Raw genomic sequence first — 108,958 nt, forward strand, 5'->3', positions numbered from 1 at the left:
GAAACCTTCACCGAACCGCTCTGGAAGCAGGGCGTCGGCTCGACCATCCACTGCGTCGCCGGCGACGCCACCGGCATCATCCTTGCCGCGGTCGTCACCGCCACGCTCGGGCTGCCGATGTGGCTCGACCTCATCGTCGAATACCTAGCCGGCTTTGCCTTCGGCCTGTTCATCTTCCAGTCGCTGTTCATGAAATCGATGATGGGCGGCAGCTATTGGGAGAATGTGAAGAAGAGCTTCCTGCCCGAATTCATCTCCATGAACTTCATGATGGCCGGCATGGCGCCGGTCATGAGCTTCCTGATGATGGGCCGCGACATGCGCGCCATGGAACCGGGCGAGCTTCTGTTCTGGGGCGTGATGTCGCTCGGCGTGATCGCCGGCTTCACACTTGCCTACCCCGCCAATGTCTGGCTGGTCGCGCGCGGCCTGAAGCATGGGCTGATGACCGAGCGTGCGCGCAAGGTCGGGGCAGCGCGCCATCCTGCCGGAGGTCAGCATGCGCACATGCAAATGCAGCAAGCCGACGCCAGCGGCCATGGCGATCACAAACACGCCACGACCTCTCAAAAAGGCAAGGGAAGCGGCGGCCATCACATGCTCTCGGACGCGACCACGCCGCAGATCGCGGCGCTGGGCGCGGTGTCCGCGCTGGCCCTGGCGATCGGCATGGCGGCGCCGGCGAACTGGCTGAACCTCAGGCTGTCGGCCCGCGACGTCGGCGGGGTGATCATGCCACAGGGCATGATCATGGACCGCGACACACCCGCCGAGACCATGCGCGACATGGCGGCGGCCGATCCGCGTCTCGTCACCGCCTCCTATGGCCTCACCGCGAAGGGCGACCAGGAGCTGCCGTTCCGCATGGAAAACGGCGTGAAGGTGTTCGAGCTCACACCGTCGGTGATCCGCTGGCAGATCCTGCCAAATGTCACGGTCGACGCCTATGCCTATAACGGCCAGATCCCGGGACCGCGCATCCATATCCGCCAGGGCGACCGGGTGCGCATCAAGGTCACCAACGGACTGCCGGAAGAGACCACGGTGCACTGGCATGGTTTGATCCTGCCCAACCAGATGGACGGGCCGGCCGAAATCACCCAGCCGCCGATCGAGCCCGGACAGAGCTATTCCTACGAATTCACCGCCACCCAGCACGGCACCTATTTCTACCACCCGCACGCCAAGCCCGACCGCACCCAGGCGCTCGGCCTCTATGGCGCGCTGATCATCGATCCCGCCAACCCCGCCGACGAGGTCGCCGCCGACCACGACTATGTCATCGAGCTGCAGGAATGGCTGGTGCGCGAAGGCCTGACCTATCCGTCGATGCCGATGGACGGCGGCATGCCGAACTTCTTCACCATCAACGGCAAGGCCTATCCGTCGACCGATACGATCCGCATGAAGGTCGGCGAGACGCTGAAGGTCCGCTTCATCGGCACCAACAACGGCTTCATCCATCCGATGCACATCCATGGCGGGCCGTTCGAAGTGGTCGCCCGCGACGGCGAGGCGATTCCCGCCACCGCGCGTTTCCTTGCCGACACAATCAATGTCGGACCGGGCCAGCGCTATGATGTCGTGTGGAAGGCACAGCGACCCGGCAAGTGGCTCATCCACTGCCACATCGCGCATCACACCACGAACAACAATGCCGAGGAGAACGGCGGCGGCGGGCTGATGGTTGTTATCGATGTCACGTGATCGCGCTAGGGCGCGCCGCATTCCCAGCCCGACCAACCCGTCTGGAGCTTGGAACCCTTGCCGCTCTCGCAGGGTTTATATGCGAGGCGTATTGCCATGGAAGACAAACCACCTGCCGAAAACCCGGGAAGGATCTTCGTCACCGTGCTCGCGGTCTGTCTTATCGTCATCGCCTTGTTTTTTATTGGCTTCAGATATTCGGAGCCCGATCAGGGAGCTTTGATCGTGCCCGGAGCGGCGCAGGGCAGCAAGTGATCGGCCCGAAATCCTTGCCCACTAAGACATGGAAAAGGCTGTAACGCTTTGATTTTGCCTATCATTCCCTCATAGATTTTTAGATTCAGGATCACGCGCCAGGGAAGAAACAGGTTTTCCGAAACGTTTATCGAACAGGCAACGCTCAGCGTCTGGCGCCCGACAAGGCGCTCATGAGCAAGAAATCCTCCGGCAACAGCGCGCACTGCGCCCGAGGCCAGGGAGACAGTAGATGTCCGCCAACGCCTACATCAACCGGATCGCCACAGCGGTTCCGGAACACGAAGTCCACCAGTTCTACCTGTGCTACGCGGCCTCCATGCTAACCGCCGATCGCAGGAGAATATTCCAGCGCATGGCCGGCCTTGCCGGCATCGAGCACCGCTTTTCCTGCTTTGCGCCCGCCCTCGACCCCGAAGGGATGTCGGCCGACCTTGCCGGGACATTCAGGCGCGGCGCGTTTCCTGGAACGGCCGCCAGGATGGCTATGTTCAGCCAAGCAGCACCCATTCTGGCGCAAAAGGCCGTCGACGGACTGCGGCTTGGCGGCGAGGCATCGCGCATCACCCATCTTATCATCACCACCTGCACCGGTTTCTCCGCGCCGGGAATCGACCTCGACCTTGCCGCACGCTGCGGCCTGCCGGACGGCATCGAACGCACGATGATCGGGTTCATGGGCTGCTATGCCGCGGTCAACGCCCTCAAGCTTGCCCGCCACATCGTCCGCTCCGACCCGCTGGCGAGGATTCTTGTGGTCAATATCGAAGTCTGCACGCTGCATCTGCGAGAAACCACCGAACTGGAAAAGCTGCTATCCTTCTGCCTTTGGGGCGATGGCTGCGCGGCAACGCTCGTCACCGCCGAGCCGCTCGGCATCGAGCTCGACAGCTTCCGCTGCACCGTCGCGGATGAGCGACGGGAGCTGATGACCTGGGATATCCGCGACCACGGCTTCGATATGTTTCTTTCCGGCAAGGTGCCTGCGGCGGTCCAGGAAACGTTGCGAAGCAACCAGGACGCTATCCTCGGTGGGCGGCCGCCGGAGGACATCGACCTCTGGGCCGTGCATCCCGGTGGGCGCAGTATTCTTGATGCCGTCGAGAGGGCGCTCGATCTCGCGCCGGCCGCGCTCGGGCCGTCGCGCGAGGTGCTGCGCCGATACGGTAACATGTCGTCGGCGACGGTCATGTTCGTGATGGAAGAGATGCTGAAGGCGCCAAGCGATCAGCTCGGCTGCGGCATGTCGTTCGGACCAGGACTGACGGCCGAGACCATGTTGTTCCGAACCGTGTCATGAACGCGCTCGAGCAACGGACACTCGTCCCGGAAATCCTCGATGGCCTTGCCGCGGACGATCCGCGGGCGCTCCGCTCGCGGCGCGATCTCGCCCGCATCAACGCGCTGATGTTCCAGGTGCCGATCATGGTCTCGCTCATGAGGACATTCATGGCCAAGCCGCCAGGCCGCATCCTTGAGATCGGCGCCGGCGACGGCACCTTCATGCTGAAAGTGGCGCGGCGCATGGCAAGAGACTGGCCGCAGGTGGAGCTGACGATGCTCGACCGCATCGGCCTCGTCACCCCTGGGCTTACGACGGATTTCGCCGGTCTGGGATGGAAGCTCGAAACCGCCACCGACGATGTCTTCGACTGGGCGCAGAAGGCGGATAGCGTGGCCTTCGATGTGATCACGGTCAACCTGTTTCTACATCATTTCGACGACGCCGGCCTGCTGCGCCTGTTTTCGCTGCTGGGTCGCAGGGCGCCATTGCTGCTGGCGACGGAACCGCGGAGGAAGGGATTGGCGCTCGCGGCGACCCGCCTTCTGCCGGCGATCGGCGCCAATGACGTGACCAGGCATGACGCCGCCCAGAGCGTGCGCGCCGGCTTCCGCGGCAGCGAACTTTCCGATCTCTGGAGCGCCGCGGGCGGACGGCCGCTCGAGGAGCGGTGCGCCGGTCCCTTCTCCCATGTCTTTGCCGGCGCCGCGTCGATGCCTGCCGCAAATGCGCCATGAGACCGGCATCGACCCACGATGCGATCGTCATCGGCGCCGGCCCGGCTGGCACCTCGGCGGCGCTGGCGCTAATCCGGCGCGGTTGGGCCGTAGCGATCGTGGAAAGGAACGTTTTTCCGCGTCGCAAGGTGTGCGGCGAATATATCTCGGCAAGCAATCTCGCGCTCCTCGAGCGGCTGGAGATTGGCGATGCGTGGCGGGCCGAGGCAGGCCCCGAAATTCGCCGGGTCGGCCTCTTTTCCGGCGACACCAGCGTCGAGGCGCCTATGCCGAGGTCCGGACCAGCGGCAGGAAACGGTTTTGGTCGTGCGCTCGGCCGCGATGTGCTGGACTCCTTGCTGTTGAATGCGGCCCGATCGGCCGGCGCGGAAGTCTTCCAGCCGTGCCGCGCCACCGCAATCGAACGCGATGGCGCCTGCCAGGCGGTGCGAATCCAGGCAGGAGCCGCGAATTCCCGCGACGAGGCCGCGATCCTGCGGGCGCCGGTGATTGTCGCCGCGCACGGCTCGTGGGAGCCGGGGCCGCTGCCCAGCCATTTCGCGAAGAAAAGCCACCCCTCGGACCTGCTCGGCTTCAAGGCGCATTTTTCAGGATCGACGCTGCCGCCCGACCTGATGCCACTGCTGACGTTTCCCGGCGGCTATGGTGGCATGGTGCTCGCAGACCATGGGCGCATGTCCCTCTCCTGCTGCATAAGGCGCGATGTGCTCGCCCGGTTGCGCGGCAGCCATGCCCGCGAGCGCGGTAGCCAGATCTCCGCGGCCGAAACCATCGAGCATCATATTGTGGCGAGATGCCGAGGCGCGCGGGAAGCCTTGGCACAAGCGCATCTCGACAGTCCATGGCTTGCTGCCGGCCCGATTCGTCCAGGCATCCGCCCTGGCTACGCGGCGGACATCTTCCGCGTTGGCAATGCCGCCGGCGAGTCGCATCCGATCATCGCCGAAGGCATATCGATGGCGCTTCAGTCCGGCTGGCTCCTGGCTATGGAACTGAGCGAGGCGGCAAGCGGGCAGAGAGGACGCGAGGCGGCCGGCAGACGGTATGAGGCGGCCTGGAGAGAATTGTTCTCGACCCGCATCCATGCTGCCGATGCCATCGCCCGGTTGGCGGTTGGCACCGGCGGCGCTGCCTTGATGGAGGCGGTCGTCCGCAATTTCCCGCGGGCGCTCACCTTGGGAGCTCGGCTTAGCGGCAAGACGAAACCCGTTCCCGGCTTGACCGAGGCACGCCCGGCGGGGGGCGGCTGAGCTGCCACCCCTGTCAGCTTGCGACCAGGCAGTGTCGTGGACCGGGGGTTTTGGAACATTCCGGACCATCCTGAGTTTCATGTTTGTTCCGGCTTTTTGCCGCCAAGCCCGCAATGCGGAGTGATGTGGCCCGAAGGCGGCGCTCGCCACGCTTACGGGAGGCAGTGCCATGGCTCAGCATACGATCCCCCACAATCCGCACAGCACGGCAAGCATTGCGGGCCATCCCATCCACGCAATGCTGATCCCTTTCCCGATCGCCTTCTTCGTCGCGACTTTCGTCTGCGACCTGATCTTCTGGCGAACCGGCAACCCAGGCTGGGTTTCCGCGTCGCTCTGGCTTCTCGGCGCGGGCCTGATCATGGCCGCGCTGGCCGCTCTTGCCGGCCTCACCGATGTGCTCGGCGATACCCAGATCCGCAATCTTCAGGACGCATGGCTTCATGCCGGCGGCAACGTGATCGTCGTCCTGATCGAACTCTACAACTGGTACTCGCGATATAGCCATGCGGAGGCGGCCGTGGTCCCCGTTGGCCTGATGCTGTCGCTGATCGTCGTTCTCATTCTTCTGTTCACCGGCTGGAAGGGCTGGGGAATGGTTTATCGGCATCATGTCGGTGTCGCCGATGGGACGGACGAAACGCCCTGAACGCGCCAGGGTGGGATCGCGGTCAGGAGCTTGAATTCCGACGCCGGTGACAAGGCTCCACAACGCATGGATTCCACCCCTTCAGTCGCCCCCGCTTTCCAGCGCAGGTGACCTTTTTTTGGGGTGATCTCCGCGCCGCAATGCCTGCTGCCGGTTCTGCCGGTTGGCCCACCGCATCCTTTGTCTGGCTGTTCCACTGCCAGGCGTCGGGCCGCATTTTGACCCCAATCGATCGATACGCGGCCAAGATCGCTGCGGTTCCGGTCTTCACGGTTTCTTGACAGAGGCCGGAAAAACGGGCAGCAAGGCGGGTGAGGGAGAGCATTTTTACCGTGGCGAAGACCATGGAAGGCTCTTTTTTCGTATGGACCGTCGCCAAAATCGGCGATTGGTGGAGGGATTGGTTAACCATCTTTGTCCATCTTTTGAATCAATCGGCAACAGACGCGTGAAGGTGCAGGGGGCACCGGCGAACTGTGATCGTGACGGGTGCCAGGTCCGCAAACCGGCATGCCGATTGAGAGTGGTCGTATGGCGTTTTTGCGTTTGAAAAACCGGGGTGACGCTCCTCAAGGGGGGGTAACTTCGAAAAAGTCTGGTCATCGTTGGGTCCTGGTGCCTGCTGTCGGCGCCGCCCTCGCCCTGTGGTCCGCCGCCACCTTGGCGGGGCTCTATTCGGTGAGCACCTCGCTGACCGCCGCTTCCAACGGATTGCCGCAGGGCGTGCTTTCGCCACGCACCATCGCGCTTGGCGACCAGCGCCGGCAGATCGCCAATACCTGGGCGCCGCATCTTGGTGTCTATGGCGGCTACAAGGCAGGCTCGCTCACCGGCGGCTGCGATGCCGGCTGCTTCAGGCTCGCGACAAGCTTCAGGCAGGGCGGCCAAATTGCTGAAAAACTTAAGAATAAAGTTCTCGACGGCAAGATGGCGCGCCTCAGGCTGCCCTCGCCCGACAGCGTCGCGCATGAAAAGGTCGTCGTGGTTGCTTCGGCTGCCGGAGCCGCCGACCGCTTCGATGGCGTGGTGAAGCGCGCCGCGCTTTCGCCGCAGAAGCTTGCCGATGCCTTTGCCCGCGCCGAGAAGGCGCCGTTCCTGCTGGCCAGCCTGCCTTCGGCAAGCCGCTTCGGCGGCGCACAGCCGGACGCCTACGCCCCGATCGAGGCGCGCTTCGGTTTGCAGCCGCCCGAGACCCCCGGCGCTTCCGAACTGGCGCTGGCGCTTGCCAACGTCGCGCCCGAGGATACGGCGGATGTTCCGACCGCCGTCGCGCTGCAAAACAGCGACGCGCCGGATGTCGCCGGCCCCGATGCTGCGGACAACGGCCTGGACGGCCAATACCAGGTCGCCTCGCTGCCGCCGCAGGACGATTTGCCCGATGCCATTGCCGTGCCCGGCCTTCGCCCGCGCACCACGCTGGAGCGCGCCACCCAGGCGCCTGAACAGAACGCGGCCAAGCCGCAGAAGCCGGAGGCCGTGAAGCCGCAGGCCGCCAAGGCCATGCCGCAGCCAGCCGCGGCCGACACCGCGCAAAGCGCGCCGACGGCGGTTTCACCGAGAAGCGGCGACCAGGCCCTGCCTGGCGTGGCGAATTCGAAGCCGATAGTGGCCGACACCAAGCCCGGCAAGCGCAAGGCGCAGGCGTCGGAGATGCTCGCCTATGCCAAGCCGGACACGCCGGAGCGCGGCAACCTTGGCGGCGCTTTCCGTAACCTGTTCAATGGGCCTTCGACGGGCAATGGCGTGGCGGTCTATGACATTTCGGCGAGAACCGTCTACATGCCTGACGGTTCGAAGCTGGAGGCGCATTCGGGATACGGCTCGATGGTCGACCAGCCGCGCTTCGTCAACCGCAAGAATGTCGGCCCGACGCCGCCTGACACCTACAATCTGTCGATGCGTGAATCGCGCTTCCATGGCGTCGAGGCCATCAGGCTCACGCCGACCAGCGGCAGCAACAAATATGGCCGCAACGGCTTGCTCGCCCACACTTACATGCTGCGCGGCGGCCGTGCGGAATCCAATGGCTGCGTCGTCTTCAAGGACTATCACCGCTTCCTTGCCGCCTACAAAAGCGGCAAGATCAAGCGCCTTGTCGTCGTCCCACGCCTGACAAGCTCCCCCACCCGGGTCGCCCAGGAGGGCCGCCAGGGTTAAGCATGCCCCTGCCGGCGAACGTGTCGCCGGCATTTGTCAGTCCCCACTTGCTGGTCCGAAGGGCCTCGCGCCAAAAAATGCGCTCGGGCCACCGCCATGCCGTCGCGGCTTGCGGCCATGACGGCAACCTGGGAAGCGATAACGACCCTTCCCAGGATGTAGATATGGCGCGGCCCGGGCTTGCGGCAAGCCCCCGGGCATGGCGTATCAACGCTGCTCCGAAAAAAGAAAACGGAGCACGGAATGCGGATCTTGTTATCGACCTACGGCTCGCGCGGCGACGTCGAGCCTTTGGCGGCGCTGGGCGCGGCCCTGCAGGCGCATGGCGTCGAGGCCCGGGTGAGCGCGCCGGGCGACGCGGAGTTCGCCGCGCTTCTGGAGCGCGCCGGCGTGCCGCTGGCGCCGGCTTTCGCGCCGGTGCGCGAATGGGCGAAGGAGATGGTCAATCGGTCACGATCGGCCTCGCCCGAGGACAGGGCCAGGCTCATCTCCGGCCAGGCGGCCGAGATCGCCGCCAGACAATATGAGGCGCTGAGCGCGGCCGCCGAAGGCTGCGACGCGGTGGTGGCGTTCGGGCTCTTCCCATCCTGCGCCGCCGCGCGGCTGGTCGCGGAACAACGCGGCATGCGCTACATGCTCGGCACGTTCTGCCCTATCTGGCTGCCGTCGCAGCACAACCGGCCGCATGAATATCCAGGACATCCGCTGCCGGCCGGCGTGACCGACAACCGGCTGCTGTGGGAAACAGATATCCGGACCAAGAACGCGCTCTTCGGCGAGGCGGTCAACGGCCAGCGCGCATCGCTCGGATTGCCGCCCGTGCAGAATGTCCGGGATTATGTCTACGGCAATCCCGTCCTGCTCGCCTGCGATCCGGTGCTGGGGCCGTGGCTGCCCTCGGACCTGATCGATGCCGTGCAGACCGGCGCCTTGATCCTGCCGGACGAACGGCCCCTCCCCGATCGGCTCAACGCGTTCCTCGATGCCGGTCCGCCGCCGGTCTATGTCGGCTTCGGCTCGATATCGGTCGCGAGCGAAACCGGCCGCGCCGCCATCGAAGCGATCCGCGCCAAGGGCCTTCGCGCGGTGCTCGCGCGTGGCTGGGCTGGGCTCGGCCTCGTCGACGATGGCGACGACTGCCTTGAGATCGGCGAGGTCAACCAGCAGGCGCTGTTCAGCCGCGTCGCAGCGGTCATCCATCACGGCGGCGCCGGCACCACCGTTGCCGCCGCGCGGGCGGGAGCGGCGCAGCTGGTCGTGCCGCAGATCGGCGACCAGCCTTATTGGGCCAAGCGTGTGGCCGAGCTCGGCATCGGCGCCGCGCATGACGGCCCGGTGCCAACGACGGGGTCTCTGTCGGCGCCATTGGACGTGGCGCTGGCGCCGGAAACCCGCTCTCGCGCGGCGGCAGTGGCTGGCAAGATCCGCGCCGACGGCGCCGAGGTGGCGGCAAGGCTGCTGATTGAGCTGCTCGGCCAATCCAGGCGGTGAACTCATTGCGTGGTCAGTTCCGCCAGCGCCCTTTGCAGGGGCGCAGGCGAGATCTGGATCGGACCTGAAAAGGGCGAGTCCATGTCGATGATCAGATAGATCGCCGCGGCCACCAGCGCCGCGGAAATGAGGCATGTGAAGACGACGGTCCCATTGCGCGGCGCCCTGAAACCGAAGCTGGCGAAGATCAGCGTCAGCCAGGCGATGAGCAGGACGATCAATGGTGCGGGAATGGCGCCCTCGGACTGCTCGGCAAGTATCCAGCGTTGCTCGACCAGCTTTTGCAGCTGCTGTGTCGCGGCCTGCTGCGCAGCGGTCTGCCTGGCATCTGTGGGCGTCAATCCCGCCATGAGGTCGCCGACTTGATTGAGCAGCAGCTCCGACAGCCTGTTCGGGACGACGGTCGTGTCGCTGTCGGCCGTGGAGGTCTCGACGACGCGCTGGACATAGGCGGTGAGCGACTGTCGGGCGCTGTCCGCCTCCGGCCCATAGAGTCGGAGCGTTCGGTCGAGCAGAATGAGATCGGTGGCGAAGGTGTGCACGTTGCCGTTGATGGACTCGAATGTGTTCCGGGCCGAGTTGATCATCAGGCCAAGCATGAGCGAGGCCATCACCACGAAAAGGTTCGCGGCAAGCCGCAGCACCGCGCTGGTGTCGTCCCCAAGGTGGTGAGCGGGGAAGCGCTCGTGCACCATCAGGCTGACCAGCGACGCCCCGGCCAGGCAAGCAAAGATCGCTGTCCCTACAAGCACTTCGCCCATGGCTGACATTGTAGCCGAGGCGCGGCGCTTGCCAATCGGCTGCGCGGCGGCTTAATCAGCGTCGAAGCATACGGACCTATATCGTTGGCCGACAAGGGAGACTTTCCCGCCGGTCTCCATGCACTGCGAAGCGAAGGTCGAAAACCGCTTTCAATACCGGGCGAAGGCGCTATCTATGGCGCGGGGCGGCTCCCAATCACTCACGAGGCAATCCATGACAATTCGCGCTGTCGTCTGGGGCGAGAACATCCATGAGCGGACCAATGAGGTGGTGGCCTCCATCTATCCGGAAGGCATGCATGCGACCATCGCCAAGGCGCTGAATGCCGACGAGGCGATTTCGGCCTCGACGGCGACGCTGGAGCAGCCGGAGCACGGCCTGCCGGTATCCCGTCTTGCCGACACCGACGTGCTGGTCTGGTGGGGGCACAAGGATCATGGCGCGGTGGCCGACGAGGTTGTCGAGCGTGTTGCAAAACGCGTTTGGGAAGGAATGGGGCTGATCGTGCTGCATTCCGGCCATTTCTCCAAGATCTTCAAGCGGCTGATGGGCACGCCCTGCACGCTGAAATGGCGCGAGGCCGGCGAGCGCGAGCGGCTCTGGGTAACAAGCTCCAGCCATCCGATCGCCGAAGGCGTCGGCGAGTTCTTCGAGCTCGAGAACGAGGAGATGTATGGCGAGCAGTTCGCCGTGCCTGAGCCGCTGGAAACCGTTTTTATTTCCTGGTTCCAGGGCGGCGAGGTGTTCCGCTCAGGCCTTACCTACCGGCGCGGCGCCGGCAATGTCTTCTACTTCCGGCCCGGACACGAGACCTATCCGACCTATCACGACGCCACCGTGCACAAGGTGCTGCGCAATGCGGTGAAATGGGCGCACAACCCGCAAGGGTCGAAGCCCGCCATCCTGAATGCGCCGAACGTGCCGGTCGAGAAGGCGCTGGAGCCGATCGTCGAGCGCGGCGGTAAGCTGCACGCGCATGGCGAGGCCGGCTTCCGCTAAAAATGCGCTTCCCTCTTTACTTTGGATTGCGCGGAGACAGCGCCTGGGTCACATTCGCCTGGCGTTATTGAATCGAACCAAATCGCTCGGAGAAGCAGAAAATGCGGCTTTTGATACTGGGTACCGGCTGGATGGCGCAGGAGCATGCCCGCCGCTTCGGCGCCATCGAGGGCGTCGACATCGTCGGCGCGGTTGATGTCGATGCGGCTCGCGTCGCCGAGTACGCTGACGCCTACAAGATTCCGAAGCGCTTTACCTCGCTGGAGGAGGCGATCGACTGGGGCGGCTTCGACGCGGTCGCAAATGTCACCCCCGACCGCATCCACCATCCGACCACCATGGCGCTGGTCGCCGCCGGCAAGCCGGTATTGTGCGAGAAGCCGCTGGCGGAAAATTTCAGCAAGGCCAGCGAAATGGCCGACGCGGCGGAAGCCGCCGGCATCGTCAACATGGTCAACCTCACCTATCGCAATGTGGCCGCGCTGCAGAAGGCGCGCCACATGGTCCAGGCCGGCGAGATCGGCACCGTGCGCCATGTCGAGGCGTCTTATCTGCAGAGCTGGCTGGTGTCGAAATTCTGGGGCGACTGGCGCACCGATCCGAAATGGCTGTGGCGGCTGTCACGCGGCCACGGCTCCAACGGCGTGCTCGGCGACGTCGGCATCCATATCCTCGATTTCGCCAGCTATGGCGCCGCGCTCGACATCGACCATGTCTTCTGCCGGCTGCGCGCCTTCGACAAGGCGCCGGGCAACCGCATTGGCGACTACCAGCTCGACGCCAATGACAGCTTCGCCATGACGCTCGACTTTTCCAACGGCGCCTTCGGCGTGGTGCATGCCAGCCGCTGGGCCACCGGCCATATCAACGAACTGCGCCTGCGCATCCATGGCGACAAGGGCGGCGTCGAGGTGGTGCACAATCTCGAAGGTTCGCAACTGAAGGCCTGTATCGGCGACAATATCGAGAGCGCCAAATGGGAGGAACTTGACGCAGGATCCGTGCCGACCAATTACCAGCGCTTCGTCGAGGCGGTGAAGAGCGGCGTGCAGACCGAGCCGACTTTCCGCCACGCGGCGGGCTTGCAGAAGGTTCTGGACCTCGCCGTGGTGTCGGATGAGAAGCGCGCCGAGTTGAGGGCCCACGCGGATACGCAATAGCGCCTTTCCTCGCCCCGCCAGAGGCGGGGAGAGGTGGCCGCGAAGCGGACGGAGAGGGGGGCTTCGTAAGGCGCTCCCCTCTCCGTCTCGGGTTCGCCGAGCCACCTCTCCCCACTTCGTGGGGCGAGGAACCAGGATCACACTCCGCGATAAATCCCCACCGCCGCGGCAACCAGCGCGGCGTTGCCATCCGCCACGCTGCCGTCCGGCAACTCCTTGCCATCCTCCAACCCAACTCGGGTCGAAAATTTCCGCAGCGCCGCCCGCTGAACAAAAGGCCACACCGTCGCGTTCTCGCCATGCAGCAGGATCGAACGCTGGATACCCTCGCGCTGCAGCACCTTTTCGATGCCGTTGGCGACAGCGAAGGCCTCGTCCAGCGTCTGCTCGGAAATCTCGATCAGCACGCGCAGCACCCGCCCGCCATGGTCGAGACTGGCAAGCCTGAGCGCGTCGCCGATCGAGGCCAGCCCGGCCTCGATACCGATGCCGCGCTGGCGCAGGCTTTCCATGACGACGGGCGCCGCTGTCTCGCTGAGATTGACCGAGGCATAGTCGGGCAGCACGCGCCATCCGGAGATGGCAACCAGCGTGCGCAGGTCGTCCCTCTCGATCCAGGCGCCGGTGGAAACGCCAATCAGCGTGCCCGGACAGGCGCGGCGGAGTGCCGCGACCGTCCTGTCCATCGCTTCCGGCGCCAGGCTTTCCTGGCCATCGCCTCCGCGCGCATTGACATGCAGTTCGGCCGCGCCCGCAGCGATCGAGGCGGCTGCGTCGCGCGCTATCGCCTCGGGATCGAGCGGCAAGGCAGGATGGAAGCTGGCGGGACGGGCACCGTTGATGCAGGCCTGGACGATCATCTTTGCGGCAATCCTGTTTTCGGCTGGCCGGAGCCTAGCCCAGGGCCAGGATGATCGGAACGGATGTGGCGAAGTCTCCTGACAGGCCGGGCCTGCAATAGAAAATACCCCTGGCCCGAAGGCCAGGGGAATAAGCGTTCCCCTTCGGTGGCTTCGGACTCGACAGCCCGTTACGCCGGCACGCGCTTCAGGGCCTGCGCCATGCAGTGGATGCCGCCGCCGGTCTTGGAGATCTCACTCATGTCGACAGCCGCGACCTCGAAGCCTTGAGCCTTAAGCTTCTCGATCAGCGTCTTGCTGGAGGTCGGGGCGATCACCCTGTCCTTGCCAAGCGACATGAAGTTGCAGCCGAGCGCCATCGTGTCCTGGAAGGGCACGTCGATGATCTCATGGCCCTTGCCCTTCAGCCAGTCGACGATGCCGGGCTCGGTGCAGGCAAGGCAGACGGCGGTGAGCTTTTCGGCGATCGGCACCACCATCAGGTCGATATGGACATAGTACTCGTCGATGAAGGCGAGCCGCGTCTCCCAGCCTTCCTTGTCGAACCATTCCTTCACCTGGCGCGCGCCTTCTTCCTGGGTTCGGGCGCCGCCGCAGCCGATCAGCACGACGCCGTCCTCGATGACGTTGAAGTCGCCGCCCTCGAAAGTGCCGGCGGTCACCATGTCGTAGATCGGGATGCCGAGCTTCTCATAGGTGCGGATGGCGGCATAGTTCTCGCCGCGCCGCCACCAGTTGGCCATGGCGGTGATGAAGGCGCCGTAAGGCGTCATGACGCTGGAGTCGCGCGAATAGACCTGCATCGGCAGTTCCGGCGTCGGCTCGTGCCAGTGGATGTTGACGCCGAAATGCTCATAGGCCGCGACGAGGTCCTTGTGCTGCGCCTGAGCGATCTGGACGTTGCAGGGCGCCTCGCGCAGATGTTTTCTGGACAGCGAGCTGGTCGACAGATGGCGCAGGAAATTGGGCGAGCCGAGCAGCACGTCGGTCAAGACATCCGTCTCGTTGGCGAAGCCCCAGGCGGTCAGCGGCTTGGTTCCGCCATTGGGGTTGCGGCGCTGCAGCGAGAACGGCTCGGCGACGATGCGGTCATGGACAGTCATGGTGTTCTCCTCGATCGGTTTTGTTGTCATGCGGTGGAAGCAGCCGGGATCCACCAGTCCCGCCCGCGCGGCGTGGTGACATATTCCGGCCAGCGGAAGTTGATCGGCGCCTCGTAGTCGCAAAGCGGCGCTATCCAGTTCGAGCCGCCGACGCCGCCGCCGGTTCGCTCGACGAACTCGTCCATGGCGGCGTCGCGCGCGGCCTTGTCCTCCAGCAGGCGCAGCGCCGTCAGCGCGACGGTCTTGGCGGCGCAGGTGACCATCGGATCGATGGTGGCGGAAATACCGCCTAGCGCGTTCATCGCCCAGGATGGATAGACATGGCCCTTGGCCGCGCGCAATGCCGGGCGGGCGACATAGAAACGCGACGTCGGCGCGTGCCAGCTCATGTCGGTGTAATCGTCGGAGGTGGAGTTCACCTGCGACGGCGGCAAGTCGCGGCGCAGGATCGCTTCTGCCTCCTGCGGCGTGATCAGCCGTTCCAGTTCATCGATGAACGGGTTTTCCGTCGCCTCGCCGCCGGCGTTGACCTGGACCTCGCGGGCAATGGCCCTCGGCTCTTCGTTCCATTGCGGCGCGCCGACGGTCGACAGCGCCTGATAAGTGATGTCGGCCATGGCGTGGTTGGCGAGCCCCGGCCGCGACTTCGACACCCAGTGGCGCTCGTAGCGGCAGCCGCTCATCTTTGCCGCCGCTTCGGCGTTGCGGTCGAGCACGGCAGTGACCTGCCCCGCCATGGCAATGGTCGGCACGCGGATCATGTACTGGATCTCGGCGAGGCCAGCCGGCAAATTGTCGGCCGTCGCCTGCCCTGCCGTCAGGATCGCCTCGCTGATCGACCAGCCGCCCTGATGGGTGAGCATGGAATCGCGCAGCGCCTTGGAGGCCATGTACATCATCATCAGCGCGTCGTTGGCGCCGGGCGCCCTGACCGCGGAGTGCGCTTGCGGGATCGGCGCGCCATGCCCTGCCGCGCGGCCCCAGTTCTCGGGTTCGTCGCAGACGAAGCGATAGATCATCGAATAGGCGGCGCCGCAATGCGTGTCCCAGCGCGCGGTGTTGCAAAGCGGCAGCATGTAGAAGGGATGGAACGAGATCATGCCGGCAAGGCCATCATAATAGCCTTTTGCCGCATGGATCGGCTTCGAGCCCCTCACCTTCTCGGCCGGCTCGCCGGTGAAGCGAAGCGTGCCCTTGATGCCGTGCTCCAGCATAGCCGCCTTGGTGGCCAGAAGCCCGCCAAGGCTGCCGATGCCGAGACCCGAATGCGGATCGGTGTGGCCGCCTGCCTCAAAGCCCAGACCGGACCGCGGCTGCTTCACCGTCGCTGCATCCTGGCAGTTTCCGGGCACGGCGTCGTACTCGCCATACATGCCGATCACCGGGCCCTCGCCATTCGTCCAGTGCGCACAGAAGGCCGTCGGCATGCCGCCCGACCTTTCCTCGACCGAGAAGCCCTCGCGCTTCAGCCGGTCGACATACCAGGCTGCCGACTGGTACTCGCGCCAGGCGGTCTCGCCGAAGTCGAAGATGGTGCGCGTCCAGGCCGACAGCAGCGGCTGGATGCTGTCGATCGTGGCAAGGGCGGTTTCCTGCGCGGAACTCGTCACCGGTTTGTCCATGCCGCAAAGAAAGCAGTGAAGCGGCTTGTCAAAAAGTGATATGTTTTCCCGGCTCGTGCAAATTCGGTTCACCTGAGGCCTCTTGCGAATACCGTCCACGCAGGCGCTGCGCGCCCTAGACAGTTTTGCCCGTCATGGCAGCGTATGGCGCGCCGCCGACGAACTCCACCTCACCCGCAGCGCCGTATCGCATCAGCTTCGGCTGCTCGAGCGCGATCTCGGCTTCGATCTGTTGCAGCGCATCGGCAAGGGCGTGGCGCTCACGCCGCGCGGCCAGCGCTACGCTTCGGATGTGCGCAAGGCGCTGACCGTGCTAGGCGACGCCGGCACGCAGACCAACGGCGCTGGCGTCGGCGGCTCCTTCGCCATTTCCTGCCCGCCGGGCTTCGCTTCGATGTTCCTGTGCACCCATATCGGCGAGTTCCAGCAAATGTATCCGGATGTGGCGCTGTCCGTACTCACGCCACGGCGGCTCGACGATGTCAGCAATCCGGACGCCGACGCCTTCATCGCCTTCGGCGTCGGCAACTGGCCGAACCGGGCGGTGGAGTTGCTTTGCGAGGTCTCTTTCATGCCGCTCTGCAGCCCGACGCTGCTCAACAAGGTCGGAGGCTTTGCGAAGCCCGCCGACGTGCTGCGCGCCAATCTGCTGCATCTCAGCGACACCGAGGACTGGGCGCGCTGGCTGGCGCTGTCCAAGGTGGAAAATCCCGATACCGAAGGCGGCATCTTCTTTTCCGACATGAACCTCGTCTTCTCGGCGGCGATTGCCGGCCAAGGGATCGCCCTGGGCGACGAATTGCTCGGCCGCCGTGCACTGAGCGAGGGCCGGCTGGTCAAGCCGTTCGAGGCGTCAGTGCCCTCGCCGCGCGCCTATTTCTTGGTCTTCGAGCACGCCAAGGCGGGGCACCCAGTGCTTAATGCCTTCAGTGACTGGCTGAGGGCGAAGCTTTCGGAAAGCAGGGTTTAGGCAGATTGCGATTAGCTAATCTCCCCCCTCGTGGGGGAGATGTCCGGCAGGACAGAGGGGGGCGCTGTCCCGCCAGCCTATCCGCTATTTTGAACCCGCACATCGCCGGTTGCGCCCGGGACAGATTGCCGCGAAAGTAGCGTCCCTTCGCGCCCCCCTCTGCCCTGCCGGGCATCTCCCCCACAAGGGGGGAGATTGGCAGCTCCTGCGCGGCTCCTCTCTCCCACCCGTGAATCAAATTTGCCGATCAGGCGAAAACTATTCGGTTGCGGTGAGCCGCAGCCATGCCTACGATTTCATCGGGAACTGAGGAAAGAGCCAGGATGCAGCAACCCGGCCGGGCCGCAGAAATCAAAGCGAACGGGATCGGCAAGAGCTTCGGCTCGTTCCGGGCGCTCGACAATCTGTCGCTCGATATCGGCCGCGGCGAGTTCCTGACGCTGCTTGGCCCTTCCGGCTCCGGCAAGACCACTTTCCTGATGATCCTCGCCGGCTTCGTGCAGCCGAGCGAGGGCAAGCTTTTCAGCGACGGCGTCGACATCACCAACCGCCCGGCCGAGCAGCGCGCCGCCGGCATGGTGTTCCAGGGCTATGCGCTGTTTCCGCATATGAGCGTGGAGCAGAACATCGCCTTCCCACTCAAGGTGCGAAAGAAATCCGCCGCCGAGATCAAAACCCGCGTCGGCGAGATGGTCGAGCGCGTCGGCCTCAAGGGCCACGAGAAGAAATTGCCGGCGCAGCTTTCCGGCGGCCAGCAGCAGCGCGTAGCGCTCGCTCGCGCGCTGGTGTTCGGGCCGGGCGTGCTGTTGCTCGACGAGCCGTTCTCGGCGCTCGACAAGAGCCTGCGCGGCCAGATGCAGGCCGAGATGAAGCGGCTGCACCAGGAGACCGGCACCACCTTCGTCTTCGTCACCCACGACCAGAGCGAGGCGCTGGCGCTGTCCTCGCGCGTCGCCATCTTCAACCACGGCAAGCTGTTGCAGGTGGGCAGGCCGGACGAGGTCTATGACCGGCCGGCGAACCGCTTCGTCGCCGAGTTCCTGGGCGAGATCAACATGCTGCCGGTGAAGGGCGTGCGCCCCGCCGACAATGGCGCCACAGGGCTCTGCGAAGACCGCGCGGTCAACATGCGCTGCAAGGCGGAAGCGATCAAAGGCGACGCCATCCTCGCGATCCGCCCTGAGGACATGTCGATCGCGCCGGAAGCGTCAGTCAACCAGAACGGCATTGCCGCGACAGCCGTGGCCTCGACCTATCTGGGCGCCGCGACCAAGCTCGACCTGACAACGCGCCAGGGCGCCAAGGTTACCGTCTCGGTGCCGAACGAGGTCGCGGCCGCGGCCTTGAGCAAAGGCAATTCCGTCTGGCTGACCTGGCCGGCCGAAAAGGGTTTCCTCCTTCCGGACGGAGGACAATGAGCGCCGCTGCGGCCTGATATCGCCGCACCGGCTTCCGGATCCATATCAACGACAACAAGGGGAACTAACATGAGCGATACAAAGAAACAGACGATCGAATCCCTCGCCGAGCGGACCAAGCGCGGCGAGATCTCGCGGCGCCAGTTCGCGCAGCTTGCCGGCCTCGTGCTTGCCGGCACGCCGATGCTGCTGCGCTCGACCGGCGCCTATGCCGAGACCAAAGGGCTGGTGCTGGTCAACTGGGGCGGCGACGCCATCACCGCCTACGACGCCGCCTATGGCCAGGCGTTCACCAAGGACACCGGCATCCCGGTCAAGATGGACGGCTCGGGCCCGACCGAAGGCGCCATCGCCGCGCAGTTCAAGAGCGGCGCGCCGACCTGGGACCTGGTCGACGTCGATCCGTTCTCGGCCATCACGCTCGGCGGCCAGGGCATGCTCGAGCCGATCGACTACAAGGTCGTCGACAAGAGCAAGATGCGGCCGGGCTTCGGCTGGGAGTACGCGGCGTCCACCTATTTCTTCTCCTACGTCATCGCCTACGACTCGCAGAAATTCGGCTCCAACGCGCCGACCGGCATGGCCGACTTCTTCGACGTCAAGAAATTCCCCGGCAAGCGTTCGCTCTACAAATGGGGCGTGTCGAGCTGGGAGGCGGCTCTTCTCGCCGACGGCGTGGCGCCCGCCTCACTCTACCCGCTCGACCTGAAGCGCGCCCATGACAAGATCGCCGCCTTCAAGGAGAACGTCGTCTCCTATTGGGGCGGCGGCGCCGAAAGCCAGAGCGTGCTGCTCAACGGCGAGGCCTCGATGGCGATCGTGTGGTCGACGCGCGCCTCGCTGATCGAGCAGGACTCAGGCGGCCAGATCAAGTTCATCTGGGACCAGGGCCTGATCTCGCCCGGCGCGCTGGCGGTGCTCAAGAACAATCCCGGCGGCAAGGATGCGGCGATGAAGTTCATCGCCAGCACCCAGGATCCGCAAAAGGAACTGGTGATGTTCGACAAGCTCGGCCAGGGCCCGGCCAATCCGGCCACCGACGCGCTGATCCCGGCCGACAAGAAGCGCATCAATCCGGTTGATCCGGAGAACATGAAGAAGCAGATCGCGCTCGACATGGAGTGGTACGCCAAGAACTACGGCGCGGCGCTCGACGAATACACCAAGATCATCTCTGCCTGATCAGGCCGAGATTTTCAGACCTATGAGAGGCACCCTCTCCGACAGGATGGGCGCGGCGGTGCTGATGGCGCCGCTGCTCCTGTTCCTGATCCTTGCCTATGCCTGGCCGTTCCTTGGCGTGGTGAAGTGGAGCTTTACGCTTCCCACGCCCGGGCTCGGCCAGTACCACGCTTTGCTCACCGACGAGTTGGTGCAGTCTGTGTTCATCCGCACGCTGCGCATCGCGGCGATCGTCACTCTCGTCTCGGTCACCGCAGCCTACGCCATCACGGTGGTGTGGGTGCGCGGCAGCCCGGTGCAGCGCGTGCTGGCCGAATTCTGCATCCTGGTGCCATTTTGGATTTCCGTACTCACCCGCGCCTTCGGCTGGGTGGCGCTTTTATCCAACCGCGGCCTCATCAACACCTGGCTGCAGTCGATCGGCTTCATTTCGGAGCCGCTGACCCTGGTGCGCAACGAATTCGGCGTCATCGTCGGCATGTCGCATTTTTTGATCCCCTTCGCCGTGTTTCCGCTGGCATCCGCCATGCGCAGCCTGGATGAGCGCGTGCTGCTTGCGGCGCGCGGCCTGGGCTCCAGCCGCATGCGCACCTTCTGGACGGTGTTCGTGCCGATGACGCGCTCCGGCATCATCGGCTCTGCGATGATCACCTTCGTCTTCTCGCTCGGCTTCTTCGTCACGCCGGCAATCCTCGGCGGCGGCCGCTCCGTGATGATCGCGGAGCTGATCTATCTGCGCATCTTCCAGAGCCCGGACTGGGGGCTGGGCGCGGCGATCAGCGTCGTGCTGGTGGTGTTCGTCGGCGCGCTGATGGCGCTGCTTTTCCGCTACGTCAAACCGAAGCAGCTGGTGTAGTGATGCCGACCTACCGTCCCGGTCCCGTCTCGCTCGCCCTCGCCGTGCTCGTGGCATTGTTCCTGCTGATGCCGCTGCTTGCCGTCATCCCGGTGTCGCTGACACCGAGCCGCATGCTGACCATGCCGACGGGTGAACTGTCGCTCCGCCACTACCGCTCGCTGATCGAGGATCCGCGCTGGCTGGAGTCGATCCTGCTTTCGCTCAGGATCGGTGTCGTCAGCAGCATCCTGTCCACCGCGCTTGCCCTCACCTTCAGCCTCGGCGTCTGGATGTTCCAGCCGCGTTTCACCGCCGCTCTCGTCGGCTTCGTACTGCTGCCGATGGTGGTGCCGCCGGTAGTCTCAGCCGTCACGCTCTATTTCCTGCTCACCTCGGTCTCCGGCCTCACCTCGTTCTTCGGCTATGATACGTGGCTGGGTGTCGCGATGGCGCATTCGGTGATGACGGTGCCATTCGCCACGGTGCTCATCCTGGTCTCGCTCAGCCAGCTCGACCGACGTATCGACCTGGCCGCGCGCGGGCTTGGCGCCAGCGTGTGGGAACGCGCGACGCGCGTCATCATGCCCAACATCAAGTTCGGCATCGTCACCGCCGCCCTGCTCTCGTTCGTGCTCTCCTGGGAAGAGATCGGCGTGACTTTGTTCATCACCTCGGTGAACGCCATCACGCTGCCGCGCCTGATGTGGATGGGCCTGCGCGATAATATCGATCCGGCGATCGCGGCGCTTTCGGTGATCCTGATCGTCATCACCGTGCTGGTGCTCGCGGTGAGGAGCGTGATCACCAGACAGAAGGCGTCGCCGTAGAGCTCCCACATCTTCCCGGAATTGCCCGATCCACAAACGAAAGAGGCCCGCCGGAGCGGCGAGCCTCTTTACGGAGCCGAAGTGGAAGCTCGGCACCGTCATGATCCGGGGGTGTGGATCGACTCGAAATCTAGCCAACAAGGCTCAGCCGGGCGACTTACAAATCCGTAATCTTCGGTCGGTCCACGCGCCCAACCGCGCAAGAAAAACGTGTTCTATCAGCGGCTTGCCGGGAGCATCCGACATCGAGACTGCGCTTGTCAAAGAAACGTGATGAAGCGTCTGTCCGGCCGGCGGAGCGGCTTGGAGGTGATGGAGAACCGGGCAGCGTCGCGACGCGGCCCGCGTCATTGCAGTCTGCGCCATCAAGGCGCCGCACCGGGCGAAGGCCCCCCGGCCTCGCCCGTGCGTAGCAGGCCGTTCAGGCGGCCTGCGGCCGCCGCATCCTCTCGACGAAGGCCTGCCTTGCCGGTCCGGCAAGCGGCTTGTCCGTGGCCAGCAGGCCGTCGAGCAGCGCCAGAAGTTCGCGCGCCGCCGAAGACTTGCAGGAATAGTAGACCATCTGACGATCGCGGCGGGTTTCGACCAGACCAAACCTGCGAAGTTTGGCCAGGTGTTGCGACAGCGCCGATTGGCTGAGTTCGACCTTGTCGGCGAGCACGCCGACAGAGAGTTCACCCTGGGCCAGGTAGTTCATGATGAGCAGGCGCTTTTCGTTGCCCATCACCGCAAGAAAGGCTGCCGCGCTTTCTGCGTTGGCGGTAAGTTTCTTCGTAACCATCGATTTCCCCATGGTTCATGCTCTTCCGAAGGCCATGGGGGCAAATGGCTTCAGAGTTCCAGAGCGTTGGTGGGCATGCCCCGATTCGACACGGGACCTGCCCTGCTTCTTTTTCGACCAGAACCCCGTCGTAACCCGGTTGCCACCACGCCGGAGTCGCTGGTCTCGGACAGAACGCGCGGCGTTTTTCGGGCTCAAGTCAATGCAGACTCGGAAAAATTCCGCGCTGCTAATGCGTATCAGCGCAGCGCTTGTTCGGCAAGAATATAACGAGGCTCGGCAAAATGGCGGCCAGCCGCTTGCAACGGCGGCGCCAGCCGAAGTGCATGGCAAGCTTACCTTGCCGCGACTCACGCTCAACCGTGAAGCATGCTAATATTAACCGGGCAAGAAAGGAGCCCGGCTCAAGGAGGAAGCCATGTCCATTGCGTCCAATGCCCGCAACACATTCACTCCCGATGAGACGGCGATGCTTGGCCGTGTCTATGAGAATGGCAGCATCAAGGGCGAGACCGCCGAGCAGAAGGAGGCACGCGCCTCGCGCATCATCGCCAATTACATGGCCGGCATTACCGACGAGGCGGAACTGATCGAGCTTTCGCGCAGGCCGCTTGGAAGATGAACAGCGTGCTCCGCCCGCGCGAGGCAGCTTCACCTTAAGTTGACGCGGAACGCAACGGTAGAACATCGCGTTCCGATATGTTCGGGAGGTTGCGATGATGCAGGGATGGTTCTCCAGGCCGGTTGAAGTCGCCGTCGGCGTTTCCGGCTCGATCCGCCACATATCCAACGCCGAACAAGCCGCCGAACTGCTGACCGGCCAATGGCGCGATGCTGGCAGCGCGCTGCATGGCGAGGCGCTGCGGGCCTGCCGCCGGGCGATCCGCGGCGACGTCCCGGCCGACGCCGCCAGGGAGGCCTTCATCGCAGCCGCGCGCGAAGCGCATGTGCTGGTCGAATAGGACATGGCGGCGGCGTATTGCGAGCCTGCCTATCGATAGAAAAGCCTGCCGGATTCATTAGCGCAGCCCGCGAGGGTGCTGCAGTGACTTTGGTCACACGATTTCGGCCATCCGGCATCGCTGAGGAGCTCGTCCCGACGCTGCCCATCATCGCCTCGAAATTCTTCGGAACCTAATGCGTGGTGGTTGGTTAACGCGCGGGTCGGCAATCGCCCTCGGCCTGCATCGGCGCCATCCGGCGCTGATTGCTTGCCCAAAAGACGATCATAACAATGGAGAAAGTGATGAACGATGTCTGGTTTTCCGAACCAGTCGTGATCGATTTCCAGCCAAACGGCCAGCGCAAGGTATCGAGCTGCTTCGAGGCGATGGAATGCCTCGACCAACGCTGGCCGGGACAGGCGCGCGACGGCGCCTGGCGCTCGGCGAGCCGCGTCTGTCGTGACGCGCTTGACGGCCTGCGCAGCCCGGTGGAAGCTCGCAAGACGCTGCGCAAGGCGGCCAAGGTCGCCGGGCTTCTGGCGTAGCTTCAATTTCCCATGGCGTCCCGTTGGGGCGTCGCCAAGCCCGTCGCGGTTTCCCATTGCCGCGGCGGGCTTCCATTTTCATAGGGGCGAAGTTACGGCCGGCGCATACTGCGGAACGCGTTACAGCACGCATCCCGTGGGGTACATGAAAACGCCGGCCGCTGGGCTTCGGGGCTGCCTGACGGGTTCAGGCCTTCCCATTTCGGCGAGTCGGGCGCCGGGCCGCAACGCCAGCGCCGGAGCATGGTAAACGCACGGTTACTATCCACAGCACATGGTCAATCGGGCAAGCGGGCAGCCCTGGTCAGGCGAAACCGCCAAGCACTTCCGGAAACTGGACCGCCATCGCGCCTTCATCCGCCTGCCTGGCATAGATCGCGTGCATCCTGCTGCCGTCATATCTGGCCCTGCGGCGCTGCACGTCCTTGCCGAACAGGCCGGCAACCGCGTCGAAGCGCCGGAAGAATCGCTTCACCACGCCGCGCTCGAAGGGTATGCGCTGCTGGAAAGGCCTGCCCCAGGGCGTCTCCCTTGCCAGATCCCGCCAGATGCGCAGCGCGTCGAGTTCGACCCCGACCTGATTGCCCCATGGCTTGCCGCCCGCGAAATGCCTGGCCCAAGCTTGCGAGAAGCGGAATTCTCTCGTTCCGAGCGACTGCAGGTTCCAGTTTGGATGCATCGTCTGCCATTTGCCCTCGAAAGCGACGTTCAGCGCATTTTGATCATTCATCCCGCCATCGATGGCGGTCTTTCGCGTGCGCTCCAGCAGCGCACTCTCCCGGACGGCGTTCATATCGAAGGCGACGACGCCGGAATTGAAATATGGCGCGCCGGGCGCCAGCTTGAGCTTCTGCCGGTAAGAGGGCCGGAAATACATGTAGTCGTCGTGAGCGGCGAGCAGCGGAGCGCGCAGCCGCTGTCCGGCCAGGTCATTGATGTCCCGGTTGAAGAGAACGTCGCAGTCCGTGTATGCGATGCGGTCATACGGCTCGAATACCGGAAACCGATCGGCGAAGAGCCGAACGTAAGCGGCAATGCTGTAGGTCCCGAAGCGAAAGCCGAAATTCGTCATGAAGTCGGTGACATCGACCAGCTCGACCCTGCCTTTCAGCAGATGCCGAGCGACTTCAAGATCCGCCTGGCTCGCACCGGTGTAGAGCAGAAAGCCGTCGATCGGGGTGGAGACATCCAGTATCCGGCGCGCTGTCAGGCAGGCATATGGAAAGTAGCCGGCATCCGTCGCCAGGAAGAAACACGACTTCATCGTTCCGCTAACCGCTGCCCATCATTTCGTTGCGGTGCCTGCCACAAAATGCCTCTCGATAAAAGTCTCGATCGGGCCGGTAAGCAGACCCGCCTCGCGTTTGACCTTGTTATCGTCCCAACGCCACCATTGGATGGCGAGCAGCTTCACGACGATGTCCTGCGAGAACCGGTATCTGATCAACCTTGCCGGGGAACCGCCGACGATCGCGTAGGGCGGCACGTTCTTCGTGACCACCGCCCCTGCCCCGATGACGGCGCCATCACCGATTTCGACGCCGGGCAAAATCATGGCGCCATGGCCGATCCAGACATCGTTGCCGACGGTGATGCCGCCCGCTCTGCCGCCATTCGAGATCGGTTCGGGCTGCTTCAGCAATCGGCTGTGGATGGGGAATGACGTGGCGCTGTCGGTTGGATGCTGGCCCGAGCACATGAAAAGCACCTGACCGGCGACCGAGCAGAAGGCGCCAACCCGCAGAGGCGCGTCCTTCGAAGGGAACAAGACCTTTCGCCATGTCACGCCGTAGGTGTGACGGCCGACCGTCACATGCTCCGGCAATCTGGAGCGCACATCCTTCAGCCATTTGGAAAGCGCTGACATCCGGTTACCTCTCCGACGCTCCGGCCGACATAGCCCCGGATCGGCCGGGCCATCAACCAGGAACTTCGGACGGGCGCAAGCGACTGATCGGCCAAGTGTTCCGCAACCGCCGCGCCGGCATGCGAGGAAGTTTTGGGTGGATCGCGGATGCATGTGTTGATAGGGGGAGGATCCCGGACACTTCTCCCCTTTCGATCGAATGAACGACGTTTTTGGCTATATCGCGTATGGCGATAACGAGATCTATCACCTTGGCGCGCTGCTCAGCGCGCTCAAGCTTCTGCACAATTGCCCCGGCGCCAAAATAATCGTCGCAACCGACAGGCCCGAGCTTTTTTACCGATATCCCGTCGAGACGATGGCCATCACCGCCGACCAGAAGGAGCTGATGTCTTTCGGCCGGCGCTATCATTTCGGCATCAAGGCCGCTTGCCTGATCGAAATCCTGAAGCGCGCCGACCGCCTCATCTTCATGGACGCCGACCATTACCCTTATGCCGATCCTTCCAAGGGGTTTCGGCAGATTTCTCCGACCCGCTCCTTCATGCGCAAGTGCGAGGGCCAGCATCGGCTCTACCCGGTTCTCTCGGGCAAGGGCGTCAAGGTCGGGCACTACGCCCTGACGGGTCATGAGCCGATGTGGCAAAGCGGAATCCTCGGCGTTCATCGGGCCAATGCTGGTGCGTTGACCGAGGCTTATTCCGCGATGCTGGCCGTGCGCGAGTTGACCAAGACCGACGCGCCAGAGCAGTTCTGCATCGGCGTTGCGCTCTCCCAGGGCGGCCTGGCTCTCAGCCGGCACCACCTCCCGGTCACCGACTACAACACGCGAGGAAAGAAGGCTTTCGCCAGTCCCCGCGTGCTGCAGTTCTTCAAGATGTACGGTAACGCTCCAATTCCCGAGCAGATAAGAAGAGCGGGCTGGTATCGCTTATGGCGCACTCCTGCGGACCTCTGGCGCCAGCGGGATAGGTGGTCGCTTTAAGTTGGCTGTGAGAACTCACGGCAGAAGAAGAATGTCTCGCTGATCGAGCACGTTGCGAATATCATTATCGTTTTTGCGCCCGCAGTGGCACCAGTTCGGCCACGGACGTTCAGCGCTGTCGGCTCGGCACCTTCCGATAGCCATTCATGCCAGGCTAAGGGCCAGGCTAAGGGATTGAAGGGCGGACTTCCCTTTCTCCCGAGGTCAAGTTATGCAGGCCAAATGGGTCTGAAGATTGTCGATATCATAACCAGATCGCCGGCAGTCATCACGGCGAAGGAAGTCAGAAATGGCTTAGTATACAAGGCCTTCGAATATCGTGGCCGAGCTGCTGGACGTGCTTTTGCAGATCGTCTCAAGGCAATTGATACATCGCGTGTCTGCTTCACGGTGGCGTTCAATACGCCCTGGGTCATAGATGCACTGGCCAAGGCCTGGGAAATGCACCCGCCGGGAATGACCTTGGCAGTGGTCGACAATTCGACCGATCAGGCATCGAGAGAAGCAATAGAAAGCATCTGCAAGGTGAGAGGCGTGCCTTATTTGGCGCTTCCGACGCGGGTGGAAAAACACCTGTCCAGATCGCACGGAACCGCGATAAGCTGGGCTTATCACAACATTATACGGCACCTGGAGCCCGAGCTATTCGGCTTCATCGATCATGACTGTTTCCCGGTGGTGCCATTTGACATCCCGGCCAAGATGGAAGGCAAGGCCGTCTACGGCAAGCTGTTCCTTCCAGGTCGGAATCACATCCACCAGCCAAAGCCGACCGATCGACACTGGAATTTATGGGCAGGCTTCTGCTTCTATCGCTTCTCCGCCACGGTGGGGCGCAAGCTGAACTTCGAACCCCGCTTGAACATGGGGCTTGATACCGGCGGCGCGAACTGGGAGGTCCTTTACTCGCATCTGGACAGGGCAAGCGACGTTGCCATAGCCGTCGCTCGGGAAACCCCGATGACGATGGCGGGGGCAGTCGGGCGCCACGAGATCATCGAGGAAGCATTTTTCCATGTCGCCGGTGTATCCTACCCCGACCGCCCGAGTTATCACCGCAGGACAACGGATCATCGAAAACTGATCCGCGACTATGTCTGGAATACATATCTTGGCGGCACCAGCGGCAGGGTGGCGCAAGACTTCTAGGCGCTGACCGGATTTCGGGCTTGTTCGCCCGAAGAACAGAGACTTACCGCCTGGCCGCGCCGACAATGTTCGCAATCGCCTCGTCTATCCCGATGCATCCCTTGCGCCTTTGGGCGTTCGGATCGCGAAAGTCGATCCAGCCTTCGTTGAAGCCGTCGAGCATACGCATGCGCATAGCCGGATGGCGCATGCCCTGGCCGCGGAAGATCGTCTCCCAGCGCTCGCGCGGGACGGTGCGCGCCTCGACCTCGCGGCCAAGCGCCTTTGCAAAGGCCGCGGCAATCCGGTTTGGCGACACCCTTTGCCCGGCCTCGAGCTCGATCACGCGGTGGCCGCGCCAATCCTCCAGCAGCAACTCGGCGGCCGTCCTGCCGACATCCGCGGCCGAGATCATCGCGACCGGTCGATCGAGCGGCTGCAGATAGCTGTCGATCACACCCCGCTCGCGCGCCGAGGCGATGTCCCACTGGGCATTTTCCATGAACCAGGCGGCGCGCAGGAACGTCACGGCCACGGGCAGATCGGCAAGCGCCTCTTCCAGCAGGCGCAGCACATTGAGCAGATTGGGCTCAGCGGCATCCGCGCCGATCGTCGACAACACTACCACCTTGGGCGGCAGCGCCTTGTGGAGCGCCTCGCGGACCACGGCAATCTTCGGCAGCACGTCCGGGAAGCCGGGTTCGGCATCATAAACCGGCGGCAACAGGATGAACGCGCCCTCGACGCCGGAAAGCGCCGCGGCAAGCGGCCCGCGATCGCTCAAGTCGGCGATGGCGACCTCGCAACCTTTGGCCAGCCACGGCGCGCCCTTGGCTTCGTCGCGAACAACGGCCCGAACCTTGTGGCCTGATGCCAGCAGCGTTTCGGAAAGGACCCCGCCGACGCGGCCGGTAATGGCGGTAACTGCGAACATGATCTTTCCTTCGTTTGTGGTGGTGACCGGGCCGGCGGCTGCGACGGGCCGGCGGTCTCTGGCCGTCTTTTTGCACCCATTTCTTGCTGATCCCAGCGCCGATATGTCATCATGATCCGGACTTCAGGTTGGGAATGGCGCATGCCCTATGACGGAAGATTGCTGTCCGGCGTGACGGTGCTGATGGCGGTGGTCGAAGCCGGCTCGATGGCGCGGGCAGCGGACTCGCTCGGCATGACCGCCTCGGGGGTCGGCCGCGCCATCCAGCGGCTGGAGGCCCGTATCGGGGTGCGGCTGCTCGACCGCACGACGCGTACCATGCACCTGACGGACGAAGGGCGGCGCTTCCACGAGCGGGTCGGCCCTCACCTCGACGGCATCGAGGAGGCGGCTGTCGAGGCCACCGGCGCAACCTCGGTGGTTCGCGGCAGGCTGCGCGTCAATGTCGATCCGTTCTTCTCGCAACTGGTGCTGGCCGGGCATGCCGGCCGGTTCCTGGCGCTCTATCCGGAGCTTCGCCTCGAGCTCATCATGCGCGACGCGGTGGGCGACCTGGTGGCGGACGGGTTCGATCTTGCCTTGCGCTTCGGCGATCCGCCGGCCGGCTCATTCACCGCGCGCAAACTGTTCGAGACGCGCATACTCACGGTCGCGGCGCCCGCCTATATCGAGCGCCGGGGGCGTCCGCGGCACCCTGCCGACCTGCCCGACCACGACGCCATCGATTTCTTGGACGCTGCGCATGGCCGCGCCTATGAGTGGGAATTTCGCCGCGGCAGCGAGGTGCTGCCAGTCAGCCTCCAGACCAGGCTGATGACCTCCGACGCGCCGACCATGCTCAACGCCTGCCTTGCCGGCGCCGGCATCGCGCAGGTGCTGGAGTTCGCCACGCGCGAGCAGGTTCGCGACGGCCGGCTGGTCGACCTGTTTCCGGATTGGTCCGACGAGTCCTTCCCGCTCCACGCGATCTACCCCTCGCGACAATACCGCACCGCCAAGGTGCGGGCGTTCGTGGAGTTCCTGACGGAGTTGCTGGCGGAGGTTTAGATTTGTCACCACTACAGCAGGCCCGCTCGCGCTGCGTTATTTCGCACATCTGTGATAAGGAACGCCTATGAGCCGGTCCCGAAGAAATACCCCGATCGTCGGCATGACCACAGCCGACAGCGACAAGGCATTCAAGCAAGCCGAGCATCGGCGCGAGCGGCGGGCTGTGAAGGTACGGCTCGAATTTGACGAAGAACCGCTGCCGACCAAGGCCTTCGGCAATCCATGGGCCAGCGAGAAAGACGGCAAGCAATGGCTGACCGAGCCCTCCCCTAAACTGATGCGGAAGTGAAGTCCGCAAGAATCGCGCCAAAGGAATGGCGATCCCGGCAGGATTCGAACCTGCGACCATCGGCTTAGAAGGCCGGTGCTCTATCCAGCTGAGCTACGGGACCGTCGGCCGGCCGGGCCGGCTGTTGGGTTACGCCAAGCGATGCAAGACTCGGGGAAGTCAGTGCGTCCAGGGCGTCTTGCGGTCATAGCGGAAATTGTCCGAATAGGAAATCTGCCGGCGCTTGGCTTCCTTCGGCTCTTCGACGCGATAGGCGATCTTTTCCTTCTCGGCATAAGCCACCGCTTCTTCCTTCGTCTCGAAGGTGAGCTTCACCTGGCTCAGCATGTCGCCCGAGGTGGTGTAACCCATCAGCGGGTCGATCTTCTTGCGCTGGGCGGGATCGAACTCCAGCACCCAATGTCCGGTCTTTGCCTTGCCGGATTGCATCGCGGTTTTGGCTGGACTGAAAATGCGCGCGGACATGACCACCTCTTTGCCGCCCGACAATCCGGGCACCCTGGTTTGGCGCGCCACCCTTGAGCACCCTGTCGGGAGCCTGAAATCTCGCGCCAATCCGTCATTACTGTGCAATGGCCGCGGCGGCAAGGCCGCAAGCGGCCCTGCGCTCCCCCGGCGCAGGGAACCTCGCCGCGCCGGCGACATTATCGAAAGGTCGGGTCGCCATGCCGGGCAGCCTTCCCCGTGAGCCTTCAATCAGAAGCGGACGTTTCGCCATGACCAATGCAATCGAGCACACCGTCCTGCAGCTCGCCGTGCTTGTCGGCAGCCTGCGCGCCCAGTCCTTCAGCCGCAAGATCGCCAAGGCGCTGGCCGCCCGCGCGCCGGATTCGGTGCGCTGCCGCTTCATCGAGATCGGCGAGCTGCCGCTTTACAACGAGGATCTGGACGGTGACGATCCGCCGGCAGCGTGGTCGGTCTTCCGCGCGGCGATGCGCGAATGCGACGCGGTGCTGTTCGTCACCCCGGAATACAACCGCTCGATCCCGGGCTGCCTGAAGAATGCGCTCGATGTCGGCTCGCGCCCGCCGGGCAAGAGCGTGTTCAAGGGCATGCCCGCAGGCGTGGTCAGCGTCACACCGCACAAGCTCGGCGCTTTCGGCGCCAATCATGCGCTGAGACAAACCTTCGCCTTCCTCGACATGCCGGTGATGCAGCAGCCGGAGGCCTATATCGGCAATGTCGCGGAACTCTTGGACGACAAAGGCGCGGTAACCAACACCGACACCGCGGCCTTCCTCGAGGATTTCATGGCCAGCCTGGAGACATGGATCAGGACGGTGCATCCTGGCGGCTCGTCCTTCGATGCCTTCATGAAGCAGCGCGAGAAGATCGCCGAGGACTATGTCAATGGCGATGCCTCCTCGCTGAAGGCGATCGTCACCCGTGCCGGGCCGGCGACATTCTTCTCACCGCGCGGCGACCATCTCGAAGGCGCCGAAGCGGTGGCCGGCCGTTACGAACGCGACGCCGCGAGCTTCCACAGAGGCGGCAACACCGACCTCGAGGTGCTGCAAGCGTCGTCCAGCGGCGATCTGGCCTTCTGGAGCGGCTTGCAGCATGCCAAGGCGCGCATCGGCAAGAACGGCGAGGCGACCGAGATGACCTTGCGGGTGACGGAAGTGTTTCGGCTGGAGGACGGCGCGTTCAAGCTGGTGCATCGCCATGCCGACCCGGTTCATTAGCCGGCGCTTGCAAAAATCCGCGACACAATGCCGGGGGGCTTTGCAACACGCACCTATTCCTTTTGGCCTGTGAGCGGCATACATCGGATACATGGTCGTGCCACTTGAAGGCATGATGGCGACGACAAAGATACGAATGAGCGCGGATACGAAAGTCTCGCCGTTGGGGGCCGGCGAGCCAGCGATACTGGACGGCGCGATTGTCGTCGGCGGAGGCGCCGCCGGGCTTGCCGCCGCGCATGCGCTGGCCGGGGCCGGCGTGACGGTGCAGGTTCTGGAACGCGAACGGCGGTTGGCGGAGCCCTGGCATCGCCGCCACGACAATCTGCATCTCAACACGCATCGCGAGCTCTCCTCACTGCCGGGCGTTTCCTATCCGGCAGGCACGCCCGCCTTCCCGCACCGCAGCGCCGTCATCCGCCACCTCAACGATTTCGCCGAAACGCACCGGCTGCCGATCGCCTTCGACATCAAGGTCGATGAGATCGAATTTCGTGGCGACCATTGGCTGCTGCGGACAAGCGAGGGCTTGAAGGCGGCGCGATATGTGGTGATCGCCACCGGACGCGACCGGCAGCCCTTCATCCCGGCATGGCCAGGCATGGAGGAGTTTTCGGGGTCGATCATCCATTCGGCCGATTTCGGAAGGGCAAGCGACTATGCCGGCAAAAAGGTCCTGGTGGTCGGCGCCGGCAATTCCGGCTTCGACGCGCTCAACCATCTTTCCCGCATCGAGACGGGCCAGATGTGGCTTTCGGCGCGCAATGGCCCTTCGCTGCTGCCCAAGCGCATCGGCAAGATCGCGGTGCATCGAATATCGCCGCTCATGGCCAACCTGCCCACATGGCTCGCGGACGCGGCCATGGCGGCAACGCAGCGCCTGGTGTTCGGAGATCTGACGAAATACGGCCTGCCCCCTGCCCCATCGGGCGGCGCCAGCCGGCTCGGCTCCGACTATACCGCGATCGCCGCCGACGACGGCGCAGTCAAGGCCATCAAGGCCGGGCGCATCACAGTCGTGCCGCAGTTGCGCGAATTCAGGCGCGACGGCGTCGTGCTCGACAATGGCCAACGAATTGCGCCCGACATCGTCATTGCCGCCACCGGCTACCGCACCGGACTGGAAACGATGCTGGGCAAGCTCGGCGTCCTCGACGCCAAGGGCGTGCCGCTGTTCAACGGCGCCGCGAGCGACCCGAAGCTGCCCGGGCTCTGGTTCACCGGCATGCGGCCCAGCATTCGCGGCTGCTTCTCCAACGCGACAATCCAGGCCGCGGCGATCGCCAGGAAGGTCGCCGGCCTGAGGCGCTGAATCGAACGGTGGCTTTGGCCTCCGTTTTTGTGTTGCCTTCCGGGCGTGCGCCCCCTATACGCCGCGGGACGTCGGAGTGTAGCGCAGCCTGGTAGCGCACCTGATTTGGGATCAGGGGGTCGCGTGTTCGAATCACGCCACTCCGACCACTTAAATCAAGCACGCCTTTCAGTGCTTTTCGGGCATTTCGGCCAAGCTGATAAGAAAGTTGCGCTGCTCAGAACAGTTTATGGGCAAGCGGGCATTCTGTCTTTGCCCCTGGAAATCTGTTGAACTCACATCGATGGACATCGCGACCGCGCCTCCGCAGGGAAGTATTTCGAATACGTGCATGCCCGACACCGGCTTTTGAACGGCGAGCGTAAATAGCTTTGTTTCGCTCGGGGCTACGATAGCCGCGCTGCCGCCCAGCTCGGCGATGCGAAGCTCTAGACCGTCCACTTCCTTGTTGCCGATGTTGCCAGACAGCGAGGCGCCGGAGACAGTGCCCGCCCTGGTGCCGCTGTTTGAAACCAGCAGTCCGATCGAAACCGGGTCTGCGCTCGCCTGGATGGAGTAGATAAGGTTTGAATTCTTTGGCGTGAACAGATTGATTGCTACGGGGACCACAACAACAAATACTGAGATTACTGAGTTCAGAAGCGCGACGATCGAGATCGTCCATGTGAGCGTATACGGCTGAGCATCCTTTTTAGCCAACTGAAGTCTCCCCCCCTGTCTCAACGCCACTTCTACCGATAGCACCCGATACTTGCCGATGTCACGGCCATGAGCGGCTTGCGTGCGCGCCACGGTTGCGCGATGCTTGCTCGGGGAAGTGGAGGGCAAATTCCATGAAAAGCGGGCACTCGCGTTGTCGGGCCGTTGTTTTAATCGGCGCCATACCGGCAACGTTCATGGCGGCAAACGCCCAGCAAATGCCGCGCTATGACGCGGCGGGTTATTGCAGGCAGCTATCCGACATGGGTGGAGGGTCGTCGACCGTTTACAACAGTTGCATCGACATGGAGCAAAACGCTTACAACAAGCGTAAGCCCGAATGGTCCTCGCTGCCAATTAAAACCCGAAACTACTGTGACAACCTAGCCAGCATGGGTGGCAAGGGATCGTATACTGTTCTCGATAGCTGCATTGACATGGAACTCGGTGCAGCCGGTTCTACTCCGGATTTCAAGTACTAAGGAATAGGCCGAATGAGAGCGAGCTTTGTGTCTCTCCTTTTTATCGCCATGTCGATCGGCGGAGCGAATGCTGACGCGACACGAGACGCCTATGAGGCGTGCCTCGACGCAGGCTTTCAGAAATTCAAGGATCTTTGCGAGCCGGCCGACCTTGTTGCCAGGACGGTTGCATTCGAATGCAACCCGCAACTCTACGATCTCATTCGTTCGATGCCGCGTTTTGAGACGACCGACAAGGTAACCTTGGCCCAGAAACTTGACAAAGAGGAAGAAATCATCGCGCACGTCCTTGAGTACCGTCTGCAGCATCCGTGTCGAATAAACTAGGGATGCCGGTCCCGCTCTACATCGCCGCAATCGGCGTTGCGGTGCTCGGGGCTACCTGCGACGCGAATAGTGGGATGGCGGCGGTGCCTTTAGGAGTGAGAGGCCATGTTTCCGGTTCACAGCATCTGCATACTCTCGGCATTCGGCATTCTCGCTGGCTGCAACAGCAGTTCGTCAAGCGAATGGAGGCCAATCGCAACAGGCAGCTATGATGCACGTTTCGAGCGAGCCAAAGCAATCTGCAATGGCCGGGCAGCCGAGACACAAGTTGCTGCAGGTCGACTATGGACCGCCGGCACGGTTGCGTCAGGCAGTACATTCCGCGCGTGCATGGCCGAACAGGGCTTTGAGCCGAAACGTTAGGCCAAAGGTGCAGGTGTTCAAGCCCACGGACACGCTGCGGTTATCCGCTGAAATCGTCAAGCCGCTCCCCATCGGGTCGAAGCTTGCGTTTCTACGCAGTCGGCGCGATCTTCCCTATGGGGAGTAGGCGGAGCCAGGGGATGATAGCCGAGGGGAAAGACTCGTCGATCGAGCTATTGGAAGATCGGGTGCTTGTCCGCAGAGCCGGCAAAGTGACGGCCAATATTCCAATCACCGACGTAGTGGAAACCATTTATCAGCAAGCCAGCCCTTTGCACGAAGGCCACCTGCAAATTAAGACGCGCGAGACACCGGTCACAGGGAAAGACGGCGTCGTTTTTTACGGCAATAGCGCCGAACCTGCATTCTCGAAGCTAAACCGGGCAATAAACAGGTTAATCCATTCAAACCTGGCGAAGGCGCGCGAGAACGCGCCGAAACTGCACACGATGAGCATCATGCTAGGGTCAGGGAAGTGGATACATGTGACAGGCGTGAAACTCTACCCTGAGGCGAAGGTCGCGGAAATCCAATCTTTGCGTGCACAAGCAAGCAATGCACTTGGACCGAAATCGAGTTCTTCATTCGGTATAATTGGTGCACCAGGGGCTGCCTTCATAGCCGAATCGGTCGCGCTGTCCTTTATCTCCGGACTCATGGCTAATGCTGCTGCCAGAGCTGCAGCAAAGCAGGCCCTCGAGTTCTTCCAAAAGGCCCAGAGGCTCTATGAACAGATGATGGCAGACTTCGGGGCTGTCGTAGGCGTTGGTCACATATCCCAGATCGAAATATCGCAGCCAGTCCTTTGGCGAACATGGAGCCCCGGCGGGGATGTTTACCTTCACAATGGCGACGATTTCGTAACCGTTGACTCACCGGAGGGTGAGTTTTTGATCAATTGGCGGGATGTATCCGCAATTCAGTTGTTGAGAGGTGGCTAGGCAAAGTTATCGGCGAAGGAGTCCTAGCCGCCCTTGCGGCGATCGCCCTTTGGCAGGCTTCCCTTGCCAGCGCCATGCACGTCAAGGTCATGCCGCGGTCAAGCCCGGTTGCTTCTTCACCATGCCAGGAATGCCGGTGCGGCAAGCCGTATCATTCAAGGACGGAAACGCTGGCATCGGCCTTGCACGGCAGACATTGCCGGGTTGATCTCCGGCAGCTCGTCGGGTTTGAGGCAGTTGTTGGGGGCCTCGCCCGGCGAGTTCAGCGAAACCGGTGGAATGTAACCAACCGTGATATTCATGCAGCCTTGCTAATGTAACCTCTGCATCGGCCGACTCCCCAACCCCGAGTCGGCTAGGCCCGGCGGTTCAACTCAACGCACCCCAACAGAGCGCGGAACTGTCGGGCCGCTTTATGGACAAAGCGTCCAGCCGTTCCGCTGCTCTGGCGTCACCGCATGATTGGTGAACTGCAAATTCCGATCGTCGCGGCCGGCGGCACGGCACTCGCGGCAGTAGGTGACTTGATCGAATCCCAATGCATGCAGCCACGGTCAGGCCTTAGCCGCTTGGCTGTGCCGGTTGCGGACAGGCTCAAGGGGTAAGCGGACCTAGCCCATTTGGCCGCTGGGACGGTAAACCCGCCGGGCGAGAACCCCAACACCTCGAGCCCGGCGAGCCTACAACCCGATCTGGAACGCGATCGGGGCCGGGATCAGCCGGCATTGTCCGCGTTGCAAGAGCGATGCCGGAAAGTCTGTTCCGGAATGGGACAGCTGCGCCGCATGCTTCACGCTTGATCACGTAAACGCCTGGCGCGGCTCAAATAATCCCTCGCTTCCCACTTTGTCGCCGGTCTAGACTTCGGACTGGGGATTTTCGATGCCTGTTGTCGAGGCGCTGCTGTCGCTGATTGGCCCGGCCTATTTGGCCTATTACGGCTTCGCGGTTCCGGCGATGGTCGTCTGGGCAATTCTGTGCGCTGCCCTGTGGGTCTGGAACAACCGGCCGGGCAAGAGGCAGAACGGCGTTGCCCGGTCGCGGTCCGCCGGCCTGATGGTCTTCGTGCTTATAGCCGCCTGTTACGTCGCGGCGCATACGGGCGTGTATCTTCTAGCTCGGCATCTGGCCGGGCTCTGGGCGTAATCTTTCCCTCCTCCCCTTGTGGGAGAAGGTGGATCGGCGCGCAGCGCCGAGACGGATGAGGGGTGTTCCAGCGGAGTGAGACGCTGGCTTTCCCTGGAGCACCCTCATCCGGCCGCTTCGCGGCCACCTTCTCCCACAAGGGGAGAAGGGAAAGGCCTAGATATCGAACTCGCCCTGCCCTTCGTCCATGGCGCTGACCGTCTCGGCCGCGAGCGCCCGGGTGATCGGCGTCTTGCGCTCAAGCGCGGCGCGGTCGAGGCGCTCGACGACGCGCATGGCGGTGCCGAGCGAACGCTCGATGCGGCGCACCAGATATTGCACCACATGCGGCTCGACCTCGACCTGGCGGTCGGCGAACAGCTTTGTGATGACGCCGGCAAGCAGCAGATCGTCCGGCTCGTGGATCTCGATCGTCGCCGCCGCCTTCAGCCGCGAGACGAGGTCGGGCAGCGCGACGCGCCAGGCCGAGGGGAAACGCCGTGCCGTAAGCAACAGCGTCGAGCCGGCGCCGCGCGCTTCGTTGATCAGGTGGAACAGGTCCTGCTCATCGATCGCCGCCTTGTCGATGTCGTCGATGAGCGCCGGCCTGACGCCCAACCCGCCAATGTGTTCGCCGATCCGGCCTGGATCGATGGCGACGGCATGCGCCCGCTCCTGCCATATGCGGGCGAGATGCGTCTTACCCGAGCCGGCCGGCCCGGCCAGCACGACCACCGGCGACGGCCAATCCGGCCAGCGGTCGATCAGCGATGCAGCTTGCGCGTTGGTGCCCGAGACGACGAGCTCGTCTCGCGAATAGCCGGTGCCGTGCCCGAGATCGAGCGGCAGCTGGCGCGGCATATCGGTTCGCTCACCGGCCACTTCAGCCACGCGGCTTCGCGCGATGGCCGCCGCCGCGATCGGCCGGCAATGGCGGCACGGACTCTGTGGCGTGACCCTTGTAAAGCGGCGATTCAAGGTAGCGAGCGATCGCGAAGCGCACCAGCACGGCAATCGCCGCCGAGGCCGGCACGGCAATCAGAAGGCCGACGAAGCCGAACAGCGCGCCGAAGGCGAACAGCGCGAACATCAGCCAAACCGGGTGCAGACCGACGCTCTTGCCGACCAGCCGGGGCTGCAGGATGTTGCCCTCGATGAACTGGCCGACGAAAAACACACAGGCGACCGCAACGATCATCGTCCCGTCCGGCCAGAACTGGACGAAGGCGACGCCGACGGCCAGCACCAGCCCGGTCAACGATCCGACATAGGGAATGAAGGAGATCAATCCGGCGAAGAAGCCGATGAGGATGGCGAAGTTCAAGCCGGTCAGCGTGAGCCCGGTGGCATACATGGCGCCGAGCACAAGGCATAGCGTGCCCTGTCCGCGCACGAAGCCGGCGGTGGCGGTGTTGATGTCGCGGGCAAGCGCGCGCACCGTCTCGACATGGTCGCGTGGCACCCAGCCGTCGACCTCGGCTACCATGCGGTCCCAGTCGAGCAGCATGTAGAAGGCGACGACCGGCGTGACGACGAACAGGCTGATCACCGAGACCAGCGCCACGCCGGAGCTCCAGATCGAGGTGAAGACGGTGGTGAGCAGGCTGAAACCGGAAGTCAACAGCGAGTTCAGCCCGTCGCGCAGGCCGGCGGCGTTGACGCCAAAACGCTGCTCCAGCCATTTCGGGTCGAAACTGGTGATCAGCGACTGCAGGCGGGTGAGGTATTCCGGCAGCTTGCGGGCGAAATCGGCCATCTGGGTGGCCAGCACCGGCACCAGGATGACGAAGGCCAACACCACGACGACGATAAAAGCGATCAGGATTACCACGGTCGCCATCAGGCGCGAGAGGCCAAGCCGCTGCAGCCAGTCGGCGACCGGATCGAGGAAATAGGCGAGCACCATGCCGGCGACGAAGGGCAGCAGAATGCCTGAGAAGACATAGAGGAACAGCGCCAGCAGGACGGCTGTTGCCAGCCAGAAGAAGACCTGGCGGCGAAGCCCGCCGGAGCTGTCGTCAGCGACGATCACCGCGCCATCGTAGTCAGGCGTCGGTGCTGGAGCCGCCCGACTTGCCGATGCCCGACTTGGTGTCGCCGTTCTGGGAGTTGCTCGTCCGGGAGCCTTCGCCATAGCCGCTCATATGCCTCAGCCAAGCCACGAGATAGGCCGCGGCCGAAGCCACGGTCAAGACCCCGGTCAGCAATATGAGCCCGGTCCGCAGCGGGCCCAGATGCGCGGCAAAGGCGAGTTCCCCCAGCACAAGCGCCGCCAGCACGATCTGCGCGGCAGTGTTGGCCTTCGACACGAAGAGCGGCTTCACCTCGACCGGATGGCTCATAACGCTCGACAACAGCACGGCGCAAACGATCAGCCCATCGCGCGAGACCATGGTCACCACCAGCCAGAGCGGCAGTTCGCCGGCAAAGCCCATGACGACGAAGACCGAGACAAGCAAAAGCTTATCGGCGATCGGATCGAGATAGGCGCCAAGCTGGGACGACTGGTTCCAGCGGCGCGCGATGAAGCCGTCGACACCGTCGGAAATGCCGGCGATGAGGAAGCCGGCGAAGGCCCAACCCCAAAGCGACTGCAGCATGGCCAGCATCACGGCGGGCACGAGCAGCAGCCGCATGATCGTGATCATGTTGGGAAGGGTCACGTGATGTCCCGTCGTGTCTTTTGTTGGGAAAGATGAGGGAGATGGAAGGTCGGCGCAAGTAGCGGGCGGTGAAGCGAGTAGTCTCCTCCCTTGAGGGGGAGATGGCCGGCAGGCCAGAGGGGTCGCCGCGCGTGGAGCGCCAGCGCCCTTCGCCAACAGAGGAGGTTGGCGCTTCACGCGGAGCGACCCCCTCAGTCGCCTTTGGCGACATCTCCCCCTCAAGGGGGGAGATTAGCTCTCGCGCCTTGCTCCCCGAAACCATTCATGCGAAGAGCCCGCAATGACAAACATGGACGAGCCGGATATGAGCAAGGGCGACCAAGCCAAGCGCAGGAACGGGCTCACCTACGCCGAGGCGGGCGTCGACATCGATGCCGGCAACCTGATGGTCGAGAAGATCAAGCCGCTGGTGCGCGCGACGCGCCGGCCGGGCGCCGATGGCGAGATCGGCGGGTTCGGCGGGCTGTTCGACCTGAAGGCGGCCGGCTTCACCGATCCGGTGCTGGTCGCGGCCAATGACGGCGTCGGCACCAAGCTCAAGATTGCCATCGACGCAGGAAAGCATGACACGATCGGCATCGACCTCGTCGCCATGTGCGTCAACGACATCGTCGTGCAGGGCGCCGAGCCGCTGTTCTTCCTCGACTATTTCGCCACCGGCAAGCTCGATCCGGACCAGGGCGCCGCGATCGTCGGCGGTATCGCGCAAGGCTGCGGGCAGGCCGGCTGCGCGCTGATCGGCGGCGAGACGGCCGAGATGCCCGGCATGTATCATGACAAGGACTACGACCTTGCCGGCTTCGCGGTCGGTGCGGCCGAACGCGGCCAGTTGCTGCCGACCGACGACATCGTCGAGGGCGACGTGCTGCTTGGCCTTTCCTCCTCCGGCCTGCACTCTAACGGTTTTTCGCTGGTGCGCCGCATCGTGGCGGCGAGCGGCCTTGCCTGGAGCGATCCGGCGCCGTTCAACGACGAGCTCAGCCTTGCCGAGGCGCTGCTCGAGCCGACGCGCATCTATGTGAAGTCGATCCTCAAAGCGATCCGCAACACGCATGGCATCAAGGCGCTGGCCCACATCACCGGCGGCGGTTTCCCGGAAAACATTCCGCGCGTGCTGCCGAAGGATTTTTCGGCCGAGCTCGACCTCGAGGCGATCGACGTGCCACCGGTATTCTCGTGGCTGGCCAAGACCGGCGGCGTCGCGCCGGAAGAAATGATGCGCACCTTCAATTGCGGCATCGGCATGATCCTCGCCGTGGCCTCCGGCCAGGCGGCGCAGGTCGCGGCGGTGCTGCAGGAAGCCGGCGAGACCGTGACGCCGATCGGCAGGATCGTGCCGCGCCGCGACGCCGGCGTCATCTATCGGGGCGCGATCGGCCTATGAGCAGGAAGCGCACGGTGGTCCTGATCTCGGGGCGCGGCTCCAACATGACGGCGCTGATCGCCGCGGCCGCCGACCCAACCTATCCGGCCGAGATCGTCGGCGTCATCTCCGACCGGGCGAACGCCGCGGGCCTCGGCATCGCCCAGTCGCGCGGCATCGCCACCAAGGTCATCCAGCGCGCCGACCATCCGAGCAAGGACGCCTATGACGCCGCGATCGACGCCGCGCTCACCGGCTTCGGCGCCGACATCGTGGCGCTAGCCGGCTATATGCGCATCCTCGGACGCGGCCTCGTCGAGAAATGGCAGGGACGCGTGGTCAACATCCACCCTGCCCTGCTGCCGGCCTTCAAGGGATTGGACACGCATGCGCGCGCCATCCGCGCCGGCGTGCGCATCCATGGCTGCTCGGTGCATTTCGTCACGCCGGAGATGGATGACGGCCCGATCATCGCGCAGGCCGCCGTGCCGGTGATGGTCGGCGACAATGAGGACACGCTTGCCGCGCGCGTGCTGAAGGCCGAGCATCGGCTCTATCCACTGGCGCTGGGCCTCGTCGCTGAAGGCAAGGCGCGCATGGAAAAGGGCCACACCGTGCTTGCGCATTTCGCCGACGATGCCGACAACGCCGCCTCGGTGGTGATGGCGCCGGATCCGCTGCGGGAGGAAACCGACCTCGAACAGCTGGCGCGGATCACGCCGTAGGGCCTTGGCGGGGAATTGCAGCATGGCGCTTACCCCTGAACTGCCGAGCCAACCCCTGGGTCAAACCGAAACGGACCGGCTGCGTAAGGCTTGGATAGACGGATTAGGCAGCGGCCCGTTTGCTCCCTTCGACATCGACGAGATCAAGCGGAAGGCCCGCGCCCGACTGGACAAGCAATCTTGGTCCTGAACAATGCCGACGAGACAATTGCTTATCTTACGCCACGCCAAGTCGAGCTGGGACGATCCCAAGCTTGACGATTTCGACCGGCCGCTCGCCCCGCGCGGGCTGAAGACGGCGCCGCTGATCGGGCGCGAGCTTTCGCGGCGCGGCTGGCTGCCGGAGCTCGCGCTGGTCTCGCCGGCGCTGCGCACCCGCGATACCTGGCGGCTGGTCACTCAGGAACTGCCGAAGCATGTGTCCGCGGAATTCGCGGAAGAGCTCTACGAGGCAGCGGCCGGCGCCATCCTGGCGCGCGTGCGGCAGGTCAAGGCGACCAACCTGCTCGTGATCGGCCACAACCCCGGCCTGCAGAATTTTGTGCTTAGGCTCGCGGGTGCCGGGTCGGATAGGGACGTGTTCAAGAAGATCGAAGCGAAGTTTCCGACGACGGCACTTGCGCGGTTTACAGTAAAGGGCGACTGGGCGAATCTCGATTTCGGCGGCGCGCGGCTGACGCATTTCGTCAGGCCGAAGGATTTGGGGTAGACACCGAAGCTGCCGATCTCCGGCCGCAAACAAAAGGCGGCGGAGCAAGCCCGCCGCCTTTGGCAAATCCTGAGACGTGAAACCTCAATTGCCCCAGATGCCCTGGCCCGGATCAGGCCGGGCCTGCGACGGCGCCGCTCCGGTGGTCATCGAGGTGTCGACATTGGCAGGCTTGGCGGACTCGTGCTTGCGCACCGAGGCGGTGAGCCCGCGGTCGACGCCGGCGGTCGGCTGGTTGACGTTGTCCGCGCCATAATGGTCGCTGCCGGCGAAGGCAGAACCCATGACGAGAAGCATGGCCGCGGTGGTAAGAGCGATTCTGGTCATTGTAAAAGTTCCTTTCGTTAAAAGGGTGGAGGTATTGGGGGATCGAAGCGGCGTCAGCGGCCCCACAGGCCGTCGTCGTTATGCCGGGCAATGATGTCGACGACGGTCCGGCTGGTTGCGGCCGTCACCGAAGCCTGGCGATGCGCCGTGCCGCGTTCGCCGATCGAGCTGGTCATCATGTGATCGGCGCCGGCGGCCGGCTGGTTGGCGCCGTCGGCGCCGTAATGGTCGCTGCCGGCAGAGGCGCTGCCCATGGCAGCGGCGAGCATGGCAGCCACGACGAATGCGGTCCTGGTCATCTCAATGTTCCTTGTCCTGTCGTTCTATCGGCGGCGCCTTGGGAGGATGGCCCCGCTGCCGACAAGACCCGGAACAGTCCGGATTTATTCCCGATCAAGATTTCGGCTTCCGCGACCGCTTACCCCGATTGGGTTCTCGCAAAATTGCCTGGTCGAACGCACGGAAAAGCCCGGGCCAACGCATAGCCGGCTCCACAAAAACAGAGCGGCGGGACAAGCCCGCCGCTTTGAGGTCTATCGAAGATCGGAACCGATCAATGGCTGCCGAAGAGGTCGCGGTCCGCGCCCTGGGTCAGGGGCTTCTGGACATTCGCATCAGACTTCTTGACCGAAGCGGTGAACGAGGTGTCGACCGAAGCGGCCGGCTGGTTGGCATTGGCCGAACCGTAATTGTCCGAGCCAGCGAAAGCGGCGCCGGTGGCAACGAGAAGCGCGGCGGCGGTAACAGCGATCTTGGTCATTTGAGTTGCTCCAGATTTAGGAATCGAGGTTGCGGTTGATTGGGATCCGAGCCGCTTAGCGGCCCCAGATGCCCTGGCCCGACTGCGGCTGGTTCTGATCAGGCGTGATGTGGAAGTCGCGCTGTTCGAGCTTGTCGAGCTTGCGGATCGAACCGGTGATGCTGTTGTCGACCTTGCCCGCGGGAGCAGTCACGGCCGGCTGATTGACGTTGTCGGAACCGTAATGGTCGCTGCTGGCAAAAGCGCCGCTCGTAGCGACGAGGAGGGCAGCGGCGGTAAGAGCAATCTTGGTCATTTTAAGTACTCCGGATTTTCAAAGTCATGTCCGTCTGGTGGCGTGCCTTGATGGAAATTCGCGTCGCTCGGACCACCCCGAAATGGGTCTGTCCTGCTGCCAGTTCCAATCACGAAAATTTGTGAACTGAACCGTTCGGTTCGATCTTGAAATTGCGTGAAAGGCTAAGCGGCCGGACTCTTATCGTTTGAAATCAACTGGTTACGGCGAGCGATTGTCGAGATGCCCCTGGCCAGTCCTGCCGGCGTTCACCGCGGCTACACGGATCGTCAACATTATTTGAACCGAACGGTTCGGTTTTATCACTTGCATGGCCGGGGAAGTGGCCCGGCGGGCGGCGTGATCGGGTTGGCGGCCGCCGGGAAACCGCGTTTGCCTTGCGGGCGGATCGATACTATCGGTTGCCTCAGGGACCAATTCGGATGCCGCCTGCCGCTCTCGGCGAAGGTCGGCGCCGTTGGGAGGAAACAGCGACGAACGATGCGGCTGCTGCTTGTCGAGGACAATCGCGAACTGGCCGATTGGCTGAGCAAGACGCTGCGCCAGGCGAGCTATGTCGTCGACGTCGTGCATGACGGCGAGGACGTCGAGCATGCTTTGGCCGCCGGCGATCACGCTCTGATCATTCTCGACCTCGCCCTGCCCCGCATGAGCGGCATGGAGGTGCTGAAAAGGCTGCGGGCGCGCGGCAACCCGGTGCCGGTGATCGTGCTCACCGCCAACGCCAGCCTCGACGGCCGGGTCAAGGGGCTGAACGAAGGCGCCGACGACTATCTGGCCAAACCCTTCCAGATCGAGGAGCTGGAGGCGCGCATCCGCGTGCAGCTGCGCCGCGCCAACGACCGCACCGCGCCGGTCATTTCCTGCGGCGACCTCGTCTTCGACACCAACACACGCCTGTTCTCGCTTGCCGGCACGACGCTGTCGCTGACGCCGCGCGAGCACGCGGTGTTGGAACAGCTCGTCGTCAAGGCCGGCCGCACGGTGAGCAAGGCGGCGCTCTCGGCGGCCATCTACGACTTCGACACCGACGCCGACCCCAGCGCCATCGAGATCTATGTGCATCGCCTGCGCAAGAAGCTCGAGGGATCGCGCGTCCAGATCGCCACCTTGCGCGGTCTCGGCTACCTTTTGCGCCAAGACGATCCGGCGCCATGAGAATCGGCAGTCTTCGGATCGGCAGTCTTCGGATCGGCAGCCTTCGGATCCAATTGCTGGCCTGGGTGGTGCTGCCGCTGGCCGGGCTCGCCGCCATCAATCTATGGACCAGCCATGGCAATGCGCGCGCGACTGCCGATCTGGTCACCGACCGGATGCTCATGGCATCGGCGCGCGCCATCGCCGAGCAGGTCGCGGTGAAAGACGGCGTGCTCGACGCCACCATTCCACCGGCGGCGATCGAGATGTTCGATACCGGCGATCGCGACAGTGTCTATTACCATGTCGAGACCGCGGGCGGCCGGCTGCTGACCGGCTATCCCGACCTGCCGAAGGCGACCCAGCGCGGCAGTATCGAGACCGGTTTTCGCGATCATCGTCTGCGGCTGGCAACGCTCAGCCATGCGGTGATCGGTGCCGGGTCGGATTCACCGATCACGGTCACGGTCGGCGTGACGCTCGGCGGTCACGACGCGATGGTGAGGCGTCTGTGGTTGAGCGCCTTTGGCCAGCAGCTGGCGCTAGTGGCGATCGCCGGCGTTTTCGTGCTGCTTGGCTTGCGCCGCGGGCTGGCGCCTCTGATCCGCCTGCGCGATGCGGTTCGCTCGCCGGGCCGCAGCGACCTCGACCCGATCGAGGTGGCGGGCGCGCAGAGCGAGATCAGGCCGCTGATAGAGGCGCTCAATGCTTATATGGCGCGCGTGCGGGCGCAGATGGCGGCGCAGCGCCGCTTCATCGCCAATGCCGCGCACCAGTTGCGCACGCCGCTGGCGCTGCTGTCGACACAGGCGAGCTACGCCTTGCGCGAAAGCGTCGCGGATCGACGGCGGGAAGCGCTTGTGGCGTTGCAGGCAAGTTCGGGCAAACTGGCGCGACTGGCCGAGCAGCTGCTCACGCTCTCGCGCGCCGAACCCGGCAGCCGGCGTCCGCGCGCCGACCGCATCGATCTCACCGAGGCCGCCCGCCAGGTGCTGGAGGCACATGCGCCGAAGGCGATCGAACGCAACATCGACCTCGGCCTCGAGGAAACCGGCCCCGTGCCGGTCACCGGCGACGGAACGATGTTGCGGGAGATGATCGTCAATCTTGTCGACAACGCGTTGCGTTACACCCCGGCCGGCGGCAGCGTCACTGTGAAGCTCGCCGCCACTGGCAGCGAGGCGTTGCTGACCGTGACGGATGCCGGACCAGGTATTCCCGTGGAAGAGCGGGAGCACGTCTTCGAACGCTTCTACCGCATAGCCGGTTCGGCGGAGGAAGGCAGCGGGCTCGGGCTCGCCATCGTCCACGAGGTGGTCGAGAACGCCAGCGGCAGCGTCACGCTCGGCGACGCCGCCGCGGGCGGGCTCAAGGTCGAGGTGCGGCTGCCGCTGGCAGGCAACTGAGGTAGTTCACTGCGTCTCATGCAGCGGCTGAGGACGCCACTTTGCCAGCCGGCTCTCGACCATCGTCATCAGGTACTCGGCGGCCAGCGCGACCACCATGACGATGACGATCGCGGCATACATGCCCGCCGCGTCGAACGAACCCTTGGCGATGTTGATCAGCAGTCCGATGCCGTAGCGCGAGCCGACGAACTCGCCGACGATGGCGCCGATGATGGCGAAGCCGAAGCTGACATGCAGGCTGGCGAAGATCCAGCTCATCGCCGACGGCACGATCACCGAGCGGGTCAGCTGCCAGTCGGAGGCGCCGAGGATACGGGCATTGGCGATCATGGCGCGGTCGGCCTCGCGCACGCCCTGGAAGGCGTTGTGGAAGACGACGAAGAACACCATGACGAAGGCTAGCGCCACCTTGGAAGCAAGGCCGAGGCCGAGGATCATGATGAAGATCGGCGCCAGCACCACGCGCGGGATCGAGTTGATCACCTTGATGTAGATCGAGAAGATATCGGCGGCCATGCGGTTGCGGCCGAGCGCGACGCCAATGATGATGCCGGCGACCGAACCGGTGACGAAGCCCAGCACCGATTCCTCCATGGTGACATAGAGGTGGTACCAGAGCGGGCCTTCCGAGGTGCCCTCCGTGATCCATTCATAGAGCCGGCCGGCGATCGTGCTCGGCATGGCGTAGAAGAAGGGATCGATCCAGGCCGTGCGGCCGGCGATTTCCCAGAGGGCAAGGAAGACGACCAGGATGCCCAACCGCCAGAACGTGACGGTGTGGCGGCGATGCGCGGCGGCCTTGGCGGCGGCGGCCTCGATCTCGGCGTCCGAGGTTCCGGGCCTGAAGGCGGCGGTCGGGATGTTGACGGTGGCGTCTGTCATGTCGGGTCTCCTCACGCCGCGGCGCGGGCGTAGCTGGTCTCGACCTCTTCCTTGAGATCGGCCCAGATGGTGCGCGAATAGTCGATAAAGCGCTGCTCGTAGCGGATCTCGGCGACGACGCGCGGGCGCGGCAGGTCGATCGTGTAGACGGATTTTACCGTCGCCGGCCCGGCGGTGAGCACATAGACCTTGTCGGCCAGCGCGATGGCTTCCTCGAGGTCGTGGGTGACGAAGACGACGGAGGCCTTCGCCTCGGACCAGAGGCGCAACAGCTCCTCATGCATGAGCACACGCGTCTGCACGTCGAGCGCCGAGAACGGCTCGTCCATCAACAGGATCTCTGGACCGTTGATGAAGGTCTGGGCGAGCGCCACGCGCTTGCGCATGCCGCCGGAAAGCTGGTGTGGATAGTGCTGCTCGAAGCGGGCCAGGCCGACGCGCGCCAGCCAGTCGCGCGCGGAAGCCTGGGCCTGCGCCTTGGGCTTGCCGCGAAACAGCGGCCCGGCCATGACATTCTCGATCACGGTGCGCCAGGGAAACAGCGCATCGGTCTGGAACACGAAGCCGATGCGCGGATCAATGCCCTTGACCGGCGCGCCCATGACGCGGACCTCGCCGGCGCTCGGGCTGGCGAGCCCGGTGACGAGATTGAGCGTCGTCGACTTGCCGCAGCCGGTCGGGCCGACGACAGCGACGAACTCACCGCGTTCGACCGTCATGGTGAAATCGCGGATCGCCGTCAGCGATTTGCCTGTGGGGGAAAGGAAGCGGCGGCTGACATTGATCAGCTCGATCGCCGGAGCGGTGTTTTCGGCAGCCATGGTTGAACAGACTCCAATAGCGGGCGATCCCCGTGCGGGAGATCGCCGGACGTGGAAACAAAGCGGGCATGATGGCGCGAGGTTTGGGACCCCGCGCCGTCCTGACGACTACTTCACGTTCTTGACGAATTCCGTTGTGTAGGTTTTCGACAGGTCGATCTGCTTGCCCTGCAGTTCTTTCTTGAAGGCCGACAGAACGGTGAGCACCGTCTCCGGTCCACCCTGCGGCATCACGCCATCGGGGGTGAACATCGCCTTGCCGGCGTCGAGCGCTTTCACATAGCCTTCCTTGTCGCCGACATAATAGTCCTTCGGCATCTTTTCGGCGATCTCGGCGCCGCTATGCGTGCTGATGAACTTCAGCGTCTTGACGAAGGCGTTGGCGAGCTTCTGAACGGTTTCCTTGTGGGCGTCGACCCATTCGGTCTGCATGTAGAGCGAGGCGGCCGGATAGGTGCCACCAAGTGCCGCCTTCGTGCCTTCCACGGTGCGCATGTCGACGAGCACCTTGGCCTCGCCAGTCTTGAGCAGCCGGCTGATCGTCGGCTCGGTTGTCATGCCGGCCTGGATCTTGTCCTGCTGCATGGCTGCTATGAAGGTATTGCCGGCGCCGACCGGCACAGAGGTGAATTCGCCGAGCTTCAGTCCGTTCTTGACCGCAAGATATTCCGTCAGGAAGTTGGTCGAGGAACCGAGGCCGGTGACGCCGAGGCTCATGCCCTTGAAATCGGCGGGCGACTTGATCTCGGGATGTTTCGCCGAGACGAGCTCGACCTCGCCCGGCGCCTGGCTGAACTGGACGACGGATTCGACGAACTTGCCCTTGGCCTGCAGGTCGATGCTGTGGTCGTAGAAGCCGACCACGCCCTGTACGGCGCCAGCCAGCATCTCGTTCTCTGCGTCGACGCCGGCCGGCTCGTTGAGCAACTCGACGTCGAGGCCCTCATCCTTGAAATAGCCGAGCGCCTCGGCGAGCTTGGCGGGCAGGTAGATCTGCTTTTCGTAGCCGCCGACCATGATCGAGATCTTGTCGGCGGCCGATGCCGTCGTGGCGCCCGCGGCAAGCATGGCAAGCGTCAGCGTCGCCGAACGAACAGCGTGTCTAGAGATAAAACCGGTCACGTAACTTCCTCCACCTGGGCGGCGCGCCATCCGGGCTGCGCCGCATCTCCTCCTTGCCGACCCCTCCCGGGCCAGTCACGGCGAACGCCGCGAATACCGTCATGGCATGGCCAAGCTTTCAGCTGGCTTTCAGCCTTTTTAGCGACCGTCAAAGGCCATCACGTCGCGCATGTCGTATTCACCCGGCGGCCGGCCGGCGACCCAGAGGGCCGCCGCGATGGCGCCGCGCGCGAACATCGAGCGGTCGCCGGCCGTATGCGAGAGGGTCAGCGTTTCGCCTTCGCCAAGGAAGCTGACGCTGTGCTCGCCGACGATGCTGCCGCCGCGCAGCACGGCGAAGCCGATCTCGCCCGCAGGGCGCGGACCGATCAGACCATCGCGGGCGCGCTTCGCAACGTCGTCCAGCTCAATGCCACGTCCGCGCGCGGCCGCCTCGCCCAGCATCAGCGCCGTGCCCGACGGCGCGTCGACCTTGAAGCGATGATGCGCTTCGAGGATCTCGATGTCGCAGTCATCGGACCCAAGCGCCCTCGCCGCCTGCTCGACAAGGCCGGTCAGCATGTTGAGCCCGAGCGAATAGCTGCCGGAGCGCACGATGGCGATTGTCTTTGCCGCTTCGGCGATTGCGGCCAGCTCCGACGCACTGAAACCGGTCGAGCCGACGACCAGCGCCGGGCCGCCGCGCGCGGCGCAGGCTTTGGCCAGTTCGGCGGACGCCGCGGGTGTGGTGAAATCGATGACCACGTCGGCAAGCGCCAGCGCTTCGTCGCGCTCGACCAGCCCCTCGCCCGTGCTGCCCGGCCGATGGAAGCGCGCGGCGAGCTGCAGCCGCTGGTCGGCCGCGACGGTTTCGGCCATTTGTCGGCCCATGCGGCCGAGCGCGCCGGCGATGGCTATCTTGAGCGGTTGCGGCATGGCGTTTTCTGTCGAAAGGCGAGTCGGAACAAACCTCTAGCACGCCGCCCTGCCAAATTGATTCAGCTGCCTACGGTGCCACGACATCGGCACGTGGACGCGAGCGAACCGCGAACGAATGTGAAGCGCCACACTCATCATCGTTGACGTGACGTGCTATTTTGCCGTCAGCGTCCGGCTGCACCCGGACCCACGTCCGAGGGGGGCGCCCATGCCGCGGCCAGTGCACGTCCTGGTTCCTTTCTGCCTCGCTGTCTTTTCCTGCATTCCTTTGGTGCCGCTTGCGGGCGGAGCCCTCGCTGCACAGGCTTCTTCCGACAAACCCGATGATGCGATCAAGAAGCCCGAGCTCGACGCGGCAAAGAAGGCCGCTCTCGCCGAGGCGATCAGCGTCTGCGACAAGGGCGCCTCGGTGCCGCTCGATCCCGAAGCCAAGGCGCCGCCGGTCCAGTATGGGGCGCTCTTTCCGCAAGACTTCGATCTCACCAAGCTCAAAACCGTTGCCGACAAGTGCCAGGCGGCGATGCTCGGCGCGCCGCAGGAAAAGCGGCTGACGCTTGAATGGCTGCGGGTCCAGGTCGCGCTCAACCAAGCGGGGCTCACCTTTCTTCTGCCGCAGATCAAGCTCATCGCCGACGGCGGCAGTCCCGAGGCGAATTATCTGCTCTATGAGATCTATTCGGTGCACCGGCATGACAGCGCCGACGCCGGTCCACTGCCGGTCACACGAGCGATGGCGCTCGATGCCTTGCAGAACGCAGGCGCTGCCGGCCATCTCACGGCGCTTGAGACGCTGCTGCGTCAGTATTTGGATGGGCCGCTGCTGCGCCGCGACGCGCACAAGGTGGTTGAGGCCGCGCAACGCGTCATCGACGCACCGGCCCAGGGCCAATCGCCCGGCGAATGGGACAGCCAGTTCCGCGCCGCCATGCCGCTGCTGATTGCGCGGACGACGCTGACGGCAGACGGCTTCACGAGCGACGAGCAGCAAAAGGCCTTTCATACCGTCGAGACCGATTCCCAGGCCGGGGCCAACGGCTCCGGACGATCGGCGCTGGCTTACATCAAGGCGCTGCGACTGGGCCGCGGGACCTCGCAGGACGCGGTGAAGGCCAGGCAGTTGCTGGAGGCGCGCGTCGGCAGCGATCAAGATGCCATACCGATGCTGGCCGACATGCTGGCCAAGGGCGAAGGCGGCCCGGCGGATGGCAAGCGCGCCATCGCGATGCTGCGCGCCGCAACCAAGAATGTCTCCGAGGCCAGGCCGATGCTCGCCGGCCTGCTCCTGGACGGCAAGTTCGTCGGCCGTCAGCCGCGCGAGGCGATCCAGCTGCTCAACGCCCCCTGGGATCTCGACGCCAGCATCAGGCTGGCGAAGCTGCTTCCCGACTATGACGGTTTTCAAATCGACAATCCGGACCAGTTGGTCGGGCGCCTCAGCGACGCCGCCGAGGCAGGCGAGCCAGGTGCTGCGCTGGCGCTGGCGCGGCTGCAACTGTCGGACGATCAGCAGTTCAAGAACGAGGATTTGGCGCGTGCCATGCTGAAGCCGCTGGCGGACGGCGGCGACCGCGACGCGCTCTGGCTCTACGCCTCGACGCAATATGCCAATCTCGATTCGACCAGCTATCGCCCGTCGCGCCGCGGCGACGGGCCGAGCGACGATCAATTGAAAGCGCTGATCGACGAGGGCGAGGCCAGGAAGGAACAGCAGGCTTATCTGCTGCACGCAAAGCTTCTGCGCAAGGGCGTGGTCTATCCGCAGGACGACGCCAAGGCGACGGCGATGCTGATCAACGCCGCCAATCTCGGCAGCGTCGAGGCCATGGTGCTGCTCGGCGATGCCTATGATGACGGTGTCGGCATCGACAAGAACCCGCGCGAGCGCCTGCATGCCTGGCGCGAGGCGGCGCGGCTCGGCTCGCTCAAGGCAAGGAGCAAGCTCGCCAACGCCTTCACCTTCGACAGCTTCGATCATCTGCTGACGCTGCGCGAAGGCATCACCGACCGCGTCGCGCTTTACAATGACGGCATCGGCAGGATGGGCGCCGGCGTGTTCGACGCCAACGACGCCGACATGGAGTTGAGCGGCCTCTTTTCCGGCCCGGCCTCCAGCGCCGGAACGGCGGCGATCGCAGCCGCGGTGATGGATGCTTTCCGAGAGGCGCCGGCCGGCCTCGACGACCAGAACCTCGTCGGTATCGGCAAGGCGCTGCCCGATGAGATCCGCGTCGCCATCGAGACGGCGTTGAAGAACGAAGGTTTCTACACCGGTGAGCCGAAAGGCTATTTCGGCCCGGACGCGCGCAAGGCGCTGGCCGCCTGGGTCGACGCGAAGGGGCCGCTTGGCGATGCTCCCAGCCCGCAAGCCGCAGCCGGGACACAACAGGCCGCGCCGGGCCCGGGCGGCGACGCGGACGTCGTCAACCGCATCCGCGACAAGGTGTTTGCCCAGGCGCAGGCCGCCAAGACCGACAAGCAGAAGCTTGCCGCCATCAAGCAGCTCGGCATTCTCGCCCGCTACGGCGACCTGCCCTCTCGCTGGGTGCTGGTGCGCAACTACCATCAGGCGCGCGCCATCCGCTCGGTCGTCACACCCGAGGAGATCACCCGCTACGCGCTGGATATACTGGTGTCGAAGCCCGAGGGCGTCGAGAAGCCGGAATTCGAGTTCATCTTCGACCTGACACAGATCGCGCAGGATCGGAAATCGAAGGCGGTCGGCGGCGCCACGCTGCAGGCGATCCGCGACGATCCGCGCCTGCAGGACCCGCTGACGCTCGGCGCCATCATGGGCCAATTCGCCTTCGCGCCGGACGCTTGCGACTCCATACTCGCCGCTGCCAAGAAAGCCGGCATCGACGGCGTGGGCTCGGACGGATGCGACGAGGACACACGCACTGCCCTCATTACCTTCGCCAAGGAGAAGGGCGCGTCCGGTATCGATGCGGCGGCGCGCAAGGCGGCCGCGGAGGAGATCAAGGCGCTGGACGCTCAGGCGGCGAAGTAACAAGGCAGCGGGTTGCGGGACAGGCCTATTCGGCCTTGTCAACGCGCTCCAGGATCGCGCGATAACGGCTGCATACAGTGGGGTCTTGGTAGAAATCCGCTTCGGTATCGATGATCTGGTCGAGGCTCAGGCCGCGATAATGCGTCTTTACCTTCGCCAGCACGTCTTGCGCTTGCCTGATTTCGCCGAGTTCAGCATGGCAGATGATAAGACGAATGAGCGACCACGGTGGCACTGTTACCATTTTCGCGTAGCAGGCCGTTGCTTCGCGATATTGCCCGGCCGTGGTCAGTATGATGCCGCGAAAGTCATCATACCATCCGACTGCGTATGGGTCGCGGCGCTGGGCTTCGGTTATTTCAACAAGCGCCTCGCCCGGCCTATCGGTGTAGTTCAGATGAAGCGCACGGATACTGAGAATGATAGGATCATTCGGGTTGAGCGCAACCGCCCGGTCAAGGCTGATGTCAGCTTGCTTGAATTGGCGCAGGTACAAGTGAGCAAAACCGGTGGCGAGATGCCCATAGGCTTCGTCGGGGTCAAGCTGCAGTGCGGTTCTTGCGATCGCCAGTCCGGAGTGCAAAAGGTCGGTACTGTCGTAAATCCAGAAGAACTTGAGGGTTTCTACAAAGCTGAGCAAGGCATGAGCAACAGCAAACCGCGGGTCGAGCTTTACCGCCTGGCGCAGAAAGGGCTCAGCTTCGCGCACCGTATCATAGTCGTAGGTGGCTGCCAGTTGCAGCGCCCGCAAGTAAAAGTCATAGGCCGACATGTTGTCGGTCGGCCTGGCCCTGGCACGCGAGGCAATCGCGGTTCTGGCCTGTCGAGCCAGACGCGCCGCTATCATCTGGGTGATTTCGTCCTGGATCGCGAAAATGTCGTCGAGTTCCCGGTCGTAATGTTCACCCCAAATATGAGCCATTGAGGACGCATCGATCAGTTGCACGGTGACCCGCACCCGGTTGCCGATCTTGCGCACGCTGCCTTCGACGACGTACTGGACGCCAAGTTTCTTCGCCACCTCGGCCACGTCATTCGCCTTGCCACGGAACTGGAAGGAGGAGTTCCGCGCAATGACCAGAAACTCCCTGAACTTGCCAAGCTGGGTGATGATGTCTTCGGTTATCCCGTCGCTGAAATAGTCCTGCTCCTGATCGCCGCTCATATTGTCGAAGGGAAGAACGGCGATGGACGCTCTGGACGGTGCCGTAGCCTCCGCTATAGCCACAAAGGGCTTGGGGCCGGCATATTTATAGCCGCGGCCATGCACGGTCGCGATCATCTCGGCGGACAGCAGTTTTCGTAGCGCCGAAATGTGGACCTGCAGCGTGTTCTCCTCCACCACCATGCTGGGCCAGACCGCATCGAAAAGTTCGGTCTTGCCGATCACCTCATCGGGCCTGTCGAGCAACATGGCGAGGATGTCGAAGGAACGTGCCGAAAGCTCCAACGGTCCCTTCGGCCCGAGCAACTGCCGTTCGGCTCGTTTCAAACGATAGTTCCCAAACTCCAGGTCCATTGGCCAAGAACCACCCTCGCGGGCAGGATAATCCAAGATGACCTTGAATGCGAACTTCAGGGTCACTGGGGACACTTCGGTTCACGCAATTTCAGGGCCGTTCAGGACTCTTCAGGTTTAAGCCAAGGACCTGAGTGGGGAGCGGTGGCATTCTCGCGGCGTCACAGGAGGACACCATGACCGGCATCTCCATCGACGCTTTTGTTAGCGCCCATCGTCTACACCTGCCACGGCTGAGGTTTCCGAGGCTGGCAATCGGCGCAGAACTCAGCGCCGTCCCCGGTCTGATATCCGATGCTTTCAAAATGGCCTACCTAGCCCCTTACAGCGGTCTCCATCGTCAGCCTCAGGTCGCGCCGGACGATGATCTCGAAGGCCGAGACCCCAGTTGGTGAGCCATCAGGCAATGGCAGACCGCGAAGCTATCAAAGCGCCCTGAGCCAGACCTTGTTGTCGTGGAAAGCGGCACCACCATAGGGTGCGGGCGCGTCGGCGCCGGTCAGCACGTTGATGCCCTCGCCGCGCTCATGCGCGCTGTTCGGCCAGATGCCTTCGGCGATCACCACGCCGCGCTTGACGCCGTCGAAGAGCCTTGCGTGCAGCACGAGGTCGCCGCGGCGGTTGCCGACCTCGACGCGGCCGCCATCCTCGATGCCGAGCGCCGCGGCGTCGTCGGGGTGGAGCAGCAGTTCCGGCCTGCCTTCCTTGGCCTTCGACACCGGCGTCTCGGCAAAGGTCGAGTTCAGGAAATTGCGCGCCGGCGAGGTCGTCAGCCGGAATGGATGCTCTTCGTCCGCCACCTCGATCAGATCGACATGGTCGGGGAATTCCGGCAGCCGCTCGACCGGGCCGAACAGGCCCATGCTTTTCGGCGGCCGGTTGGGGGCCGACTGCCCGGTCCAGTTGGGCCGGAAGTGGAACTTCTTGTCGGCATGGCCGAAGCCGTTGATGAAATGCGCGTCGTCGAAGTCGGGCTGCAGGTCGACCCACTTCTCAGCCTTCAAACTGTCGAAGCTGCCGAGGCCGCGCTTGCCGAGGATGATGTCGATGTGCTCGCGCTCGGTCAGGCCGAAACCCGGACGGTCGCCGACGCCCAGCCGCTTGCCGAGCTCCTCATTGACATAGTGGTTGGTGCGCGGCCCTTCCGGCGGCTCGATCAGCTTGGGGCCGAGCGTGATGTGCTGGTTGCCGCCGCCCTTGTAGATGTCGTCATGCTCCAGAAACATCGTCGCCGGCAGCACGACGTCGGCGAGCTTGGCCGTATCGGTCATGAACTGCTCGTGCACGCAGGTGAACAGGTCCTCGCGCAGAAAACCCTGTTTCACCAGCCGCTGCTCCGGCGCGACATTGGCCGGATTGGTGTTCTGGATCAGCATCGCCGTCACCGGCGGGCCGCCATAGAGCGCGTCCTCGGCACCCGTGAGCACCGGGCCGATGCGCGAATGGTCGAGATAGCGGATGTTCGGGTCGCGCATCGCAGCGCCTTCGAGCACGTCCTGGTTCAGTTTGAAGATGCCCGAATTGGAATGGAAGGCGCCGCCGCCCTCATACTGCCAGGCGCCGGTGACGGCGGCGATCGAGGACGCGGCATGCATGTTGATCGAGCCGTTGCGCTGGCGCGCGAAGCCATAGCCGAGGCGGAAGTAAGTTTTCTTCGTCGTGCCGACGAGTTGCGCGAAAGCCTCGATCTCGGCGACGGAGAGCCCGGTGATGGCGGCCGCCCATTCCGGCGTACGCGTGCGCAGATGTTCTTCGAGCCCGCGCGGATCGTCGGTGTGTTTTTCCAGATAGGCGCGGTCGGCCATGCCGTCGCGGAACAAGACATGCATGACCGCGCAGGCGAGCGCGCCGTCGGTGCCGGGCTTCAGCACAAGGCCGAGATCGGCCTGCTTCATCGTGGCGTTGTCATAGATGTCGATGACGACGATCTTCGCGCCGCGTTCTTTCCTCGCCCTCGTCGCATGGGTCATGACGTTGACCTGGGTGAACGCGGCATTGGTGCCCCAGATCACCACGCAATCGGCCTTCGCCATCTCGCGCGGGTCGGGACCGTGCAAGGCGCCCGCGCCCATCATCCAGCCGGTCCAGGCGAGATTGGTGCAGATCGAGCCGAAGAAGCCCGAATATTTCTTCGCATGCCGCAGCCGGTGGATGCCGTCGCGCTGCACTAGCCCCATCGTGCCGGCGTAGAAATAGGGCCAGACGGTTTCCGAGCCGTATTTCTCCTCCGCCGCGATGAATTTTTCCGCCACGAGGTCGAGCGCCGCTTCCCAGCTCGCTTCCTTCCACGCGCCCTCACCCTTGGCGCCGGCGCGCGCCAGCGGCTTCAGCAGCCGGTCGGGATGATGGACGCGGTCGGCATAGCGCGCGACCTTGGCGCAGACGACGCCGGCCGTATAGCTGTTCGCCTTGGCGCCATGCACGCGGCCGATGCGGTTGTTGTCGAGCAGCTCGACCTCGAGCGCGCAGGTGGAAGGGCAATCGTGCGGACAGGCCGAATGGCCGATCCGAAGCTTGGCGTGCTGGTTCATGGCGCGTGTGTAGCGGGTTTTGGGGGAGAGGTGTAGGGCCAGATGGGGCTACCCCTTCTCCCCTTGTGGGAGAAGGTGGATCGGCGCGCAGCGCCGAGACGGATGAGGGGTGTTCCAGCGGAGTGAGACGCTGGCATTCCCTGGAGCACCCCTCATCCGGCCGCTTCGCGGCCACCTTCTCCCACAAGGGGAGAAGGGGGAGCTACTCCGCGATCCCTTCCTCGTATTCCGCCGACATGATCAGCCACTTATCCTCGTTTTGCGCCAGCGTATGCGCCAGTTGCGAGCGCTCTTTGGCCAGACGCGTCGCGGTGGACGGATCCTTTTCGTAGATCGCCGGATTGGCGAGTTCGTCCTCGATCAGGTCGATGCGCTTGCGCATGCGGTCCATCAACGCCTCGGTGGCGCGGATTTCCTTCGCCAGCGGTTCGAGCGCCGCACGACGCTGGGCGGCCTCGCGGCGACGGTCGGCCTTGGAGGCCTTGTCGGTCTCCTTCTGCTCGCGGCGGTTGGACGAGACGCCGGTGACCAGTGTTTTGTAATCCTCGAGGTCGCCGTCATAGGGATTGACCGCGCCGTCCTTGACCAGCCATAGCCGGTCGGCTGTCGCCTCCAGAAGATGCCGATCGTGCGAGATCAGGATCACGGCGCCCGGGAAATCGTTCAGCGCATGGATCAGCGATTCACGGCTGTCGATGTCGAGATGGTTGGTCGGCTCGTCGAGGATGAAAAGGTTCGGGCCCTCGAACGCCGATAGCCCCATCAGCAGTCGCGCCTTCTCGCCGCCGGAAAGATCTTTCGCCGCTGTGTTCATCTTCTCGGTCGACAGGCCGAACTGGGCGACGCGGGCGCGCACCTTGGCTTCCGGCGCATCCGGCATCAGCCGGCGCACATGCTCATAGGCGCTTTCCTCGGGACGCAAATCGTCAAGCTGGTGCTGGGCGAAGATCGCCACCTTCAGCCCGGGCGCAACCGTCACCGAGCCGGTCTCGGCCTTCAGCCGGCCGGCCAGCAGCTTGGCGAAGGTCGACTTGCCGTTGCCGTTGGCGCCGAGCAGAGCGATGCGATCGTCGGCATCGATGCGCAGCGTCATCTTCTTCAGGATCGGGTTGCCTTCGGTATAGCCGACATTGACGCCGTTCAGCGCCACGATCGGCGAAGCGACCGTCTTGACCGGCTCGGGGAAGGAGAACGGCCGCACCGTGTCGTTCACCACAGCGGCGATCGGCTTCAGCTTCTCCAGCGCCTTCAGGCGAGACTGCGCCTGCCTTGCCTTGGAAGCCTTGGCGCGAAAACGCTCAACGAAGGATTCCATATGCTTGCGCTGCGCTTCCTGCTTGACGCGGCTCTTTTCCTGCAGCTCGCGCTGTTCGCTCAGCTGGCGCTCGAACTGGTCGTAACCGCCGCGCCAGAAGGTCAGCTTCTTCTGCTCGAGATGGACGATCGAATTGACGGCGCGGTTCAGCAGGTCGCGGTCGTGCGAGATCAGCAAAACCGTGTGCGGATACTTCGAGACGTAGTTCTCAAGCCACAACGTGCCTTCGAGATCGAGATAATTGGTCGGCTCGTCGAGCAGCAAAAGGTCGGGCTCGGAGAACAGCACGGCGGCCAAAGCCACGCGCATGCGCCAGCCGCCGGAGAAGGAGGAAGCCGGCCGCCGCTGCGCGGTGTCGTCGAACCCAAGGCCTGCCAGGATCGTGGCGGCGCGGGATTCTGCCGAATGCGCGTCGATGTCGGCGAGCCTGGTGTGGATCTCGGCTATGCGATGCGGATCGGTTGCGGTCTTCTCTTCTTCCAGCAGAGCCTGGCGCTCGACATCGGCTTTCAGGACGATCTCGATCAACGGCTCCTCAGTGGCAGGCGCCTCCTGCGCCACTTGACCGATGCGGGTGTTTTTCGGCAGGCTGATCGAGCCGGTCTCGGACGGGAAATCGCCGGTGATCGCCTTGAACAGCGTGGTCTTGCCGGTGCCGTTGCGGCCGACAAGGCCGGCCTTGGTGCCGGCCGGCAAGGTCAGCGAGGCATGATCGAGAAGCAGCCGCCCCGCCATGCGCAGCGTAAGGTCGTTGATGATAAGCATAGCTGCGCTTTTGCACGGGAGATCGGCGCTTCGCAAGAGCCAGCGCCTGGAGGAGCTCGACATGTGCGGCCGCGGACCGGTCGTTAAAAGCCCGACGGATTGGAACCAGTCGCCGGCCAAAGCGTTGGGAAGCCCGTGATCCGCTATCTCGCCCTCGCCTTCATCTTCTTCCAGGTCGCCACGACAACCGCACTGGCGACGCAGGTGGTTCTGTTCGAGAGCGAGACTGCTCCAATTGCTCTTCCAGTTGAAGCGACGAGCGGGGCAACGACACAGCCTATCTCCCCCCTTGTGGGGCGCGCGACGGAACACCTGCTGATCCAGATCGACAGTGGAAAACAACCCGGCCGTCGCCCATGAATGACTGAGAGGCTGGTTGGGCAGCGCTCCCCACCGCCGGACCAATATGTCTCGCAATGCGTCCAGGTTTCGCCCGCGACCAACCCGCCCTGCAATGGCCAGAACGCATGCAGCATGATGATCGACGAGATCAAGCGCGGCTGCGCCATATCGGCAATGACAATCTGCCGGCCTTCTGTTCCGCCTACAAGGGCTGAGCCGCGCGCCCGCCCAGCCGCAAGCCCGAGGCGATCAACATTTCCGGGCGGAAGATCAATCCGGCGCAGCTAGACAACCGCAAGTTTGCCTTGTGCTCAATATTGATGCTGCGATCGACGATACCACCAAAAAAGGACAGCAAAATCTTCCGGGCCGAGCATGATGCTTGTCAAAAATTGATTTCAGTTTTTATCGCATACCTGCGACCTTGCGGACGCGCCGTGAGTCGTGAGTGGGCGCCAACGATAACTTGGTCCAAGCATTGGCCCTTGGAATGTCAGGAGCTCACGATGGGCGAAGCGGTCAACGATCTGCGAACGCTGAGATATGTGGCGGAGATCGCGCGCAGGCTGGCAAAGATGCTCTCGCGCACGCGCTACCAGATGCTCGTCTATTTTCTTGAAATGACAGCCGTGGAGGCGGACAGCCTCGCCGCCGAGCAGGATCGCGACCGCCACGACGAGAGCAAGTCGCCCCGCAACTGATGCCGGGTGCCCGTCGCGTTGGCGGAAACCACTTTTCCGGAATTGCTTGAAGCGCGTCGCGCTGAAACGAATTCAGGCGAGCCGCTGTCAGTCTTCGTTTGACGCATGTGGTTGTCCCAGAACCGCTGCGCGCTTCCGCGCGGCTTGCATCAATTGCCTTTTTTCTCCAGGCCGCCCATGCGGTCGAGGATGGCGAGGCATTTCAGCCGCCGCGCCTCGATGACCACGCGGTCCTCATGCTCGAGAATGGCGCGCTCGAAGTCGTCGAGCGCGCCGAGCGCGGCGTGCAGATCGGCGGAGAGCCGTCCCAAGGAAAACAGCACGCGTCGCGCTTCGACCCCCTCGGCCGCGCCGACGGACACCTGTCCGGCCACGCGGCGACGCAATGTGCCGAGAGCAGTCCGTCGGCCGCGCCATGAGGATGGCGCGGCGTCATTCATTGCCTCAGGCAGCACCTCGGTCCGGCCTCACGCCTTGCCCTTGCGCTTGCCCTTGCCCGCATCACCGCCGGCCGGCTTGCGGCCGAGGCCGGAAGATTTGGCCAGCGCCGAGCGGGTCGCCGAATAGCTGGGCGCCACCATCGGATAATCCGCAGGCAGGCTCCATTTGGCGCGGTATTCGTCCGGCGTCAGGCCGTGATCAGTCGCCAGGTGGCGTTTCAACGACTTGAACTTCTTTCCGTCCTCAAGGCAGATGATGTGATCCGGGAAGACCGAACGCTTCGGGTTGACGGCAGGCGTCAGCGCCACCGCCTCCTTGACAACGCTGCCGCCGGAGAGCTTGCGCACTGACGCGCTGACGCTGGCGATCAGATCAGGCAGGCCGGAAGCAGGGAGCGGATTGTTGCCGACATAGGCGGAGACAATGTCGGCGGTCAGTTCGATTGCAGTCTTATCGTCGATGTTGGACAATTTTTTCACCTTCTGCCGGCCCTCAAATCGCCAGCTCGTTTTTAAGACTTTTGTCGGTGTATCGAATTGGACAAGCCCCCCAACGGACCGTCCAGAGTCAGTAAAGCTACGCGACTCAATACCGGGTTATGTTTCTACGCGGGCTGCAAACGCGCAAGTTAGGATTTCTAATAGCTATAACAGATGCTTTATAGCACCGGCGGTCTGGCTGGATAGGTAAAACCTACGGTAGCACTCGGTCGGCCAAGCAAGTTGCTGAAAAATCGAAGTTCAGGCCAAGTTCGGCCACGGTAACGATAATCTGCCTGGGTATCGACCGTTCGGGCTTCGGTGGCGCCAGGGCAAATCGCTCATTTGACGGCGACGCCGCGCCTGATATCCGCCGAAGGGCTGTCCGCCAGGATTTCCAGCACGCGTTTCCAGCGCGCGCAGCGGCCAAAGTCCTTTTGCTCGATAGCCTTTTCCGCCTTCATGGCCGCATAGAGCGCCGCTTCCGCGCCAAATTCCTTGACCAGCCAGTGCGCCTCCTGTCTGGCGCGGCGTTCGTCCTCGTCAGCGGGCATTCTGGACATTGTGCCTGGTCTCCGTACCTTCGATGCCGACCGCGAGGCAGCTGCCAATGACGAGGACGGCGCCGGCAACAGCCGTCATCGACAGGCTTTCGCCCGACAGGGTCAGCAGAAACGTGGACGCGATCGGCGTAAGATAAGCGACGATTGCTATCCTGCCGCCGTGATCGAGCTTTGCCGCGCGCGACCAGAAATAGTAGCCGAGCCCCATCGGTCCGGCGCCGAGATAGAGGCCGAGCAGCAGATGCGCACCGGTCAGGCGTCCAGCGCCGTCATGCAGGCACCAGGCTAAGGTGAGCGCCACGCCGATCAGCGCCGAGGGCAAAAGCAGACGCTCCGGCGATACGCCAAGGCGGCCGACGGTAAGCGAGTAGAAGGCCATGCAGAGCGCCGAGCCGAAAGCGGCGAGATAGCCGACGACGCTGCCGCCTTCGAACCAGGTCTGCGCGCGCCCTCCGGAAATGACCAGCGCCACGCCGACGAAGCCGACAGCGGCGGCCAGCCCGAGCAGCAGCGGCCGGCGCGGCCGGCCCAGCAGGATAACCGCCGCGGCGGTCATCAGCGGCCAAGTATAGGCGACGAGGTTCGCCTCGATGACCGGCATCGAGGCGAAGCCGATATATTGCAGCACCATGGTGCCGACCAGACCCAGGAAGCCGACGGCATAGGCGAGCGCGGGCCTCCCCTTCTCGCCTTGTGGGGTCCGAAGGACGGGGCGAGACCCGTGGCTCGCCCCCGGGTGGTGGCCTCGCGAAGCGAGGTCGGATGAGGGGTGTTCCAAGGATCGCCAGCGTCTCGCTTCGCTGGAGCACCCCTGATCCGTCTCGGCGCTACGCGCCGATCCACCTTCCCCCACAAGGGGGGAAGGAGAAGTGCTCATCAGCCGGATCAGCGCGAAGACCAGGGCCGCCCCGCAAAATTGCAGGAACTGCACTTGCGACACCGGATAGAGTGCAAGCAGCGTCTTGCCGACCAGGGCGTTGGTCGCCCACAGCGCCACGGCGCCGAGGGCGAAGGCCAGCGCCGCCGCGGGGGCGGCGCTGGAACGGTTCTGACAGTCCGGCACGACCGGGCCGAGGCTCAGCGACGCCGAGGGCGGCTGGCGCTCGACCGGATCGTTGGTCACTACCACGACTCCCTTGCTCCGCCGGAAACCGAGTCCGCGGCGGGCTCCGGCATGGGATGCTCCTCGGCGTGGCGGCGATAGGCGGGCAGCTGGTTGGTCCAGACATCGTCGGCCAGCTCGTTCACCCAGGCGCGGTCATGGTCGTTGTCGGCGGCGAGGTAGAACATGCGGTTGTCGTCGACATAGGGCTTGGTCGCCGAGCGCTGGTTGAGCACCAGCGTGACGCGCTCGCCAAGCTGGATCGGCGCGGTGCGGTGGAGCACGCCCAGGAACTGGCCGAGCGTGGCGTAATTCATCTTGTGGTCGATGCGCATGATCTTGTTGCGCGGCAGGTCGCGGCCGGTTTCCAGGATCGAGCGGCCGGTCTCGGAATCGTCGCAGTAGATTTCAAGATGGCCGCCGATGAGCGGGTCGCTGATCGACAGCGGGATGAGCTCGGTCACCGGAACGCCGTCGCAATGCCATTCGACGGCGCCGTCCCTGGGGTTCATGAAGGTGACGGTCGAACCGACGATCGACAGCGGATAGGGTTCGAGCTTGGTGCCCATCATGTCGGACAGCCTTTCCAGGCGCAGCTTGTCGTGTAAAAGCTCCTTGATCTCCGGAATATAGCGGTCGGCGCCGGTGATGAAGGTGAGGTCGAGGTGCTTGTGGACGGCATGGCTGGCCTTCAATTTGAGCGCCGCTTCCTCGATGGCGGCAAGGAGAGCCGGGTCGTAACCGTGACGATACTGGGCGACGCCGAAGCCCGACACTTTCCAGGCCGTCTCATGACCAATGATGGCCTCGCGGCTCATTGCACAGCGCAGTTCGGGAATTGTATGGGCGTTCATTGTACTTTCTCCAAGATGGGGGCAACACTTGGTTAACAGTCATTTAAACGCCCACCCCTGTAAATTTAGGAAAGCTGGTGGTAGCGTAAGCCCAGCTTAAGGTCGAAACCCCGTGCGTCTGCTCAGTCAGGTCAACCTCAACTCGCTGAAAATCGTGGAGAGCGCCGCGCGGCACAGGAATTTCACGCGCGCCGGCGAAGAGCAGTTTATCACCGCTTCCGCCGTCAGCCAGCGCGTGAAAAGCCTGGAGGACCAGTTGCGTTTCAAGATCTTCGAGCGCGGCGGCAACGCGGTGTCGCTGACGCCGGAGGGCGAGACCTATGTGGCCCGCGTACGCGAGGCGCTGGAACGGATCGTGGCGGCTAGCATGGAGGCTACCGGCCAGTCGCAGGCGCATGTGCTGCGGATCTGCGTGCTGCCGACCTTCGCGGCGCGCTGGCTGTTTCCCAGGCTGACGATCTTCCAGCGGCAGTATCCCGATATCGAGATGCGGGTGTCGACGTCCTACGCCACGCATGAATTCTCGACCTCGGAATATGATCTCGAGATCCGCTACGGCGACGGCAATTTCCCCGGCCTCACCTCGGAACTGCTGTTCAAGGAAGACCTGACGCCGGTATGCAGCCGCAAGCTGTTTCACGACGTGCTGGGCGACAAGCCGCTGTCGAAGGTGACGCCCGAAGACCTGCGCTTCTTCACGCTGCTGCACTCCGACACCTGCACCCAAAACTGGCAGTCATGGCTGGGCTTCGCCGGCGCCAGCTTCGTGCTGGGCGAGACCAGGAGCGTCTATTTCGATAGCTGCATGATGTCCTACGAAGCCGCCAATGCCGGCATGGGCTTTGCCGTCGCCAACCGCGCCTACATGGCAAGCGATATCCGCTCCGAAAGGCTGGTGGCCCCCTTCGCGGTCCACCATCCCAACACGGCGGGCTGGTATTTCGTCAGCCCCATCAACGCGCTCGGCGCCCGCAAGGTGGAGCTGTTCAAGCAGTGGATCCTGGCCGAGGCGGCGCTGACGCAGCGCCAGCTCGACGTCGAGATCGCCGGCGGACAGCAGGGAAGACGCGCGGCGGTGGCGTAGGAGCACCGTTCCGCGGCTTCAGGACTTTCCGGGCGTTTGGCTGATTGTAGCCGGCTAGCGCGATCCACCATGACGCAAGGCCGAGACTCAGCTATGTTGGATCGCGCGGCGGGCCTGATTTCCCGCTTGGCCGGCGCTATCCAGCTTCCTCCCAAGCAGCGCCGGCCTTCTTCGTCCAGGCCGATGCCAATTCAACCCGCCCTGCCCTATTGCTTCGGAGGCGTGCCCGGCTGGTCTCCGCCGGTGGTCGATTTCGGCACCGGGTTCTTGTCGACCTGCGGGTTCTGGTTGACTTCATCGCCCGGCGCCTTGGTCGGCTGCACGCTGTTGTCGCAGGCGGCGAGCACGAGCCCTGCCGCAAGAGCCAGCAGCACAGGAAGCTTCATCATGACGACCTCCTCTCGTTCGCCCCTTTCATGAATGCAAACGACGCGGTGGCCGTTTGGTTGCGCGCGAGGGGGAACCAACCGGCCCATGCCCGGTTGAAAGCCAATCGAACCGCACGAGGAGACGATGATGATCCGCCTGCTGCTTACCGGCCTTTTCGCTTACACCGCCTATCGCGTCGCCGTGAGGATCATCGACGAGGTGCCCGGCGATGTCGAGCCGCTGGACATGCCGGGCGATGAGAGGCGCGCGCTGCGGCGCCAGTCGGCGGCGATGGGGGTTGAGCCGCAGCGGTAATTGCCAGTCCCCTGTTCCGTGCCCAATTGCAAGCATGACGCAAGGCGCAATCAGAGCAATACGCGCCATCACGCCAAGTTTGGCGGAACAAGTCGACGAAAAGCATTCGCTGCTGCGAATGCCCGCGTCCGCCATTGCCATCACTGCAGGTCCCTCATCCATCGGGTATGCCGACCGCCAAGAGGTCCGTCCGAAGGTTTTCAAGGACTGTTTGATCGCGATAGGGATCAATCAGTATGGTGCTGACAGTCACCCCGGGTCTTGCCGCCAGACATTGTTTTGCCGCATCGGCGGCGAGCAGCTTGTCGCCCATCCTCCAGTGGCACACCGCAAGAAACGCGTATGCCCAGAATGCGTAGGAATTCAGATTTCGATAGGACGCTATCGCCTCGGGGTAGCGCCCCAGAACCATCAGAACCTGCCCCCGCAAATCCCAGAACCAATCATAATTCAGCGGATCGCGGGCGATGCAGTCGTCCAAATCGGACAGAGCCTCCTCATTGTGACCGAGATAATTGCGGCACAACCCACGTGTCGCCTTCGACCGCGTCTCGTTCGGATTGAGGCTCACGGCCTGATCGAGATGGGGCAGCGCCTCATCCAACTGCCCTAGGAAGATGAGGGCGTGCGCCAAGGACACATGGCTCAATGCCTGTTGAGGCCCGAGTTTTAGAGCGCGGCGACCGTGCAGAAGAGCAGCCTCGAGCATCTTCGCGTCCCCCTCAAGCAGCCATTTGCTCGTGAGAACGATAGCCATCATCGCATGAGTTATTGCGACATTTGGGTCGAGTTCAATCGCCCTGGCGAGAAAGGGCACAGCCTCCAGAACGGTGTCGTAGCGAGCCACCAGAACACGCGCCCGCAGATACAGTTCATACGCATCGAGTTGAGCTATGGGAAGGCGCCGAATTTTCTCCACACCTGATGGACGAACGGTGCCGGCGACGGTGATGGCTACGCTCCTCGCGATCTCATCCTGGAGTTCAAAAACGTCCGTCAGTTCGCGATCAAATCGATCGGCCCATATTTGATTGCCTGTCTTGGCCTCGATGAACCGCGCGGAGATTCTAACCCTGTTGCCCGCACGGCGTATGCTGCCGTCCAACAGGTAGTCAGCCGATAACTGCTTGGCGATGGTCGGAGCATCGATAGTCCTGCCCTTGAAGATGAAGGATGAATTGCGGGCTATGACATGAAGTTCGCCAAAGCGGCCGAGTTCGGTGATAATGTCTTCTGTGATCCCGTCGCTGAAATATTCCTGGGCTGGATCACCGCTCATGTTCTCGAATGGAAGAACCGCGACAACCGGCTTGCGACCCGACGAAGCCGTCGTTGTCGGTCTGATCGACGTCTCGTCGATGCTCCGGCGCAATTGCTGAAGTTCGGCACTCGGCTCCGCCTTCAACTCGCGCGTCAGCAGAACCCTGCAGGCCTCGTACTGCTTGATCGCGAGGGCTGTCTGGTTCGAGGCAATATGCGCCTGCATTAATGCAAAATGCGACGACTCTCGCAGCGGATCGAGGGCGACAAGCCGTTCGGCGATGAGGACGCGCTCAGCGCCGTTCACCAAGGCCACCAGCGACAGTAACGCATTGATTGCGCGCGTGGACAAGTCGGCACGGGTCTCGCGCAGCCAATCCTCGAAAGCGTTGCCGGCCGCGCCGAGACCGTCAAGAAAAGCTCCCGCATAGAGGACGGTTGCCTGCCGGAGCTCGACCACATCACGACTTGCGGATGCGGCGATGAATTCCGTCACGTCGGTCGTGACAAACCTCGGATTGAGCGCGACACGGTCTCCGACCAGGATCAGGGCGTCAGTTCCCAGTGCGGACAAATCCCTGCGAATAGCAGTCAGTGCCTGCCGCAGGCTGTTTCTGGCCTGCTCATCACCTCGGTCACCCCAAAGAAAGCTAGCCAGCTTGCTACGCGTCGCCTCCTGATTGGGCGCCACCGCCAGGATGCCCAGGAGTGCCCGGTTCTTCCTGCCGGGCACGTCCAGCGCTTCTCCTTCCCTAGACGTGAAGCGAAAACCGCCCAAGAGATCGAGCCGCGCCAAGCTCATCGCGATTTACTCTGATTTTCCGCTTTTTTCCCAATCTTCACGAAGCTTTTCACAGCCGGCTCACACGCTGAATTCGATGTTGCCTCTCTCGACTAAACTACATCCGAGGGGAAACTCCAATGTCCATCGTCAAAGAGGTTTTGGGGAAGACGGCCAAAACCTTCAAGGATGACCCGCCGACACGTCCGAAGCTCGGTCCAGGTCGATTTCTACGCAGCATAGCAGAGGCATATAGCTCCGCCATTTGGATGTCATATGGAGCAGCTACCGGTTTCAGCACAAAGACGCCGACGCGCCGCTACGACGAGGACGACCGTATATGAACGCGTCGTGGCCGCCTCAAATCCCGTTGCGAACAAAGCGGAAACGATGCTTGATGGGCGATGAACATCGCCGCCCGTGATTCGACCTTCGAGACGCCCGCTTATCTTGCCCGACTGAATGACGAGCAAAGGTTGGCGGTTGTGCATGGCGACGGCAAGGTGGCGGCGCCGCTGCTGGTGATCGCCGGCGCCGGCTCCGGCAAGACCAACACGCTGGCGCATCGCGTCGCCCATCTCATCGTCAAGGGCGCCGATCCGCGCCGCATCCTGTTGATGACCTTCTCGCGCCGCGCCGCCGCCGAGATGGCCAAGCGCGTCGAGCGCATCGCCGGCGAGGTGCTGGGCCGCGACGCGGCGATCATCGCCGACGCGCTCGCCTGGGCCGGCACTTTTCACGGCATCGGCGCCAGGCTGTTGCGCGACTATGCCGAGCAGATCGGGCTCGATCCCGCCTTCACCATCCATGACCGCGAGGATTCCGCCGATCTGATGAACCTTGCCCGGCACGAGCTGGGATTCTCGAAAACCGAGAGCCGTTTTCCGACCAAAGGCACCTGCCTGCAGATCTATTCGCGGGCGGTGAACGCGCAGGCGCCGCTCGGCGAAGTTCTGGGCTCGGCCTTCCCCTGGTGCGCGGCATGGGCGGACCAGCTGAAGGAGCTTTTCGCGGCCTATGTCGAGGCCAAGCAGGCGCAGAACGTGCTCGATTACGACGACCTTCTGCTCTACTGGGCGCAGATGGCGGCCGAGCCGGAAATCGCCGCTCACCTCGGTTCGCGCTTCGACCATGTGCTGGTCGACGAGTACCAGGACACCAACCGGCTGCAGGCCTCGATCCTTCTGGCGCTGAAGCCGGACGGCGCCGGCCTGACGGTGGTGGGCGATGACGCGCAGTCGATCTATTCCTTCCGCGCCGCGGAAGTGCGCAACATCCTCGACTTCCCAAAGCAGTTCGCGCAAGGCGCCGAGGTCGTCATGCTGGAGCGCAACTACCGCTCGACCGAGACGATCCTGGCCGCAGCCAACAGGGTGATCGGCGAGGCCAGCGAGCGCTTCACCAAGAATCTGTGGACCGACCGCCGGTCCTCGCACAAGCCGCAGCTGGTCAGCGTGCGCGACGAGGCCGAGCAGGCGAATTATGTCTGCCAGGCGATCCTGGCCGAGCGCGAGGCCGGCACGGCGCTGAAGGCGCAGGCGGTGCTGTTTCGCACCTCAAGCCACAGCGGACCGCTGGAGGTGGAACTGACGCGCCGCAATATCCCCTTCGTCAAATTCGGCGGCCTGAAATTCCTCGACGCCGCGCATGTCAAGGACATGCTGGCGATGCTGCGCTTTGCCGAGAACCCGCGCGACCGCGTCGCCGGTTTTCGCGTGCTGCAACTGATGCCGGGCATCGGCCCGTCCGCCGCCTCGCAGATCGTGGACGCGATGGTGACGTCGCTGGACGAGACGCTGGGCCTTGCCCGCTTCCGGCCGCCGCAGCGCGCCGCGCAGGATTGGCCGGTGTTCCTCGACATCTATAGCGGCTTACGCGCCGGCGCCAAATGGCCGGCGGATCTGGAACGGATCAGGCTCTGGTACGAACCGCATATGGAACGCATCCACGAGGACGCGATCACGCGACGCGCCGATCTCCTGCAGCTCGAGCAGATCGCATCGACCTACCCCTCGCGCGAACGCTTCCTGACCGAGCTCACCCTCGATCCGCCCGACGCCACCAGCGACCAGGCCGGGCCGCCGCATCGCGACGAGGATTACCTCATCCTGTCGACCATCCACTCCGCCAAGGGCCAGGAATGGAAGAACGTCTTCGTGCTCAACACGGTAGACGGCTGCATCCCGGCCGATCTCGGCGTCGGCACCAAGGAGGACATCGAGGAGGAACGCCGGCTGCTCTATGTGGCGATGACCAGGGCCAAGGACAGTTTGCATCTTGTGGTGCCGCAACGCTTTTATCCGCACAACCAGGCGGCGCGCGGTGACCGCCATGTCTATGCCTCGCGCACCCGCTTCATCCCGGCCTCGATGCTTCCGGCCTTCGAGCAGTCGTCCTGGGCCAGCGCCGCGATCAAGGACGACCCGCGTCAGCGACCGGGCGTCAAGGTCGATCTTGGCGCCCGCATGCGCGGCATGTGGAAATAGGACGCCCGCCTAATGCGTGTCGCCCAGAAGTGCGCAGCGGTTCTGGGATAACGACATGCATCAAAACAAAGACTTAAAGCGTCCCTGAAGTCACGGTGCGGAGCGTCGACGCGCGACCGGCTTGCGGGCGTTCGTCGCGGAACTTTTCATCCGTCAAAGGGTTTCCGTTAGGAAAATCTAATGCAAGGAGGCAGCAATGAAGAACCTCATTCTAGCCGCCATGCTTGGCGTGGCCGCCATGGCGCCGGCAACTGTTCCGGCGCAAACTGCAAGCCTGACCATCACCACCGATGACGGCATGGGCAGATACAATGACGACTACTACTGGCGCCGCCACCATATGCGCAACGACGATTGGCGCTACAGCGGCCGCTACGAGATGCGCGACGGATACCGCTACGGTCACCATCGCAACTGCATGGTCAGAGTGCACAAGCGCTGGCATCACGGCTATTGGACTATGAAAAGAGTCTCGAGCTGCGACCGCCACAGAGGCTGGCGATATTAGAGCAATTTCACGAAAGTGTGTGCGGTTTTCCGTCAAGAAATTGCGACAAAACAAAGAGATCGCCGTTTCCGTGAAGCGGTGAAACGCTCTAGCGAGCCGTCCCTCACCAAAGCCGACGCGGCCTTGAAGCGGTGCCCGTAGGAATGGGTGGAAAAAATGCGTTTGATTCCATCGACGATGAATTGGCGGCAACGACTCGCCGAGCGGGCCGGCCAGCTCTTCGTCAACATCGTCGCGACGCTGTTCGCCGGGATCGCGATCTTTCTCCTGGTGCTATCAGCGTATTACCACGTGCCGCATCCCCCGGCCGAAGTGGCAATCGTAGCCGGCTCCGGGCCGTGATCGCCCGCAACGGCTTTGGCCAGGCGGGCGGACTTTGGCAAGGCGGCGCCAAAAGATCCCCGACCGTGGAACCTAGCGCCGCAACGCGCGTTGTCCGGCGTCCTATCCAAGACCGAGGCTGGCAGCCCCGCCGTCCTCCGCCCAATTTCCGAGAGGTCTAAATGCACGACAGGATAGTCTTCGCGCCGGTCGCGGTCAGTGTCGGCGCCGGCCACAAGCGCGTGATCGCCTCGCTGTCCGCCATGCGTGAATTCCTGACCGAGTTTCCGCCGTCGCGGCGGCGGCTGAGCTACGGCGCCGCGGTAAAGGCCTGCGAGGCGGCGCGGGCCGGAGAAATCTCCGCCGAGTCGGCGCGCGATGCGCTGATCACCTTCGCGATGACCGCCGGCATCCTGTCGGACCAGCCAATCGTCTCGGTGAAGCCGGTCGCGCGCGGCTATAGCGGCTTTGCCGCCTGAGCTTCCGGCAAACGCCATCTTCCTGGGCAAGCCCGCCGCTATGAACTGCCCCGGGTCAGTTCACGACGGGCCTTTCCATACCGTTATTCCGGCTTGCCGGCCGAGGCCTTGGCGATCGGCGCGGCCGGTTCGGCCGCTGCAACGAGGGGATAGACGAGCTGCTGGTGGTAGAGCTGCGGCACCGGCTCGTCGACACCGTATTTTTCCGGCATCCGCGGCGGCATGAACAAAGTGCCGGCGATCAAATCGAGAAAGGGCAGCTGGCCGGCGAAGTTCTTATCATAGGCCTCGCGTTCCTTGGCATGGTGCCAGTGATGGAACTGCGGCGAGGCAATCAGCCATTTCAGCGGCCCGAACCCGATGCGCGTGTTGGAGTGGATGAACACCGACTGCCAGTGGTAGATCAGCACATAGATGAGAACCGCCTCGGCGGAAAACCCCAGCGCGAACAGCGGCAGGAACGAGGCCGACTTGGTCAGGATCTGGTCCACCGGGTGAACGCGGTGCGCGGCCAGCCAGTCCATCTCCTCGATCGAGTGGTGGATGGCGTGGAAACGCCACAGGAACGGCACCGCGTGGAAGGCGCGATGGGCAAGGTAGAAGCCGATGTCGGCGATGAGCAGAGCCTCGATCGCCTGCAGCCACACAGGCTGCGACTGGACGGCGGCGGTGAGCGCCTCGGGAACGAAACGCTGCGCCAGCAGCATCGCCGCGCCAACCACCAATACTATACCGGCCTTTATGACGATGCCGTTGAAGAGCAGGTAGAAAACGTCGTTCAGCCAATGCCGGCGCGTCGCCGACTGCTCGCCATGCAGCGGCAGGAGCTGCTCCAGCGGGATGAAGATGAGGGCGATGATCAGCACCGCCTTGAAGTCGATAAGATCGAACACGGTCGCTCGCGGATCGGCTGAGGTCAGCCGCCGACACTAGCCGCCAAAGGATGAACGGACCGTTGATGGCGCCCGGGGATGCGGCACGTGGCTGCCCCGAAATCCGATGGGCGTTTCGGCGCGCCGCCAAGGTGTGCGGCCTCGCCGAGGCCGCCTATGCCTGAGCACCGCCAAGGAATGCCTAGAGCATGATGCCGAAAAGTGTGAAGCGGTTTTCGGGCGACATCATGCTCTATCTCTTTGATTTAGAGCCGGATTCAGATTTCAGGTCGATTCGACCTGAAATCATCCGGCTCTAGTGCATGGTCCCGCCGGCATCGCCGGCAAGCGCGCTGCGCTGGCTCTCGAAGCTCACCTGGTCGCGGCCATTGGACTTGGCCTTGTAAAGATGGCGGTCGGCGACCTGGAACATGTCGTGGTAGGTGGTCGGGCCGCTGAAGGCGATGCCGCCGATGCTCACGGAAAGCGGCCAGGGCCGCCCGTCGGGGGCAAACTCGGCCTCGCGGATGCGCCGTCTGATCGATTCGGCGACCAGGAAGGAGCGCGCGGCGTCGGCGCCGGGCAGGAAGACCGCAAATTCCTCGCCGCCGATGCGTCCGACGATGTCGGCGCCGTGCAGTTGCCCCTTGATCGTCGCGGCGATCAATCTCAGCGCCTGGTCGCCGCAGTCGTGGCCCAGGCGGTCATTGATCGACTTGAAATGGTCGGCATCGACGATCAGCAGCGCGCCGGCGTCGGCGACCGTTTGGTCGCGTACCCGGTCAAGATAGGCCTCGACCAGCATCGAGAAGGCGCCCCGGTTGAAGACCGCGGTCAGGCTGTCGGTCGCGGCGATGACGCTGAGTTCCTTTTGCGTGATCGCCAGCTGGCGCATCTTCCACATCAGGAAGAACAGAAAGGAGCCGCCGAGGACAAGCGGCAGGAAAAGATCCGTGAGTTGCGCCCAGAGCAGCGCCTGCGGCGACAGCGAGGGAAAATTGAAGGAATCGACGAAGAAGGCGACCGCAATGAAAAAGGCTGTGCCGGCGGCGGTGACCACCACAACCCTGCCCCAGCTTGTCGGGGACAAATCGATGCGCATGCCCTTGCTCCCACGGCTACCGGCTTATTGTGGAGCGCGAGCGCAAAGGAAGTCCTAACATATTAGCTTCAATGCAAGTGTGGTTAACAAGCCGTCGGAACCGCCCGTGATGGCAGGCAAGCAGAAAGCCCGCCGCAAAGGCGGCAGGCTTCCCGACGGGCCGGAGGTTCTCGTCAACGCACCACCAGCCGTGGCGGCGATGCGGTAGGAGATGCCGCAGAGCCTCACGGCCGGTACCGGCACTCCCGACCAGGGCTGTCTTGCAGCATATGTCAGCGACGCGAAATCATCAGGCAGAGCGTCCTGAGATCCTTGTCGTAGGTTCCTTCGCTGGAGAGCACGTCGGCGCAACGCTTCTTCATGCGCATCAATTTCGCACCGGACATCTGAGTCACGGCGTTCTTCATCGAGGGCGCTTCAGGGGCTCCTAGCGTGCTAGGGGTGCCAGGCGTGCTAGGCGTGCTCAGTGTAGAGAACCTTTCCACGCCGACGCCCGCGTCGTCACCACTCCCGAGGCTAAGGTTCGTGTTGGCGCCATTGCCGACATTTGCACCCGCACTGGCGTTGATGTCGTCGCCGACGTTAGCGCCGAGACCCGCATTGATGCCGGTTGAACCGCCGATCGACGCCGTGGCGTTTGCGTCGGCGCCATTCGAGCCGCCTATCGATGCGGCCGCGTCGGCGTTCACGCCGTTCGACCCGCCAACCGAGGCGCCAAGACCGGCATTGACGCCGCTGCCACCACCGACAGAGGCGCCGGCGCCAGCGTTGACGCCGCCGGACCCGCCGACCGATGCTCCAACGCCAAGGCTTGCAGCATTTGCAGGCATGGCCAAAATGGCGATAATCGCGCTGCAAGTAAGGGCTTTATGCAATTCCCGAATGATACTTGGCATGACACTCTCCCTCTTAGACAGAATATGCTGCACTGCATCACACAGGCACTGCGTTCTTTGATTAACGCCGTGCGCATACATATCTACGCCGATATCCATGCCTCAGTTTCAAGCCTGGCTTTTAATGATATTTTTTAGTTTCTTGTTGCTATACCGAATTGTTAAATCAATCTTCGACTTTTATTCGATATTTAATCATGTAGAGCAAGCAGTAAACACTTCCCGCACCGAGCGTCATTCGCAACGAAACCGCAGCAGAAATGTGCGGGTTCCCGGAGCTATGCTTCAGGCGTAGGCGCGGCCTTCTTCGGAGCGCTGGAACAGCATCAGGTCGAGCGACACCGACGGCCGGCCGAGCACCGTCAGCACCATATGCGCGTGGCCGCGATGATGGGTCTGGTGGTTGAAGAAATGGCTGAGCGCGGGCGAAAGCCGCTGCGAGACGGTGCGCATGTCGACGGTCATGTAGGAGAAGCGGCCGGCAATCGCCTTGTCGCCCATGCCGCTCACCCAGTCGACGATCCTCCTGTCCTCGGCCTCGCGCGCCAGCTTCAGGGCGGGCAAGGCCCGGTACAGGATGGCGGCGGTGTTGGACGGCGCATCGCCCTCGCCGGTGAAGCGCTTCATCCAGACGCGGTCGACGGCAAGCAGATGGTTGAGCGTGCCAAGCATCGAGCCGAAGAAGGCCCCGACGTCGCGGCCGAGTTCCTCCTCGCCGAGATCGGCGGCGGCATCGTAGAGACGGCCGTTGGCCCATTGATTATAGGCCGCAAACATCATGAAATGCTGCTTCATTCTTCCCACCCGGCTCATCACGAATCCGGGCTCTTCGTAACCCGCAGCAACGGACCCGCCAATGACCATTCTGCTTTATGACCTCGTCGGCCATGATGTCGGCCGCCCGTTCAGCCCGCATTGCTGGAAGATCAAGATGGCATTGGCCCATAAGGGGCTGACCGCGACCAAGGTGCCGACGCGCTTCCTCGAAGTGCCCAAGGTGGAAGGCGGCGTGTCGAAGACGGTGCCGGTGATCCGCGACGGCGAGCGCGTGGTTGCCGATTCCTTCGCCATAGCGCTCTATCTCGACGAAGCCTATCCGGATCGGCCGACGCTATTCGGCGGCGAAGGCGGCAAGGCGATGGCGCGCTTCATCGAACGCTGGTCGCAGCTGACCATCCACCCTTATGTCGCGACGGTAGCGCTGACCGGTCTGCATGCCATGCAAGACGAGGCGAACGCCGCCTATTTCCGCGAAAGCCGCGAGCAGCGCTACGGCAAGCGGCTGGAAGAGGTCGTGGCCAACCGCGATGCCGGGCTCGCGGCCTTCCGCGCCGCGCTGCAGCCGCTGCGCTCGACGCTCACCCACCAGCCTTTCATCGGCGGCGAGGCGCCGCTGTTTGCCGACTACATCGTGTTCGGGGCTCTGCAATGGGGCCGCATCGCCTCGCCTTTCCAACTGCTTGACGACAGCGACAGCATCGCCCGCTGGTTCGAGCGCTGCCTCGACCTGCATGGCGGGATCGGCCGGCAGGTCGCGGCGGCGGCGTGAAGGCCGGTGATCTCCCCCCTTATCCTTACCGACCAACCTGACGCAGATCGGGTCGCCTTTCTCCATGCGGGCGCACTGCCACTCCGGACCGAAGCCGAAATTCCGCTGCCCGCGTTGTGGAAAGAACAGCAGGACGAAGACGATCCCGGCGAGAACCATGGCCATGAACAGGATGCCGGCAACATCGCCGCGTCTGAAATAAGGCCAGTTCATCGCCTCGGGCTCCGCTGCCGCAACGCCCCGGATTTCCGTGCGAAGCATGTTCGCAGCCGTCTAATTATCCCGCAAAGAGCCCGCCTTGACCAGAAGCCGCCTCCCCTTGGCAAGCCGCCGGGTGGCTTGTATAGAGCCCGCCACTCCAATTTCCATTCCCAAGAACAAGGACGACCCTATGGCGATCGAACGCACCTTCTCCATGATCAAGCCGGACGCGACCAGGCGCAACCTGACAGGCGCCATCACCAAGATGCTGGAGGACGCCGGCCTGCGCGTCGTCGCATCGCGCCGCGTGTGGATGAGCCGCCGCGAGGCCGAAGGTTTCTACGCCGTCCACAAGGATCGCCCGTTCTTCGGCGAGCTAGTGGAATTCATGTCGTCGGCGCCGACCATCGTGCAGGTCCTGGAAGGCGAGAGCGCCATCGCCCGGAATCGCGAAGTGATGGGCGCAACCAACCCGGCCAATGCCGCCGAGGGCACCATCCGCAAGGTGCATGCGCTGTCGATCGGCGAGAATTCGGTGCATGGCTCGGACGCGCCGGAAACCGCCGCGCAGGAGATCAAGTACTGGTTCTCGGACACCGAGATCGTCGGCTGATCTATCTGACACGATCCCGAACGGAAAACCGCTTCGTGGAATCGCTCTGAAATCTGCCGAAAACAAAGGCGGCCCAATGGGCCGCCTTTTTAACATGGGTGAATGCGCCGTGGGCAGATCAACCTATGGTAGCCCGCTCTAGCGATAGAGTGTTCACTCGCCCCCGCGAACCTCTGTCGCGCTTCCGTAGCACAACGGAGGACGCGATGATTGGTCCCCATGTTTCCAAGAGCGGCGTTGCCTATCCGGACGATCTTGTCCTGCTGAAGCGCATCTATGATCAGGTCTGCGAGGAACGCGGTATTGCCCGCGGCAGCTCCGAGGCATCGGACCTGGCGATTGAGGCCATGAAACTCTTTTCCGCCGGTATCTTCGACGAAGGAACGATCGGAAGACGTCTGCGCGGCGGCTGATCGAGGATCCCAGGATCAGTCCCCGTCGCCGTAGCGGATGACCTCGACCTTCTCCCTCGTGATCAGGCAGCTCTTCTCACTTGTCAGCGCCTTGATCGCGGGGATAAGCGCATCGATCTTCTCCGGCGCATCGACGATCTCGACGACGATGGGCAGATCCTGCGACAGGCGCAGGATTTTGGCGGTGTGCAGCACGCTGGAGCGACCGAAGCCGAGCGGCCCCCGCAGCACGGTGGCGCCGGCCATGCCGGTCTCGCGCGCCTTGATGACGATCGCCTCATGCAGCGGCTTGCCGTCGGCCGCCCTGTCATCCTCGCCGAAGAATATCCTGAGCAGCGCGCATTGCGCGGGAAGTTCCATGTTTTCCTCCCTGGTTGGCTGTTGGCCTGGTTACCCATTGGCCTGACTGCCTTTTGGCAAGCGGTTGAACCTCGATGCCATGAGATAGCCCAGCCAGGCGGCGGCGAGCGACAGCACGACCACACTGATGAGATAGGTCGCGGCCAGCCGTAAGTCGCCCTCGAGGAGCAGGATGAAGGTGTCGAGGCTCATCGCGGAAAACGTGGTGAGGCCGCCGCAGAAGCCCGCCATGACGAAATTGCGGGTGGCGGGACCGACCATCAGGCGGCCGTCCGGCCCGGTCAGCGTGGCGAAGGCCATGATGATCCACGAGCCGACGACATTGACGAAAGCGGTCGACCATAAAGCGTTCAGGCCGAGCTGCGAGACGATGACATAGCCCGACAGGAAGCGGACCAGCGAGCCGATCGCCGCGCCGCAGCCGACCGCCAGATAAAGCCGCATTGCCGCCTGTCTGTCCGTCATCGTTCAGCCCGCCGTCCCCGTTGCGGGACCAGTCGCCCAGACAACAGCCCAGAAGCCGAGGGCGACGAACAGCACGCACAGAACCGACGAAGCGACGACGTTGAAGACCGCGAGCCGGCCCTCCCCGTCGAGCGCCAGGTTGAGCGTCTGCAGGCAGAAGGACGACACGGTGGTGTAGCCGCCGAAAAGCCCGACGACGATCAGGTCGCGCACGAGATCGCTGGCGAAGACGCCGCCCACCGCCCGCGCGGCACCGGCGAAGGCGCCGATGGCAAGGGCGCCGGAGACGTTGACCGCCAGCGTGCCCCAGGGAAAGGTCTCGCCGACGCCGCGGCCGATCACGCCGGACAGGAAAAAACGGGAAACGCCGCCAAGGAAACCGCCGATCAGGACCAGGGCGCAGGCCGCAAAGGTCATCGCTTTCATGCCTTTCCAAACGCGATTCCGCACCGGAATCACCTCACGAAATCAGGCATGATGCGAGCGGGAAAAACAAATCCTGCCGCGCAAGAGCACGCCTGGCAGGAGTCATCAGCCCAAAAGGGCGGTTTCGGGGGAACCCCATCCCCATTTTCCGGCGAACCTAGGCGGTCGCGGCGGCGCGGTCAATCGGGGCCGCTAGCTGAAAGACGGTTAGGCCGCGTTCCTTCGCGCCCCCCTCTGGCCTGCCGGCCATCTCCCCCACTTGGGGGGAGATTGGCAGCCGTGGCGCCGAACTCAATCCTGCAACGCTGGAGATTGGCGAAAGCCGGCGCGACATTCGATCTCCCCCCTCGTGGGGGAGATGTCCGGCAGGACAGAGGGGGGCGCTGTCCCGCCAGCGTCTGAGGGTGACGTTACTTTGCTTGGCGCTCCTTCACATTCGCGTGGGCGTTCGCCGCTTCGGTGTCGGTGGCCGGCGTCTGGGTATCGGCGCCGGCGAACGGGCTGCCCTGTCCAGGCGCAAGGTCGCCGCTATGGCCGGCCTTGTTGGTCTGGAAGGGCTGGCTGTCGGGGCTGAGGCCATGCTGCGTGGCGTTGAACAGATGGTCGTCCGCACGGGCAAGACCGGCGAAGGCAATCAGCGATATGCTTGTGGCTGCGAGAATGAGCGTGTGCTTCTTCATATCTGGTCTCCATTGAGTGCCAGATCGATCCCGCGCATTCGGTCTGGCGGTTTGAGTGAAGGGACGTCTGTCCCTTTGCCTGCCCGCCATCTGCATAAGTCAACGCCTGGCGCCGCCGATTTATTCCGGCAAGCACGATGTCCAGAGTGAAAAGTCGCGGCCGTCCAGCTGGCGCCCGACGTCAGCGCGGCATTTTCACCAACACCGTCTGGGGCTTGCCGGCCAGCGGATCGACCCGGTGGCTTGTGTCGGTGATGAACATCAGCCGCTCGCCGACGATGATGCGCGCCTGCAGCGCGTAGGTCCGGCCCTTCTGGATCGCCTTGGGGTCGAAACCGATGTCGAATTTGATCGGCACCTGGCCGGTGGGCGCGATCCTGCGCTTGGCGATCACGATTGCCGGCGCATCGGCCAGGGAGACGTCGGCGAGCTCGACCACCAGCACGGCGTCAGGCGGCAGGGCGATACGCTCGCGATAGGTCACCTCGCCCGCTATGGTCTTCTCGCCGGCCTTGGTCACTTGCGGCACGGCGAGCACGCCGACGACCAGCGGCACCAGCCCGAAGATGAAGAATTCCGCGATGCGGTCCAGCATGAGATTGCACGCCCAAGCAAATCAGACCCGATTGGCAAGCTTGGGAAGGATTGCGGTCGTTCGATGGCCGAACGGGAGTTTTTTCTGATGCATGTCGTGCCCCAGAACCGCTGCACACTTCCAGGCGACATGCACTATTCGCCCTGTTTCTTCCAGCGGTCCGCCGCTTGATCGTCGGCTTCCTTGGCCTCGACCCAGCCGCCCTCGGAGCCGTCGGCAAGATGTTCCTTCTTCCAGAAGGGCGCGCGCGACTTCAGATAGTCCATCAGGAAATTCGCCGCCTCGAAGGCCGCCCGCCGGTGCAACGAGGCCGCGACCACCAGCACGATGTTTTCGCCCGGCACTATCTTGCCGTGGCGATGGATGACGGTGAGTCCCTGCAGCGGCCAGCGTTCGACGGCTTCAGCCGCGATGCGGCCGATCTCGGCCTCGGCCATGCCGGGATAGTGCTCGAGCTCGAGCGCCGATAGCGCGCCCTGCTCGTCGCGGCAAAGGCCGGAGAAGGTGACCACGGCGCCGATATCGGTCCGACCCTTGGTCAGGCCGGCGATCTCGGCGGCTACGTCGAAATCCTGGCGCTGGATGCGGATGGCGGGCACGACGGCGCCGGCCATGTCAGCCTCCGGTCATCGGAGGAAACAGCGCGATCTCGCGCGCACCGGCGATCTTCTCGCGGTGGCCGACATGTTCCTGGTTGATGGCGACGCGGATGACATCGGGGTATTGCAGCGCGTTCTCATATTGCTCGCCGCGTGACTTCAGCCAGCGCAGCAGGTCGGCGACGGTCTCGATGCCGGAAGGCAGTTCGACGTCCTCTTCCGGCTTGCCGATCCGCTCGCGTACCCAGGCGAAATAGATGAGCTTCGTCGACATTGTCTTCACTCGTCCATGATGTGCTTGAGGCCGGCGCGGAAGTAATCATAGCCGGTGTAAAGTGTCACGAGCGCAGCGATCCACAGCAGCACGAGGCCGATCTGGGTGGTCAGCGGAAAGATCTTGTCGCCAGCCGGACCGACCAGCAGGAAGGCGATGGCGACCATCTGGATGGTCGTCTTCCACTTGGCGAGCTGGGTCACCGGCACCGACACTTTCAGGGCGGCCAGATATTCGCGCAGTCCCGAAACCAGGATCTCGCGGCAGAGGATGATGATCGCCGCCCACAGCGACCACCCGGCGATGCCGCCATGGCGGTCGGTGTCGGCGGCAAGCAGGAGCAGGCAGGTCGCGACCAGCAATTTGTCGGCGATCGGATCGAGCATCTTGCCGATGTTGGAAGTCTGCTGCCAGGCGCGGGCGAAATAGCCGTCAAAGTAATCGGTGATCGAGGCGAGCAGGAAAATGACCAGCGCCGACCAGCGGGCGAAGTCGGACGACTTCAGATGGCCCTCGAGAAAAAAGCACAGCACGACCAGCGGCACCGCGACGATGCGGGCGTAGGTGAGGATGTTCGGCAGGTTGAACGCGCGTTGTGCCATATCGTCTCGGGAAATCTCCGCCGCCAGAGGTACTCAAATCAGAAGCCAATGTAGGGGGTCAACAGCCGAGATTCGATTGGACAGGGAAAAATGGCGTGAGGGGGGCACAGTGAAGCGCCTCTCTCGGCTCCCGGATTCTCCCTCAGAGGTCGAGGATCGGCAGCATCGATGTCGGCTTTCCTGCGACGTTGGGGATTGGCGAAGCCCAGGCAACTTCGTCATCCACGGGCGGAGCGGGAGCGAAGCGGACGCGCAGACCCGAGGATCCATTCCGTGACCTGGCGCGAAGAGCGGAGACGGTGCAGAACAGAGGCCGTTCTGGACCGCCGCAAAGCTCGTAAGTCACGGAATGGATCCTCGGGTCTGCGCCGCGTCGCTTCGCTCCTTGCTCCGCCCGTGGATGACGATGGGACGGGCGTCTGGGCCAATCGCCAAGGTACAGTATTCCTCGACATGCTGACACCGTCGCCAAACTTTCGTGCCCGCCCCTCAGCTCTCGTGAAAATGATTGTAGACCAGCTTTGCCACATGCTCGGAAATGCCGTCGACCTTGATCAGGTCCTCGACCGCGGCGCGGCTGACCGCCTTGGCGGTGCCGAAGGCGAGCAGCAGGGCGCGCTTGCGGCCGGGGCCGATGCCTGCGATCTCGTCGAGCGGGCTTTTCACCATCTCCTTCTTGCGGCGGGCCCGGTGCGAGCCGATGGCGAAGCGGTGCACCTCGTCGCGCAGACGCTGGACAAAATAGAGCACCGGGTCGCGCACCGGCAGCATGAAGCTTTCCCTGCCTTTGACGAAGAAGCGCTCGCGGCCGGCATCGCGGTCCGGACCCTTGGCGATGCCTATTGCCGTTACCCGGTCCTCGACGCCGAGGTCGGCAAGGATCTGGCGCACCGCCGTCATCTGGCCCTGGCCGCCGTCGATCAGGATGACGTCGGGCCAGGCCGGGAAGCCGCCATTTCCGGCGACCAGGTCCTCGTCACCGGTGTCGTCCGCGGTTGCGCCGGGCTGCTCGTCGCCATGCTCCTTGAGCAGCCGCGAAAAACGCCGCTGCATCACCTCGCGCATCATGCCGAAATCGTCGCCCGGCGTGATCTCGGTCGAGCGGATGTTGAATTTCCGGTACTGGTTCTTCACGAAACCTTCCGGCCCCGCGACAACCATGGCGCCGACCGCATTGGTGCCCATGATGTGCGAGTTGTCGTAGACCTCGATGCGCACCGGCGGTTTTGCCAAGCCGAAGGTCTCGGCGAATCCCTGCAGCAGTCGCGCCTGCGTCGAGGTCTCGGCCAGCCTGCGGCCGAGCGCCTCGCGGGCGTTCTGCAGCGCGTGATCGGTCAAATCCTTCTTCTCGCCGCGCTGCGGCACCAAGATCGTAATCTTGCGGCCGGCGTGGGTGGACAGCGCCTCGGCGAGCAGTTCCTGTTCCTGCGCGGTCTGGGACAGCAGCAGCGTGCGCGCCGGCAGCTTGTCGTCATAGAATTGCGCCAGGAACGAGCCCAGCACCTCGGCCGGCTCCAGCGCCGGATCGGCCTTGGGGAAATAGGCGCGGTTGCCCCAGTTCTGGCCGGTGCGGAAGAAGAACACCTGGATGCAGGTCTGGCCGCCTTCCTGGTGGATGGCGAAGACGTCGGCCTCCTCCACCGTCTGCGGGTTGATGCCCTGATGCGCCTGCACATGCGAGAGCGCGGCAAGGCGGTCGCGGTAGATGGCGGCGCGCTCGAAATCGAGCTCTGCTGAGGCCTGCTGCATGGCGGCCGAGATCTCGGTCTTCACCTTCTGGCTGCGGCCGGAGAGGAAATCCTTGGCTTCCGCGACCAACTCGGCATAGCCCTCATGCGAGATCTCGCCGGTGCAGGGACCGGCGCAGCGCTTGATCTGGTAGAGCAGGCAGGGCCGCGTGCGGTTTTCGTAGAAGGAGTTGGTGCAGCTTCTGAGCAGGAAGGCGCGCTGCAGCGAATTGATGGTGCGGCCGACCGCGCCGGCCGAGGCGAAGGGGCCGAAATAGTCGCCCTTGCGCGAGCGCGCGCCGCGATGCTTGTAGATGCCGGGCGAGACATGGTCGCCCGTCAAGAGGATATACGGGAACGACTTGTCGTCCCGCATCAGCACGTTGAAGCGAGGCCTCAGCCGCTTGATGAGGTTCGCCTCAAGCAGCAGCGCTTCGATCTCGGTGCGGGTGACGACGAATTCCATCGTCGCCGTCTCGCGCACCATGCGGCCGATGCGGGCGGTGTGGAACCGCCCCTGCGCATAGTTGGTGACACGCTTCTTCAAGCTGCGCGCCTTGCCGACATAGAGCACGTCGCCGGCGGCGTTCATCATGCGATAGACGCCGGGTTGGTTGGGCAGCCGCTTGACGAAGGTCTGGATCACCTCGGCGCCGACCATGCCGTCGGCATCGCCGGCATGCGGCGTCCAGTCGATGGCCGTGAAGGCGACATCGGGGCCGGTCGGGATCGACTCCGGTTCGACGATCTCCTCTGCCGCCTGGTCCTCGACGTCGAGATCGACATCGGGCGGCAGGTCGTCGGCGGCGCCGTTGCCTCTGTGTTTTTGGGCTGTGGGACTCATTCCACCATGCCTGTCACATCGGGCGTCTGCCACGCAAGATGCTGGCCGCCGTCCAGCGCGATCATTTGGCCGGTCACCGAGCGCGCCTGCCAGAGATAGCGGATCGTCGCGCCGAATTCGGGCAATTGCGGGCCGCGCTTCAGGATCAGGCCCTCGACCTGTTTGCCGAAATCGTCGTCGTCCTGGCGCTTGTTCTTCAGTGTCGGGCCGGGACCTATAGCGTTGACGCGAATGCGCGGCCCGAGCGCCTGCGCCAGCATCTCGGTTTGCGTCCACAGCGCCGATTTCGACAGCGCATAGGAGAAATAGCGCGGCGTCGGCCGCCAGACGCGCTGGTCGATCATGTTGACGATCAGCCCCTCCTCGCCTTGCGGCAGCGCGCGGGCGAAATTCTGCGCCAAAAGCGCGGGCGCCTTCACGTGGATGGCGAAATGGCGGTCCCAGGCCTGCCAGTCGAAATCCTCGACCCGATCGTCGACGAACAGAGAAGCGTTGTTGACCAGTAGCGTCACAGGGCCGAGCGCCGCCTCGGATCTGCCGACGAGATCGCCGACCGCATCCATGTCGGTGAGGTCGGCGGCGACAACGGCGGCGCGGCCGCCCTCGGCCGTGATCTTCCCCGCCAGCGCATCGGCCTCGGCGCTCGACCGGTTGGCATGGATGGCGACGGCGAAGCCATTGGCGGCGAGATCCTCGACGATCGCCTTGCCGATCCGCCTTGCTCCACCCGTCACCAGCGCGACGGTCGTGGGTTGTTTCATGGTGTCAATCCTCAATCGGCTTCACGATTCCGGGAAGCCGGCACAATATGACGGGCCAAGCGTTAAATGCCATTTCCACCTGGGGCAGGAATGTGGCGAAGCGGCCCGGATGCGCTTCCGCCCCGCCGGATTCGGGGCGCCATTCCGGGCAATATATGTCGCTGCACCCCTTGAACCAAGCGATGTGCAGCGCAACATGATTAGCCTGCTGACATTCGCTGTTGCGAAGATGCAACGTCAAGGTTCGGCCTCATTCGCGCCGGGAGATGACCCAAGTTCAGGTTCGCTTCAGCCGCATTTCAGCACGACATTCGGAACCGTTAAACGCCAGGCTCGTTTATCCCCCCGGACGGGCCGGGGCGTTTCATGAACAACCAAGCCTAAGTGTCTTGTGGCTTAAGGAGTATAACAATGAAGACCAATCTTAAATTCGCGCCGCTTGCCGCCGCGCTCGGGCTGTTCGCCTTTGCTGGTACCGCTTTTGCGGCCGACGTCGTTTCCGAGGAGCCGCCGGCTCCCGCTCCGGTTGCCGAGCTTCCGGTTGCTTCCTGGGCCGGCCCCTATGCCGGTATCAGCCTCGGCTACGGCTTCAGCGGCCATGCCGATGCCCGCGATGCAGGCGTCAACGTGAAGACCAAGGGCTTCATCGGCGGCGTCTTCGGCGGCTACCAGTGGCAGCAGGAGAACTTCGTCTACGGCGCTGAAGCCGATCTCGGCTACAACGGCGTCAAGGGCGACAGCGCCGGCATCAACGCCAAGGGCGGCCTGGAAGGGTCGTTGCGCGCTCGCCTCGGCTATGCCGTGACCCCGGAAATCCTGCTCTATGGCACGGGCGGTCTTGCCGCCAAGAACCAGAAGATCACGGATAGCGTCACCTCCACCGACGAGAGCAAGGGAATGCTCGGCTGGACGGCTGGCGTCGGTTCCGACATCAAGATCACCGACAATGTGTTCGGCCGTGTCGAGTACCGCTACACCGACTACGGTGACAAGGACTTCGGCGCCCTCGGCAACGTCAAGTCGAAGGACAACCGCGTCACCTTCGGCGTCGGTATGAAGTTCTAAGTCGTAAAAGCCACGACACGGAAAAGCCGGGCCTTGCGCCCGGCTTTTTTGTTGGCGGCGAAACCGACAAGAGTTGTGCCGCCCCTCAGTCAGCCCTCATGTCGACCTCTTCAGCGTTTTGGCCTTTGCCTTCGACGGCAGTGTCTCGACGAAAGCCAGCGCGCGATCGAGCCAGCCGGCGAGATCGGCATCGCTCGCCGTGCCTTCGGGCGCGACGTGGAGGTAGCCTTCCATCGAGCGCCCGCCCATTTCCATCGGACGCGCATGAGGAAGCGCCGCGGCGGCGGCATGCGCATCCTTGCCGACACGCACGAGGAGCCCGCGCTTCGAGGTGCCGATCAGCATGTTGCCGTTGATCATGAAGCAGGTGCCGCCGAACATTTTCTGCTCGGTGAAGTCGCGCTTGCCGAGGGCGGCGCGCAAGCGCTCGACCATCGGATCGGGCGCGACGCTGGTTGCGGGCTTTGCCATGCTCACCACCTCCGCGATCTGGGTGACATCAGGCAAGCATGGAAGCGGGTGGGCGTTCAAGTGCGGCCTCTCCTTCTCCCCTTGTGGGAGAAGGTGGCCGAGCGAAGCTCGGACGGATGAGGGGTGCTCCAGCTTGACGCAGACTTTCGTCAGCGATGGATACCGCCAAGTTCACCAGCGCCTCGCCCCGTCCAACACCCCTCATCCGTCTCGGCGCTATCGCGCCGATCCACCTTCTCCCACAAGGGGAGAAGGAAAAGGCGCTCTCACCCCGGCACGCTCGCTTTCAGTTCCGGAAATTTCTCATCAAACCTTGCGGCCCAGCGGATCAGGCGACTGCGGCCCTTCTCCCATTGGCCCGAAAAGCGCAGCGCGAGATAGCCGAGGGTGGCGCGCAGCGCCATGTGGCCGGCGGTGATCTTCTTCGGCAGCTTGGGCGGGTCGGCGTTGATGAGGTCGAGCGCGGTGGTGATCTTGCCCCACTGGCGGTCGAGCCAGGGCTGATAGACCATCTCTTCCGGCCGCGTGCGCCGCTCATAGACCATCGACAGCGCGCAGTCGCAGATGCCGTCGGCCAGCGCCTCGAGGACTTCCGCCTCGAGCCGCTTGTCGGGATTGCGCGGGAACAGCGCGTTCTTCGACAGCCGGTTGAGATGCTGGGTGATGGCGCGGCTATCATGGATCGAGCGGCCATCCTCCAGCACCAGCACCGGGATCTTGCCGAGCGGATTGGCCGAGATCAGTTCGGCGGGCTTGTCCTCCGTCTTGACCGGCACGAGATCGATGGCGATGCCGGCATAGACGGCCGCCATGCGGACCTTCGAGCTGTAGGGGGACGTGGAAGCATAGAGCAGTTTCGGCATGATCGATTTCCCGGTTGTCCGTCGCACTGTTGACCGAATGGAACCTCCAGGGCAACGGCCCAGCAAAGCTGATCCGGATTAGCCACGTCCTGCCGGCGCGGACGCGGCAACAAAAAAGCCCCCGGAAAGTTTTGCCTGACGGCAAATTCCGAGAGCTTTAGGAGGAGCGTCCGCTCCGACTCCGCTCGCTCAGACACCGAATTGGCGAGAGGGGTGCCTGAATGGCACCCGCCCTCACCCGTTGCGATTCGCCAAGCGAAGCTACGCGATTACTTCTTGGCGGCCGGCTTCTTCGCCGGAGCTGCCTTCTTCACGGCTGCCGGAGCCTTGGCCGCGGCGGCCTTCATCGGAGCCTTGGCGGCGGGCTTGGCTGCGGCCTTCGCTGCCGGCTTCTTGGCGGCGGGCTTTGCTGCTGCCTTGGCGGCGGGCTTGGCCGCTGCCTTCGCCGCCGGCTTCGCTGCTGCCTTGGCCGGAGCCTTGGCGGCTGCCTTCGGTGCTGCCTTCTTCACTGCTGCAGGTTTCGCGGCAGCCTTAGCTGCCGGCTTCTTTGCCGGCGCTTTCGCCGCCGGCGCCTTGGTTGTGGTCTTTGCCATGCGATGCCCCTTGCGTTTTGCCTAAGGTCGTGAGTGACCCGGCATGCTCATGCATATCTGACTCGCGACTGTCTAGCCAGCGAAGCAACACAATGATTTTCAGTTATTGAATTTTGGTTACACGAAGATGCATCTCATCGAAAAATTGTGAGCGAATCTTTCACTTTCGAAGTGACGGCCCGGCGCACAGATTTTCGCGCGGCTTCTATCACCCGATGATCCATCCATCCGCAGCATAACCTTATATCGTAATGTGAGCAGAGTGCTCACAATAGAGAACGCGCTGCAGAACACCGGCTTCATCTTGTCCAGCGAAAACATCTACAGATGAACCGACCGTGCGAGACGGTCAAAGCTTACGCGTTTGAAAGTGAGCTTCAAGCTCATATTCTGGCCCACCACCAATCCCGGTCGACTTGCGTTCGCCCCGCAGCCGGCGCGCCGGCTCGACCCGGTGCAGGTGCACGGCGTAGGTATCCCAGGGCGGCGAGGCCGCGATCCCGGCCAGCATGCGGCCGACCTCGCCGCGATGGTAACCGCCGTGCAGGACGACATGGGTCAGCATCTCCTGCCTCGTCATGCAGCCCTTGTCGCCGTCGGTGAAGGTGAAGGCGATCGGCTCGGCAAGTGCCTGCTCCGAAATAGTTTCGAGATAGTCGAGATACCAGCGATCGACCTCGGCCAGGGCGGCGCGCAGCGCGCGCGGCTCGGGTGTGTCCGGCGTATTGTCGCTCGCATAGCCGTGGGCCACGCCGCTCAGATGCGCGGCAAAAATCCGCGAAACGACATGGATGTGGTTCATCAGGCGGATGGCGGCGTGTCGCTCTCCGGCGCCGTGAGACGGATGCAATCCGGCAAGCGTCTCCACGAGCTCATCATTCGCCCAGGCCTGGTAGGCAAGCAGGCTCTTCAGCAAGGTCTTGGCACTCATCTATGCGGCCCATTTGCGTTGGTGAAATGAATGTGAGTATCCTCTTCATATTCTCGGGAGACGGGCCAGCATGTCTACTCGCATTGCAAAGCCGGCCGCGCGCATGCGCAAGCAGCCGCGCCAGGCACGTTCGATCGCCACCGTCGAGTCAATCATCGAAGCCGGTGCTCATGTTCTGAGCGAACTCGGCTGGGCCGGCTTCTCCACCAACAAGGTGGCTGAGGCCGCGGGCGTCAGCATCGGCTCGCTCTATCAATATTTTCCCGACAAGCTTGCTCTGGTCGAGGCAATCCGGCGCCGTCACTTCGATCATGTGCTGTCGGTGATCAGCCAAGCGGCGGCTGACCAGAAGCCGCTGAGGCAGTTCGCGCGCGAGCTGGTGCGCGGCATGATCGGCGCACACTCGATCCATCCGACGCTGCACCAGGTGCTGCTCGACGAGGCCCCCGGCGACCGCGGCTCGCGCGCCGCGCACGCCTCGTTCCAGGCGCGCTATCTCGAACATTACGCGACGGCCGTCGCGCAGTACCGCAAGCGCCGCAAGGATACCGAGACGATGGCGCGCGTGCTCTCCTCGGCGGTCGAGGGCGTGATACACAACGCGGCGCGCCGCAACATGCTGGAAGCGCCGGAATTGCAGAAGCAGCTCGTCGAGCTGATCGCGGCCTATCTGTCAGGTAGCCGGGCTACTTGACCTGTCAGGTCGCCGGGCTACCTGACCTTTCGGGCGCCAAGGCAGCCTGAGACAGCGACGGTGGACGAGGCTGGCTCCGGCTCGCGTACCGCCACGCCACTTCGCCCGGTCGCCGGCACTGCAAACTAATTTCGTATCGCCTGTCGATTCCGCCGATCCCCGTTCGTCGTATCATCGCAACCAACCAACGAAGGACAACATTCCGATGCGTTTCATGATGCTGATGATCCCCGGCGGCTACGCGACCGCGGCTCCCGAGGTCAGGCCCGAGGCGGAAGCCGTGGCGACGATGATGAAATACAATGAAGAGCTGAAGCGGGCCGGCGTCCTGCTCGCGCTCGACGGGCTGCATCCGCCGTCCTCGGGCGCACGGGTCTCCTTCAAGGGGGGCAAGCCGACGGTGACCGACGGCCCGTTCGCCGAGGTCAAGGAAGTGCTTGGCGGCTACTGGGTGATCGACGTGCGCTCGCCCGAGGAAGCCGTCGAATGGGCGCGGCGCTGTCCGGCCGGAGAGAACGACGTCATCGAGGTCCGGCGCGTTTTTGAGATGACCGATTTTCCCGAGGACGTCCAGAAGGTCGTCGACGGATTCGACGAGCTGAAGGGTTGAACGCCACGGCGGCGATCGAAGCGGTCTGGCGGATAGAACAACCAAAGCTAGCCGCCAGGCTCACCCGCTATTTGCGCGATGTCGGGCTGGCCGAAGAGGTGGTGCAGGAAGCTTTCGTGCTGGCGCTGGAACGCTGGCCCGGGGAAGGCATTCCACACAATCCGGCCGCCTGGCTGACCCGGACCGCCACCAACCGGGCGCTCGACCGGCTGCGCCGAACCGTGCTGATCGACGGCAAGCATCGCCAGCTAGCCGTCGACCTCGCCGAACTGGAGCGCGAGATGCCCGACATCGAGGCGGCGCTGGACGAGGACATAGACGACGATCTGTTGCGGCTGATCTTCACCGCCTGCCATCCGGTGCTGCCGGCCGAACAGCGCGCGGCGCTTGCGCTCAGGATGCTGGGAGGGCTATCTACGCCTCAGATCGCGCGCGCCTTCCTGGCGCCGGAGGCGACCGTCGCCCAGCGCATCGTGCGTGCCAAAAGAACGCTGCGCGAAGCCGGCATCGCCTTCGAGACGCCGCGCGGGCAGGAACGGCGCGAGCGCCTCGGCGCCGTGCTGGAAGTGATCTACCTGATCTTCAACGAAGGCTATGTCGCTTCCGCCGGACCGGACTGGCTGCGCACGGATCTCTGCGGCGAGGCCATGTGCCTCGGCCGCCTGCTGGCGGCGCTGATGCCTGAGCAGCCCGAGGTGATCGCACTGCTTTCCCTGATGGAGCTCAGCGCCTCGCGCTTTGGCGCCCGCATCGACGCAGCGGGCAACCCTGTCCTTCTGCTCGACCAGGACCGCAGCCGCTGGGACTGGTCGCTGATCCGGCGCGGCCTCGATGGGCTGAACCGCGCGATGGCGCTGACGCCGACACCTGGCCCCTATCAGCTGCAAGCGATGATCGCCGCCTGCCATGCGCGCGCCGTGAGCGCCGCCGACACCGACTGGATCGCCATCGCCGCATACTACCAGGCGCTTGCGCTTGCAGCGCCCTCGCCCATCGTCGAGGTCCACCGGGCGGTCGCTGCCGGCATGGCGTTCGGACCGGCGCAAGGGCTGGCGATCGCCGACGCGCTGCGCGACGAACCTCGGCTCAAGGATATGCATCTGTTGCCCACGGTGCGCGGCGACCTTCTGGCGAAGCTCGGACGGATGGACGAGGCCCGCGCCGAATTCCGCCGCGCCGCCGGGCTGACCGGCAATGAGCGGGAACGGGCGCTGTTGCTTGCGCGGGCTGGTGGTGGAGAAGCCAATCCAGGATAGGCCGGCGAGACAGCGCCTACCTCAGCTGTCCATCAGTTGCCATTGAACCGGCGTCTCTCAGCGCGTGGCGACCACGGCCACGCCGGCGCCGATCATCACGCCACCGGCGGCGCGGTTCACGCGGCGCACGATCGCTGATGTGCGCAAGAGGCCGCGGGCTCGGCCGGCGAGCAGGACATGTCCACCGATGACCACGGCCTCGACGAGCAGGATCACCGTCGCCAACACGCCAAGATCGCTTGTGTTGAGCGACGCTCCCACCACGTTGGGCAGCAGCGCGACATAGAACAGCGGCATCTTCGGATTGCCGAGGTTGAGCGCGATGCCGGTGGCGAAGGTCGCCAGCAAGCCGGACCGGTTCGATACCGGCTGCGATGCCGGGACCACGGGGACGGCGGTCCACAACCTGATGCCCATCCAGATCAGATAGGCCGCGCCGCCATAGCGAAGCACGGTCATGACGACCGCCATCTTGGCGGCGACGATCGACAGCCCGAAGGTCGCGAGCACCAGAAAGATCAGGATGCCGACCACCGTCCCGGCTCCATAGGCGATGCCCGACGCAGCACCGCTGGAGATCGTGCGGGCGACGATCGTCATATTGTCCGGGCCGGGGCTGGCGGCAAACACGAAGAATGCGGCCGCAAAGGCAAGCAGCGTCGTAATATCCATGCCCGTCAGCGGCGCCTCAGCGCAGCACGCGGCAGCGGCCGTTATAGACCAGCCAGCGGTCGAAGCCGGAGACGCAGAACTCGACATTGTCGCCGATCGAGGCAAAGCCCTGGCCTTCCTCGATCAGGTAGAAGATCGATCGATCGCGACCGTCCGAAAGGTTGACCGTAGCGCGGCAATAGTGGCGGCCGATCGGCCATTCGTCGCTCGCCGGCTCGTAGCGATGCTGGCGGATGTCGCGGAAATCGGTGATCGCGACATCCGGCAGATGCGGCACGTGATGCACCTGATAGGAGAAGCGGTCGGTGATCCTGCTCAGCACCCAGCTTTCGCCGCAGACGCTGCCGTCGTCGCCAGTGTAGACGGAAAGGTCGGCGGCCTGCGCCGCCTGGGTGAAGCCCAGCGGAGCGGCGAAGGGAGTGGACAGCGCAACCAGCGCGGCAAGAGCGGAATGGGCGAAGCGAGTCATGACAGCCTCTCAGGGTCGGTTGTACACACTGTGCGGATTCGCTTGGCGGCGGTCAAGCGGGTGGCGAAACAATGGTTTCCGCAAAGCTTCGTTCCGGAAGTCGGCGGCAAATCAGACCGTGCCGGCAAGCAGCAGGCCGCCGATGACGGCAATGTTGATCAGGAACGCGTTGCGCAGCACCTGGCGCTCCGGCTCGGCGCTCGCCCAGAAGCGCAGCAGCATGAGGTTCGTCGCCAGGGTGAAGAGGACCAGCGCGACGGCGGCGAAGGGCCGGGCCATGCCAACGGCAAGCAGGAAACCCGCGATGATCTCGACCGCCGAACCGGCGGCCAGCATGAGCGCCGGAGCCGGAATTTTCTGCGCGGCCAGATAGTCGCGCATCGCCCCGAATTTGAGGAAATGCTCGATGCCCGCGAAGACGAACACGCCGCCGATGAGGAGAGCGCCGAGCGCTTGAATAGTCTGCACAGGCATGGCGGCCCTCTCTCGACGACTTGTGTGGCTCCGTTCAGTCCTCGGGGACGAAGGCCGGATTGTAGACGACCTCCCACAGGTGATCGTCGGGATCCTGGAAGTAGCCGGCATAGCCGCCCCAGAAGGTTTTCTGCGCCGGCTTGACCACGCGCGCGCCAGCCTTGACGGCCTGCGTCATCACCGCGTCGACCTCGGCCTCGCTGCCGACATTGTGGCCGATGGTCAATTCGGTCGGGCTGCGGCCGCTTTGCGGCACCGTGGCATCCCAGGCGATGCTGGCGCGCTCGTAGATGGCGAATTTCAGGCCGCCGGCGAGGTCGAAGAAGGCGACGGCGCCATGCTCGAATTCGCGGCCGATGATGCCTTCGGTCGGCAGGCCGAGGCCGTCGCGATAGAATTTGAGCGACGCTTCCAGATCGTCGACGCCGAGCGTCAATACGGTGATGCGAGCTTTCATTTCTCTCACTCCTTTCTATATTCGTGACCACGGTCGCAAACGGATGCGGTCTGATGCGAGCGCATGAAGCACCGTGAGGTTCCATCCGTTTTGTCATGGATGACGTGGCCGGCCTTGAAGATTTCGGCCAAAATGACCGTCGCACCGATCCGGCAACCCTGCTGGAGCAGATCGGAGAAGAGATGGAACCGGTCCTGGCACAGACAACCGGCTTCTTTCGGGAGCGGCCCGCCGCCGGCGGGCTGGCCGATGCGTTCTCCGCTGTCTGGGTCCATCGCATGGACGAACGCGGCGTTCCGCCCATCGTCGTCACGCCGGACGCGACGATCGATCTGCAATGGATCGACGGCCGCTTCCGCGTGGCTGGGCCGGACAAGGAGCCACAGATCGAGACACCTGCCGCGGGCGCGGTGATCGTCGGCTTCCGCTTCCGGCCGGGCGCGGCCGCGGGATGGCTCGGCGTGCCGGCCGGCGAAATCGTCGGCGGGCGGCTTGATCTCGGCGAATTGTGGGGCACACGCAGCCGCGAGCTTTCAGACCGTATCGGAGCGACGTCCAACCTCGCCGATCTGGTTCGGCGCCTGGAAGAGACGATTGGCGCGCACACGGAAGGACGCGCTGCGCTCGACCGGCAGATGGGCCGGGCCTTCGACGTCATCGACGAAGGTTTCCCACCAGAAACGCCACTGGTTCCGTTCCTGCAACGCCAGTTGCATATGAGCGAGCGGACGCTGCGCCGGCGTTTCGAGGACGCTTTCGGCTATGGCCCGAAGACGCTCGACCGCATCCTGCGCTTCCGCCGGTTCCGGCGCCTGCAACGACAAACGGCCGATACCTCGACCGCGCTGCTCGCCATCGAGGCCGGCTATGCCGACCAAGCGCATCTGATCCGTGAAAGCCGGCGGCTGACCGGCGTGACGCCCTCCGCGCTGGCGTAGGGAAACGCAGGCACCTTACTCGCCGGCCAGCCAATCGGAGGTCCAGCGCGACGGCTGCCGGACGGCGAGCACCTTGTGCAGGGCGGGCAACAGGACCTTCAATTCGCCTTCCAGCGTATAGGGCGGATTGACCACCACCAGCCCGCTGCCGTCGAGGCTGGGCTCGTCCGAGCCGGGCCGAATCTCGAAGGCAATGTCGAGCAGCTTTGGAATGCCGGTCTCCTTCAGCGCCGCGCGGAAGGCTGTGACCGCCCTGCGATCCTTGATTGGATACCAGAGCGCATAGATGCCGCCCGGCCAGCGCCGGTGCGCCTTGCGCAGGCCATCGACCAGACGGGAGAACTCGCCTTCCTCCTCGAAGGGCGGATCGATGAGGACCAAGCCGCGCTTTTCCTTCGGCGGCAGTTGCGCGCCCAGCGCCAGCCAGCCGTCGAGCTCGATCACCCTTGTCTGGAAATCGCCGGCGAAAACCGATTTGAGCCGCACGGCATCCTGCGGGTGCAGCTCGACCGCCGTCAGGCGGTCCTGGTTGCGCAGGAGATGGCGAACGATCAGCGGCGAGCCGGGATAGTGCTTGAGGCCGCCGTCGGGATTTTGCGCTCGAACCGCTTCCAGATAGGGCTGAAGCAGCGCCGCCGCCTGCGGCTCGAGCGTCGCCTCGGCCAGCCGGCCGATGCCGCCCTGCCACTCGCCGGTCTTGCCGGCCTCGACCGAGGCAAGATCATAGCGGCCAATGCCGGCATGGGTGTCGATGACGCGAAAGGCCTTGTCCTTCTGCTTGAGGTACTCGACGAGGAGCGCGAGCACGGCATGCTTGACGACATCGGCGAAATTGCCGGCGTGGTAGGCGTGGCGATAATTCATGCCGGACTCACTCTAGAGAGCATGATGTCGTCCGAAAACCGCTTCACACTTTTCCGCATCATGCTCGTGGCGAACCGTTGCGGCCCCAGCGCGGCGGTGGCGGCTGCGAATTGGGATTCTGCGGATGGCCTCCGCCACCGCGGCCAAAAGCCAGCGACAGCACCAGTCCGGCAAGGCCGACGCCCATCAGCGTATAGCCGGCCGGCTCGGCGCGTTCGTCGATCGAGCCGGTACCGGCGCGCAGGATGAGATCGACCGCGCGCATGTCGATGCCCTCGGCATCGCCCGGGCCGACGGTGAAGACGTAAGGACCGGGCGTGATCCTGTCGATGACGCCGGCCTCGTCGCGAAAGATCTTGTCGGGCAGTTGCGGGCTGACCTGGCGCGGATTGTCGGTGTGATTGAAGGAGAGCGTCGAGGCCAGCGCCGTGCGGCCGCCGCTCGCCGCGGTCAGCGTCAGCACCGTGCGCTGCTGGCCGGCGATGCGCTCTGCCCGCGCGGTCAAGTCGACCAGCACCCGCACCGGCGCATCGCTTGCGGCAAGCTGCACGGTGGCCGGCCGGAAGCGGCCGCCCTCATAAACGCGGTAAGTGCCGATGGCGTGGCCGGAAAAATTGCTCATCGCCCAGGGATAGAAGATGCCGATGGCGGCGCCGGCGATGAGGAGAAGGACAAAGAGGAAGCGCATTCAAACCCTTGGCTGGTTTCTTCGGTCGGCAGCCATTCTTATTAAAGCGTTTCACCGTTTCGCGGAAACGGCAAACCGCTCTATCTCCTTGTTTTAACGCAATTCCGGACGGAAAACCGCTCACACTTTTCCTGGAATTGCCCTAACGGCTTTCTTCTCGGGCAGCTTCGCGGACCCGCTCCATCTCGTCCAGAAACATTTCCAGGCCAAGCTCGAATGTCTTGTTGAAATCCGCGGCGCCGAAATAGGCCCCGGCCTTCACAACGCTCGGATAGTCGCGCGCCAGTTCCTCGTCGCTGACGGTGGTGACCGCCGAAGGTCCTTTGGCGTAGCCAGCCGTCTCGTCGAGGATCGCGCCCATCAGATAGTAGCCGGCGGCGCGGAACAGGCGAGCGCTGAGCTCTGGCCCGAAGCCGCCATCCTCGAACAGGCCGATGATGGCGTTGAGCTTGGCAAGGCAAGGCGGCGAGTTCATGCGGTAGACGACGATGAAAGGCGCAAAGGCCGGGTGCTCGGTGGCGACACGGCGGAACTCCTGCATGCCGACGCGGGCCCGTTCGCGCCAGGGCAGGCTGTCGTCGGGAATGACAAGCCCGCTCATCTGCCGGTCGACCAGCGCCTCGTAGAGATGCGCCTGCGAGGGAAAGTGGTGATAGATGCTCATCGCCTCGCAGCCGAGCCTGGCGGCGAGCTTGCGCATCGAAAAGCCGGACAGCCCTTCCCGCTCGATCACCTCGAAGGCGGCATCCTCGATCATCTCGCGGGAGAGCTTTCCGCGGGGTCGCTTTTTTTTGCTCGGTGCATCCATGGCGGCGCTTGACAACTTACACTGTAAGGTTCATCGTCCACATACCTTACATCGTAAGGCTAACAAAAACCAGAGGAGAACATCATGTCAGTCGTTCGCATCGTCTCAACCGTACGTTCCTGTCTTCGTTCCGCCTCGCTCATCGCCGCCGCGGGCCTGTTTGCCGCAACGCTCGCTTCCGCGCCCGCCCGGGCCGATGATTACGACGCGACGCTGAAGGACATCCAGTCGACGATGGGCGGCGTGCCGACCTTCGTGAAACAATTCCCGAAAGCCGGTCTGCCCGGCGCCTGGGCCGAGGTCAAGGCCATCGAACTCAGCGACAAGACGGCGCTGACGCCAAAGGAGAAGTCGCTGATCTCGCTGGCAGTCGCGGCGCAGATCCCCTGCAGCTACTGCATCTGGTCGGACACGCAGAACGCCAAGCACGCCGGAGCGACCGACGAGGAAATCCAGGAAGCCGTGGCCATGGCGGCGCTGACGCGCCACTGGAGCACCATCTTCAACGGCATGCAGGTCGATTTCGACCAGTTCAAGAAAGAGATGGGCGGAGAGTAAGGGTTCAGGCACAAGGTACCGAAGGTGAAAAAATGGCCTGCGGCGACGCGGGCCATTTTGTTGCCACGGTTTGCCGGCACCGGACGGAGGTCCAGCGTCAAGCCGTCCCGCCTTCTTGCGACAACAGAAAAAACCGTGGGAGCGGTCAAACAGCTATCGCTAAATTAACCAAGTTGCCATAATGAATTTGGGTGGGCGGCTGATCATGATTCGAACATAAGCGCCGCGCGCTTGAGGGATTTTACTTCATGCTGAAGGCTTATCGAGGCTTAAGCCGGCCCTGCCCCAACAACAATTTTCGCATTTCGATCAGGGCTCTGCCCTGTCTTTTTGTTTTGGGCGTATTGTTGGCAACTTCCGGTTGCCAATACTTCAACTTCGGTCAGTCGACCTCATTCAGCGTATCGCAAAGCGGCAACGCTGCCATGATCGACTTGAAACCAACCCGATCCGCCCAGACGGAGGGCCCGTCTCGCTCGGCGCCTGTGGTAAGGGTCAATCCTTATCTCGGGAATGCTGGATTTATTTGCGGCCCAAGCGGCTTTGGACAGCAATCGCATTGCTTCGCCAGAAGTGCCGGAGCGCTCGCCGAGAACATCTAGATACGGCGTGGCAATCTTCGATCCACGTTGCTTGGCGGCTTTAGGGATGACGCCGAGGCCTCTCCCGGCGTGTTGCCGCAATTCGATGAGTGCGGGACCGGTTACAAAGCTTTCCGGGGCAGCGTCTCACCGCTGACGATCCCTGTGCGCGCCCTCCTTGGTTAACCACTTGCAAAGGCATGAGATTAACGAAACGCTAATTTAGTTGACTACCCCCGACACAGGTATATCTTTGTATGTGTTGGGTGTGCAATTTGGGCGAGCAATCTGCGGTGGTGGCAACCGACTCGTGGATCGCGATTTAGGGGCGTAAGGGACGCTTAGCGGCGAAGACAAGCCGTAGAGCAACAAGCCCCGCGAACTCAGAAAATTATGACGCACATCAGTGCAGGCGGTTCTGCAATGCGGACGGAATCGCCTTTGTGACCTGGTCGGGCAGTGCCCCGTCCCGGAACGGTAGCGTGTGTGCGTACGAGGTTGCCATGAATAGGGTCATCAAAGTTCTGAAGCCGGTTCGATCGGGTCGAAAGAGCATCGATCGCGGCCGGGCCCTGGTCACCGGCGGAGCGGGATTCCTGGGTTCTCATTTGTGCGAGCGACTGCTTGCGGACGGCTATGAAGTCATCGCCCTGGACAATTTCCACACCGGCAAAAGATACAATCTAGCCGGCATCGCGCGCGACGCCGCCTTCACCTGCATCAACCACGACGTCGTCGATACGTTGCCGACGGATCTCGCCGTCGACGAGATCTACAACCTCGCCTGCCCGGCGTCCCCGCCTCACTATCAGGCCGATCCCATCCACACGTTCAAGACCAGCGTGCTCGGGGCAATCAACCTTCTGGAACTTGCCCGGCGCCACAACGCCAAGATATTCCAGGCTTCGACCTCCGAGGTCTACGGCGATCCGCTGGTGCATCCGCAGCCTGAAGCCTATTTCGGCAACGTCAACACGCACGGCCCGCGCGCCTGTTACGATGAAGGCAAGCGCTCGGCCGAAACGCTGTTCTTCGATTATTCGAGGACCTACGGCCTCGATATCCGGGTCGCGCGCATTTTCAACACCTATGGGCCGCGCATGCGGCCCGATGACGGTCGCGTGGTGTCCAATTTCATCGTGCAGGCACTGCGCGGGGACGACATCACCGTCTATGGCAGCGGCACGCAGACGCGCTCCTTCTGCTATGTCGACGACCTCATCGAAGGGTTTGTGCGGCTGATGCGGTTGCCGACCGCGCCGAACCATCCGGTCAACCTTGGAAACCCCGGCGAGTTCACCGTCATTGAACTGGCCGAGCTCGTCCTCGATTGCACCAATTCCCGCTCGCGGATCGTGCACAGGCCGCTGCCGGTCGACGATCCCCGGCAGCGCCGGCCCGATATCAGCTTCGCCGAGCAGCAGCTCGGCTGGAAGCCAAAGGTCGCACTGAGCGAGGGGTTGGCCTACACAGCCAGCTATTTCGAAGCCTTGCTGGGCCGCCGGCAGCCCGGGACGTCACGCGGCGACCATCTGTCCTCCGGCGAGGCTTTCGCGCTATGAGTGCCCGCCCCATCCTGGTGACGGGCGGCGCCGGCTTCATCGGCAGCCACACCTGCAAGCAGCTGGCGGCGGCCGGCTACCTGCCGGTGGTCTACGACAATCTCAGCCGCGGCAACCAGAAGGCTGTGGCCTGGGGTCCGCTGGTGGTCGGCGATATCCGCGACCGCGGCGCGCTCGAGCGAGCCATCGCCATCCACAGGCCGCAAGCGATCGTCCACTTCGCCGCGCTCGCCTATGTCGGCGAGTCGGTCAGCGACCCTGCGGACTATTATTCGGTCAATGTCGCCGGCACCATCGCCGTGCTCGAGGCCGCGCGGGCGAACGGCATCGGCAACATCATCTTCTCATCCAGCTGCGCGACCTATGGCATGCCCGAGGCGCTGCCCGTGCGCGAGACCTCGTCGCAGAACCCGATCAGCCCCTACGGCCGCAGCAAGCTGATGGGCGAACAGATCATCAGGGACCATGCCTCGGCCTACGGCACGAAATACGCGATCCTGCGCTACTTCAACGCCTGCGGCGCCGATCCCGAAGGCGAGCTTGGCGAATGGCATACGCCGGAAACTCATCTCATTCCCAGGGTGTTGATGGCGGCGTCCGGCATGATCGAGGCGATCGAGGTCTTCGGCACCGACTACCAGACCGCGGACGGCACCTGCGTGCGCGACTACATCCATGTCAGCGACCTCGCCCGGGCGCATCTCAAGGCCCTCGTGCATCTTGAGGCCGGCGGCAAAAGCCTTGCGGTCAACCTTGGTACTGGCTGCGGGGTCTCGATCAGGCAGATCATGGAGGCGGTCGAGCGGATCACATCGCGGCCGGTCCCGGTCATGTACAAGGCGCGCCGGCCTGGCGACCCGGCAGGGCTTTTCGCCGACCCCGGCCTTGCCCGCGAACAGCTGGGCTTCGTGGCGCAACTTTCCGACATCGACACCATCGTCAGGACGGCCGCACCCTTCTTCGGGCTCGGCCCGGCCCTGCGCGATTCCGGCGCTTCGGCCGCCATGCCGCGTGCATTGCGCGCGCCGCGCGGAGCAAACGCCAATCAGAAACGCCGGCCCGCAAGGCCGGCGGTCGGCCCTGTGAGTAACGTGTCGGGGCGTGGGCTCGCTGAGTTCGGCTAAGGCCGTCTCAGCGAGCCTCCATTCTTTGTTGCGGGTTGCCTGGGCGCAATCATGACGAGGGCCACGGCGAAACCGCCGAACCCAACGCGCTTTTCTCGGAATTGCTTCAGCTCTTGTTGTCGATCAGCTTGCGGGCCTGATCGAACTGCGCGCCCTTGGTGTTGCCCGCCTCGAACTTCTGGTGCTCGTCGGCGGGATCGTCCTTGGCGTGCTTGAAATCATACCATGTGCCGTCGGGATCCTTGCGCTGCTCGATTTTGCCCTTCTCGACACGATGGCTGTAGCAGGTACGCTGCGGCTTGGTGGAGTAGGTCTTGGACCGCCAGGCAAGTTCCATGCACATCTTGCCCTTTTCCGTCACCAGCCAGCGGCCCTCGCCGACGGCGGGCGAATCCTCCCCTTTCGTCCAGGCATGCAGGCGCCTATCCATTCCGAAATAGGCGGCGCCGTTCTTCCAGTTCCAGGTGCGGTCGGCATAGAGAAGCTGCAGCTCGAAAGCCGTCGGAGCAATATCGGGCTTGACGGCCGCCTCGACCGGCGCGCTGTTCTTCGCCGCGGTCGCGCCTGCTGCGCCGCAAAAGGCAAGCTGGGCGCAGGCGACCAGGAACAGAACCAGCCAGCCGCGCCTCGCAAGCCGGCCGGTCCTGCCCACCCTGGCTCGAGCCGGTTCGCTTGGCGATGTGGTCTCAGCTGTCGTCCCGATGAGCGTACGCATGTCAATACCCCCCTCTCGACCCTGATGCGGTCGGGTCAAGGATTAACGATCTGGAAGATGTTTCTTCGGGCTTGCCGCGATCCGTCACGATGCCTGGGACCCCGTCGCCCCGATGGCTGCGCGATCATCGCCCTTGAACCTATTAACAGCCGCGCGCGGCGCGATGTCAACTGAAACGAGCCTCAAGTGATCACTACAAGCCGTTAGTTAACCAGGGATATTACAATGTCGTGATAGTCTGACCTTGTTTGGCGATTGGATGTCGCCAGAATAGCTTCGGCAGGGACTGCTCCACATGCTAGACAGCGCGGAAACGAGTGAGTTGCGAGGCGCGGTGTTTGCCGGCATGCGCCGGGCTGTCGGCGTCGCACGCATCCACACCGCGATCCTGCTGGCGATCTTGCTGGTTGCGGCCATCGCGCGTTTTCACGACATCACCCAGCCCCTGGTCGACGCCTTCAGCTGGCGCGAGACAAGCACCGCGATGATGGCCGACAATTTCCAGCAGCGCAGCTGGAACATCTTTTTTCCCGAGGTCAGTTGGACCGGCCCGGGACCCGGCTACCAGGGCCGGGAATTCCAGATCGTGAGCTATATCACCGCGCTGCTCTACCAACTCTTCGGCTGGCACGACTGGTTCGGCCGCATGGTCGCCGCGCTGTTCGGCATGGTGACGGTGTTTTCGTTGCACAGGCTGACCGCGCTTTGCTGGGATGAGGCGCATGCGCACGCGGCAGCCCTTGCCTATGCGCTGATGCCCGGGCCAGCGATGATCGACAGTTCGTTCCTGCCCGATCCGTCGATGCTTGCGCTGGTGACGCTCGGCGTGTGGCTGTTCGTGAAATACTGGGCCGGCGGCAAGCCGTGGTTGCTGCCGCTGGCCACAGCGAGCTTCACGCTCGGCGCGCTGGCCAAGCCGCCGGGGCTCGCCGCTGGCGCCGTCATTTTCTACCTGACGGTCTGCTGGATCCTCCAACGGCGCTACAGGCAGGCGACGCGGGTGCTGTTCAGCGGGCTGATCAGCCTGGCGGTCGTTGCCGCCTATTTCGGCTGGGCCATCTATCTCGGCCGCAGCTACCCGCCCTACCATGTCGCCGGCAGCGGCTACATCTGGGATTCCGGCTTCTGGACGTTCTTCAAGAACAGTTTCTACCTCAAGTCGGTCTGGAATACCTCGGTCTGGTGGTTCTACGGTTATCCGTTCATGGCGCTGATCGCCGTTGGCTTCTGGATGCCGCCCAAGCCCGGCGACGAAACCGGTGAGGGGGTCCTTTCGGCCGTTCCCTATGTCTGGCTCGCGGCGGCGGCGATCGTCTACGTCGCTGCGGCGCGCGAGATCACCAGCAATCCATGGAACTACCACATCTTCCACGTGCCGCTGGCGATGTTCTGCGGACGTGGCGCGCTGGTGCTGGCAACGCTCGGCGCCCGAACGGCGCTCACCCCGGCCGTCGTCATGCGCTCGGCCTTCATCGCGGCGCTGGCGCTGCCGCTTTCCACCTTTCCGCTGCTCAAGACGATGAAGACGCCGATCGCCATGAACGGCAAGCTGCTCGGCGAGCAACTGGCGCAGCTCGTCCAGCCGGGCGAGCTCGTCGTCGCGATCGCGCCGGAGGCCGGCGATCCGGTCGCGGTCTACTACAGCCGGGCGCGCGGCTGGGTCTTCCCGCCCGGCGGCGGCGACGTCGAATGGTCGAAATTCGTCGAGGACGACGCCACCGCGATCGCCCAGCTCGAGGACTTGCGGACCCAGGGCGCGGATTATTTCGGTACCGCCAAGAACGCCGCCGACAAACAGGACCGGCTGTTCGTCGAACATCATGACGGGGTGATCGACCACCTCGACAGGACCGCGACCAAGCTTGTGGATTCGGATACGATGCTGGTCTATAGGATCACCCGCCCGTGACGGCGACGCGGTTTCAAGCGTGCCGGCGGAGCGATCCGCGGACAAAGGCGTGAATTGTCGAGCCACCCGTATTCCGCTGCCAACGCGGCGGTGGGCGCCATCGGAGAATTGGTTGAAGCGAGCGATATCGATAATCGTCACCCTGGCGCTGCTGGCATGGCTTGCCAGCGACCAGCGCTGGAAGATGGTCGGCGATGCGTTCGCCTCCATCACGCCCGTCGCTTTCGCGGCGGTCGCGGTGGCGCTGTTCGTCACCTATGTGCTCAGGGCGCTGCGCGTCTGCGACGAGTTCCGCGACGACGTGAACGGCCGCTTCGGCGCCACGCTGCGCGTCATCCTGATCCACAATGCGATGATCAACATCGTGCCGTTCCGCGGCGGCGAAACCGCCTTTCCGATCCTGTTGCGCCAGGTGTTCGGCGTCTCGATCGTTCGCGCCAGCGCATCCCTTCTCTGGTTCAGGCTGCAGGACGCTTTCGTCGTCGGCGTGCTGGTCTGCCTTGTCTGGCCGGGCCTGCATCCGGCGCTGAGGGCCGCCGGCATCGCGGCGCTTATCGCCGCCGCATGGTACCTGCCGCGTTGGGCGCGCGCGCCGCACAACTGGACGGCGGGCGGCAGGATCGTCTCTAAGCTCGGCAAATTGCGCGACATCTTCACCGAGGCGACGGGACGCTCGCGCTACGGCTGGTGGTGGACGATCGCCAACTGGGCACTGAAGCTCGGCGTGCAGGGCTGGCTGCTCGCCATGCTGCTCAACACCTCGTTGCAGACCGCTTTCCCGGGCGCCGTCGGCGCGGAAGCCGCCGCCATCCTGCCGGTGCAGGGCGTCGCCGGCTTCGGCACCTATGAGGCGGGCGCCGCCGCGGCGCTGCTTTATTCCGGTATCGCCATGAAGGACGGCCTGCAGGCGGCGCTTGCGCTGCATCTCTTCATCCTGTGCTCGGCGGTCGCCACCGGTGCGATCGCCTGGCTGTTCCCCTCGAAATCGACGCTGCCGGAAACCCCGGCGGCGGGACCGGCAAGGAAATGACCGCCATGAACGTGCTTCCCATTCCGGCTTCCGGATTGCCCGAGGGCGCCGTCATGCCCGAGCACAAGCTCTCCATCGTCATCCCGATGTATAACGAGGCCGACAATGTCGAGCCGTTGCTCGTGCGCATCCATCAGGCAATGGAGAATTACAGCCAGCCCTGGGAAGTGGTGCTGGTCGACGACGGCAGCACCGATGCCACGCCCACCGAGATCCGCCGGCTGGCGGCGCAATACGGGCCACATGTGCATGGCGTGGAGCTGGTGCGCAACTACAAGCAGACCGCCGCCATGCAGGCCGGCCTCGACGCCGCGCGCGGCGATGTCATCGCGACTCTCGACGGCGACCTGCAGAACGATCCGTTCGACATTCCTCGCATGGTCTATCGCCTGCTGACCGAGGATCTCGACCTCGTCGCCGGCTGGCGCAAGAACCGCAAGGAAGGCTTCTGGTTGCGCCGCTTGCCCTCGCGCATCGCCAACAGGCTGATCGCGCGCGTCACCGGCGTGCGGCTGAACGATTATGGCTGCAGCCTGAAGGTGTTCCGTGGCAGCGTCATCCGCAGCGTGCGCCTCTATGGCGAGATGCACCGCTTCATCCCGGCGTGGCTGGCGACGGTGACGACGCCGCGCCGCATCGCCGAGGAGGTGGTGACGCATCACGCCCGCATCCATGGCCAGTCGAAATATGGCATCTCGCGCACCTTCCGCGTCGTGCTCGACCTGGTCTTCATGTTCTTCTTCATGCGCTACCGCACCAGGCCCGGCCATTTCTTCGGCGGCATCGGCATCGTGCTTGGCGTCATCGGCTCGCTGATCCTGGCCTATCTCTTCGCGGTCAAGGTGTTTTGGGGCCAGGACATCGGCACAAGGCCGATGCTCATCACCGGCTTCTTCCTGGTGATCGCCGGGCTGCAGGCGGTGACTTCGGGCGTGCTGGCCGAGATGCTGTCGCGTGTCTATCTCGAGGCCAACGGCGCGCTCGCCTATGTGGCGCGGCCACAGCCCGCCCCTGGCGAAGGCGACGGCTGGCAACGGCCGAGCAAGCCGCAGATCGGGAAGGCGAAGCCGCGCCGGAAATAGCGCTCAAGTTTACACAGATGCCGGGTATGGCGACTTTCTGGAAAAGGTGCGGCGAAGCGACCGACGAGGACGGATAGGCCGAAACCTTCGCCCTGAATTGCGGATGCATGAATGCCGCGCGGAAAGCGGCGGTCGATTCCCAGATCGCGTAGTTCAGATAGGTCGGGCTGTCGCCGAGCGCCCGGTGCAGCTGGGTCGAGATGAAGCCCGGCTGTCGCTTCATGAACGCTGCATCGTCTTGCCAGACCTCCAGGAAGGCCTGCTCGTCGGCCTTGTCGAGTATGAAGACATTGACCAGCACGACGGCGTTGGCGTCGAGCGCGACTTGACGGTCGATCGGGAAAGCAGGGTCGAGAGAACGCATTTGGATCATCGGGCAACTCCTTATAATGGTGTTATGGTGTCAATCTGTTACCATGCATACATACTATGTTTGACATTATGATGTCAATATGGATATAGAATGACAAATTCGTCCAATGTGAAACGGACAACGGCTGGCAAGGCCTTGAGCGATCTCATCCTTGACCTGTTCAGGTTGAACAGCCGCATCGGCGCAGCCGGCGACAGGCTGGTGGCCGATCTCGGCCTCACCAGCGCCCGTTGGCAGGTTCTTGGAGCCATCGTAGCGGCCGAACGGCCACAGCCTGTGGCATGGCTGGCGCGCGACCTCGGCGCCAACCGGCAGAACGTGCAGCGCATCGTCAACGACCTGCAGGGCGAGGGACTCGTCGCCTTCAAGACCAATCCGCACCATCGGCGGGCGCAGCTCGTGATGCTGACGGACAAGGGCAGCGAGGCTTACGACGCGGCCATGCGCCTTCAGGCACCCTGGATCAACGACCTCGCCGAAGGGCTCGCGGTCGAGGACATCAACACCATGCATGGCGTGATCACGGTGCTGCGACGAAGATTGGAAGGAGACGCGGATCTGGAGGAGCAGCGCTGACCGCTACAGTTCCGTGGGGTGTGTCACCCACGAGGTTCGTGGACTGGCGCCGGGACGACTGGCGGCCGGAGGGCAAGAGGCAGCGCGCGCATTGCGCGCTTCCCCTCGCCTCCGGCTCGCGCCCCCCGGCGACGACGCCTTTCCTGGTTCAACGCGCCCGGCAGGCCGCGCGCTGGCCGAAGCCGCTCGGGCCGCAAATCCAGGGCGAATGGCCAAGCAGCGGGCCAACGCTGCCCAGCGTGCAGGAAACCTTGACCGGCGCCGGCATGTGCAGCCGCTGCGGGCGCACGAAAGCCGCATAGGCCTCTTCCCTGACGCGCGTCACCCTGGTCATGCGCGTCATCGGCTTGCGATTGACTACATGCAGCCGCCTGTTCTTGCCGAGTTGTTCTGTCACCGGCTTGACGCTGAGCGAGCCGGTTTTCATCGTATCCATGCTCTGGCAGCCCGACACCATCGAGACCAGTGCGACAGCGGCAAGCGCGACGGCATATCTTCCGCCAACCGCCACCGCGCCTCTCGCGAGTTTCATCATTGCCATCCCCTGCCGCAGTATTTCTTGATGGAGCGAGGAGATATATTCTCCCCGCCTCTCGTTCATATTGCGCAAGCGGTTCACATCCACTCGCATCGTGGCTTAATATTAGAGGAGACTTATTAAAATTCGCGCAAACGACGTGATGAGCACCGTCTTTCGGCATCCGGTCGATGTTTGTTAAAATTTGAACTTTTGGGACGACAGGCACGCGCCAGCGAAAGGGACATGCCGGGACGACGGGGGCCCGGAACCCAAGGCGTTTCACTGTTTCACGGAAACGGCGACCCGGTCCGCCCATTTGTTTTGACGCAATTCCGGACGGCAGGCTATGGCGAAGTCGCCGAACCTAAGCGCTCATGCTTTGCCTGAAAATTGCTTTAGAGCATGATCCCGAAAAGTGGGAACCGGTTTTCGGAAAAGATCATGCTCCAACAAAGGGTTAGATCAGGATGACGATTCAACGAACGTTATCCTGATCTAGCGCGGCGTTTCCCAGCCGGGGTCGAAATAAAACTTGCGCGAGCCGATGTCGCCCATGCCGGCGCCGGAAATCACATAAGCGATCCTGACGATGCGAAAGCCGCCGGTCCCCTGCTGCAGGCCGTAGATGCCCTCGAGACCGCGATCGTAGAAACCGGCGACAGGGACACCCAGCGCGATCAGCGCGAGAGAAGCATGCAGGGCGAATTTCGCGGCGTTGGCGCGCAGCGAAATCCCGTTCTCACCAACATGCCTGGCAATGATCACCGTGACCAGCAGGCCATAGAGGAAGGCATTGAAGGCGGCGAACCAGTAGAAGCCGGTGGCGTCGAAAGGATGTTTGACCAGCAGTACCGGCAGGGCCGCGCCAACCGCCAGCACGACATAGGGCGCGAAGGCGCGTGCGGGCAGAAGATGCTTCGGGCCGCTGCCCTTCGGCGTGACGCGGAAGTCGACGAAGGATTTCGTCGCATAGTCGCGCACGGCCGACAGCGTGCCCCAGAGCACCCACGGCCAGCGGGCGAAAAACAGGAACAGCGTGCCTTCCCAACTCAGCGTCTTTGCCGTCGTCGGCCGCGACAGGCCGAAGGCCTTGAGCATGATCACCAGCCCAACCAGCGCCACCGAATTCGGCGCATAGTAGAGGACGAACTCGGCAAACATGACGTCGGCGAAATTGCGCCCGGTGGCCAGCGCATAGATCGGCATCACATACATCATCAGCGCAAAGACCGCGAACAGCGGGTACCAGAGCTGGCAAAACAGGAACTGAAACTTCAGCCGCGGTGTCAGCTTGCCGAAATATTCCGGCGTGTATTCGAGCAGGATCGTCACCAGGCTGCGCGACCACTGGAATTCCTGGGTGACGAGATCGGCGAAGGTCTGCGGGCCATCGCCATTGGCGATGGCGTCGATGGCATGCACCCCGTGCCACCCGGCGGCGTTGATCAGCATCGAGGTGGAATGATCCTCGGCCAGTTCCGGACCAAGGCCGCCCGCCTCGCGCAACGCCCGCGTCCTGACGGCATAGTGCGAACCGATGCAAAGTGGCGCGCCACCGCCTGTGTGGCCGGACTGCAAGGGGCCGTGGAACATGCCCTCCGGGAACAGCCGGCCACGCGCCGCCCAGCTTTCGTCGGCATTGTTGTCGCAGATGCTGGGCGCCGAGACATAGCCGACGCCAGGATCGGCGAAGGGATAGAGGATTTCCCTCAGATAGGACGGCGTCGGCACGTGATCGGCGTCCATCTGGGCGACGAAGTGGTAGCGCTCGTAGCCGCAGTGATCGTAGAAAAAAGCCAGGTTGCCTTCCTTACAGCGCGTGCGGCGCGGCCAGGTCTTGCGGTGGTAGTCCTCGCGGCCGCGGCGTGTCGAAACCTGCACGCCATGCGCGTCGCACCAGCGAACCGTCGCCTCCGATGGATCCTCGTCGGCAAGCCAGGTGTCGTGCGGATAGTCCTGCGCCAGCATCGCTTCCAATGTGCGCTGCACCACGGCGAAAGGTTCGGACGGCGCCTTGGTGACCACCATGGCGACGCGTGAACGCTTCGGGATCGTGTGCAGCTTCGACGACTTCCTCGAGGCATGGACGTTGAGCAGGAAATACATCGGCATCAGCGTCAGCCAGGCCAGCACTATGGTGGCGAAGGCAAAGGGGCCGATGTGGCCGATATGCTCGGGCCGCAGCCACCAGGACCAAAAGAAAGCCAGCGTGAGGAACCAGAAAGCAAGGCCAAGCCGCAAGATCAATTGCTGGCGCGACGTGAGCACGGGCACAAGGTAGGGGCCCTTGGGGCCATGGCCGGCCGAAACCTCGCCAGCCTTGCCCATTGACGTCGTTTTGCCGCCGACAACGTCGGCTTCCCCAGATACGCCCATACTACCCGTCGCCCTGCCCGCCCGGCTAAGCCGATCGAACGCATTCATCCCCGCTATAGAATCAGCCTAAGCTAATGCAGAGTCAACAAAATTAGGTTTTCGTTAACCAAGCTTGTTGGGAACTGGTTAACCGACCACGGCCTCGCGACCTTCCCGGTCGCGCGTGGCCGCACGCCGGCAGGTGTGAAGCGCTCGGGGCCAGCGCGAGCCATCCTTCCCGTTAACCATGCCGGTGGCGATAAGGTTAAGTAAGGGTTAATTGCGCTTGACTCTCACCGAGCATAGGCTCTTATATAAGCAAGGGTTAATATCGTAACGTTGACGCGAATTTGTGAGTATCGCGGCGACCTCGTTTCAAGGGCTGTGTATAGAGCCGGAAGAGACAACAATAGTGGACGGCACCGCGAGAAGCGCGCCAGTCCTAGTCGCTCTGAAAACCCGCATTTTCCACGTCGGCAACCGATATTTGGGTTTGCGTGCCGGTTTCGGTCGGCACGTTGTGGCAAGCTTCAAGGTCCGGCGAGACATTGAAGCCCATGGAGGCGGGTATGAAACTCTCCACTGCAACCGCGCTGGTTTCGGCGCTCATTCTCGGCGTGGCCTTGCCGGCGTCGGCTGGATCGCCGGCCGGGACGGATCCT

The 108,958-nt window shown here is 63.7% G+C and carries 122 protein-coding genes, 2 tRNA genes, 1 pseudogene and 1 riboswitch (2 of these 126 only partly in view); of the genes and pseudogenes, 62 read left to right on the top strand and 63 right to left on the bottom strand.

The annotated features are described in order from the left end of the window. The 8 genes from CK230_RS04235 to CK230_RS04265 all read left to right on the top strand — a co-directional run. Positions 1 to 1,707, top strand: partial view of a DUF4396 domain-containing protein gene (locus CK230_RS04235; protein WP_095815960.1) — the 3' portion only. It extends 207 nt beyond the left edge of the window; only the last 1,707 of its 1,914 coding nucleotides appear in the window; its start codon lies off the left edge, out of view; its stop codon occupies positions 1,705 to 1,707. Positions 1,708 to 1,803: 96 nt separating this feature from the next. Beyond that, positions 1,804 to 1,962 carry a hypothetical protein gene (locus CK230_RS33020; RefSeq protein WP_176480009.1) on the top strand — a complete coding sequence of 53 codons (159 nt, stop codon included), beginning with the start codon at positions 1,804 to 1,806 and terminating at the stop codon, positions 1,960 to 1,962. Between the two features lie 232 nt (positions 1,963 to 2,194). Next, positions 2,195 to 3,262 (top strand): type III polyketide synthase, encoded by a 1,068-nt coding sequence (locus tag CK230_RS04240; RefSeq protein WP_095815961.1) that lies wholly within the window; start codon positions 2,195 to 2,197, stop codon positions 3,260 to 3,262. Next, positions 3,259 to 3,981 carry a methyltransferase domain-containing protein gene (locus CK230_RS04245; protein WP_095815962.1) on the top strand — a complete coding sequence of 241 codons (723 nt, stop codon included), beginning with the start codon at positions 3,259 to 3,261 and terminating at the stop codon, positions 3,979 to 3,981. The genes CK230_RS04240 and CK230_RS04245 overlap by 4 nt, the downstream gene beginning before the upstream one ends. After that, the gene (locus CK230_RS04250; protein WP_095815963.1) at positions 3,978 to 5,231 is read left to right on the top strand and encodes an NAD(P)/FAD-dependent oxidoreductase; all 1,254 of its coding nucleotides are present in this window, start codon (positions 3,978 to 3,980) and stop codon (positions 5,229 to 5,231) included. The genes CK230_RS04245 and CK230_RS04250 overlap by 4 nt, the downstream gene beginning before the upstream one ends. A 169-nt stretch (positions 5,232 to 5,400) precedes the next feature. Beyond that, positions 5,401 to 5,880 (top strand): DUF2231 domain-containing protein, encoded by a 480-nt coding sequence (locus tag CK230_RS04255; RefSeq protein ID WP_245429818.1) that lies wholly within the window; start codon positions 5,401 to 5,403, stop codon positions 5,878 to 5,880. A gap of 615 nt (positions 5,881 to 6,495) precedes the next feature. Beyond that, entirely contained in the window at positions 6,496 to 8,037 is a 1,542-nt protein-coding gene (locus CK230_RS04260; RefSeq protein ID WP_245429819.1) for a DUF2778 domain-containing protein, read from the top strand. Positions 8,038 to 8,280: 243 nt separating this feature from the next. Beyond that, complete coding sequence (locus CK230_RS04265) at positions 8,281 to 9,528, top strand: glycosyltransferase (protein ID WP_095815965.1); 1,248 nt, start codon at positions 8,281 to 8,283, stop codon at positions 9,526 to 9,528. Positions 9,529 to 9,530: 2 nt separating this feature from the next. Here the strand turns inward: CK230_RS04265 and CK230_RS04270 are convergent, their stop codons facing one another. Further along, a complete protein-coding gene (locus tag CK230_RS04270) occupies positions 9,531 to 10,289 on the bottom strand; it encodes a DUF4239 domain-containing protein (RefSeq protein WP_095815966.1) in 759 nt (252 codons plus the stop codon). Between the two features lie 214 nt (positions 10,290 to 10,503). Between CK230_RS04270 and CK230_RS04275 the strand changes: the two genes are divergently transcribed. Both CK230_RS04275 and CK230_RS04280 read left to right on the top strand, forming a co-directional pair. Further along, positions 10,504 to 11,289 (top strand): ThuA domain-containing protein, encoded by a 786-nt coding sequence (locus tag CK230_RS04275; RefSeq protein ID WP_095815967.1) that lies wholly within the window; start codon positions 10,504 to 10,506, stop codon positions 11,287 to 11,289. A 101-nt stretch (positions 11,290 to 11,390) separates the two neighbouring features. Next, complete coding sequence (locus tag CK230_RS04280) at positions 11,391 to 12,449, top strand: Gfo/Idh/MocA family oxidoreductase (protein WP_095815968.1); 1,059 nt, start codon at positions 11,391 to 11,393, stop codon at positions 12,447 to 12,449. Between the two features lie 137 nt (positions 12,450 to 12,586). Here CK230_RS04280 and CK230_RS04285 read toward each other — a convergent pair whose 3' ends face one another. The 3 genes from CK230_RS04285 to CK230_RS04295 all read right to left on the bottom strand — a co-directional run bounded on the left by CK230_RS04285 (position 12,587) and on the right by CK230_RS04295 (position 16,034). Further along, positions 12,587 to 13,309: a 3-keto-5-aminohexanoate cleavage protein gene (locus CK230_RS04285; RefSeq protein WP_095815969.1), complete on the bottom strand. Its 723-nt coding sequence runs from the start codon at positions 13,307 to 13,309 to the stop codon at positions 12,587 to 12,589. A 170-nt stretch (positions 13,310 to 13,479) separates the two neighbouring features. Beyond that, positions 13,480 to 14,412: a dimethylarginine dimethylaminohydrolase family protein gene (locus CK230_RS04290; protein ID WP_095816409.1), complete on the bottom strand. Its 933-nt coding sequence runs from the start codon at positions 14,410 to 14,412 to the stop codon at positions 13,480 to 13,482. 26 nt (positions 14,413 to 14,438) lie between these two features. Then, positions 14,439 to 16,034, bottom strand: a complete 1,596-nt coding sequence (locus CK230_RS04295; RefSeq protein WP_176480010.1) for an amidohydrolase — start codon at positions 16,032 to 16,034, stop codon at positions 14,439 to 14,441. A gap of 82 nt (positions 16,035 to 16,116) precedes the next feature. Here CK230_RS04295 and CK230_RS04300 point away from each other — a divergent pair, with 82 nt between their 5' ends. The 5 genes from CK230_RS04300 (at position 16,117) to CK230_RS04320 (ending at position 21,269) form a co-directional block, all read left to right on the top strand. Further along, positions 16,117 to 17,004: a LysR substrate-binding domain-containing protein gene (locus tag CK230_RS04300; RefSeq protein WP_095815970.1), complete on the top strand. Its 888-nt coding sequence runs from the start codon at positions 16,117 to 16,119 to the stop codon at positions 17,002 to 17,004. 323 nt (positions 17,005 to 17,327) lie between these two features. Next, entirely contained in the window at positions 17,328 to 18,422 is a 1,095-nt protein-coding gene (locus CK230_RS04305; RefSeq protein ID WP_095815971.1) for an ABC transporter ATP-binding protein, read from the top strand. 69 nt (positions 18,423 to 18,491) lie between these two features. Next, complete coding sequence (locus tag CK230_RS04310; protein WP_095815972.1) at positions 18,492 to 19,604, top strand: ABC transporter substrate-binding protein; 1,113 nt, start codon at positions 18,492 to 18,494, stop codon at positions 19,602 to 19,604. A gap of 22 nt (positions 19,605 to 19,626) precedes the next feature. After that, on the top strand, positions 19,627 to 20,460 hold the full coding sequence (locus tag CK230_RS04315; RefSeq protein WP_095815973.1) for an ABC transporter permease: 834 nt from the start codon (positions 19,627 to 19,629) through the stop codon (positions 20,458 to 20,460). A 2-nt stretch (positions 20,461 to 20,462) separates the two neighbouring features. Further along, positions 20,463 to 21,269, top strand: coding sequence for an ABC transporter permease (locus tag CK230_RS04320; RefSeq protein WP_095815974.1), 807 nt, complete (start codon positions 20,463 to 20,465; stop codon positions 21,267 to 21,269). A 421-nt stretch (positions 21,270 to 21,690) separates the two neighbouring features. On the opposite strand, the gene CK230_RS04325 is transcribed toward CK230_RS04320, so the two are convergent. Beyond that, positions 21,691 to 22,050 (bottom strand): metalloregulator ArsR/SmtB family transcription factor, encoded by a 360-nt coding sequence (locus CK230_RS04325; protein WP_095816411.1) that lies wholly within the window; start codon positions 22,048 to 22,050, stop codon positions 21,691 to 21,693. Between the two features lie 418 nt (positions 22,051 to 22,468). On the opposite strand from CK230_RS04325, the gene CK230_RS04330 reads away from it, so the two are divergent. The 3 genes from CK230_RS04330 to CK230_RS04340 all read left to right on the top strand — a co-directional run bounded on the left by CK230_RS04330 (position 22,469) and on the right by CK230_RS04340 (position 23,539). Beyond that, complete coding sequence (locus tag CK230_RS04330) at positions 22,469 to 22,672, top strand: hypothetical protein (protein ID WP_095815975.1); 204 nt, start codon at positions 22,469 to 22,471, stop codon at positions 22,670 to 22,672. 94 nt (positions 22,673 to 22,766) lie between these two features. Beyond that, positions 22,767 to 23,012: a DUF982 domain-containing protein gene (locus CK230_RS04335; protein WP_095815976.1), complete on the top strand. Its 246-nt coding sequence runs from the start codon at positions 22,767 to 22,769 to the stop codon at positions 23,010 to 23,012. Positions 23,013 to 23,296: 284 nt separating this feature from the next. Further along, positions 23,297 to 23,539: a DUF982 domain-containing protein gene (locus CK230_RS04340; RefSeq protein WP_095816412.1), complete on the top strand. Its 243-nt coding sequence runs from the start codon at positions 23,297 to 23,299 to the stop codon at positions 23,537 to 23,539. 304 nt (positions 23,540 to 23,843) lie between these two features. On the opposite strand, the gene CK230_RS04345 is transcribed toward CK230_RS04340, so the two are convergent. Together CK230_RS04345 and CK230_RS33970 are read right to left on the bottom strand one after the other, a co-directional pair. Next, positions 23,844 to 24,803: a glycosyltransferase gene (locus tag CK230_RS04345; RefSeq protein WP_095815977.1), complete on the bottom strand. Its 960-nt coding sequence runs from the start codon at positions 24,801 to 24,803 to the stop codon at positions 23,844 to 23,846. A 21-nt stretch (positions 24,804 to 24,824) separates the two neighbouring features. Next, entirely contained in the window at positions 24,825 to 25,406 is a 582-nt protein-coding gene (locus CK230_RS33970) for a CatB-related O-acetyltransferase (protein ID WP_095815978.1), read from the bottom strand. A 358-nt stretch (positions 25,407 to 25,764) separates the two neighbouring features. Here CK230_RS33970 and CK230_RS04355 point away from each other — a divergent pair, with 358 nt between their 5' ends. Both CK230_RS04355 and CK230_RS04360 read left to right on the top strand, forming a co-directional pair. Further along, positions 25,765 to 26,391, top strand: coding sequence for a hypothetical protein (locus CK230_RS04355; protein WP_245429820.1), 627 nt, complete (start codon positions 25,765 to 25,767; stop codon positions 26,389 to 26,391). 222 nt (positions 26,392 to 26,613) lie between these two features. Beyond that, on the top strand, positions 26,614 to 27,540 hold the full coding sequence (locus tag CK230_RS04360; protein ID WP_095815980.1) for a hypothetical protein: 927 nt from the start codon (positions 26,614 to 26,616) through the stop codon (positions 27,538 to 27,540). Between the two features lie 43 nt (positions 27,541 to 27,583). Here the strand turns inward: CK230_RS04360 and CK230_RS04365 are convergent, their stop codons facing one another. Then, positions 27,584 to 28,453, bottom strand: a complete 870-nt coding sequence (locus CK230_RS04365; protein ID WP_095815981.1) for an NmrA family NAD(P)-binding protein — start codon at positions 28,451 to 28,453, stop codon at positions 27,584 to 27,586. Positions 28,454 to 28,564: 111 nt separating this feature from the next. Here CK230_RS04365 and CK230_RS04370 point away from each other — a divergent pair, with 111 nt between their 5' ends. Together CK230_RS04370 and CK230_RS04375 are read left to right on the top strand one after the other, a co-directional pair. After that, a complete protein-coding gene (locus CK230_RS04370) occupies positions 28,565 to 29,500 on the top strand; it encodes a LysR family transcriptional regulator (RefSeq protein WP_245429821.1) in 936 nt (311 codons plus the stop codon). 103 nt (positions 29,501 to 29,603) lie between these two features. Then, positions 29,604 to 29,792 (top strand): hypothetical protein, encoded by a 189-nt coding sequence (locus CK230_RS04375; RefSeq protein WP_095816414.1) that lies wholly within the window; start codon positions 29,604 to 29,606, stop codon positions 29,790 to 29,792. Between the two features lie 26 nt (positions 29,793 to 29,818). Here the strand turns inward: CK230_RS04375 and CK230_RS04380 are convergent. Beyond that, positions 29,819 to 29,895, bottom strand: a tRNA-Arg gene (locus CK230_RS04380). 56 nt (positions 29,896 to 29,951) lie between these two features. After that, positions 29,952 to 30,257, bottom strand: a complete 306-nt coding sequence (locus CK230_RS04385; RefSeq protein WP_095816415.1) for an ETC complex I subunit — start codon at positions 30,255 to 30,257, stop codon at positions 29,952 to 29,954. Between the two features lie 251 nt (positions 30,258 to 30,508). On the opposite strand from CK230_RS04385, the gene CK230_RS33975 reads away from it, so the two are divergent. The 3 genes from CK230_RS33975 (at position 30,509) to CK230_RS04400 (ending at position 32,938) form a co-directional block, all read left to right on the top strand. Beyond that, positions 30,509 to 31,477, top strand: a complete 969-nt coding sequence (locus CK230_RS33975) for an NAD(P)H-dependent oxidoreductase (protein WP_210201468.1) — start codon at positions 30,509 to 30,511, stop codon at positions 31,475 to 31,477. 136 nt (positions 31,478 to 31,613) lie between these two features. Then, on the top strand, positions 31,614 to 32,789 hold the full coding sequence (locus CK230_RS04395; protein WP_095816416.1) for an NAD(P)/FAD-dependent oxidoreductase: 1,176 nt from the start codon (positions 31,614 to 31,616) through the stop codon (positions 32,787 to 32,789). 72 nt (positions 32,790 to 32,861) lie between these two features. Beyond that, a tRNA-Pro gene (locus CK230_RS04400) sits at positions 32,862 to 32,938 on the top strand. A 19-nt stretch (positions 32,939 to 32,957) separates the two neighbouring features. Here the strand turns inward: CK230_RS04400 and CK230_RS04405 are convergent. Continuing rightward, on the bottom strand, positions 32,958 to 33,488 hold the full coding sequence (locus CK230_RS04405; protein WP_141245988.1) for a hypothetical protein: 531 nt from the start codon (positions 33,486 to 33,488) through the stop codon (positions 32,958 to 32,960). A 134-nt stretch (positions 33,489 to 33,622) separates the two neighbouring features. Here CK230_RS04405 and CK230_RS04410 point away from each other — a divergent pair, with 134 nt between their 5' ends. The 3 genes from CK230_RS04410 to CK230_RS04425 all read left to right on the top strand — a co-directional run bounded on the left by CK230_RS04410 (position 33,623) and on the right by CK230_RS04425 (position 35,601). Then, on the top strand, positions 33,623 to 33,970 hold the full coding sequence (locus tag CK230_RS04410; RefSeq protein ID WP_095815983.1) for a hypothetical protein: 348 nt from the start codon (positions 33,623 to 33,625) through the stop codon (positions 33,968 to 33,970). Between the two features lie 12 nt (positions 33,971 to 33,982). Continuing rightward, a complete protein-coding gene (locus tag CK230_RS04415; RefSeq protein ID WP_095815984.1) occupies positions 33,983 to 34,297 on the top strand; it encodes a hypothetical protein in 315 nt (104 codons plus the stop codon). Between the two features lie 503 nt (positions 34,298 to 34,800). Beyond that, positions 34,801 to 35,601: a hypothetical protein gene (locus tag CK230_RS04425; protein ID WP_141245989.1), complete on the top strand. Its 801-nt coding sequence runs from the start codon at positions 34,801 to 34,803 to the stop codon at positions 35,599 to 35,601. Between the two features lie 155 nt (positions 35,602 to 35,756). Here CK230_RS04425 and CK230_RS33030 read toward each other — a convergent pair whose 3' ends face one another. Continuing rightward, entirely contained in the window at positions 35,757 to 35,903 is a 147-nt protein-coding gene (locus CK230_RS33030) for a hypothetical protein (protein ID WP_176480011.1), read from the bottom strand. A gap of 580 nt (positions 35,904 to 36,483) precedes the next feature. On the opposite strand from CK230_RS33030, the gene CK230_RS04430 reads away from it, so the two are divergent. Further along, positions 36,484 to 36,747, top strand: coding sequence for a hypothetical protein (locus CK230_RS04430; protein ID WP_095815987.1), 264 nt, complete (start codon positions 36,484 to 36,486; stop codon positions 36,745 to 36,747). 156 nt (positions 36,748 to 36,903) lie between these two features. Here CK230_RS04430 and hdaA read toward each other — a convergent pair whose 3' ends face one another. From hdaA to CK230_RS04445, 3 genes are all read right to left on the bottom strand, one after another. After that, a complete protein-coding gene (gene hdaA / locus CK230_RS04435) occupies positions 36,904 to 37,608 on the bottom strand; it encodes a DnaA regulatory inactivator HdaA (protein WP_095815988.1) in 705 nt (234 codons plus the stop codon). 1 nt (position 37,609) lies between these two features. Beyond that, a complete protein-coding gene (locus CK230_RS04440; protein ID WP_245429841.1) occupies positions 37,610 to 38,704 on the bottom strand; it encodes an AI-2E family transporter in 1,095 nt (364 codons plus the stop codon). Positions 38,705 to 38,771: 67 nt separating this feature from the next. Continuing rightward, on the bottom strand, positions 38,772 to 39,389 hold the full coding sequence (locus tag CK230_RS04445; protein ID WP_095815990.1) for a CDP-alcohol phosphatidyltransferase family protein: 618 nt from the start codon (positions 39,387 to 39,389) through the stop codon (positions 38,772 to 38,774). A gap of 304 nt (positions 39,390 to 39,693) precedes the next feature. Between CK230_RS04445 and purM the strand changes: the two genes are divergently transcribed. The 3 genes from purM (at position 39,694) to CK230_RS04465 (ending at position 42,186) form a co-directional block, all read left to right on the top strand. Next, positions 39,694 to 40,773, top strand: coding sequence for a phosphoribosylformylglycinamidine cyclo-ligase (gene purM, locus CK230_RS04450; RefSeq protein WP_095816417.1), 1,080 nt, complete (start codon positions 39,694 to 39,696; stop codon positions 40,771 to 40,773). Further along, entirely contained in the window at positions 40,770 to 41,477 is a 708-nt protein-coding gene (purN, locus tag CK230_RS04455) for a phosphoribosylglycinamide formyltransferase (protein WP_095815991.1), read from the top strand. The genes purM and purN overlap by 4 nt, the downstream gene beginning before the upstream one ends. A gap of 193 nt (positions 41,478 to 41,670) precedes the next feature. Then, on the top strand, positions 41,671 to 42,186 hold the full coding sequence (locus tag CK230_RS04465; RefSeq protein WP_095815992.1) for a histidine phosphatase family protein: 516 nt from the start codon (positions 41,671 to 41,673) through the stop codon (positions 42,184 to 42,186). A gap of 84 nt (positions 42,187 to 42,270) precedes the next feature. Here CK230_RS04465 and CK230_RS04470 read toward each other — a convergent pair whose 3' ends face one another. From CK230_RS04470 to CK230_RS04485, 4 genes are all read right to left on the bottom strand, one after another. After that, positions 42,271 to 42,513 carry a DUF680 domain-containing protein gene (locus CK230_RS04470; protein WP_095815993.1) on the bottom strand — a complete coding sequence of 81 codons (243 nt, stop codon included), beginning with the start codon at positions 42,511 to 42,513 and terminating at the stop codon, positions 42,271 to 42,273. 53 nt (positions 42,514 to 42,566) lie between these two features. Then, the gene (locus CK230_RS04475; RefSeq protein ID WP_095815994.1) at positions 42,567 to 42,812 is read right to left on the bottom strand and encodes a DUF680 domain-containing protein; all 246 of its coding nucleotides are present in this window, start codon (positions 42,810 to 42,812) and stop codon (positions 42,567 to 42,569) included. Positions 42,813 to 43,066: 254 nt separating this feature from the next. Beyond that, entirely contained in the window at positions 43,067 to 43,273 is a 207-nt protein-coding gene (locus tag CK230_RS04480) for a DUF680 domain-containing protein (RefSeq protein ID WP_095815995.1), read from the bottom strand. 55 nt (positions 43,274 to 43,328) lie between these two features. Then, positions 43,329 to 43,568 (bottom strand): DUF680 domain-containing protein, encoded by a 240-nt coding sequence (locus tag CK230_RS04485; protein WP_095815996.1) that lies wholly within the window; start codon positions 43,566 to 43,568, stop codon positions 43,329 to 43,331. A 480-nt stretch (positions 43,569 to 44,048) separates the two neighbouring features. On the opposite strand from CK230_RS04485, the gene CK230_RS04490 reads away from it, so the two are divergent. Both CK230_RS04490 and CK230_RS04495 read left to right on the top strand, forming a co-directional pair. Continuing rightward, a complete protein-coding gene (locus tag CK230_RS04490; protein WP_095815997.1) occupies positions 44,049 to 44,726 on the top strand; it encodes a response regulator in 678 nt (225 codons plus the stop codon). Then, a complete protein-coding gene (locus CK230_RS04495; RefSeq protein WP_095815998.1) occupies positions 44,723 to 46,111 on the top strand; it encodes a sensor histidine kinase in 1,389 nt (462 codons plus the stop codon). The genes CK230_RS04490 and CK230_RS04495 overlap by 4 nt, the downstream gene beginning before the upstream one ends. Positions 46,112 to 46,117: 6 nt before the next feature. Here CK230_RS04495 and CK230_RS04500 read toward each other — a convergent pair whose 3' ends face one another. The 4 genes from CK230_RS04500 to dapB form a co-directional block, all read right to left on the bottom strand. Beyond that, the gene (locus CK230_RS04500) at positions 46,118 to 46,996 is read right to left on the bottom strand and encodes an ABC transporter permease (protein WP_095815999.1); all 879 of its coding nucleotides are present in this window, start codon (positions 46,994 to 46,996) and stop codon (positions 46,118 to 46,120) included. Positions 46,997 to 47,007: 11 nt separating this feature from the next. Next, positions 47,008 to 47,817 carry an ABC transporter ATP-binding protein gene (locus CK230_RS04505; protein WP_095816000.1) on the bottom strand — a complete coding sequence of 270 codons (810 nt, stop codon included), beginning with the start codon at positions 47,815 to 47,817 and terminating at the stop codon, positions 47,008 to 47,010. A gap of 108 nt (positions 47,818 to 47,925) precedes the next feature. After that, the gene (locus CK230_RS04510) at positions 47,926 to 48,885 is read right to left on the bottom strand and encodes an ABC transporter substrate-binding protein (RefSeq protein ID WP_245429842.1); all 960 of its coding nucleotides are present in this window, start codon (positions 48,883 to 48,885) and stop codon (positions 47,926 to 47,928) included. Between the two features lie 192 nt (positions 48,886 to 49,077). Further along, positions 49,078 to 49,854: a 4-hydroxy-tetrahydrodipicolinate reductase gene (gene dapB, locus CK230_RS04515; RefSeq protein ID WP_095816002.1), complete on the bottom strand. Its 777-nt coding sequence runs from the start codon at positions 49,852 to 49,854 to the stop codon at positions 49,078 to 49,080. 211 nt (positions 49,855 to 50,065) lie between these two features. On the opposite strand from dapB, the gene CK230_RS04520 reads away from it, so the two are divergent. Continuing rightward, complete coding sequence (locus CK230_RS04520; RefSeq protein ID WP_141245990.1) at positions 50,066 to 52,864, top strand: sel1 repeat family protein; 2,799 nt, start codon at positions 50,066 to 50,068, stop codon at positions 52,862 to 52,864. Positions 52,865 to 52,889: 25 nt separating this feature from the next. On the opposite strand, the gene CK230_RS04525 is transcribed toward CK230_RS04520, so the two are convergent. After that, a complete protein-coding gene (locus CK230_RS04525; protein ID WP_245429822.1) occupies positions 52,890 to 54,449 on the bottom strand; it encodes a winged helix-turn-helix domain-containing protein in 1,560 nt (519 codons plus the stop codon). Between the two features lie 110 nt (positions 54,450 to 54,559). Between CK230_RS04525 and CK230_RS04530 the strand changes: the two genes are divergently transcribed. After that, the gene (locus tag CK230_RS04530; protein WP_095816419.1) at positions 54,560 to 54,778 is read left to right on the top strand and encodes a hypothetical protein; all 219 of its coding nucleotides are present in this window, start codon (positions 54,560 to 54,562) and stop codon (positions 54,776 to 54,778) included. A gap of 30 nt (positions 54,779 to 54,808) precedes the next feature. Here CK230_RS04530 and CK230_RS04535 read toward each other — a convergent pair whose 3' ends face one another. Together CK230_RS04535 and CK230_RS04540 are read right to left on the bottom strand one after the other, a co-directional pair. Next, entirely contained in the window at positions 54,809 to 56,914 is a 2,106-nt protein-coding gene (locus tag CK230_RS04535; protein ID WP_095816004.1) for a molybdopterin oxidoreductase family protein, read from the bottom strand. A 202-nt stretch (positions 56,915 to 57,116) separates the two neighbouring features. Further along, the gene (locus tag CK230_RS04540; protein ID WP_095816005.1) at positions 57,117 to 58,994 is read right to left on the bottom strand and encodes an ABC-F family ATP-binding cassette domain-containing protein; all 1,878 of its coding nucleotides are present in this window, start codon (positions 58,992 to 58,994) and stop codon (positions 57,117 to 57,119) included. A 135-nt stretch (positions 58,995 to 59,129) separates the two neighbouring features. On the opposite strand from CK230_RS04540, the gene CK230_RS04545 reads away from it, so the two are divergent. Beyond that, positions 59,130 to 59,354: a hypothetical protein gene (locus CK230_RS04545; RefSeq protein WP_095816006.1), complete on the top strand. Its 225-nt coding sequence runs from the start codon at positions 59,130 to 59,132 to the stop codon at positions 59,352 to 59,354. Positions 59,355 to 59,842: 488 nt separating this feature from the next. Further along, entirely contained in the window at positions 59,843 to 60,037 is a 195-nt protein-coding gene (locus tag CK230_RS04550) for a hypothetical protein (protein ID WP_095816007.1), read from the top strand. A 149-nt stretch (positions 60,038 to 60,186) separates the two neighbouring features. On the opposite strand, the gene CK230_RS04555 is transcribed toward CK230_RS04550, so the two are convergent. From CK230_RS04555 to CK230_RS33035, 5 genes are all read right to left on the bottom strand, one after another. Beyond that, positions 60,187 to 60,411, bottom strand: coding sequence for a hypothetical protein (locus CK230_RS04555; protein ID WP_095816008.1), 225 nt, complete (start codon positions 60,409 to 60,411; stop codon positions 60,187 to 60,189). 93 nt (positions 60,412 to 60,504) lie between these two features. After that, positions 60,505 to 60,948 (bottom strand): MucR family transcriptional regulator, encoded by a 444-nt coding sequence (locus tag CK230_RS04560; RefSeq protein ID WP_095816009.1) that lies wholly within the window; start codon positions 60,946 to 60,948, stop codon positions 60,505 to 60,507. 350 nt (positions 60,949 to 61,298) lie between these two features. Beyond that, complete coding sequence (locus CK230_RS04565; RefSeq protein ID WP_245429823.1) at positions 61,299 to 61,520, bottom strand: hypothetical protein; 222 nt, start codon at positions 61,518 to 61,520, stop codon at positions 61,299 to 61,301. Beyond that, entirely contained in the window at positions 61,501 to 62,601 is a 1,101-nt protein-coding gene (locus CK230_RS04570; RefSeq protein WP_245429843.1) for a DMT family transporter, read from the bottom strand. The genes CK230_RS04565 and CK230_RS04570 overlap by 20 nt, the downstream gene beginning before the upstream one ends. 41 nt (positions 62,602 to 62,642) lie before the next feature. Beyond that, positions 62,643 to 63,476, bottom strand: a complete 834-nt coding sequence (locus CK230_RS33035; protein WP_176480012.1) for a hypothetical protein — start codon at positions 63,474 to 63,476, stop codon at positions 62,643 to 62,645. Positions 63,477 to 63,588: 112 nt separating this feature from the next. Between CK230_RS33035 and CK230_RS04585 the strand changes: the two genes are divergently transcribed. After that, complete coding sequence (locus CK230_RS04585; RefSeq protein WP_095816011.1) at positions 63,589 to 64,560, top strand: LysR substrate-binding domain-containing protein; 972 nt, start codon at positions 63,589 to 63,591, stop codon at positions 64,558 to 64,560. A gap of 206 nt (positions 64,561 to 64,766) precedes the next feature. On the opposite strand, the gene CK230_RS04590 is transcribed toward CK230_RS04585, so the two are convergent. Continuing rightward, on the bottom strand, positions 64,767 to 64,949 hold the full coding sequence (locus tag CK230_RS04590) for a hypothetical protein (RefSeq protein WP_095816012.1): 183 nt from the start codon (positions 64,947 to 64,949) through the stop codon (positions 64,767 to 64,769). 127 nt (positions 64,950 to 65,076) lie between these two features. Between CK230_RS04590 and CK230_RS33040 the strand changes: the two genes are divergently transcribed. Next, positions 65,077 to 65,244 (top strand): hypothetical protein, encoded by a 168-nt coding sequence (locus tag CK230_RS33040; protein WP_095816422.1) that lies wholly within the window; start codon positions 65,077 to 65,079, stop codon positions 65,242 to 65,244. A gap of 154 nt (positions 65,245 to 65,398) precedes the next feature. Here the strand turns inward: CK230_RS33040 and CK230_RS04600 are convergent, their stop codons facing one another. After that, entirely contained in the window at positions 65,399 to 67,306 is a 1,908-nt protein-coding gene (locus CK230_RS04600; protein WP_095816013.1) for a BTAD domain-containing putative transcriptional regulator, read from the bottom strand. 119 nt (positions 67,307 to 67,425) lie between these two features. Here CK230_RS04600 and CK230_RS32320 point away from each other — a divergent pair, with 119 nt between their 5' ends. The 5 genes from CK230_RS32320 to CK230_RS04615 all read left to right on the top strand — a co-directional run bounded on the left by CK230_RS32320 (position 67,426) and on the right by CK230_RS04615 (position 71,079). Next, positions 67,426 to 67,629, top strand: coding sequence for a hypothetical protein (locus CK230_RS32320; protein WP_141245993.1), 204 nt, complete (start codon positions 67,426 to 67,428; stop codon positions 67,627 to 67,629). A gap of 60 nt (positions 67,630 to 67,689) precedes the next feature. Further along, entirely contained in the window at positions 67,690 to 69,771 is a 2,082-nt protein-coding gene (locus tag CK230_RS04605; protein ID WP_095816014.1) for an ATP-dependent helicase, read from the top strand. A 196-nt stretch (positions 69,772 to 69,967) separates the two neighbouring features. Continuing rightward, on the top strand, positions 69,968 to 70,279 hold the full coding sequence (locus tag CK230_RS04610) for a hypothetical protein (RefSeq protein ID WP_095816015.1): 312 nt from the start codon (positions 69,968 to 69,970) through the stop codon (positions 70,277 to 70,279). Positions 70,280 to 70,435: 156 nt separating this feature from the next. After that, complete coding sequence (locus CK230_RS32325) at positions 70,436 to 70,621, top strand: hypothetical protein (RefSeq protein WP_141245994.1); 186 nt, start codon at positions 70,436 to 70,438, stop codon at positions 70,619 to 70,621. 161 nt (positions 70,622 to 70,782) lie between these two features. Continuing rightward, positions 70,783 to 71,079, top strand: coding sequence for a DUF982 domain-containing protein (locus CK230_RS04615; protein ID WP_095816016.1), 297 nt, complete (start codon positions 70,783 to 70,785; stop codon positions 71,077 to 71,079). An 83-nt stretch (positions 71,080 to 71,162) separates the two neighbouring features. On the opposite strand, the gene CK230_RS04620 is transcribed toward CK230_RS04615, so the two are convergent. The 4 genes from CK230_RS04620 to CK230_RS04635 all read right to left on the bottom strand — a co-directional run bounded on the left by CK230_RS04620 (position 71,163) and on the right by CK230_RS04635 (position 74,744). Next, entirely contained in the window at positions 71,163 to 71,972 is an 810-nt protein-coding gene (locus tag CK230_RS04620; protein WP_095816017.1) for a sterol desaturase family protein, read from the bottom strand. Between the two features lie 295 nt (positions 71,973 to 72,267). Next, a complete protein-coding gene (locus tag CK230_RS04625) occupies positions 72,268 to 73,053 on the bottom strand; it encodes a GGDEF domain-containing protein (RefSeq protein ID WP_095816018.1) in 786 nt (261 codons plus the stop codon). A gap of 272 nt (positions 73,054 to 73,325) precedes the next feature. Beyond that, positions 73,326 to 74,048 (bottom strand): hypothetical protein, encoded by a 723-nt coding sequence (locus tag CK230_RS04630; RefSeq protein ID WP_245429824.1) that lies wholly within the window; start codon positions 74,046 to 74,048, stop codon positions 73,326 to 73,328. A 186-nt stretch (positions 74,049 to 74,234) separates the two neighbouring features. After that, positions 74,235 to 74,744 carry a DinB family protein gene (locus tag CK230_RS04635; RefSeq protein ID WP_095816019.1) on the bottom strand — a complete coding sequence of 170 codons (510 nt, stop codon included), beginning with the start codon at positions 74,742 to 74,744 and terminating at the stop codon, positions 74,235 to 74,237. Positions 74,745 to 74,805: 61 nt separating this feature from the next. Between CK230_RS04635 and CK230_RS04640 the strand changes: the two genes are divergently transcribed. The 3 genes from CK230_RS04640 (at position 74,806) to CK230_RS04650 (ending at position 76,725) form a co-directional block, all read left to right on the top strand. After that, positions 74,806 to 75,498 (top strand): glutathione S-transferase family protein, encoded by a 693-nt coding sequence (locus CK230_RS04640; protein WP_095816020.1) that lies wholly within the window; start codon positions 74,806 to 74,808, stop codon positions 75,496 to 75,498. Positions 75,499 to 75,889: 391 nt separating this feature from the next. Further along, positions 75,890 to 76,312, top strand: coding sequence for a nucleoside-diphosphate kinase (gene ndk / locus CK230_RS04645; protein ID WP_095816021.1), 423 nt, complete (start codon positions 75,890 to 75,892; stop codon positions 76,310 to 76,312). A 206-nt stretch (positions 76,313 to 76,518) separates the two neighbouring features. Further along, a complete protein-coding gene (locus tag CK230_RS04650; RefSeq protein WP_095816022.1) occupies positions 76,519 to 76,725 on the top strand; it encodes a hypothetical protein in 207 nt (68 codons plus the stop codon). Between the two features lie 15 nt (positions 76,726 to 76,740). Here the strand turns inward: CK230_RS04650 and CK230_RS04655 are convergent, their stop codons facing one another. The 11 genes from CK230_RS04655 to CK230_RS32330 all read right to left on the bottom strand — a co-directional run bounded on the left by CK230_RS04655 (position 76,741) and on the right by CK230_RS32330 (position 84,299). Further along, on the bottom strand, positions 76,741 to 77,085 hold the full coding sequence (locus CK230_RS04655) for a DUF190 domain-containing protein (protein WP_095816023.1): 345 nt from the start codon (positions 77,083 to 77,085) through the stop codon (positions 76,741 to 76,743). Between the two features lie 30 nt (positions 77,086 to 77,115). Then, positions 77,116 to 77,550, bottom strand: coding sequence for a fluoride efflux transporter CrcB (gene crcB, locus CK230_RS04660; RefSeq protein WP_095816024.1), 435 nt, complete (start codon positions 77,548 to 77,550; stop codon positions 77,116 to 77,118). Between the two features lie 3 nt (positions 77,551 to 77,553). Next, positions 77,554 to 77,967 carry a fluoride efflux transporter CrcB gene (crcB, locus tag CK230_RS04665; protein ID WP_095816424.1) on the bottom strand — a complete coding sequence of 138 codons (414 nt, stop codon included), beginning with the start codon at positions 77,965 to 77,967 and terminating at the stop codon, positions 77,554 to 77,556. A 98-nt stretch (positions 77,968 to 78,065) separates the two neighbouring features. Beyond that, a riboswitch (Fluoride riboswitch) is annotated at positions 78,066 to 78,128 on the bottom strand. A 258-nt stretch (positions 78,129 to 78,386) separates the two neighbouring features. Further along, positions 78,387 to 78,656 (bottom strand): hypothetical protein, encoded by a 270-nt coding sequence (locus CK230_RS04670; protein ID WP_095816025.1) that lies wholly within the window; start codon positions 78,654 to 78,656, stop codon positions 78,387 to 78,389. 181 nt (positions 78,657 to 78,837) lie between these two features. Beyond that, positions 78,838 to 79,251 carry a YbaY family lipoprotein gene (locus CK230_RS04675; RefSeq protein ID WP_095816026.1) on the bottom strand — a complete coding sequence of 138 codons (414 nt, stop codon included), beginning with the start codon at positions 79,249 to 79,251 and terminating at the stop codon, positions 78,838 to 78,840. A 134-nt stretch (positions 79,252 to 79,385) separates the two neighbouring features. Continuing rightward, complete coding sequence (locus CK230_RS04680) at positions 79,386 to 79,865, bottom strand: molybdenum cofactor biosynthesis protein MoaE (RefSeq protein ID WP_095816027.1); 480 nt, start codon at positions 79,863 to 79,865, stop codon at positions 79,386 to 79,388. A 1-nt stretch (position 79,866) separates the two neighbouring features. Beyond that, the gene (gene moaD / locus CK230_RS04685; RefSeq protein ID WP_095816425.1) at positions 79,867 to 80,124 is read right to left on the bottom strand and encodes a molybdopterin converting factor subunit 1; all 258 of its coding nucleotides are present in this window, start codon (positions 80,122 to 80,124) and stop codon (positions 79,867 to 79,869) included. 5 nt (positions 80,125 to 80,129) lie between these two features. Then, positions 80,130 to 80,726: a CDP-diacylglycerol--glycerol-3-phosphate 3-phosphatidyltransferase gene (gene pgsA, locus CK230_RS04690; protein ID WP_095816028.1), complete on the bottom strand. Its 597-nt coding sequence runs from the start codon at positions 80,724 to 80,726 to the stop codon at positions 80,130 to 80,132. Positions 80,727 to 81,215: 489 nt separating this feature from the next. Beyond that, positions 81,216 to 83,297: an excinuclease ABC subunit UvrC gene (gene uvrC, locus CK230_RS04695; RefSeq protein WP_095816029.1), complete on the bottom strand. Its 2,082-nt coding sequence runs from the start codon at positions 83,295 to 83,297 to the stop codon at positions 81,216 to 81,218. After that, complete coding sequence (locus CK230_RS04700) at positions 83,294 to 84,058, bottom strand: SDR family oxidoreductase (protein ID WP_095816030.1); 765 nt, start codon at positions 84,056 to 84,058, stop codon at positions 83,294 to 83,296. Before CK230_RS04700 ends, uvrC begins: the two co-directional genes overlap by 4 nt. 4 nt (positions 84,059 to 84,062) lie before the next feature. Further along, entirely contained in the window at positions 84,063 to 84,299 is a 237-nt protein-coding gene (locus tag CK230_RS32330; protein ID WP_141245995.1) for a hypothetical protein, read from the bottom strand. Between the two features lie 170 nt (positions 84,300 to 84,469). On the opposite strand from CK230_RS32330, the gene CK230_RS04705 reads away from it, so the two are divergent. Beyond that, positions 84,470 to 85,123, top strand: a complete 654-nt coding sequence (locus CK230_RS04705) for an outer membrane protein (protein WP_095816031.1) — start codon at positions 84,470 to 84,472, stop codon at positions 85,121 to 85,123. Between the two features lie 96 nt (positions 85,124 to 85,219). Here CK230_RS04705 and CK230_RS04710 read toward each other — a convergent pair whose 3' ends face one another. From CK230_RS04710 to CK230_RS04725, 4 genes are all read right to left on the bottom strand, one after another. Continuing rightward, positions 85,220 to 85,594 carry a TfoX/Sxy family protein gene (locus CK230_RS04710; protein ID WP_176480013.1) on the bottom strand — a complete coding sequence of 125 codons (375 nt, stop codon included), beginning with the start codon at positions 85,592 to 85,594 and terminating at the stop codon, positions 85,220 to 85,222. 266 nt (positions 85,595 to 85,860) lie between these two features. Continuing rightward, on the bottom strand, positions 85,861 to 86,457 hold the full coding sequence (locus tag CK230_RS04715) for a glutathione S-transferase family protein (protein ID WP_095816032.1): 597 nt from the start codon (positions 86,455 to 86,457) through the stop codon (positions 85,861 to 85,863). A gap of 269 nt (positions 86,458 to 86,726) precedes the next feature. Then, positions 86,727 to 87,050, bottom strand: a complete 324-nt coding sequence (locus CK230_RS04720; RefSeq protein ID WP_176480014.1) for a hypothetical protein — start codon at positions 87,048 to 87,050, stop codon at positions 86,727 to 86,729. Positions 87,051 to 87,399: 349 nt separating this feature from the next. Beyond that, complete coding sequence (locus tag CK230_RS04725) at positions 87,400 to 87,981, bottom strand: DinB family protein (protein ID WP_095816033.1); 582 nt, start codon at positions 87,979 to 87,981, stop codon at positions 87,400 to 87,402. A gap of 70 nt (positions 87,982 to 88,051) precedes the next feature. Here CK230_RS04725 and CK230_RS04730 point away from each other — a divergent pair, with 70 nt between their 5' ends. The 3 genes from CK230_RS04730 to CK230_RS04740 all read left to right on the top strand — a co-directional run bounded on the left by CK230_RS04730 (position 88,052) and on the right by CK230_RS04740 (position 90,541). Beyond that, positions 88,052 to 88,675 carry a TetR/AcrR family transcriptional regulator gene (locus CK230_RS04730; RefSeq protein ID WP_348629134.1) on the top strand — a complete coding sequence of 208 codons (624 nt, stop codon included), beginning with the start codon at positions 88,052 to 88,054 and terminating at the stop codon, positions 88,673 to 88,675. A 205-nt stretch (positions 88,676 to 88,880) separates the two neighbouring features. Beyond that, positions 88,881 to 89,285: a YciI family protein gene (locus tag CK230_RS04735; protein ID WP_095816035.1), complete on the top strand. Its 405-nt coding sequence runs from the start codon at positions 88,881 to 88,883 to the stop codon at positions 89,283 to 89,285. Then, the gene (locus CK230_RS04740) at positions 89,282 to 90,541 is read left to right on the top strand and encodes an RNA polymerase sigma factor (protein ID WP_095816036.1); all 1,260 of its coding nucleotides are present in this window, start codon (positions 89,282 to 89,284) and stop codon (positions 90,539 to 90,541) included. The genes CK230_RS04735 and CK230_RS04740 overlap by 4 nt, the downstream gene beginning before the upstream one ends. A gap of 57 nt (positions 90,542 to 90,598) precedes the next feature. Here the strand turns inward: CK230_RS04740 and CK230_RS04745 are convergent, their stop codons facing one another. From CK230_RS04745 to CK230_RS04760, 4 genes are all read right to left on the bottom strand, one after another. Continuing rightward, positions 90,599 to 91,213 (bottom strand): LysE family translocator, encoded by a 615-nt coding sequence (locus tag CK230_RS04745; protein WP_095816037.1) that lies wholly within the window; start codon positions 91,211 to 91,213, stop codon positions 90,599 to 90,601. A gap of 16 nt (positions 91,214 to 91,229) precedes the next feature. Next, positions 91,230 to 91,682: a hypothetical protein gene (locus tag CK230_RS04750; protein WP_095816038.1), complete on the bottom strand. Its 453-nt coding sequence runs from the start codon at positions 91,680 to 91,682 to the stop codon at positions 91,230 to 91,232. Between the two features lie 111 nt (positions 91,683 to 91,793). After that, positions 91,794 to 92,156 carry a DoxX family protein gene (locus CK230_RS04755; RefSeq protein ID WP_095816039.1) on the bottom strand — a complete coding sequence of 121 codons (363 nt, stop codon included), beginning with the start codon at positions 92,154 to 92,156 and terminating at the stop codon, positions 91,794 to 91,796. A 34-nt stretch (positions 92,157 to 92,190) separates the two neighbouring features. Then, positions 92,191 to 92,613, bottom strand: a complete 423-nt coding sequence (locus CK230_RS04760; protein WP_095816040.1) for a VOC family protein — start codon at positions 92,611 to 92,613, stop codon at positions 92,191 to 92,193. A gap of 182 nt (positions 92,614 to 92,795) precedes the next feature. Between CK230_RS04760 and CK230_RS04765 the strand changes: the two genes are divergently transcribed. After that, positions 92,796 to 93,551 (top strand): AraC family transcriptional regulator, encoded by a 756-nt coding sequence (locus CK230_RS04765; RefSeq protein WP_095816427.1) that lies wholly within the window; start codon positions 92,796 to 92,798, stop codon positions 93,549 to 93,551. Positions 93,552 to 93,566: 15 nt separating this feature from the next. Here the strand turns inward: CK230_RS04765 and CK230_RS04770 are convergent, their stop codons facing one another. From CK230_RS04770 to CK230_RS04780, 3 genes are all read right to left on the bottom strand, one after another. Then, on the bottom strand, positions 93,567 to 94,415 hold the full coding sequence (locus tag CK230_RS04770) for a 23S rRNA (adenine(2030)-N(6))-methyltransferase RlmJ (protein ID WP_095816041.1): 849 nt from the start codon (positions 94,413 to 94,415) through the stop codon (positions 93,567 to 93,569). 58 nt (positions 94,416 to 94,473) lie between these two features. Beyond that, the gene (locus tag CK230_RS04775) at positions 94,474 to 95,103 is read right to left on the bottom strand and encodes a hypothetical protein (RefSeq protein WP_095816042.1); all 630 of its coding nucleotides are present in this window, start codon (positions 95,101 to 95,103) and stop codon (positions 94,474 to 94,476) included. Between the two features lie 142 nt (positions 95,104 to 95,245). Continuing rightward, positions 95,246 to 95,860 carry a TetR/AcrR family transcriptional regulator gene (locus CK230_RS04780; RefSeq protein WP_245429825.1) on the bottom strand — a complete coding sequence of 205 codons (615 nt, stop codon included), beginning with the start codon at positions 95,858 to 95,860 and terminating at the stop codon, positions 95,246 to 95,248. Between the two features lie 135 nt (positions 95,861 to 95,995). Between CK230_RS04780 and CK230_RS04785 the strand changes: the two genes are divergently transcribed. From CK230_RS04785 to galE, 4 genes are all read left to right on the top strand, one after another. Beyond that, entirely contained in the window at positions 95,996 to 96,469 is a 474-nt protein-coding gene (locus tag CK230_RS04785; RefSeq protein ID WP_095816044.1) for a carboxymuconolactone decarboxylase family protein, read from the top strand. A 248-nt stretch (positions 96,470 to 96,717) separates the two neighbouring features. Next, a complete protein-coding gene (locus tag CK230_RS32335) occupies positions 96,718 to 97,071 on the top strand; it encodes a hypothetical protein (protein ID WP_141245996.1) in 354 nt (117 codons plus the stop codon). A 482-nt stretch (positions 97,072 to 97,553) separates the two neighbouring features. Then, complete coding sequence (locus tag CK230_RS04790) at positions 97,554 to 98,612, top strand: UDP-glucuronic acid decarboxylase family protein (protein WP_095816045.1); 1,059 nt, start codon at positions 97,554 to 97,556, stop codon at positions 98,610 to 98,612. After that, on the top strand, positions 98,609 to 99,736 hold the full coding sequence (gene galE / locus CK230_RS04795) for a UDP-glucose 4-epimerase GalE (protein WP_095816046.1): 1,128 nt from the start codon (positions 98,609 to 98,611) through the stop codon (positions 99,734 to 99,736). Before CK230_RS04790 ends, galE begins: the two co-directional genes overlap by 4 nt. A 106-nt stretch (positions 99,737 to 99,842) precedes the next feature. On the opposite strand, the gene CK230_RS04800 is transcribed toward galE, so the two are convergent. Beyond that, entirely contained in the window at positions 99,843 to 100,451 is a 609-nt protein-coding gene (locus CK230_RS04800) for a DUF995 domain-containing protein (RefSeq protein ID WP_095816047.1), read from the bottom strand. Positions 100,452 to 100,797: 346 nt separating this feature from the next. On the opposite strand from CK230_RS04800, the gene CK230_RS04805 reads away from it, so the two are divergent. The 3 genes from CK230_RS04805 (at position 100,798) to CK230_RS04815 (ending at position 104,472) form a co-directional block, all read left to right on the top strand. Next, a complete protein-coding gene (locus CK230_RS04805; protein ID WP_245429844.1) occupies positions 100,798 to 102,360 on the top strand; it encodes a glycosyltransferase family 39 protein in 1,563 nt (520 codons plus the stop codon). Between the two features lie 112 nt (positions 102,361 to 102,472). After that, complete coding sequence (locus CK230_RS04810; RefSeq protein ID WP_095816049.1) at positions 102,473 to 103,390, top strand: lysylphosphatidylglycerol synthase domain-containing protein; 918 nt, start codon at positions 102,473 to 102,475, stop codon at positions 103,388 to 103,390. 5 nt (positions 103,391 to 103,395) lie between these two features. After that, positions 103,396 to 104,472 carry a glycosyltransferase family 2 protein gene (locus CK230_RS04815; protein ID WP_095816428.1) on the top strand — a complete coding sequence of 359 codons (1,077 nt, stop codon included), beginning with the start codon at positions 103,396 to 103,398 and terminating at the stop codon, positions 104,470 to 104,472. Positions 104,473 to 104,482: 10 nt separating this feature from the next. On the opposite strand, the pseudogene CK230_RS04820 reads toward CK230_RS04815, so the two are convergent. Next, a pseudogene (locus CK230_RS04820) lies at positions 104,483 to 104,845 on the bottom strand (antibiotic biosynthesis monooxygenase family protein); the annotation flags it as partial. A 90-nt stretch (positions 104,846 to 104,935) separates the two neighbouring features. Here CK230_RS04820 and CK230_RS04825 point away from each other — a divergent pair. Continuing rightward, positions 104,936 to 105,421: a MarR family winged helix-turn-helix transcriptional regulator gene (locus CK230_RS04825; protein ID WP_095816050.1), complete on the top strand. Its 486-nt coding sequence runs from the start codon at positions 104,936 to 104,938 to the stop codon at positions 105,419 to 105,421. Between the two features lie 148 nt (positions 105,422 to 105,569). On the opposite strand, the gene CK230_RS04830 is transcribed toward CK230_RS04825, so the two are convergent. Both CK230_RS04830 and CK230_RS04835 read right to left on the bottom strand, forming a co-directional pair. Next, positions 105,570 to 105,956 (bottom strand): hypothetical protein, encoded by a 387-nt coding sequence (locus tag CK230_RS04830; protein ID WP_095816429.1) that lies wholly within the window; start codon positions 105,954 to 105,956, stop codon positions 105,570 to 105,572. Positions 105,957 to 106,436: 480 nt separating this feature from the next. Further along, a complete protein-coding gene (locus CK230_RS04835; protein ID WP_095816051.1) occupies positions 106,437 to 108,317 on the bottom strand; it encodes a cellulose synthase catalytic subunit in 1,881 nt (626 codons plus the stop codon). Positions 108,318 to 108,865: 548 nt separating this feature from the next. Between CK230_RS04835 and CK230_RS04840 the strand changes: the two genes are divergently transcribed. Continuing rightward, a protein-coding gene (locus CK230_RS04840; RefSeq protein ID WP_095816052.1) for a glycoside hydrolase family 26 protein crosses the window boundary here: on the top strand, positions 108,866 to 108,958 show its beginning. Its footprint extends 819 nt past the window's final position; only the first 93 of its 912 coding nucleotides appear in the window; the start codon lies at positions 108,866 to 108,868; the stop codon falls past the right edge of the window.

Source organism: Mesorhizobium sp. WSM3859 (assembly GCF_002295065.1).
In the GTDB taxonomy this organism is placed as follows: domain Bacteria; phylum Pseudomonadota; class Alphaproteobacteria; order Rhizobiales; family Rhizobiaceae; genus Mesorhizobium.

Coding starts and splice junctions, on each gene's coding strand:
- CK230_RS33020 (WP_176480009.1), top strand. CDS start 1,804: ATGGAAGACAAACCACCTGCCGAAAACCCGGGAAGGATCTTCGTCACC.
- CK230_RS04240 (WP_095815961.1), top strand. CDS start 2,195: ATGTCCGCCAACGCCTACATCAACCGGATCGCCACAGCGGTTCCGGAA.
- CK230_RS04245 (WP_095815962.1), top strand. CDS start 3,259: ATGAACGCGCTCGAGCAACGGACACTCGTCCCGGAAATCCTCGATGGC.
- CK230_RS04250 (WP_095815963.1), top strand. CDS start 3,978: ATGAGACCGGCATCGACCCACGATGCGATCGTCATCGGCGCCGGCCCG.
- CK230_RS04255 (WP_245429818.1), top strand. CDS start 5,401: ATGGCTCAGCATACGATCCCCCACAATCCGCACAGCACGGCAAGCATT.
- CK230_RS04265 (WP_095815965.1), top strand. CDS start 8,281: ATGCGGATCTTGTTATCGACCTACGGCTCGCGCGGCGACGTCGAGCCT.
- CK230_RS04270 (WP_095815966.1), bottom strand. CDS start 10,289: ATGGGCGAAGTGCTTGTAGGGACAGCGATCTTTGCTTGCCTGGCCGGG.
- CK230_RS04275 (WP_095815967.1), top strand. CDS start 10,504: ATGACAATTCGCGCTGTCGTCTGGGGCGAGAACATCCATGAGCGGACC.
- CK230_RS04280 (WP_095815968.1), top strand. CDS start 11,391: ATGCGGCTTTTGATACTGGGTACCGGCTGGATGGCGCAGGAGCATGCC.
- CK230_RS04285 (WP_095815969.1), bottom strand. CDS start 13,309: ATGATCGTCCAGGCCTGCATCAACGGTGCCCGTCCCGCCAGCTTCCAT.
- CK230_RS04290 (WP_095816409.1), bottom strand. CDS start 14,412: ATGACTGTCCATGACCGCATCGTCGCCGAGCCGTTCTCGCTGCAGCGC.
- CK230_RS04295 (WP_176480010.1), bottom strand. CDS start 16,034: ATGGACAAACCGGTGACGAGTTCCGCGCAGGAAACCGCCCTTGCCACG.
- CK230_RS04305 (WP_095815971.1), top strand. CDS start 17,328: ATGCAGCAACCCGGCCGGGCCGCAGAAATCAAAGCGAACGGGATCGGC.
- CK230_RS04310 (WP_095815972.1), top strand. CDS start 18,492: ATGAGCGATACAAAGAAACAGACGATCGAATCCCTCGCCGAGCGGACC.
- CK230_RS04315 (WP_095815973.1), top strand. CDS start 19,627: ATGAGAGGCACCCTCTCCGACAGGATGGGCGCGGCGGTGCTGATGGCG.
- CK230_RS04320 (WP_095815974.1), top strand. CDS start 20,463: ATGCCGACCTACCGTCCCGGTCCCGTCTCGCTCGCCCTCGCCGTGCTC.
- CK230_RS04325 (WP_095816411.1), bottom strand. CDS start 22,050: ATGGTTACGAAGAAACTTACCGCCAACGCAGAAAGCGCGGCAGCCTTT.
- CK230_RS04330 (WP_095815975.1), top strand. CDS start 22,469: ATGTCCATTGCGTCCAATGCCCGCAACACATTCACTCCCGATGAGACG.
- CK230_RS04335 (WP_095815976.1), top strand. CDS start 22,767: ATGATGCAGGGATGGTTCTCCAGGCCGGTTGAAGTCGCCGTCGGCGTT.
- CK230_RS04340 (WP_095816412.1), top strand. CDS start 23,297: ATGAACGATGTCTGGTTTTCCGAACCAGTCGTGATCGATTTCCAGCCA.
- CK230_RS04345 (WP_095815977.1), bottom strand. CDS start 24,803: ATGAAGTCGTGTTTCTTCCTGGCGACGGATGCCGGCTACTTTCCATAT.
- CK230_RS33970 (WP_095815978.1), bottom strand. CDS start 25,406: ATGTCAGCGCTTTCCAAATGGCTGAAGGATGTGCGCTCCAGATTGCCG.
- CK230_RS04355 (WP_245429820.1), top strand. CDS start 25,765: ATGGCCATCACCGCCGACCAGAAGGAGCTGATGTCTTTCGGCCGGCGC.
- CK230_RS04360 (WP_095815980.1), top strand. CDS start 26,614: ATGGGTCTGAAGATTGTCGATATCATAACCAGATCGCCGGCAGTCATC.
- CK230_RS04365 (WP_095815981.1), bottom strand. CDS start 28,453: ATGTTCGCAGTTACCGCCATTACCGGCCGCGTCGGCGGGGTCCTTTCC.
- CK230_RS04370 (WP_245429821.1), top strand. CDS start 28,565: ATGATCCGGACTTCAGGTTGGGAATGGCGCATGCCCTATGACGGAAGA.
- CK230_RS04375 (WP_095816414.1), top strand. CDS start 29,604: ATGACCACAGCCGACAGCGACAAGGCATTCAAGCAAGCCGAGCATCGG.
- CK230_RS04385 (WP_095816415.1), bottom strand. CDS start 30,257: ATGTCCGCGCGCATTTTCAGTCCAGCCAAAACCGCGATGCAATCCGGC.
- CK230_RS33975 (WP_210201468.1), top strand. CDS start 30,509: ATGACCAATGCAATCGAGCACACCGTCCTGCAGCTCGCCGTGCTTGTC.
- CK230_RS04395 (WP_095816416.1), top strand. CDS start 31,614: ATGAGCGCGGATACGAAAGTCTCGCCGTTGGGGGCCGGCGAGCCAGCG.
- CK230_RS04410 (WP_095815983.1), top strand. CDS start 33,623: ATGAAAAGCGGGCACTCGCGTTGTCGGGCCGTTGTTTTAATCGGCGCC.
- CK230_RS04415 (WP_095815984.1), top strand. CDS start 33,983: ATGAGAGCGAGCTTTGTGTCTCTCCTTTTTATCGCCATGTCGATCGGC.
- CK230_RS04425 (WP_141245989.1), top strand. CDS start 34,801: ATGATAGCCGAGGGGAAAGACTCGTCGATCGAGCTATTGGAAGATCGG.
- CK230_RS33030 (WP_176480011.1), bottom strand. CDS start 35,903: ATGAATATCACGGTTGGTTACATTCCACCGGTTTCGCTGAACTCGCCG.
- CK230_RS04430 (WP_095815987.1), top strand. CDS start 36,484: ATGCCTGTTGTCGAGGCGCTGCTGTCGCTGATTGGCCCGGCCTATTTG.
- purM (WP_095816417.1), top strand. CDS start 39,694: ATGAGCAAGGGCGACCAAGCCAAGCGCAGGAACGGGCTCACCTACGCC.
- purN (WP_095815991.1), top strand. CDS start 40,770: ATGAGCAGGAAGCGCACGGTGGTCCTGATCTCGGGGCGCGGCTCCAAC.
- CK230_RS04465 (WP_095815992.1), top strand. CDS start 41,671: ATGCCGACGAGACAATTGCTTATCTTACGCCACGCCAAGTCGAGCTGG.
- CK230_RS04470 (WP_095815993.1), bottom strand. CDS start 42,513: ATGACCAGAATCGCTCTTACCACCGCGGCCATGCTTCTCGTCATGGGT.
- CK230_RS04475 (WP_095815994.1), bottom strand. CDS start 42,812: ATGACCAGGACCGCATTCGTCGTGGCTGCCATGCTCGCCGCTGCCATG.
- CK230_RS04480 (WP_095815995.1), bottom strand. CDS start 43,273: ATGACCAAGATCGCTGTTACCGCCGCCGCGCTTCTCGTTGCCACCGGC.
- CK230_RS04485 (WP_095815996.1), bottom strand. CDS start 43,568: ATGACCAAGATTGCTCTTACCGCCGCTGCCCTCCTCGTCGCTACGAGC.
- CK230_RS04490 (WP_095815997.1), top strand. CDS start 44,049: ATGCGGCTGCTGCTTGTCGAGGACAATCGCGAACTGGCCGATTGGCTG.
- CK230_RS04495 (WP_095815998.1), top strand. CDS start 44,723: ATGAGAATCGGCAGTCTTCGGATCGGCAGTCTTCGGATCGGCAGCCTT.
- CK230_RS04500 (WP_095815999.1), bottom strand. CDS start 46,996: ATGACAGACGCCACCGTCAACATCCCGACCGCCGCCTTCAGGCCCGGA.
- CK230_RS04505 (WP_095816000.1), bottom strand. CDS start 47,817: ATGGCTGCCGAAAACACCGCTCCGGCGATCGAGCTGATCAATGTCAGC.
- CK230_RS04510 (WP_245429842.1), bottom strand. CDS start 48,885: ATGCTTGCCGCGGGCGCCACGACGGCATCGGCCGCCGACAAGATCTCG.
- dapB (WP_095816002.1), bottom strand. CDS start 49,854: ATGCCGCAACCGCTCAAGATAGCCATCGCCGGCGCGCTCGGCCGCATG.
- CK230_RS04520 (WP_141245990.1), top strand. CDS start 50,066: ATGCCGCGGCCAGTGCACGTCCTGGTTCCTTTCTGCCTCGCTGTCTTT.
- CK230_RS04530 (WP_095816419.1), top strand. CDS start 54,560: ATGACCGGCATCTCCATCGACGCTTTTGTTAGCGCCCATCGTCTACAC.
- CK230_RS04535 (WP_095816004.1), bottom strand. CDS start 56,914: ATGAACCAGCACGCCAAGCTTCGGATCGGCCATTCGGCCTGTCCGCAC.
- CK230_RS04540 (WP_095816005.1), bottom strand. CDS start 58,994: ATGCTTATCATCAACGACCTTACGCTGCGCATGGCGGGGCGGCTGCTT.
- CK230_RS04550 (WP_095816007.1), top strand. CDS start 59,843: ATGGGCGAAGCGGTCAACGATCTGCGAACGCTGAGATATGTGGCGGAG.
- CK230_RS04565 (WP_245429823.1), bottom strand. CDS start 61,520: ATGTCCAGAATGCCCGCTGACGAGGACGAACGCCGCGCCAGACAGGAG.
- CK230_RS33035 (WP_176480012.1), bottom strand. CDS start 63,476: ATGAACGCCCATACAATTCCCGAACTGCGCTGTGCAATGAGCCGCGAG.
- CK230_RS04590 (WP_095816012.1), bottom strand. CDS start 64,949: ATGATGAAGCTTCCTGTGCTGCTGGCTCTTGCGGCAGGGCTCGTGCTC.
- CK230_RS33040 (WP_095816422.1), top strand. CDS start 65,077: ATGATCCGCCTGCTGCTTACCGGCCTTTTCGCTTACACCGCCTATCGC.
- CK230_RS04600 (WP_095816013.1), bottom strand. CDS start 67,306: ATGAGCTTGGCGCGGCTCGATCTCTTGGGCGGTTTTCGCTTCACGTCT.
- CK230_RS32320 (WP_141245993.1), top strand. CDS start 67,426: ATGTCCATCGTCAAAGAGGTTTTGGGGAAGACGGCCAAAACCTTCAAG.
- CK230_RS04605 (WP_095816014.1), top strand. CDS start 67,690: ATGAACATCGCCGCCCGTGATTCGACCTTCGAGACGCCCGCTTATCTT.
- CK230_RS04610 (WP_095816015.1), top strand. CDS start 69,968: ATGAAGAACCTCATTCTAGCCGCCATGCTTGGCGTGGCCGCCATGGCG.
- CK230_RS32325 (WP_141245994.1), top strand. CDS start 70,436: ATGCGTTTGATTCCATCGACGATGAATTGGCGGCAACGACTCGCCGAG.
- CK230_RS04615 (WP_095816016.1), top strand. CDS start 70,783: ATGCACGACAGGATAGTCTTCGCGCCGGTCGCGGTCAGTGTCGGCGCC.
- CK230_RS04625 (WP_095816018.1), bottom strand. CDS start 73,053: ATGCGCATCGATTTGTCCCCGACAAGCTGGGGCAGGGTTGTGGTGGTC.
- CK230_RS04630 (WP_245429824.1), bottom strand. CDS start 74,048: ATGGATATCGGCGTAGATATGTATGCGCACGGCGTTAATCAAAGAACG.
- CK230_RS04635 (WP_095816019.1), bottom strand. CDS start 74,744: ATGAAGCAGCATTTCATGATGTTTGCGGCCTATAATCAATGGGCCAAC.
- CK230_RS04640 (WP_095816020.1), top strand. CDS start 74,806: ATGACCATTCTGCTTTATGACCTCGTCGGCCATGATGTCGGCCGCCCG.
- ndk (WP_095816021.1), top strand. CDS start 75,890: ATGGCGATCGAACGCACCTTCTCCATGATCAAGCCGGACGCGACCAGG.
- CK230_RS04650 (WP_095816022.1), top strand. CDS start 76,519: ATGATTGGTCCCCATGTTTCCAAGAGCGGCGTTGCCTATCCGGACGAT.
- CK230_RS04655 (WP_095816023.1), bottom strand. CDS start 77,085: ATGGAACTTCCCGCGCAATGCGCGCTGCTCAGGATATTCTTCGGCGAG.
- crcB (WP_095816024.1), bottom strand. CDS start 77,550: ATGACGGACAGACAGGCGGCAATGCGGCTTTATCTGGCGGTCGGCTGC.
- crcB (WP_095816424.1), bottom strand. CDS start 77,967: ATGACCTTTGCGGCCTGCGCCCTGGTCCTGATCGGCGGTTTCCTTGGC.
- CK230_RS04670 (WP_095816025.1), bottom strand. CDS start 78,656: ATGAAGAAGCACACGCTCATTCTCGCAGCCACAAGCATATCGCTGATT.
- CK230_RS04675 (WP_095816026.1), bottom strand. CDS start 79,251: ATGCTGGACCGCATCGCGGAATTCTTCATCTTCGGGCTGGTGCCGCTG.
- CK230_RS04680 (WP_095816027.1), bottom strand. CDS start 79,865: ATGGCCGGCGCCGTCGTGCCCGCCATCCGCATCCAGCGCCAGGATTTC.
- moaD (WP_095816425.1), bottom strand. CDS start 80,124: ATGTCGACGAAGCTCATCTATTTCGCCTGGGTACGCGAGCGGATCGGC.
- pgsA (WP_095816028.1), bottom strand. CDS start 80,726: ATGGCACAACGCGCGTTCAACCTGCCGAACATCCTCACCTACGCCCGC.
- uvrC (WP_095816029.1), bottom strand. CDS start 83,297: ATGAGTCCCACAGCCCAAAAACACAGAGGCAACGGCGCCGCCGACGAC.
- CK230_RS04700 (WP_095816030.1), bottom strand. CDS start 84,058: ATGAAACAACCCACGACCGTCGCGCTGGTGACGGGTGGAGCAAGGCGG.
- CK230_RS04705 (WP_095816031.1), top strand. CDS start 84,470: ATGAAGACCAATCTTAAATTCGCGCCGCTTGCCGCCGCGCTCGGGCTG.
- CK230_RS04710 (WP_176480013.1), bottom strand. CDS start 85,594: ATGGCAAAGCCCGCAACCAGCGTCGCGCCCGATCCGATGGTCGAGCGC.
- CK230_RS04715 (WP_095816032.1), bottom strand. CDS start 86,457: ATGCCGAAACTGCTCTATGCTTCCACGTCCCCCTACAGCTCGAAGGTC.
- CK230_RS04720 (WP_176480014.1), bottom strand. CDS start 87,050: ATGGCAAAGACCACAACCAAGGCGCCGGCGGCGAAAGCGCCGGCAAAG.
- CK230_RS04725 (WP_095816033.1), bottom strand. CDS start 87,981: ATGAGTGCCAAGACCTTGCTGAAGAGCCTGCTTGCCTACCAGGCCTGG.
- CK230_RS04730 (WP_348629134.1), top strand. CDS start 88,052: ATGTCTACTCGCATTGCAAAGCCGGCCGCGCGCATGCGCAAGCAGCCG.
- CK230_RS04735 (WP_095816035.1), top strand. CDS start 88,881: ATGCGTTTCATGATGCTGATGATCCCCGGCGGCTACGCGACCGCGGCT.
- CK230_RS04745 (WP_095816037.1), bottom strand. CDS start 91,213: ATGGATATTACGACGCTGCTTGCCTTTGCGGCCGCATTCTTCGTGTTT.
- CK230_RS04750 (WP_095816038.1), bottom strand. CDS start 91,682: ATGACTCGCTTCGCCCATTCCGCTCTTGCCGCGCTGGTTGCGCTGTCC.
- CK230_RS04755 (WP_095816039.1), bottom strand. CDS start 92,156: ATGCCTGTGCAGACTATTCAAGCGCTCGGCGCTCTCCTCATCGGCGGC.
- CK230_RS04760 (WP_095816040.1), bottom strand. CDS start 92,613: ATGAAAGCTCGCATCACCGTATTGACGCTCGGCGTCGACGATCTGGAA.
- CK230_RS04765 (WP_095816427.1), top strand. CDS start 92,796: ATGGAACCGGTCCTGGCACAGACAACCGGCTTCTTTCGGGAGCGGCCC.
- CK230_RS04770 (WP_095816041.1), bottom strand. CDS start 94,415: ATGAATTATCGCCACGCCTACCACGCCGGCAATTTCGCCGATGTCGTC.
- CK230_RS04775 (WP_095816042.1), bottom strand. CDS start 95,103: ATGCGCTTCCTCTTTGTCCTTCTCCTCATCGCCGGCGCCGCCATCGGC.
- CK230_RS04780 (WP_245429825.1), bottom strand. CDS start 95,860: ATGATCGAGGATGCCGCCTTCGAGGTGATCGAGCGGGAAGGGCTGTCC.
- CK230_RS04785 (WP_095816044.1), top strand. CDS start 95,996: ATGTCAGTCGTTCGCATCGTCTCAACCGTACGTTCCTGTCTTCGTTCC.
- CK230_RS32335 (WP_141245996.1), top strand. CDS start 96,718: ATGCTGAAGGCTTATCGAGGCTTAAGCCGGCCCTGCCCCAACAACAAT.
- CK230_RS04790 (WP_095816045.1), top strand. CDS start 97,554: ATGAATAGGGTCATCAAAGTTCTGAAGCCGGTTCGATCGGGTCGAAAG.
- galE (WP_095816046.1), top strand. CDS start 98,609: ATGAGTGCCCGCCCCATCCTGGTGACGGGCGGCGCCGGCTTCATCGGC.
- CK230_RS04800 (WP_095816047.1), bottom strand. CDS start 100,451: ATGCGTACGCTCATCGGGACGACAGCTGAGACCACATCGCCAAGCGAA.
- CK230_RS04805 (WP_245429844.1), top strand. CDS start 100,798: ATGCGCCGGGCTGTCGGCGTCGCACGCATCCACACCGCGATCCTGCTG.
- CK230_RS04815 (WP_095816428.1), top strand. CDS start 103,396: ATGAACGTGCTTCCCATTCCGGCTTCCGGATTGCCCGAGGGCGCCGTC.
- CK230_RS04825 (WP_095816050.1), top strand. CDS start 104,936: ATGACAAATTCGTCCAATGTGAAACGGACAACGGCTGGCAAGGCCTTG.
- CK230_RS04830 (WP_095816429.1), bottom strand. CDS start 105,956: ATGATGAAACTCGCGAGAGGCGCGGTGGCGGTTGGCGGAAGATATGCC.
- CK230_RS04835 (WP_095816051.1), bottom strand. CDS start 108,317: ATGGGCGTATCTGGGGAAGCCGACGTTGTCGGCGGCAAAACGACGTCA.